This is a genomic window from Limnohabitans sp. TEGF002 (assembly GCF_055395845.1).
The window spans coordinates 1,734,711-1,848,010 of the sequence record NZ_AP029224.1 but is presented as its reverse complement, the minus strand read 5'-3'; the positions used below and the strand labels follow the sequence as shown (position 1 = coordinate 1,848,010).

Below are 113,300 nucleotides of genomic sequence, written 5' to 3'. Positions count from 1 at the left end.
GTCTTCGTGGTCAACTGCAATTTGCAACGCTTGGACGGTCCAGTGCGAGGCAACGGCAAGATCGTGCAAGAGCTTGAAGGCGAGTTTCGTGGCTCGGGCTGGAACGTCATCAAGCTACTGTGGGGCTCCGGTTGGGACCCCCTGTTGGCCCGAGACAAAGAGGGTGCGCTCAAGAAAATCATGATGGACACGCTGGACGGCGACTACCAGGCCATGAAAGCCAACGACGGTGCCTACGTGCGTAAACATTTCTTTGGTCGCGATCCACGTACCTTGGAAATGGTCTCCAAGATGTCTGATGAAGAAATCTTTGACCTGCGCCGTGGCGGACATGACTCGAAAAAGGTCTATGCCGCTTTCCACAAAGCTGTGAATCACACAGGCCAGCCGACCGTTCTGTTGATCAAGACCGTCAAAGGTTTTGGCATGGGCAAAGCCGGCGAGGGCAAGAACAACGTGCACCAGACCAAGAAGCTGTCGGACGAGGACATCAAAGCCTTCCGCGACCGTTTCAACATCCCGGTGCCTGACAGCGAGCTGGCCAAGATTCCGTTCTACAAGCCCGCAGACGACACCCCGGAAATGAAGTACCTGCACGAGCGCCGCAAGGCCCTGGGCGGCTACTTGCCCCATCGACGCACCCACAGCGATGAGAGTTTCACAGTACCGTCGCTCGATACATTCAAATCGGTCATGGAGCCCACCGCCGAAGGCCGCGAAATCTCGACCACCCAGGCGTATGTGCGCTTTTTGACCCAGTTGCTGCGCGACCAGGCCTTGGGCCCTCGCGTGGTGCCGATTTTGGTGGACGAAGCCCGTACCTTTGGTATGGAGGGCTTGTTCCGCCAGATCGGTATTTACAACCCGGCAGGTCAGCAGTACACCCCGGTCGACAAAGACCAGGTCATGTATTACAAGGAAGACAAAGCCGGTCAAATCCTGCAAGAAGGCATCAACGAAGCCGGCGGCATGTCGAGCTGGATCGCTGCGGCCACCAGCTACAGCACGTCCAACCGGATCATGATCCCGTTCTATGTGTACTACTCGATGTTCGGTTTCCAGCGCATTGGCGATTTGGCCTGGGCGGCGGGTGACATGCAGGCGCGTGGCTTCTTGCTGGGCGGCACATCTGGCCGCACCACGCTCAACGGTGAAGGCTTGCAGCACGAAGACGGTCACAGCCACATCATGGCCAACACCATCCCCAACTGCGTGTCGTATGACCCCACCTTCGCCCACGAAGTCGGTGTCATCCTGCACCACGGTTTGAAGCGCATGGTCGAGAAGCAAGACAACGTGTTTTATTACCTGACTCTGCTGAATGAAAACTACGCAATGCCAGGCCTCACACCCGGCACCGAAGAGCAGATCATCAAGGGCATGTATTTGTGCAAGCCCGGAGCAGCTGGAGACAAGCGCGTGCAATTGCTGGGTTCGGGCACCATCTTGCGCGAATCCATTGCCGCCCAAACCCTGCTGGCCACCGACTGGGGCATCCAGGCCGATGTGTGGAGCTGCCCAAGCTTCAACGAACTGACCCGCGACGGCCAAGACGCTGAGCGTCACAACATGTTGCACCCGATGGAGACGCCTCGTGTTTCTTTTGTGGGCCAGCAGCTGGCCAAGCACAGCGGTCCCGTGGTCGCATCGACCGACTACATGAAGGCCTATGCCGAGCAGATCCGTCCGTTCATTCCGAAAGACCGCACCTACAAAGTGTTGGGCACCGACGGTTTTGGCCGCTCCGACTTCCGCAGCAAGCTGCGCGAGCACTTCGAGGTCAACCGCCACTACATCGTGGTCGCGGCCCTCAAGGCTTTGAGCGAAGAGGGCAAAGTGCCGGTTGCTCAGGTGGCCGAAGCCATCCAGAAGTACGGTATCAAAACCGACAAGATCAACCCCTTGTACGCATAAAAACTGGAGACGAACATGGCATTGGTAGAAGTTCAAGTCCCGGACATCGGTGATTTCGATGAAGTGACCGTCATTGAGTTGATGGTCAAGGTGGGCGACACGGTGAAAGCCGAACAGTCCCTGATCACCGTGGAGTCCGACAAAGCCTCGATGGAAATCCCGTCGAGCACTGCAGGCGTCGTCAAGGAATTGCGCGTGGCGCTGGGCGACAAAATCAAGCAAGGCTCTATCGTGCTGGTGGTGGAGGCCACTGGTGCGGCTGCTGCCCCGGCTGTTGCACCTGCCGCTCCAGCAATTGCACCGGCTGCCGCTGTGGCTCCAGTGGCGCCTGTTGCTGCTGCCCCTGCTGCATCCGGCCCCGTGCAAGTGCATGTACCCGACATCGGCGACTTCAAAGACGTGGCCGTGATCGAAGTTATGGTCAAGCCCGGCGACACCATCAAGGTCGAGCAATCGCTGATCACCGTCGAATCCGACAAGGCCTCGATGGAAATCCCGTCCTCACACGCGGGCGTGCTCAAAGAGCTCAAAGTCAAAGTGGGCGACACGGTCAACATCGGTGACCTGCTGGCCATTTTGGAAGGCTCCGTGGCTGCTGCCACGCCTGTGGCGGTGGCGGTTGCTGCAGCCCCTGCGGTTGTGTCTTCGGCACCCGCTGCTGCGCCAACACCTTTGGCTGCAGCCTTTGCTGCCGTGGCAGAGCCTGCCCACGCCCCCGGCGGCAACACGGTGGGCTTGCCCCACGCGTCGCCCTCGGTGCGCAAGTTCGCACGCGAGCTGGGTGTGCCGCTCGCAGAAGTCAAAGGCTCGGGCCTCAAAGGCCGGATCACCGAGGCCGACGTGCAAGCCTTCACCCAGGCGGTCATGTCGGGTGCTGCACAAACCAAGGCGCAAGCGGCCAAAGCCCCTGCAGCTTCAGGCGGTGACGGCGCAGCTTTGGGCCTGATCCCCTGGCCCAAGGTCGACTTCGCCAAGTTCGGCCCCATCGAGCGCAAGGAAATGGGTCGCATCAAGAAGATCAGCGGTGCCAACTTGCTGCGCAACGCCATCATGATCCCGGCCGTCACCAACCACGACGACGCCGACATCACCGACCTCGAAGCCTTCCGCGTCTCCACCAACAAAGAGAACGAAAAGTCGGGCGTCAAAGTCACGATGCTGGCGTTCCTGATCAAGGCCTGCGTAGCCGCACTCAAGAAATACCCCGAGTTCAACAGCTCGCTCGACGGCGATGCGCTGGTCTACAAAAACTACTGGCACATCGGCTTTGCCGCTGACACACCCAACGGTTTGATGGTCCCAGTGATCCGCGATTGCGACAAAAAAGGTGTGCTGCAGATCAGCCAAGAAATGGGCGAATTGGCCAAGAAGGCGCGAGAGGGCAAACTCGGCCCTGCAGAAATGACGGGTGCGACCTTCACCATCTCCAGCCTCGGCGGCATTGGTGGCAAGTACTTCACGCCCATCATCAACGCGCCCGAAGTGGCCATTTTGGGTGTGTGCAAGAGCACCATGGAGCCCGTCTGGGACGGCAAGCAGTTTGTGCCCCGCCTGATACTGCCCCTGTCTTTGACATGGGACCACCGCGTCATCGACGGCGCCGCAGCGGCACGCTTCAACGCGTTCCTGGGTCAAATCCTCAGCGACTTCCGTCGCGTGTTGCTCTAAGGACTTGATATGGCACTGATTGATATTCAAGTCCCTGACATTGGTGACTTCGACGAAGTCACCGTGATCGAGTTGATGGTCAAGGTGGGCGACACCGTCAAATCTGACCAAAGTCTGATCACCGTGGAGAGCGACAAAGCCTCCATGGAAATTCCTTGCAGCCACGGCGGCGTGGTCAAGGAACTCAAGGTCAAGATTGGCGACAAGGTCAAGCAAGGATCGGTGGTGTTGGTGCTGGAAGGCGAGGGCGCTGCGGCTGCCCCAGCTGCTGCGCCTGCTTCAGCGGTCGCTCCTGTGGCATCCGCTGCTGCACCCGTTGCAGCTACCCCCGCACCTGTGGCCTCCAGTTTCGGTGGTTCTGCAGACATTGAGTGCGATGTGCTCGTGTTAGGCGGTGGCCCCGGCGGTTACTCGGCTGCATTCCGTGCGGCTGACCTCGGCTTGAACGTGGTCATCGTTGAGCGCTACGCCACCTTGGGCGGCGTGTGCCTCAACGTGGGTTGCATCCCATCCAAAGCCTTGTTGCACGTCGCAGCGGTGATGGACGAAGTGGCGCACATGGCTGACCTCGGTGTGGACTTTGGCAAGCCGGTGGTCAACATCGACAAGCTGCGCGGCCACAAAGAAAAGGTCATTGGCAAACTCACAGGCGGTTTGGCGGCCATGGCCAAGATGCGCAAGGTCACCACCGTGCGCGGTTTGGGCCAGTTCGTGGGTGCAAACCACCTTGAAGTGTCGGAGACCACTGGCACTGCACAAGAACAAAACGGCAGCAAAAAAGTGATCGCCTTCAAGAAGGCCATCATCGCTGCAGGCTCTCAAGCGGTGCGTTTGCCTTTCATGCCCAACGACCCGCGCGTGGTCGACAGCACAGGCGCTTTGGAACTCAAAGAAGTGCCCAAGCGCATGCTCATTTTGGGCGGCGGCATCATCGGCCTAGAGATGGGCACGGTTTACAGCACGTTGGGCGCACGCCTGGACGTGGTGGAAATGATGGACGGCCTCATGCAAGGCGCTGACCGCGACTTGGTCAAAGTCTGGCAAAAGATGAACGCCAAGCGCTTTGACAACATCATGCTCAAGACCAAGACCGTGTCCGCACGCGCTTTGCCCGAAGGCATTGAAGTCACGTTTGCACCAGCAGAAGAGGGCGGCACAGCCCCCGCGCCGCAGGTGTACGACCTCGTGTTGCAAGCCGTGGGCCGCACGCCCAACGGCAAAAAACTCGCCGCTGAAAAAGCAGGCGTGGCTGTGACCGACCGTGGCTTTATTAACGTCGACATTCAAATGCGCACCAACGTGCCGCACATCTTCGCCATTGGCGACATCGTGGGCCAGCCCATGTTGGCGCACAAGGCGGTGCACGAAGCACACGTGGCGGCCGAAGTCATTGCGGGCGAACTGCAAGGCAACAAAGAGCTGGCAGCCGCTGCGTTCAACGCACGCGTCATCCCCAGCGTGGCCTACACCGACCCCGAAGTGGCATGGGTGGGCTTGACCGAAGACCAAGCCAAGGCGCAAGGCATCAAGGTGAAAAAGGGCTTGTTCCCTTGGACCGCCTCGGGTCGCGCCATTGCCAACGGCCGCGACGAAGGCGTGACCAAACTGCTGTTTGACGATTCACCCGAGGCCCACGGCCACGGCAAGATCTTGGGCGGCGGTATGGTGGGCACGCACGCTGGCGACATGATTGGCGAGATCGCTCTAGCGATTGAGATGGGCGCAGACGCAGTGGACATCGGCAAAACCATCCACCCACACCCCACACTGGGCGAAAGCATCGGCATGGCAGCGGAGGTGGCGCATGGTAGTTGCACGGACTTGCCGCCTGTTAAGAAGTAAACGCTTCGCGCTTTAAATAAAGAAGCCGCCAACCTGAAAGGGTTGGCGGCTTTTTCACATCAGGAATTGAAAGTAGGGCGGCCGAGTTGAGTGACTGATTTTTGAATCAATCGGCATAACCCGGGTTCACCCGGTCAATCACCCGCATCATGGCTTCAAAGAACAGGCGTTCGCGTTCGCTGCGGGGGTGGCGGTAATGGGGGCTGGGGTTTTTGATGCGCTGGATGACGGATTCGGTCAGCACGTTCAGGGGCTGACCTGTGCCCATGGCCAGCACTTGGGTGCGGCAGGCTTTTTCGAGTTTGTAGAGTCGGCGGTAGGCTTGCGCCACGGTGTCGCCAATCGTCATCACGCCATGGTTTTTCATGAAGAGCACGGTTTTGCCACCGCTCATGAGCTGCGACAGGCGTTCACCCTCAGACAAATCAGCGGCCAGCCCGGTGTAGTGATCGTCATAGGCAATGGCGCCATCAAAGAATGCCGCCGTTTGGGTGGCGGGCAGCAAGCGGTTGGCTTTGAGCATGTTCAAAGCCGTGGCCCAAGGCTGGTGGGTGTGCAGCACGACTTTGGCGCCCGTGAGGCGGTGCACCGGGGCATGGATGGATTGCGCTGACAGCTCCACCACGCCGTTGCCTTCCAGCGTTTCGCCCGCTTCGTTGAACACCATCATGGTGCTCGCTTTGGCTTCGGACCAGTGCACACCAAAGGGCGAGATCAGGTATTGGTCTTCACGCCCCGGCACGACCACGGTGAAGTGGTTGTCAATGCCTTCGTCAAAGTCGTGCAGCACCGCCAAACGCAAAGCCGCAGCCAAGTGCACCTTGGCTTGCCATATGGGGTCGCCTTGCGAGTGCGCTGGGCTTGGTGCTGTGGTGGATGCGTGCGGCATGGGTGGTCTTTCGATGGGTGATCTGTTCTGAACTCTATGCACGTATCGCCTGCAGAACTGTCACGTTTGCGGCAAAAGGTCACGCGGTACACACGTCAACCATCCTGGATGGGTCCACCACCGGGATCAAATTAGACCTTGGATGGCGCCTCACATCCAGATGCTGCGCCAAAGCAGGCTGGCACCGCCGCCGATCAGCAGCAGCCACACCGCCTGAGAGGCACGCTTGGCTGGCAGGCGGGCGTGCAGGCGGCTGCCAATCCAGTAACCCAGAAAACAGAGCGGAGCCAACGCAAAAGCCAGTGGCAACAACGATGGCTGGTTATAGAAGCCGCTGGTTGTGAACAAACCCAGACGCACCAAAGCTGTACTGAAAATCAAAACACCCAATGAGGCACGCAGGACGCTGAACTCCGTGATCCGGCCAGCCAGGTACAAAACATAGATGGGCCCGCCAGTACCGAACATGGACGTCAAGGAACCCCCAATCACTCCGGCGGGCAGAGCCCAGCGTCTTGAGATGGGTTGAGTGGCGTTTTTCTTCAGCAGATTGCGCACGGCGTAGACAAGCACAAAAGTGCCCAGCACCATCAACAACCAACGCTCATTGACATTGATGAGCAACACGATACCCAGAGCCATGCCCAACAACACAAATGGGGCCAACCACAGCAGTTCCGGGCGGCTCACTTGCTTGCGATCGCGCAGCCCAAACATCAGACCCGCACAGAGGTCAAACACGAGCATCATGGGAACGGCAAAACGCAGGGGATAAAAGTGCGCCAACAGCGGAATGCCCACAATCGCTGCGCCAAATCCGGTGAGCCCGTAAACCGAGTAAGCGAGCAGCACGATGAACGCCGTTGACAGCAATGTGGGCCAAGGAAAATCAAACATGGGTGTTTATAAACTGACAGGCACTGATCGGCGCGAACCGGGGTCAGTGCGCTTCATGTTGTTGTGTTTTCTTACAGTACGGTCTGCCCCGGAATCACTCTGGAAAAGACCACAGGCTCACGCCGCATGTCCAGCTTCGTGCCAGTTTGTGTCACCACAATGAAGGTGGAGCCCGGCAAATCGCCGGTCTCGGGGTGATCTTCACGGAAGTGCGCCCCGCGCGAGTCCTCGCGCGCGAGCGCCGAAGTGGCAATCACACGGCTCACAGAAATCAGGTTTTTGAGGTTGATCCAGTCGTGCCAGCTCAAATTGAAGGCGCGGTCACCATCGTCGACACCCGTTTGCGCCAAACGTTCGTCCAGAGCTGTCAGAGTCACCAGCGCACGCTGCAGACCATCGCCCGTGCGCAAGATGCCAACATCGTTCCACATGCACTCAAACAGCGCTTCACGGATGCTTTCAAGGCCACTCAGCTCGCCACTTTGTCCAGTCCGTGCAGTCGAATCTGGAGCGCCCAGACCAAGCGGCAGCTCATGCCATGCCACGCTGCGCGCAATGGCGTCTTCATCGGGTGCGCGCCAAGTGCCTTGGGTTTTGACCCATGCAGCCATGCTGTCGCCGGCAATCCCGCCAAAGACGGTCGAGTTGGCCACGCCGTTGCCACCCAGCCGGTTGGCGCCGTGCACACCCCCAGTGTCCTCGCCTGCGGCAAACAGCCCCACGAGACCGGTCTTGCAGTCGGCGTTGAACACCACGCCGCCCATCATGTAGTGGGCGGTCGGAACCACCTCGACCAAACCGCCAGCCAAATCAAAGCCGCAATCGCCGCAGCGTTCGACCATGCCTTTGAACTGCTGACGCACTTTGTCGGGCCCCAGGTGCGACATTTGTATGTACACGCCGCCGTTGGGCGAGATGCGACCATCGCGCATTTCAGAGAAGATGGAGCGGGAAACAATGTCACGCGTGGCCCGTTCCTCGCGGGCATCGTAGCGGTCCATGAAGCGCTGTTTGTCGCCATTGAGAAGGTAGCCACCAGCGCCACGCAGACCTTCTTCGAGCACTGTGCCCGTCATGCGTGTGCCACTGCCAGCCAGCAATCCGGTGGGGTGGAACTGCACCATTTCCATGTCGCGCACCGGAAGGCCAGCGCGCAGCGCCATGGCCAGACCATCGCAGCTTTTGTCGCCCGATGGGGTGTGGTACTTGTACATGGTGGGCCCACCACCGGTGGCCAGCAAAACGGCCTGAGTCTGCACGAACACAAACGAGCCGTCGCGCATATTGATCATCAGCACGCCCGCCAAAGCACTTCCGTCAGCCGTCCGTATGAGTTCGATGGCACGGTGCTCTTCGAGTCGGTCAATGCCACGGGCCCAGACTTGCTCGGCCAGACGGTTGATGATTTCAATGCCGGTCAGGTCGCCCTTGTGAACCGTGCGGTCAAAGGTTTGCCCCGCAAAGGCCTTCTGGTGCACAGTGCCGTCCGGGTTGCGATCGAAAAAACAGCCCAGCTCGTTTTCCAGCTCGTGGATGCGCTCAACCGCTTTGGTCACCAGCGTCCAGGCCAGGTCTTGGTCGGCCAGCCATTTGCTGCCTTCGATGGTGTCCATGAAGTGGCGCTCGACCGAGTCTCCCGGTGCCAAAGCCACGTTGTAGCCCCCCTGAACCATGCGTGTGCATCCCGACTTGCCCAGCAAGCCCTTGACGGCGACGGTCACCTTGAGATCTGGCGCTGTCTGCTGCGCATGCAAGGCCGCAAAAAGCCCTGCACCACCCGAACCCAGGATCAGGATGTCAGTTTGAATCCGTTGAATGTTCATGGGGGTAGATGCGTTCATGCTTTAACGCCCAGGCTGGCCAGCACCTCGGCGCGCCGCGCTTGCGCATCGTTTTTGACGACGCTGTAGAGGCTGCCGCTGTGGCTGTCCATGGCCACCAGCAGGGGGCCAAAGTTATGGATGCGGAACTTCCAGAGCGATTCGGGATTGAGGTCATCCATGTCGACGTCTTCGATTTGGGTGATCCAAGTGGTCTCAAGGGCCGCTGTGCCACCCACGATGGCCAAATAAGCGCCACCGATGTCACGAAAGGCCTGTGAGGAGTCCTCTCGCAATCCACCTTTGCCCACGATCAGGCGCACGCCGTTTTGGGTCATCAGCGGACGGGTGAAGCGCTCCATTCGATCGGATGTGGTCGTGCCAATGCAAATCGGTTGGTAGCCAGCCGGGTAAGTGGCGTCGGGGGTGACTTTGCGAACATTGGGCGCGGTGTGGATGACGGCGTGACCGCTCAAATCAAAGCGTGTGGTGCGACCCCGGTCGAACATGTGAATCTGCGTGGCGTCGCGGATGCCATACAGCGTTTGCTGCAGTGTGACGGTATCGTTGACCCGCAGCGCCCGAACTTGGGCTTCGGTCACGGGTGTCGTCAGTTCATGGTGTGCCATGGGTCAGCGCTCTTTCAATGTATTCAGATTCAGAAGCCATAGCGCACACCATCTGGCGTGAAGCTCGCCCGGGCCCGCCGCGCCGAATGGCACTGCATGTTCACGGCAATGGGATTCATGGTGATATGGGTCGCCGCCAACTCAATGTGCACAGCAAAAGCGGTCGAGTCGCCGCCTAGACCTTGAGGTCCCACGCCCAGTTGGTTCACCGCCATGGACAGCTGTTGCTCCAGTTCAGCGCCTGCGGGGTCCGTACAGCGGCTGCCCAATTCCCGGGTAGAAGCACGCTTGGCCAAAGCCACTGCCAAGTCGGAAGTTCCGCCCAAGCCGACACCGACGATGGTGGGCGGGCAGGTTTTACCGCCAGAAGCCAAAACGCAGTCAATGACAAAGGTCTTGATCGCGTCCACCCCCTCGGCAGGGATGGCCATTTTGAGGAAGGAGTTGTTCTCAGAGCCGCTGCCCTTGGGAATCATTTCGATTTCGAGCAATTCGGGTTGGTCACTGAACGTCACATGGATGACCGGCACCTCAATGCCGCAAGATGTGTGTTCATTTTTTCGGGTCAGCGGATGCACGACCGAACTGCGCAGAGGGTATTCGCGGGTAGCACGTTCGCAACCGCGCCGCACCGCCTGCATCAGCGCATGACCGTCCACCACCACGTCTCGCCCGATCACCACGTTGTAAATCGGAATGCCCGTGTCTTGGCACAACAGGTTATCGGTCGACTCCGCGACCGAGATGTTGGTCATCATGGTGGCGAGCACTTGGCGAGCGGTGTCTCCGGTTTCACTGGCCTGTAAGCGACCAAATCCGGTCTTGATGTCGGGCGGCAAAACCTTGAGTGCCTGGATGTACAGGGCTTTGGAGGCGTCTTCAACGGCTTGCAAGTCAATTTTCATGGGGTTTCGATTCAATGAAGACGGAGCGGTTGGCCCTGAACAAGGCCTGGTCAAGAAGACCACCAGCGGCCATGTAGCCGCTGGTGTGTGATGCGCGCGGTCAGTTCGTGCCAGCCAGTTTTCGGTTGTTCACCACCGTGGCCCAGCGCTGCGATTCGGCCACCATGGCCTTGGCAAAGTCGGCCGAACTGTTGCCCACCGGTGACATGCCCTGCACAAAGAGTCTGGCCTTGGTGTCGGTTTGCGCGAGCGTTTTGACCGTATCGGCTTGCACCTTGTTGATCACACTTGCGGGCGTACCGGCTGGAGCGAGCAGGCCAAACCAGCCCGTGTTTTCAAAGCCGGGCAGGCCGGATTCAGCCACAGTCGGGATCTCTGGCAACTGAGAAGACCGCTCTTTGCCAGTGACGGCCAGAGCGCGCAAACGGCCATTGCCCAGCAGGGCAGAGGCGGCGGCAAAATTACCCACCATCATCTGAATTTGCTTGCCCATCAGATCGTTGTAGGCAGGCGCTTCGCCGCGGTAGGCCACGTGTGCAATGTCAATGCCGGCAGCATCGGCAAAGTTTTCAGCGGCCAAGTGCACCTGACTGCCCACGCCTGCAGATCCGAAGTTGACCTTGCCCGGATTGGCCTTGGCAAAGTCGATCAACTCTTTGAGGGTTTTCTGGGGCGCGGACTCGCTCACCACGACCAGCATGGGGCCACTGGCCACGTTGGTGATCGGCGCCAGGTCTTTCACCGTGTCGAAGGGCATTTTTTTGTAAATGTGCGGGTTGATGGTGATGCTGCCCGAGGCCATCAGCAGTGTGTAGCCGTCGGCGGGCGACTTGGCCACCAAATCAGCCCCCACGTTGCCACCGCCACCGGCGCGGTTTTCAATGATCACGGGCACACCCCAAATGGCGGAGAGTTTTTGGCCGACCATGCGTGCCACCACATCGGTGGAACCACCTGGGGCGAAAGGCACAACGATGCGCACCGGCTTGCTGGGCCAAGCCTGTTGTGCGGCTGCGGGCATCGCCGCCAAAGCAGCCATGGCCAATGCGGTCATGGCCCAAATGCCTTTCAGTCCAGCACGTCGATTTTTGTTCATGTCTTTGTCTCCTGTCGTTTATAAATAAAAAAACATCTTCATTTTTCCACACCTTCAAGCCCAAAGGGACAGCGCAAAGACCAGACCCGCTGCAGCCGCAAAACCTACGGCCACGGAAATCCAGTTCTTGCGCAGACCCGAGGCTTGCCCAAATTCAATCAACAGCAACCGTACGCCACCCATCAAGTGCAGTGAGAGCAACACCACCAAGCCCCATTCGGCCAACTTGAAGAGCGGCTGGTCAGCCAGCTGCAAAAAGCCATCGAGTGCCGCAGCACCATGAATAGCTTGGCCTAAAGCCCAAAAGTGCAGAGGCAAAAAAAGCGCCAGCCCCAACCCGGACAAGCGATGCATCTGAAAAGCCCAGTAAGCAGGGTGGCCACGGGCCCGCTGGTCGTTTTGTCGCTTCGTACTCATGACACCACTCCCCACACCGCGCGCAGACCTGTGACCAAGAGCAGCAGACCAAAAAGGCGTGACAACCACAGCGCCACCGTCTCACCCCAACCCCACCACTCGCGGGCAATATTGGACAACCCCAGTGGCACATGAACCGCACAGGCGATCACAAACACGGCGTAAAAAACTCCCAATCCCCAGTTGCCCTGGGTGCGGCCCAAAATTTCGGCTGCGCTGAGCCCACCACTCACCGCGTACATGATGATTCCCAGGTGGACCAGAACACACAAAGCCAGCACCATGGCGCTGACGCGTTGCCAGTACCAGCGTTTGGCTTGTGCAATTTGCATCGATGGGTATTGGCTCACGGGGGGCCTCACAGCTTGTTGCGGACAGCGGCACGGGCCACGGTACGTTTGAGTCCGGCAATCGACACCGTGGGCGACAAATGTTTGGGGCAACGCTCGGTACAAGAACCAAGCGTGTGACAGGCATGACAACCCGCATCCCCCGCCACGGCGCGCAGCCGTTCTGTTTGCTGTACGTCGCGCACGTCGTTGACCAGTGTCCAAGAGCGGTTCATCGCCGCTGGGCCCAGGTAATCTGGACGCCAACCCACCACATCACACGAGGCGTAACACACACCACAGCCGATGCACTCAATGCCGGCATCGGCGGCCTTTCGCTCATTGGAAGCAGGTGCCACCTTGGCAAATGGATCGTGCCGGGTGGCTGCGCCTTTGAAGGCCCCTCCGGCGCGCGTCCATTTGTCGAAAAATTCACTCATGTCGGTGGCCAGATCTTTGATCACCGGCAAGTTGGACAACGGCGCTATTTCCAAGCTGCCCTCTGCGTCCACCACTTTGCTGACATGGGTGCGGCAAGTCCAGCAGGCCTTGCCATTGACCGTCATGGCACACGAGCCACACATGCCCACACGACACGCAAAACGGTAACTCAGCGTGGGTTCCAGCTCGCGCTGGATGTGGGTCACGACATCCAGCACAGTTTGGCTGGCCAGACGCGGCACCTCGTACTGGCTGAAACCGCCTTCGGCTTTGCCTCGCCACACTTTGACCGACATGGTTTCTGACATGTGGTTTCTCTTTCAATTCGTCATGATTAGATTCACTGTAGTTGCTCAGCCAATAAAGAAAAAGCGAATATTTTTTTAGTCCAGCAAAAGAATTGCTTTCTAATAGAGCTCAAGTGATGGGGTTTACCCTTTCTCTCAACATGAACCGTTTGGCCTCTTTACCCTTGCTTTGTCATGTCCTCCATCCGTATTCTCAAAACTTTTCTGGCCGTGGTGAGACACGGCACCTTGGCCGCCGCTGGCAAAGAGGTGGGCTTGACAGCTGCCGCCGTTGGTTTGCAAATCCGGTCATTAGAGGCCGATTTACGGCTGACGGTGTTTGACCGCAATGGCCGCTCCATCGTGCTCAACACGGCTGGGCGTGGCTTGGTGGCCCCCGTGCAAGACTTGGTTGACCGTTTTGAAGCGCTCGCGGCGGTAGAAAACGGCCAGGAGTTGGTGGGCACGGTGGTGGTTGGCGCACTGGTCTCCGCTTTGATGGGGGCTTTTTCCGATGGGTTGTGGGCGCTCAAACGTCGCCACCCAAAGCTCGATGTCACGCTGTTGGCCGGTTTATCGTCAGACTTTGCACTCAGGGTCGAGCGCGGTGAGTTGGATGCAGCCGTGGTCACGCAGCCCCCTCAGGCCCTCCCGTCCAGCTTGCTTTGGACGCCCTTGTATTCAGAGCCGCTGGTGCTCATCGTTCCACGCAAGCCGCACTTTGAGCTGCCTTCCACCCCCTTGGACATCTTGTCTCAAGCGCCTTTTATGCGGTTTGACCGCCAGACCTGGACAGGTCATTTGGTCAATGAGGCTTTGGGCCAATGCAACGCGCAGGTCAAAGAGAGCATCGAGTTGAATTCGGTGGAGGCCATCGTGGCGCTGGTGCGTCAAGGTTTTGGGGTGTCCATCGTGCCCCGCCTGGCCAATGTGACTTGGTCGCGAGACCGACTGCTTCAGGTGATGCCATTGCCCAGTGTGAATGTGCAGCGGCATGTCGGCCTGCTGGAACGTCGCCAGCACAGCCGTGAACGGTTCACTTCAGAGATCAAGGCCTACTTCTCATTGGCAGCAAAGAGTCAGCGTTTCAGCAACGGGGAAACCTGAATCAAGTTCGCTGCGTTCAAAGCACGGGGTTGAACTCAATGCGGCCCGAGGTAACACCCGTTAGCCCGTTCATCGTCTTCCCCTCCCTCACCGTCCTCTTTGCACAGAGCGGCTATCAGGGCCTGGTCAACCACCTGACCGGGCAACAGCAATTCTTCGTTTGTCCAGCGCTTGACCAAATGGCCATTGGCCACGCCACCCGTGTGCGGGGCTTGGTAGGCGCGTCGGTGCTGCATGGTGACGCCATGGTTGGCGTTGGCAATGAAGCGGCTTTCGCCCAAGGCCCAGGGCTCGAAGTAGGCGTTGGCGGCGGCATCCACTTGGCGGAAGTAGGCTCGTGCGCCTTCGGCATTGAGTTTTTTGCGCACCGTGCGCGTGATCAAGCCTTGTAAATGATCGAGTGCTGCATCGTCCATTTGACTTATCGCCGATGGATGCATCTCTTGCCCAGCCAGGGCTGCTGTGGCAGACAATTCTTCAGGCAGAACCAGCACCATGGCTTGGACCACGTCGCGGTGGGGTGCCACGGCAGTGGCCACGCCGCGGGTTTGCGGCTGGATGGGGCAACGGATTTCCACAAAGCGAGGCTTCACCGGGCCGGTGCAGCCATCGTGGTGGTAGTACTCGCCTTGGCTCAGCCGGCCTTTGCTGGAGCGCCCGCGCACATCGCGGTATGTAGAGTGTTCTGTGCGGACATTCAGGCACACCACCAAGCCCGTGGTGTCGACCAGTTGGTAAAAGGCTTCTCGCCATTCGGGCAAAAGAAGCTTGTCGTGCAAATAGTCGCTCACGGCAGCATCTTCATTCCCGACTTCGCCACCAATCACCAGCACAAAGGGCTTTGGCCTGCGGACGCGCCATTGGCAGTTGGCAAATTCCAGAACCGAACTGGCGTGTTCAGCAACTGAGGTAGGTATTTGGCCTGTAGGTTCAGACATGAGAGAAATCAGGAAGAGTTCGGGTTCGCGAAGCGAGCAGGGGGGATGGCAATTTTAGGTTCTCATACTTCAATGAATCAGCCTAAACCCAACACCTCCCAGACCCGAATCGCAGCATAGGCATCGTTTGCCGCATAAACCACCTGCGATTCGCTCAGCTGTGCATTGGCCCAGTTGCTGGTGGCGGCCTTTTTAGATTTCATGAAGCGTTGGTTAAACAAGACTGCCACTGCGCCTTTGACACCCATGTCTTTTCGGTAACCGCGCTGGTGGAAAACGGTGTTGAGTTCCAGGATACCTTGTGGCTCGATACCCAACTTTTGGATGATGCGCTTGCGGTCGTCACCCAAACCAAAGCCAGCCTTGACGATGCCTGGATGAGCCAGCAGATCGGCCGCCACCTTGCGACATGCCGTGTCGTGCAGCTGAAAGACCCAGGCCCTTTCGGACGTAGACAGTTGCAGTATGTGGGGTCCGTCAGAGGATTCACCCACCCTGAAAGTGGGTTTGGACTCGGTGTCGAAACCCCAAGCGGGAGCCTGTAACAAGTACCCAAGTGCCTGCTGTGCTTGCGCGCCGCTGCTGACCAGCGTGATTCGGTCCAGCCCCAGCCGCTCAAAAGGCGGGAGGAGGGCGATGGCATCTTTGTCGGGGGTGGCGTGTTGAGGGCTCATGCGATCAACCCACCTTTTTCCGTGAATTTTTCTTGGTTTTGTCGCTCGCCTCTTTGCGAACCGCACGTTCGGCGTCGGCTTTTTTGCCCTCTGCCAACCATTGGGCAAATTGTTCGGGCGTTTCCAATGTGATGCGGCCAAGAGCGGCTGCCCGGAAATCATGGATCACGATGTGTGCAGCCTTGGTGGTGTTGATCCTTCCACCGCTTTGCATGGCGCCTCGAACACGCCCAATTGCTTCGAGCAAGCTTTCATCGGTGTGGCTGGCCACATCGGTCACTTTATAGCGGTCGCTGAGCGCCTGCGGATAGTGGGGGATCAGGTAGTTGAGCAACTCCAGCGCGACCACTTCCTCATCAAAAGCATTCACACCGATTGCTCCGCTGGCCGCCAGGTTGTAGCCGCTTTGCTCGACGATGATGCGCGGCCAGAGCACGCCCGGTGTGTCATAAAGGTAGAAGTCGTCGGCCAAGGCAATGCGCATCTCCTGTTTGGTCACACCGGCTTCATCGCCTGTTTTGGCGGCGCGTTTGCCTTTGAGGGTGTTGATCAAGGTCGATTTGCCAACGTTGGGAATGCCACAGATCAGCACGCGCATGGGTTTGACCATGCCACCTCGGTTCGGTGCCAGTTGCATACAGGCCTCGATCAGCGCTTTGGCGGGTGAGCTCATGCTCGTGTCCAGTCCAATGGCACGTACACCAGGCATGGCGTTGTAATGGGACAGCCATTGGCTGGTGCGGTCTGGATCTGCCAAATCTTGCTTGCTCAGGATCTTGAGAGCGGGCTTGCCCTTGATCAGCTCGGCCAGCATGGGATTGGCGCTCGAGCCTGGTAAACGCGCGTCCAACATTTCAATCACAACGTCAATGTCTTTGATGCGTTCCCCGATCGCCTTGCGCGTGAGGTGCATGTGTCCAGGAAACCATTGAATCGCCATAAATACCGCTGCTAACCGAATGTCAAAGAATGAGATTGTCGGTTACCTCGTTATGGATTTCTCAGTTTTTTTCAAGTTCACATGAAAAGCCTGGTGGATTCAAGGACGAAGTGCAACACGGTTCAACGAGGCGTGAAACACCTCGTATGGCGTCTTGAATCCGAGCCGCTTTCTGGGCCGGTGATTCAATCTGTTTTCGATCATAGTCAACTCCTCATCGGTGACAGTTTCCATGCGCCGCTTTTTGGGAATGTATTGGCGCAGCAAACCATTGAAGTTCTCGTTGCTGCCGCGCTGCCAGCTGCAATACGGATCGGCAAAGTAAGTCTGGATGCCAAGGGCCTGATCGATGGCCTGGTGATCGGCAAACTCCTTGCCGTTGTCCACCGTCAAGGTCTTCACCCGTGAGTTCACGGGCTTGAGCTTGGCTTCAATGGCCCGGCCCACCAAATCGGCAGACTTGTTGGGCACTTTGGCCAGCACAGCAAAGCCACTCTTGCGTTCTACCAGTGTCACGATGGCTTGTTTGTGAGCCGCGCCAATGACGGTATCTCCCTCCCAGTGGCCCACTTGCTTGCGATCTTCAATGTGACTTGGTCTCTCGCTGATCGGGCGGCGGTTCGGGATCTGGCCACGCCTGTCACGCCCGCACAGGTGGCGTTTGCGCCGGGGCTTTTGGCTGCGCAGGTGCGTGTGTAAATCACCACCGGCAGCCTTGTTCGCATAGACATGCAAATAGACGCTCTCATGGCTGACCGCCACCTTGCCTGCAATCTGCTCGGGGCTCCATTGAATGCCCAGGTAGAAATCCACATCGGACCAGACCTTGGAATCTACACGGCGGGCATTACGGCTGCGCTGTGCTCGCTCAGACGCCTTGGCGCAGGCTTGTTCGGCGCGGTAGCCACGCTGGCCACGACCACGGCTGAGTTCGCGGCTGATGGTGCTGCGGTTCCTGCCCAGGGATCGGGCAATCTCGCTAATGGTCTGTTTGGCTTTCAAAAGGCTGTGAATTTGGTATCGTTCTTCTCGGCTGAGGTGCTTGTACATCTGGCAACTTGGACTTGGCGGTTTGAGTGGCCATGATGCCTTGACATCCTCAGCCACCCATCACCGGGTTCATCTTTGTTGCACCTCGTACTTGAATCCGCCCCTGAATCACGGCTCGATTTCATTGCACCAAATCTTCAATCGCATCCATCACCATGTTCGTGCCGATGGCAATCAGCAAAATATCGGAAGCCACTCGAACGTATTTGTAGCCTTGAGGGGGCATGCCTAAAGCCAGCACCACAGATCTTGGTAACTCGTAGTACGTCAAATTGGCAGGCAACGATTCCCCCTTTTTCCATTTTTTAGCTTGTCCCGGTGGCAAGCAGCCTGATCCTTTTTTGGCCAATCCCGGAGGACAGAAACCCTTATTTTCGGCTCTGTTGTAAAAATTTCGTGCCGCCTCAATTTGATGAATTTGAAAATATCCACCCACAGCAACATGTTCAGCAGAGGAGGGGGCCGACATCTGCGACATTGACTTGTCTGGCTTCTGCTCGTTTCGTTTTAGCTCTTTACTCGATTGCTGCTTGTTCTTTTGGTGCACGTTTGCAGGATGATTTTTCCCTTGCTCTGTAAGCGCATGACTGGTGTCAGGCTGTTTTGCGTACAAGTTTTGCAAGGGCAACAAGGCCTGATTCGCAATTAAGAATGCAAGAAAAATGGATCGGCTGTGACTCATAAGGTGCTTTAGGATGAACATGATGAACTTGTGTCGTTGATCAAGTTATCAGCCCTGAACGTTTTGCTCTGTGTGATAGCGCACTTTTTGAAACATCCAATCCAGTTTTACCCATGAAAAAAGGCAGCCAGGTTATTCACCAGGCTGCCTTTCGGCTTGAGCAATCAGAGATTACTTCTTCTTGTTCACGGCGGCTTTGAAAGCGGCGCCAGCTGTGAAGCGAGGCACGGTGGCCGCTGCAATTTTCAGCTTCTCGCCAGTGCGTGGGTTCTTGCCAACGCGAGCAGCGCGCTTGGCTGCCTTGAAGGTACCAAAGCCAATGAGTTGCACGTCTTGTTTTTTGGCAACGGTCTTGGTGATGATTTCAACCAAAGCGCTGACGGCACGGCCGGCAGCTGCTTTGGACATGTCTGTTTCTTTTGCCAAGGCTTCGATCAGTTCTGCTTTGTTCAAGATTTTCTCCAAGTGAATAGAACGGCGAGATTTTGCCATGCATCCGATCATTCATGCACACAATTTCTCTCAATTTTGTCATCTTGTTGCACACTGATTACTTTACATAATACACATCGTATGCATCCATATACACGAGATGATGACGATCTTGACCAATCGACCCGGTCACACAAGTAAAGTTGACGCTACTTTCCAAGTAAAGTTATAGCTACTCACATATTCCAAGTAAAGTTGACGCTATCAAGGACTGGTGATTTGGCAAGACCAAAACGTTGATGTGCTAACTTCTATCCGATTACGCTTCGTACGGCTTTGTTCTTTGCTGCAGATTTGAGTTTTTTGGGTTGCATGTCGTTGATGCGTGCAAGATAACCTGATGCGCGCTCTGATAGCTGCGTGTTTTGCATCCTCAGCTCGTGCAGTTGCTTGGTCAAATTTCCTGCCACTTCCAGAGCCTCACTTTGATGTCGTATCTGCTTCTTTTTTTCAATCTCCACCTCTGCCTGTAATTTTTTTACTTGTTGGCGCTCGCGATCAATCTCCGCCATCAGTCTTCGTTCTGAAGACACAAACTGTGCCTGAAGCGCTTGGATTTCAGCGCTGTGAGCCAGCAGTTGCGCATCGTGACGGCGACGCTCCTCATTGCCTTGGGCAACTTGCTGTTGAAGCGCCAGACGCGATGATGTAAGTTCCTCATCCTTCTTGTTCACATGCATTTGAAGCTTATGCGCTTGACCTTGTGTTTCGGCATGCTTCAGTTCAAGCGCATCAAGGGCTTGCTTTAATTCTGATGCCTTCTGCGTGAACGCTCCACGCTCAGCTTCAATTTCAGCAAGCACCGTCGTCATTTGCTGTTCTTGCTGACTTGCTGTGTTCGCGAAATCTGCTTTTGATGCTTCAAAAGTACTGTGAGCCTCCTGCAAAGCGCTTTTCCAGAGGGTTTTCATGGCTACTTGCACAGTAGCTGGCAATTCGCTTGTTTTATCGGATTCACCCGTTGGTCCTCTCAAACGCTCTCCCAATGAAGAAAACCAGACCTCCAGCATCGGGCCCACGGTGTTGGGCGATCCACGGCCCAATTTCATGCGAACACGTTCGATGGTCGGTTTGAGTTGCTCACTGAGCAATTCGTCGGCTGCGCCGTTGACATCGGTTTGCTGAACACCCCTTGGACTTTTAACTTGCATCGCCCTGCTCCTTGCTGTAAATTTACCGACGATAAGAGATATTTATCGTGATTTAAAGGATAAAAAGATAAATAATCTTACATGCTATGTAAGATTTCTTCAAAGAAATAAGCCGCCCATGAACTTGCGCCTGCCCACGCTCAAAAATACACCCGCCCTGGAGCCAGAGGCTCTGAGCGAAGTCACCCAACGCGCCGTCGAAGATCTGCTGCGCGAAGGTGAATCAAAAAACACCCTCATTAGCTACCGCAGCGCCTTGCGCTACTGGGCCGCATGGTTTGGTGCACGCTACGGCCGACAAATACAGCTGCCCGTGCCCACCGCCTGTGTGCTCCAGTTTGTCGTCGACCACGCGGATCGAACCACCGACAAAGGCCTGGCGCACGAGCTGCCCATCGAGATCGATCAAGCCCTGGTGAAATCCGGCTTCAAAGGCAAACTCGGCGCACTCGCACACAACACCCTGATTCACCGAATTGCGGTCCTGTCCAAAGCCCACCAAATTGGCGAGTTCAAAAACCCTTGCCACGACCCCAAAGTGCGCGAGCTTCTCTCCCGCACCCGCAAGGCCTACGCCAAGCGGGGTGCCCTCCCCCGCAAAAAAGACGCCCTCACCAAAGAGCCTCTTCAAGCCATCTTGCAAACGTGCGATGACTCAGTCATCGGCATCCGCGATAGAGCACTGATCTTGTTCGCCTGGTCCAGTGGCGGGCGCAGGAGATCCGAGGTGGCCAGCGCAGACATGCAGTTTTTAAAACGCACCGGCCCCGATGCCTATCTCTACAACTTGGCGTTCTCCAAAACGAACCAAGCCGGCGCAGAACGCGCTGAAAACCACAAACCCATTTTTGGCCTCGCAGCGCAAGCCCTCTCGGCATGGCTCACCGTCAGCCACATCACCAGCGGGGCGATTTTCCGAAGAGTGCGCAAAGGCGGTCACATCGCTGAAGCGCTCTCCCCTGCCGCTGTCAAAGATATCGTTAAAAAGCGATGCTTGTTGGCAGGCATTGACGGCAACTATGCCGCCCACTCCCTGCGCTCAGGGTTCGTGACAGAGGCAGGCTTGCAAAACGTTCCCCTCGCTCAGACCATGGCCATGACGGGGCACCACAGCGTCTCCACCGTGTTGGGTTATTTCCGCATCACACAAGCGGCTGAGGTGACAGACCTTATGAGAGATGCGCGCCCCAACACTTGAAGCTCAACTGGGGTATGAACTTGTATGGAAAATCAGGCACAGGAGATCAAATGAAGACCATCACGCTCTATTTCGCAACCGCAATCGCTGAAATCGTGGGGTGCTACCTGCCCTGGCTCTGGCTCAAGCAAAACGGATCTCCATGGTTGCTGATACCCGCCGGAGTCAGTCTGGCGGCCTTCGCGTGGCTACTGACACTGCACGAAGCTGCCACCGGACGCGTCTACGCTGCTTACGGGGGTGTCTACATCTTTGCAGCTATTCTTTGGCTATGGGCCGTCGACGGCATCCGACCATCGAATTGGGATGTCGCGGGTGTTGCCGTGGCCCTGCTGGGTATGAGCATCATTGCCTTTCAACCGCGCTAGGAACAGATCCTCAATTTGGAGAATGCTTTGAAAAAAGCGCCTTGCTTGCGGATCTCGGAACAGTGTTTACGGGCGCTCAAAGGGACTCGTACTCCTTTGACGCAAATCAGTGCGCCCCATGCACATGGCGCGCGCCTCGCTTGCCCACCGGCCCCACTTCCTTAGAGGCCTGAGCAATTCCGGAAAGCACACCGCACTCACTGACAGAGCCGTTTCCGGCACAACCGGTTCGCAACTCAACAAGTTGCCTTTGCAAGACCTTCAGCTCTCTGATTCGAACCGCCACATGCTTGATGTGCTCATCAACCAAGGCGTTGATGTCAGAACAGTCCTGTGGGGGGGAATCTTTCATGCGCAACAGCGCTCGAATCTCATCCAGGGCCATGTCCAAGCTTCGGCAGTACCGAATGAACGAAAGTCGTTCAACGTGCTCCGGTCCATAGACGCGGTAGTTGCCTTCTGTTCGCCCCGGCTGTGGCAACAAGGCCTCACGCTCGTAGTAGCGAATCGTCTCCACCTGTGTATCGGTGGCCTTGGCGAGCTCTCCAATCCTCATGGTGTCCTCCATCAGCGGTTGACCATATTTTAGGCGCTTGACTCTAAAGTGGCTACAGGGTTTCTAATCGCTGTAACGAGGAAGAAATCATGAGTACAAGTACATCTTGCGAAGGCGCAAAGCCACAGGTCCGCCCGACTGAGAACGGATGTTCAGCCGCTTCCTGCGTACCCTTGGTGCAATCTGAGCAGGACGTGGCGCATATGAACACAGACCAGTCACAGAAAAGGTTCCGTATCTCCAACATGGACTGCGCCTCAGAGGAGTCCGAGATTCGGCGCGCTGTGGATGGCATCCCGGAAATTGAAGCCTTGCGATTCGATCTGGGGGCACGCGTACTGACCATTTCTGCGAGTCAAGCTGCATTGCCAAACGCACTACAGGCGATTCGAAAGGCAGGGTTTAAGCCTGAGCCCATCGATGAAGCCGACAAAAAACCTTCCGGTACAACTAATGCGTCTGCGACGTTTTGGGACATGTGGGGAAAGCTTCTGGCGGCGCTCGGCTTGGCATTGGCAGCAGAGGCGATCGCGTACGCCTTCCCTGCGACGACCTGGATCAAAGCCCTGGGCATGGCCATCGCTTTGGGTGCCATCTTCCTTTCAGGCTTCGGCGTCTACGGAAAAGGCCTGGCTGCGCTGCGGCAAGGACGATTGAACATCAACGCCCTCATGGCAGTAGCCGTCACAGGCGCCTTCTTGATCGGCCAGTGGCCTGAGGCCGCCATGGTGATGGCGCTCTATGCCATTGCAGAGGCCATCGAAGCGCGGGCGGTCGACCGCGCTCGAGGTGCCATCAAAAGCCTTCTTGCCTTATCACCAGAGCAAGCCGAGGTAAGCCAGGAGGACGGCGGCTGGCTTCGGATTGACGTCAAGTCTGTTGCATTGAACTCGGTGGTACGTATCTCTCCGGGTGAGCGTGTTCCGCTTGATGGCACCGTGCTGGCGGGTCAGAGCGCGGTGGATCAATCGCCTTTGACAGGCGAGAGCCTGCCCGTGGACAAAGGACCTGGTGATGAGGTGTTTGCCGGAACCATCAACCAGGCCTCTGCTTTGGAAGTCCGGGTCACATCGCCCGCCTCAGACAGCACGCTCAGCCGGATCATCAAAGCCGTCGAGGAAGCGCAGGCCTCTCGCGCACCGACGCAGCGTTTTGTTGACCAGTTCGCCGCCGTCTACACACCTGCGGTCTTTGCCCTTGCGGTGCTGGTTGCCGTCCTGATGCCCTGGGTGGCCGGGATCACGTGGCTCGAAGCGGTCTACAAGGCTCTGGTCCTGCTTGTGATTGCATGCCCTTGCGCCTTGGTCATCTCCACACCCGTCACGGTGGTGAGTGGTCTGGCCGCAGGGGCACGGCGGGGTATCTTGATCAAGGGAGGCGTTTACCTGGAGGAAGCCCGAAAGATCAAAGCCGTCGCTTTGGATAAAACCGGCACCATCACCGAAGGAAAGCCCAAATTGGTGGCGTTCGAACCCATCGCACCCGACGAGCCTGAGCAAGGGGCAGAACTGCTCGCAAAGAGCCTGGCTGCGCGTTCAGACCACCCCGTCTCAAAAGCGATTGCCCAAGGCCTAGCGGTACAAGCCCAAGAAGTCGAAGCATTTGAAGCTGTCGCAGGTCGTGGCGTCCAGGGGGTGATCGATGGTCACCCCTACATCCTGGCCAATCACCGCTGGATCGAAGAGCGCGGCCAGTGTTCTGCGACATTGGAAGCACGCCTCGCAGTTCATGAGGAGGCAGGACGAACTGTGACCATTTTGGCCAATCGGGACCAGGTGATCGCGCTCTTCGCTGTAGCGGACACGATCAAACCGTCATCGATCGAGGCCATTTCCGAAATGAAGGCGCTGGGGGTCGTTCCCATCATGTTGACCGGTGATAACGCCGCCACGGCGCGCACCGTAGGACACTTGGCAGGCATTTCAGAAATCCGAGGCAACCTGCTGCCCGAGGACAAGCTCAAGGCGATTGAAGAGTTCCAAGGAAGATACGGTGTGACGGCCATGACCGGTGACGGCATCAATGATGCCCCGGCACTTGCAAAGGCGAACATTGGCTTTGCGATGGGCGCTGCGGGCACTCACACGGCCATGGAAGCGGCCGACGTCGTCGTCATGAACGACGACCTGCGCCGCTTGCCCGAGACGATTCGCCTCTCCAAACGTACCCATGTCATTTTGTGGCAGAACATCACCCTGGCTCTGGGCATCAAGGCGGTATTCCTGCTCATGGCCATCTTTGATGACGCGTCTATGTGGATGGCGGTCTTTGCCGACATGGGCGCAAGCTTGTTGGTGGTTTTCAATGGGCTTCGGCTTCTCAAGGCAGTCAAGTGATGGCTCCCAGGCAGCTGTAAACCTCTCCCATTGCCTCAGGATTACTGAGGCCAACGCCTCGTCCCGTGATCAAGTAAGCCTGAATCGACTAAACTATTAACTTATGAAAAAGTTCTTGGCAATCTTCTTGCTGGTTCTGTTGCCCTTGCAATACAGCTGGGCAGCAATGGCAAGCTATTGCGAGCACGAAACCAGTGTGACTGCCAAGCACCCTGGTCACCACACCCATGACCATGCGTCAATTGACCAGCAAGAGTCCAGCAAAAATGCCCCTCAATCGGCGGGCATGGACCATGACTGTGCCACTTGTCATATGGGTTGTGCCGCTGCCCTGGTCAGCGATCTGAGCAAGACCACATTAGCAGCCTCTGACGATCACCCACTTCACCTTCAGGTCATTGCTTCTCATATGGCAAGTGAACGTCCTGAACGGCCTCAATGGCCCGTGCTTGCCTGATCGGCGAGCCTCGGGTTTCTTTACCTTTCCCTCTTTTCGAATCCCCTGTGTGCGGATGCACATGACGCTTTGCGCGTTGTGCGTCATCGCCTAGCGACGTGTTGTCGCTGCTCGCTGATCTCCTTGGATGTTTTCACCATTGGAGATGAGCTATGAGTTTGTACAAAAAAAGATCGGCACCGATTCGAATCGCGCTGTCGGTCATGACCCTGAGTGGCTTGGTGCTGACGGCCCAAGCACAAGGCACATCCGCCGCCGCGTTGAGTGGCTCGGTGTCCTTGAAAGATGTTTTCGAAACGGCGTGGCAAAGGCAACCCGAGGCGTACGCGCTTCAATCGCGTCGCGATGCTGCCCAGGCCCAGGCCAAAGCCGCGTCGATGCTGTCCCCCGAGCCGCCCTCGCTGGAGATAAGTCAGCGATCAGACCGGATGACAGGCAACAGCGGTGCGCGGGAAGCTGAGGTGGGTATCGCCGTTCCCATCTGGCTACCCGGACAACGCACAGCCAGTGCCGATCTGGCGCAAGCTGAAATCTCGTTGGTTGAGCGCAAGCTGCTCGCCTCACAACTGCGGCTCGCTTCTTCCGTCAGGGATGCTTGGTGGGGCTGGTTGCGAGCTCGCGTCGATGCTGAACTGGCGAGCGAACAACTGGCCAATGCACAACGCATCGCCGCTGATGTTGCCAAACGGACCAACGCGGGTGATCTGGCAAAGTCCGACCAGCATCAAGCCGAAGGCGCTGTCGCTGCGGCCCAAGCGCATGCCGCCCAAGCTCAAGCTGCATCTGCCGCAGCCTTGGCACAAGTGATGGCGCTGACAGGCAGGACGGCTCAGGCAGACTTGACAGTCAACGCGGCTGTCGAGCCAGCGCCAGATTCGACCCCACATACGGGTGCGGCAGTGGGGCATCCCTTGTTGGCTGAACTGGAGGACCGCATCACGATGGCCGAGCGGACGGCTCAGCTGATCAGCGCCCAGAGGCGATCCAACCCGGAACTCACGGTGGCCACCACGCGCGGCCGTGGGGCATTTGGAGAACGCTATGGCCAGACTGTGCTGATTGGCATTCGCGTGCCCTTGGGTGCAGGCCCTAGGCATGACGCCCGTCTTGCGACTGCACAAGCCGAAGCGATAGAGGTGCAGTCACAACTGGTCCTCGAGCAGGCGCGCATTCAAGCCGACAAACAAGGCGCTGCTGCTCGTCTGGAGGCCGCACGCACTCAACTTGATGCTGCGCAGCGACGAGCCCAGCTGGCCAACGAGTCCCGCAGCTTTTTTGACAAGTCGTTCAGGCTGGGCGAGACGGATCTGCCCACCCGCTTGCGCATTGAAGCAGAGGCTGCAGAGGCCGCGCGACAAGCCGCTCGAAGCCGAATTGACCTAGCCTCCGCCATTTCGGCATTGCGGCAGTCCTTGGGCTTGCTGCCCGAGTGATGCTGACACCCCTCAAAATTTCAAGGAACACCATGAATTTAATTCATTCAACAGCCGCCACTCTCTTGGCGCTGATCTTCACACTGCTTAGTCCCATGGCCATTGCCGGTGCGGGTCACGACCATGGAGAAGCTGCTCCACAAGCGCAGGGGACAGCACTGCCGCGTTTCGTCGCGGTTTCAGAGGATCTGGAAATGGTTGGCATCGTCAATGGCAAGCAGCTGACGATTTTCCTGGACCGTTTTACAGACAACAGTCCGGTTAATGACGCTCAAATTGACATTGACATCGAAGGCAGCAAATACAAAGCTGAAAAACATGGCGTAGGTGAATACGAAGTCATCCTCAAGGACACGCTCAAACCTGGCGTCATTGCCATCACCGCAACCATTCAGGCCGGTGAACTGAACGACCTGCTGACTGGCGAACTCGATTTGCACGAGGACGAAGATGAACCTGTCAGTGGTTCTTCTTGGAAAGGCATCGCCCTGTGGATCGGCGGGGGGTTATTGGCCCTGATGGCATTAGGCGCGATCGTTCGCTTTCGTCAACAAGCTCGTACGGCCTAAGGAGCCTCAGCATGAAAAAAATCAATACTTTTAAACCACGCCACTTGATGGCACTGGCTGCGGCTTTGACGCTTGCAGGTGCTGCGCTGCCTACGTATGCGGGCGAAGGCCATGAGCACGGGGCTGCGCCTGCGATGGCCAATGCCAATGGTCCACAGCGTATGGCCGATGGCAGCGTGTTTTTGCCCAAGCCAGCCCAACGCCAACTGAATGTACGCACGCTGGTAGTGGAAACCGCTGAGCTGCCACGCGCCTTTGAACTCAATGGTCAGGTACTGATGGACCCCAACGCAGGAGGCAAAGTCCAACCCATTAACGCTGGCCGCATTGAGCCCGGCCCTAATGGCCTGCCCAACGCAGGGCAAAGCGTTAAGAAGGGTCAGGTATTGGCCTACGTGGTCCCTGCGGTCGCCCCCCTGGAGCGTGCAGGTCAGTTGACTCAATTGGCCGAATTTCGCGCTGCCAAAGCGCTTGCTGAAAAGCGTTTGGCACGTTTGCGCGAGTTGTCGGACACGGTTCCGCGCAAGGAAGTAGAAGCCGCAGAGAGTGATGTGCTCAGCCTGACCGATCGCCTGTCGGCCGTCGGTGGCGGCCTCAGCAGCAAAGAAGCACTGGTCGCGCCCGTTTCTGGCGTGATTGCCTCGGCGCATGTCGTGGCAGGCCAAGTGGTGGACACGCGGGAATTGATTTTTGAAATTGTCGACCCGAAGCGGCTGCGCATTGAAGCCTTGGCTTTTGATATCTCAGTGGCCAACAACATCGGCGGTGCCACATTGGCTGTCGGCGACCAGCGCACGCCACTGGTTTTCATGGGTGCAGCGCGCAGTTTGCGAGAGCAAGCTCTGCCGCTGAACTTCCAAGTGCAAAGCCCGGAACTATTAGGCCTGGCCGTTGGACAGCCCGTCAAAGTCTATGTGCAGTCCAAGCAAAAGACACAGGGTATTGCGGTCCCCCAGTCGGCACTGATGAAAAACGCTGCCAATCAGAACGTGATGTGGGTCAAGTCTGCAGCTGAGCAGTTTGAACCCCGCACGGTGACGTTCGAGCCCCTGGATGGCGCGCGCGTCACGGTGATCTCGGGCTTGAAGTCTGGCGATCGTGTGGCGACCCAAGGTGCCACGCTCATCAACCAAGTCCGTTAAAGGGGTCACGATATGTTCAAGTGGCTTCTCGAAAATAGCCTGACCAACCGGCTTCTGGTGTTGATAGCGGGTGCCGTGTTGATGGCTTACGGGGCATTCACATTGTCTCGAACGCCAGTCGATGTCTTTCCCGACCTCAACAAACCGACCGTGACGATCATGACCGAGGCGGGTGGCATGGCGCCCGAAGAGGTCGAGCAACTGATTACCTTTCCTCTGGAGACGGCCATGAATGGCTTGCCTGGGGTCGAATCGGTTCGTTCAACCTCTTCTGCTGGCCTGTCCTTTTTGTATGTCACCTTCAACTGGGACACGGAGATTTTTCGGGCACGCCAACTGGTGTCTGAACGCCTCTCGTCCATGGAAGAAGGTTTGGCTGCCGGGGTAATTCCACGGATGGGGCCTATCAGTTCCATCATGGGTGAGATCATGCAAATCGCTATTCCTGTCGATCCGCAGAAAATCTCCCCTATGGCCGTGCGTGAGTACGCCGACTGGGTGCTCCGGCCACGACTCTTGTCCATACCGGGTGTCGCACAGATCATCCCCATTGGCGGCGAAGTGCGTCAGTTTCAGGTGCAGCCCAATACAGCGCGCATGTCTGACTTGGGCATCTCCTTGGACCAGTTGGAGTCGGCGTTGCGCGGGTTTTCGGCCAACACCTCGGGGGGGTTTCTGGAACTCAACGGGCGCGAGTACCTGATTCGAAATCTTGGTCGCACTTCCCGTCTGGAGGACTTGCGCAATCTGGCCATCACCGCCAAGAACGGTCAGCCCATCTTGTTGCGCCAGATCGCTGAGGTCACTTTTGCCGCAGCCATCAAACGTGGGGATGCAGGCTTTGAGGGCAAGCCCGCCGTGATTCTGGGCGTTCAAAAGCAACCCACCGCTGACACGACCCGTTTGACACAGTCGATTGAAGAAGCGATTACGGATCTCAAGGCATCCCTTCCTGAGGGGATGGAGGCACCCCGTGTGACCTTCCGCCAGGCCAGCTTCATTGAGGCGTCGATCTCGACGCTGCAAGGCAAGTTGATCGGTGCGTCGCTGTTTGTGGCCGCGATCCTTTTCTTCTTCTTGGGCACAGTTCGACCCACCATCATCGCGCTCACCGCCATCCCAGTGTCCATCTTCATCACGGCACTGGTGTTCAAGTATTTTGGCTTGTCGATCAACACCATGACGCTTGGAGGACTGGCGATTGCCATTGGCGGACTGGTGGACGATGCCGTGGTGGATGTGGAAAACATCTTGCGGCGCATGAAAGAAGACCGTGCCAAGGACCCCAGTCAGCGCCTGTCGCTGCTCGCGCTCGTGGCCAAGGCGTCCATGGAAGTCCGCTCGGCGATCCTCTATGCGACGGTGATCATCGTGCTGGTCTTCCTGCCGCTTTTTGCTTTGCCGGGCCTGGAAGGCAAGTTGTTTGTGCCGCTGGGCATTGCCTTCATCATCTCGACACTGGCCTCTTTGTTGGTGTCGGTAACGATGACGCCGGTGCTGAGCTACTACCTCTTGCCGGGCATGAAAAACCTGGACCATGGCGACACCAAAGTGCTGGCATGGCTCAAGCAAGGCTACAAAGGCAGTTTGCAAAAAGTGCTGGACAAGCCACGCGTGGCGATAACCAGTGCATGTGTGGCGGTGGTGTTGGCTGCGGCGGCTGTTCCGTTTTTTCCGACCACCTTCTTGCCTCCTTTTAATGAAGGCACCTTGCTGGTGGGCATACGGCTGAACCCAGGCGTCACATTGACAGAGTCCTCTGACCTGGCACGCCAGGCTGAAGTGCTGGTCAAACAGGTGCCCGAAGTTCTGCATGTGGGCAGACGCAGCGGACGTGCTGAACTCGATGAGCATGCCGAAGGTGTTCATGTCAGCGAATTGGACGTGGGCATCAAACCCTCAGGCGAGTTGACGCGATCAATGGATGAGGTCCGTGCCGACATCCGTGCACGCTTGGTCAACCTGCCTGCTTCGATTGAGGTGGGGCAACCCATCTCACACCGCATCGACCACATGCTGTCTGGGGTGCGCTCCCAAATCGCCATCAAGATTTTTGGCGAAGACCTGGACGTGCTGCGCGGGCAAGCCGATGCGCTGCGCTCACGGCTGTCAGGTATCGAGGGCATAGCTGACCTGCAAATCGAAAAACAAGTTCTTGCACCCCAGATCAAGGTACGGTTGGACTATGCGGCAGCGGCGCAATACGGCCTGTCTGGCGCGCAAGTGCTTGCCACACTGCAGACCCTGGTGGAAGGTGAACGTGTCACGCAAATCATGGAGGGAGGTCGCCGCTTTGCGTTGGTTGTGCGTTTACCAGAATCCGCACGATCGCTGGAAGGCTTGGGCCAGGTGTTGATCGAAACACCCTCGGGCAGAATTCCGCTGTCCAAAATCGCAACGATTGAAGACGCCGATGGTCCCAACCAAATCAGTCGGGACAACGGCAAGCGGCGTATCGTGATTTCTGCCAACGCTTCGGGCCGCCCATTGTCAGAAGTTGTGGCCGACATACGCAAAGTGACGGCGGATTCTCGATTGCCAGAGGGCTACTTCATCACCCTTGGAGGACAGTTTCAGGCGCAAGAAGAAGCCTCGCGCCTGATCTCTTTGCTCTCGGTGGTCTCTGTGGTGTTGATGTTTGTGGTGCTTTACAGCCGCTACAAGTCCGCCGTTTTGTCGGCCTTGATCATGGTGAACATTCCCTTGGCGCTCGTGGGTGCCGTGTTGGGTCTTTGGCTGTCAGGTCAGCCCTTGTCGGTGGCCGCCTTGGTCGGGTTCATCACGTTGGCTGGCATTTCGGTGCGCAACGGCATTTTGAAAGTCAGCCATTACATCAACCTCATGCGCTTTGAGGGAGAGTCCTTCACCAAGCCCATGATCTTGCGCGGTTCGATGGAACGATTGAGCCCTGTGTTGATGACGGCCTTGGTGACTGCCTTCGCATTGGCACCCTTGCTCTTCGAGGCCGAACGCCCCGGCACCGAAATTTTGCACCCGGTCGCCGTGGTGATTTTCTCGGGCTTGATCAGCTCGACGCTGCTCGACACCTTTCTGACGCCTGCCATGTTTTGGCTCTTTGGCCGCAAACCTGCCGAGGCGCTTTTGCAAGACAAAGATGCTGAAGCATTCTGACCATTCATTCGTTTCTTTAACCTCAACCAAAACCTCAAAAGGACATCTCATGAAATTCCATACGCTCTTGATCACATCGTCGCTTTTTCTCAGCGGACTCGCATGGGCAGGGCCACACGATGCGGATCACAAACCCATGCAAGGTGGTGTTTTGACCACCGTCAAGGATGTTGACTACGAACTGGTCGCCAAACCTGATGTGCTGCAGTTGTTCGTGCGTGACCATGGCAAACCCGTTGACGTGAGTAAAACGACGGCAAAAGTCACACTGCTTTCTGGCGCTGACAAGCAAGAAGTTGAGTTGAAACCAACAGGCGACAAGCTTGAAGCCAAAGGTAGCTTCAAGGTAGCTCCTGGGACAAAGGTTGTTGCTCAATTCAGTTCAGCTGGGAAAACCACTTCTGCACGTTTTGTTCTGAAATGAGGCGTTTACAACTTACTTGTTTTTGCCACAAATGGTGGATCAATTTTGGGAAAATATTATGAAAACTTGGATTACTAAAACAATCGTCGTCTCAGCTTGCGTACTTGGCATCGCGGGCTGCGCTTCACCGGTTGATCGAATCGCTGAGAAGCCGCATTGCCATACGGATCGAGGAAGAAATGCTTACTGCACCAAAGATCCTGCACCCAGCATTGCCAAAGATGATGAAGCAAAGTTGTTTGCCTCAGTGCCTGAAGCTCTGACGGTTTACGTCGTGCGTTATTGGGGCGACGGACATCATCCGTTGGACATTTCTGTGGATGGTGGCGCAGCGATGGAGACTGTTCCAAACTCCATGATTCGCCTGCGATTAAAAGAGGGGACTCATCAAATCACCTTCAATGTTGGAGGCAAGACCTTTGATCGAACAATTTCAGGTACGAAGGGGGAAGTTCAGTTACTAGGGATTACGGGTACCGATTGGATCTGGGGCAACTCTTCACATTGGTGGACAGATGACTCAGTTGATCAACTCAAACGGCGCGCACTGCGTTCCCGTTTGATCAAAGACATCACTTTGCTTTGATGTTCTGGGGCCCCCGCCATGACTGTTTGTCATTGGCGGTGGGAGTGGCAGTGACGTTCATGGCGCAAACACTCAACACGCTTAGTTTCACAAACGCCTGCAATCAGCCTGAAGCTCAGGTTGATGCAATATCCTTATCGTCCGCTTATGGCCTGTACCTCACCCTCAAGGCAGTGATAGATGACCGGGTCTGAATTGGCCATATTTCAACGAAATCATTTCGCTATGAGACCAACCCGTTCAACCGAAAGGCTTCGATACGACGATCTGATGCGCAAAATCCATGCCGATCAATTTCACGTTCACATAAATATTTATATTGATCAAAACTCCTACATACCGGACTCGAAATAGCCTTCAAAGGGTGAGCAAAATTATGCTCATCGTTGGAGAGCGAGAGGTTGTTCATCTTGCAAAATTGAGCAAATTGCAGGCGCATAAAACCGAACAGGTCGGATGTTCGGACTGAAAAGACTTGAATTTTGTAGTCAACCAACCGTAGGTAAAAGTACCCTCCTGAGTAGAACAGGATTGATTTAATTCGTCGTCTGGGAGCGATGGACACATGGTGGATTTTCCAACCATCACAGAGTTCAACACTTGGCGCTGTGTGCCAACCATCACGCTCGGACCAAGTCAAACAAAGACCTGACCCACACTTTTGTTTCATCGCTTGGGTAAGGTTGTCATGATCCAAAACTCTTTGTGATTTGCTTCGTCCGATTTTTCGTGTCAATGCCAATGGCTCATCCACATAGCTTGTGAACTCCAGACTTCGTGCAGTAGGCCGGGTCACTGTGATCTGGAAAAGGTTCAATTGACGAATGTCATCGGTTGACCAAGTGCATCGTCCCTGTCCGATCTTGTATTCAACAAATCGCTCTGCTTCTTTCCAAACTGCCAGGCAGTAAAGGCCAAAGACGTGACTTTGGACCCATGATGAATATTCGGTTTTTGATGCTCTCTGAAGGTACTGCTCAAATCCAACGGACGCCTCACCCAAGAACTCTGAAAATTTGCATCTGTACCACCCTCCTTCTGGGGGGAATTTCTTACGCTCATCCCAACGCCTTATGTCCACCGTCGGCTCAACGGTTCTGGCCCAAATCAGCTCTATGAATGCCAGACGAGCTTGCCGGTTGGATCGCAGCAGTGCTGCAATCGCCTCTGGCGTTATGCACTTTCTGAATTGCCACACCCAATAATCAGATCGCGGAACCACGTGCCGACGCAAATACCGCGCTACAGATTTGTAGACATCTGTTGGTACAAAACTCATTCTCCAAAAATCAGTGTGACCACCCTGCTCGAATCCCAGCCGAGGTTTATTTGGTAGCTCTCGAAATTCAATACTCTTAGTTCTGTAGGCGTAACGGTAATTAGGTGTTTCATATTTGATCAATGCATTCGGATATGCGATAGCTTGGATTTCACACAATTCTTTGAGTCGAATGAGCCATTCTTCCTCGTGCAAAGCATCAAATTTTCTGTTCATGTACGAGGCCACATAAATGGCGCTCAACGACGTCAACCAATCGGCAAGAGGCTTGAGTTTTTCGGTGTTGATCAAACGATGATCGTTTCCGTTCAAGCGCGCTGGATCGAAATACTTCAGGCTTGAACATTGGCAAGTATTTGGATAGGCAAGAGACATGGCATCAACACGCTCTCCATCGTTCTTCATGCACGAACATTCGACGTGCAGAGGCTCCTCGTGGATCGGGCACTGAGTAAGCAATTTCAGTGAAAAGAGCCTGGTGTGATATCCCAACTCCAAGCACTTTGGGCAGTAGCCGTTTTGGGGTGTGAACAAGAATTGCCAGCAGTATGGAATGAATCGATGATCACAAAATGAAAACAATTGAACTGGCTCACCCATCAGTCGAGCCAAAACCCGAAGATCAACATTTTGAACCGAACGGCTTTGACTCTGCGCACGTTTCGCCCTGGGTGAAAAATCTTCACTCAGTGGAAAGTCAGAAATTCTGAGTTTGTTCAAGTGGGCCAGTTTTCTTAAGGTCAGCCAAAGTGACGTGTAAGGCAACAGCGTGCCTGGCTTCCATGTCAGAGTTGTCATGCGCTTACCCCTTTGGTGTTCGTCCCCTTGGTGCCCCCGCTGAAATAATCGCCATCAGGGCACCATGGCCAGAATGCTCGACGATTTCACTGATGGATTTTTTTGACAACACATCAGACACCGCTCGTCCAGACGCCAGCAAAAGGAGAATCCGTCTGCACACCACAGAGATGGTTTTCATTGGAATTTCATGCGGCCCGTCATAGCGATGCGGCAATTGGTTAATGAACTCTTCCCAAAGTGGTGCCGCATAACTGGCAATGCGAAATCCATTGCTCCAAAGCTCAGGGACGATGCTGGCAGTAAAAGATACACCCGACCCCTCAGGCCATTCAGAGCCTTCGTCATACCCGGACATCACGTACCCCAATTGCGCCTCATCGCAAATACCATGAAACCTTGCAGCGGTGAGCAAAAACCTCGCAGCGACATGTGCACCGCCCGCCATGGCGAGATTGATCGGGTCATCCCGAAACTGAACAGAAGCGATGGAAATCACACACAACCGAATCCTCTTTTTCTCCAGCATGCTGTGCAGCTCGACAAGCCACAACCACTCGCGCATCGTCATGCCTTGTGCTTCGTCAATCACAAGTACAACAAAACGTCCGCCCGCCTGTGCTGACAATTGTTCAAAACGGTCCACGAGCATTCCCAAGCGTTCCGTTGGGCTACGTGTTGATCTGGCCAACCGATGCTTGGCTGCTTCCAGCAAATTTGCATAGAACCGCCCGGATGCGCTGGCACCGCCCGATTCGGTATGACTCCAGATCACCATCGGTATGAATCCTCCATACCTGGCAGCGAGCAAGCCTTCTAGCCAGTTATCAACAGCGCTGGATTTACCCAGTCGAGAGGCCCCATAAATGGTGGCACCATCAAATTGATCGTCTAGCCACCGTCCGATGGTGCTCACCATTTTTTCAATGGCGGGGGTGAACAACGAGTAATCTCTCGTGACCAGGGGATGGTCTTTGGGGATGTGCTCTGGAACGAGCTGAAAGTCTGAGTTTTCCATCACCAGGTCTTTGCCATGCGCATCTTGGGAAGTGGAGCGCTCTGGCTTGCAGATTTGGGTTTCGGCTCAGGTGGCGGTGAGGTGCCCTTCGTTTTCTTGGATACTCCGGAGACCTTGGTCAGCTCTTCGGGCATGGCCTGACGGTTGATTTCACCCATGACGTCTGGCACCGAAAAGTTCGGCTCTTTCATTTCATCCAGCGCTTGAGTGCTTGTCATCATGATTCGTCGCGCCTGCAGATAGGCCGGATGAACAGGTAGCTTTTTATTGGCATGTATCTCAGCGTATTCAATTAACGCCTGGACGGGATCCCTATTGCCGGTCAGAAATAACAATCGCTTTGTCGCAAGTGCCCGAATGGCTTGCCGCATGTAAAGGGTGTGGGGTGATCGGTGCCACGGCGGTTGAACATGGACGGTTCCGTAGATCAGACCATTTGAATCGGAGACTGTGGCCCAGCGTGCGTCTGTTTCGTCATCCAGTTGAAGCCATAGTTTTTTACCGAGAAGATCCGGACGTTGAACCAGCCACTCGGAGGTGTATTTGGCGTTCTCAAAGTTGAAATACGGTCTTTTGCCCGTGTATTCACCGCCAAGCAATGTGCAGACCTTTCTGGTTCCCGCCATTCTTTTAACGAGCTCTGGGTCAGCGTGACGAATGCAATTTTTTGTTTTGGAAGACAAGAAGTCCATTTGAGCTAGAGGACTGCGATAGCCCAGACCTGTATGTGGCGTGGCGTTGTAGTTCGCGATGGTGACATCCAGCAACTCCTCAGCATAGTCAAGTTGGAACTGGACCTCCGCAGCAATTTTTTCTGGATCTCGTCCTTTCTTATCTTCGTGACTGCTGCCTGTGCTCGGAGAGAGTCGGTGCATGGTGCCAGAGGCCAAAACCCTGAAAAACGACTCGATAAATGGCCGATCATCTTTGCTGCGCCTTGAACTGTAAGACGTAGGGTCTTGGGGCTTGATGACCTTGGCGCCAACAATATGCAGCAATGGCTCCTCGACTCTGGGGCAAACGTTGGCCAATGCGCCATCAACGCTGAATTCATTCCAGCAAGCTGACAAATAGACTTCAGAGTGTGCGGATGGCAAGGCCGCGCCTTCTGCGTACCCATCCTCACAAAACGTCAAGGTTCTTGGGGCCCACTTGGATAAAGCATTTTTGATGGTGATCAGAACGTCGAGCGCACTGCATTCGCGTCGCAAGCTGATGTGATACCCCAGAACTGCACGGGATCTGACGTCAATGATCACGATGATCCAGATGCGGCGGATTTTTCTGGGTTCATAACCGCCGTGAGGAGACGGCACCATGACCACCATTCGGCAGTCCAATTTGTGGGCATCACACTCGACCCGATCAAACAGCTTGAAATCAGGTCGTCGGGTTCCATCGGAGGCTTTGGCTTTTGCAATTGCGTCAGGCCCCCCCATTTTTGACATGGCTAAAAAAGGATGCTCTGCCAAAACCTTCTTGATGTACAGACGAAGTGACTCATACCCGAGCGACTCTGAATTGAATGGCCAGGCTTTCTGATCTTCCAAGCCAGCTTTTCTTAGCTCGTCAATGAACCATCGAAAGATCGTTTGAACATTGATCTTAGGGTGTGCAAGAGAATCGGCGTTATTGAGGATTCGTTTGTGAAAACGATCTTTCAAATCTTTGAACTGTGGACGTTCAAGTAGCCACTTCAACGCGCCGGTTGCTCCAGCCCCATTTTCGTGAACAACAGGTGCAGTTTGACGCTCGTAAGCGGTCACACGAAAATGTGGAAGTGCTCCTCGCCAACCAAAAATATCCCCATCTGAGTGCCTTTGAAGGCATCGGTTTGTGATGATTCGGTAGATATTGGATCGTTTTTCACCCGTTTTCTTCTGCAAAACTGCATCGGTAGCGCCCTTGAGATACAGCTCAATGGCTTTTTTTCGGGCTAAAAATTTAGTTTTGCGAGCAGCTGACAAGCTGTTCTCATCCACCATAGGCCAGCTGCTAAGGTCAATGCTCTGGCTCGATAGCTCAGAATTCGGCGTTGAGCGATATCCAATTCGTCCCGATAAAGCCATAGAACCTCCTAGTTAAAGGTCTATTCAAGACTCATTAAAAAGGAAGAATCACTTAACGTCAACTTTACTTGGAATTCGTAGCATCAACTTTACTTGGAAAGCGACACCCTCCAGAGGGAAGATCCAGCTGTTACTAGCATCAAATTTACTTGTGTGAACGTTTCCGGTCACAAAGGTAAATTTGATACGGATTTGAAGGTAAATCTGATGCTACTCATTTGTTAAAAGTAAATTTGATACAGGTAGCCTCTAGTCTTGCTGCAGAAAACAAGATTCATTTTTTTTGCCTTCCCCATAGGAAGAATGTAGGGTTCCACAATTACTGTCAAAAAACAAAACTCGTCTCGGTGCATGTCCGAAGTAATTGGCAGATTCCTACTTAGCGGTACATCGCGCCAAGTTTGATCGACTTGATTCGGCCAGGAACAGTCAATCATGCCTATTTCCAATTACAGTCATCCGAACATTGAATCTATGCCATCGGTTTGATTGTCCTAATAATCAGGCATCCAAGACTAACAATTCAGAACGACCGCCTGAGACGCATATCATCATCGACTTGTTAGCAGCCTGCTCTTCCTTGGTAAGAATGCTATCCCGATGATCGACCACACCATCCAAAACTTTTGTTTCGCAAGCACCACAGATTCCCTCTTTGCAACTGTAACTAGGAATGATGCCCGCATTCATCATGGCGTCGAGAATGGTCGATCCAGCTGGCACTTGTATGGTACGCCCACTGCGACGTAACTCTACTGTGCAACCTGTCGCATTAATTGGAGCTGCGTCATCCTGTTCCACCGCCGCAAACCGCTCGGTATGCACATAATCAAAACCAAGGGTGGCGCAGGCACGTTGAAACGCATCCAGCATAGGGCCGGGACCACACCCATAGAAATGAGTCTCGTCAGAATAACCTGTTAGCAGCGACTGCAGGTCCGGTGGTGCACTCGCTTCGTCATCGAAGTGATATCGCAGTCTGATATTTTCTGATTGCAATGACTCCAAATCTTGTATGAACGCTGCATCTCGGCGAGACCGCGTGCAATAAATTAAATCAGCCGTTTTCCCTAAAGATGCTAACTTTTCAAGCATACACAACATGGGGGTGATACCAATGCCACCAGCAATCAATACTGAATGTTTAGCATCCTCCTTAAGCGGAAAATTATTGCGGGGCGCCGAGACTTCGAGGACATCCCCTACACGAATTTTCTCGTGCACATAACTTGATCCCCCACGGCTTTTGCGGTCCTTAAGCACACCAATTACATAGCGTTGTGAATTTTTGGACGGATTCAAAAGTGAGTAGCTGCGCACCAATCCATTACCCAAATGAAGGTTGATGTGAGATCCAGCAGTATGATCCGGGAAGACAATGCTTGAAGTAGCTGGTCGCAGTTCAACACTGATAACTCCGGTGGCTTCATACCTTAGGCTGTACACAATTGCAGAAAGAGTAGCAGTTGGCATAGTGAAATTCTTAGGAAAAATTTGAAGGTATTACCAAGAGTTACATGATATGCAACCCACCGTCCACCATGAGTGTGGTTCCAGTGATGAACGAGGCCTCATTGGACGATAGCCAAACGATTGGCCAAGCTATTTCCTCCGGATCCGCCCATCGTCCTATCAATGAGGTGTCTTTTCGTTCGCTTCGGAGTTGGTCGATGCTTTTACCCGCACCTTTAGCTCGATCGACATGAAAGTCAGTTAGCGTAGAACCTGGGCACACCGCATTGACGCGAACTTTGTGAGCGGACTCCTCGAATGCTAGAGTGCGTGTGTAAGCCAGTTGAGCAGCTTTTGTTGCATCGTAAAGTGCCATTCCTCGACGTCCAGTCACCGCATAGCATGACGAGACGTTCACGATGCTGCCAGAGCCAGACTGGCGCAATGCAGGCAATGCAGCCGCACAGTAGTTAGACATGCCGACCAAGTTGACATTCACCATCGCTTGCCACTCAGCAGGCGTAGCGTTCGCTGCTGCTGTGTAGTTACGCATGGCCGCATTGTTCACCAATATGTCCAATCTTCCGAACTGCAAAACACATTTTTGAACAGCTGACTTCGCGTCATCTTCATTGCTAACGTTCGCGACAACACAGAGCACTTTAGCCTCTGGCCATAGCGCCAAGATTGTTGAACTTGTTTGAGCCAGTGCCTGCTCATCTGTATCTATCAAGACAATGGCTGCACCTTCGCGGCAAAATAGTGTGGCTGTTGCTGCGCCAATACCTGCACCTGCACCGGTGATCAGCGCGACCTTACCGACTAGTCGGGATTCGCTCATATTTATTAACTCCAATTCAGGGGGGGCAAACGGTGCACTGAGCTTTTTTAGCGTCAAACTTGGTCAAGAACGCAGAAGTTTCAACGGTCACTACGATGTTGATGAGTAATGTCATTAAGATTTTCTTTATTCATAACCTCAGCAAAGACTTCACAGACTGAAAACTGGTTTCGTTGTACTGTCTGCGAGATGTTCACGAGCCCATTCGACAGGGTTTTGGTCTTTTGGCAGCAAGACACCGGCTGGTCGCACCCGTTGCTGACTAGCGTCAAGAGCGGGCGGCTCTTTACCCTCTTCGAGACTTACAGCCGCCTCTTGCAGCATGCGGCGCGCCATCACGATGGCCTTGTCTGTTGGAAGTAGATTTTCTGCCTGATGGTCTTGGATGGGCCCCATGCTTTCTTGCAGTGAATAGTCCTGCGCTGAGAACCCAAAGATTCCGCTATAAGCACGCTTCTCTTTTTGGGCCACGCGGTCCATTCCGTAATCGTTATCGCGGTTCTGTTTAGGGATAAAGCTGTCGGGTGTTTCGTATTCGACATGAATACCCTTGCCCTCCTGCATGGCCGCAAGCTCCTCTTGCGTGAGCGGCCGACTGGGCTGCCAGTTAATGCTCCATGCCCAGCAATTGTGGTCATCGATTGGCACCCACACATGCCCGCCTAGCGCGTGATCACCAAAAGGGGCAATCAATGTGAACCAAGGAAACAACCATTGAGTAACACGCCAATAGTATGAATCGGGCTCACCATTGCGTCGGCCAAAAAGACTCAGACCGAATGGTGTCTTTTCGATCTCGAAAATAACGTTTCCATCAGCCTTTATGTAGTCAAGGGCCTTAACTCCCCGGTGCATCGGGTCAGTGTCCACCTCGAAGCTATGCACATAGGACACGTGTGCCGTGTCGATACCACCTTCCATTGCTTGCAGCCAATTGCTGTATTGCAGTCGCTTAGACACGAACACGTGCTCAGGCGGCAGAGTGCACCACTCGAGTTCGGGCAATGCTGGCTGCTGGTCAGATGGCCCCATATATGTCCAAACTATGCCGCCGCGCTCAATGCACGGATAACCTTTGATGTGCATACGCGCACAGGCCTGAGGTGATGAGGGCACGTCTACACACTTCCCTTTGCCATCGAATTTCACGCCGTGATATGCACAACGGATGCCATTTTCTTCGTTACGCCCGAAATAAAGCGACACGCCACGGTGTGAGCAGAACTCGCTGATCAAACAAGCCTTGCCATCGGTATTCCGAAATGCCAACAGCTTTTCGCCGAGCAATTGCACGCGAACCTGCGGCCCATCGGGATCAGCAATCTCACTCGACATGAGGGCCGGTACCCAATAGCGACGCATTAGGTTACCCATCCGAGTACCAGGGCCAACGCGAGTCAGTGTTTCAGATATTTCCTTGTTCATAGGTTCATCTCCTTTTGTCCGCTGTGTGAGTATCATGTCCATTTTACGGACAAATCAGAGGATGTCAAGATTTTTTGATTCAGAAATCCACACAGCGGACAAATGCACAGATAACATCGCGCTATTCCAACTAGAGATAGATCTATGAGTCAAACTGAAAAACTGGGAGACAGTGTTCGTGCTGTAGATAGGGCCCTCGAAATTCTTATGGCGTTCACAGCAGCAGACCATCAACTGACAGCAAGCGAACTGCTCAAGCGGGTGGATCTGAGTCGTCCAACTCTTTACAGACTTCTGCGTACACTGGAAAACAGCGGGTTCATAGTTTCATCTGGAGATCCCCAAAAATTTGAGTTAGGGCCGTCGGTAGCGCATCTATCGCATGTATGGAGTTCAAGTTTGGACCTCGCTAACGTGGCACAACCTATGATGCGCCGCTTGTGGGACCAGACTGGAGAGACCGTAGCCCTTCTCGTACACCAGGGCAACAACCGGATATGCGTGGCCGAGTTGCCTAGTGCTCAGCCGCTGAGTTTCAAACGAGGTCTGGGCTACCAGGAAAATGTCACCTTAGGTGCAAGTGGCCGAGCCATTCTTGCCCATGTTCCTACGCCAGAAATTTATTTAAATAGGGACGCGGGCAAAATCGTGGATGTACCGACCTACCTAGATGCCTTGCAGCAGATTCGAGAGCAAGGCTACGCAATCAGCCGGGATGAGCTGATACAAGGCGCAGTCGCCGTCGCTGTCCCGTTCTTTTATGGCAACGATAAAGTCATGGGCTCCCTTGCCGTTTTTGGCCCCAGCGTGCGCGTGAACGATGCTTGTGTGGAAGGGTTCACAAAACTCCTCAAGGAAGAAGCTCGAAAGCTATCGCAGGCATTGGGACAGCGCTGACATTACCAACTAACCCACATTACACGCCCAGATACTGTTCCAGTAAATGAGGCTGGGAAAGCAAGGTAGGAGAGTCCCCCTCAAACACCACCTGACCCTTTATCAAGATCACGTTCTTATCGGTGATCTGGGTCACATGCTTCCAGTTCTTGTCGACGATGATGCTACTGATGCCACTGTCTCGGATTAGTGCGCAAATGCGCCAAATCTCACGCGCAATCAGCGGCGCAAGGCCTTCAGTAGCCTCGTCCAGAATGAGCAGGTCTGGATTGGTCATCAGAGCGCGACCAATGGTTAGCATCTGCTGCTCCCCACCTGAGAGTTGTTGCCCACCATGACCAAGGCGCTCTTTAAGTCGTGGAAAGGTATCCATCACACGGTCGTAAGTCCACTCAATTTGGCCTTGGCTTCCTGCACGCGCTGCCATGATTAAGTTTTCTTTTACGCTCAGATTTCCAAAGATACCCCGCCCTTCTGGCACGTAGGCGATACCCTTAAGCGCGACCTCAAAAGGTGGTGCGCCAGTCATTTCCTGGCCTTTGACATGGATCAGACCTGAGCTTGGTTTGACTAGACCCATCAGACTTTTAAGCAGGGTGCTTTTACCCATTCCATTACGGCCCATTAGTCCAATGGTCTGTCCCGGCAGCACTTCAAAATCAATGCCACGAAGGATGTGACTTTGACCGTAGTGAGTGTTCAACCCAGTCGCGTGGACTAACGCCGTGGTGATTTTGCTCATCAGTGCTCCTCACCCAAGTAAGCCGCTTGTACTGCTGTGTCGGCTCGAATCTGAGATGGACTTCCGCTAGCAATCACCTGACCGTTCACCATAACAGTCAAGCAATCAGCCAACGTAAATACAGCATCCATATCGTGCTCCACTAGGCATATTGCGTGACCTTTCTTCAATTTAAGCAGAAGCTCGACCATGGATTCAGCCTCAGCCTGGCCCATGCCGGCCAGAGGTTCATCAAGCAGGAGTACCTGTGGTTCAGTAGCCAGTGTCATCGCAATTTCTAACTGCCGTTGCTCACCATGGCTGATCGTAGCGGCGACGGCATTGGAGCGTGCCGTAAGACCGGTGAGTTCAATCGCACGTTCGCAACTGGCATTTATAGCTAGCTGATCGTCGGCGCAAATGAACCACTGCACAGGATTCCAAGGGGCATATCGGCGACGGGATTGAGCAGCTAAACGTACGTTATCCCAAACTGTGAAACTACTAAAAATATTGGTCTTCTGGTAACTGCGTCCTAGACCGCGCTGAGACTTAGCTTCGGGACTGTAGCGGGTGATGTCTAAGCCGCCCATCATTACCGTTCCAGAGCTTGGCAATATATCGCCTGAGAGCAAGTTGATCAGCGTGGACTTGCCAGCACCATTGGGGCCGATGACGGCAAGGATGCGATCACGGCGAAGGTCAAGGTTCACGCCATTGACCGCAGCTAAGCCACCAAATCTTTTGGTCAAGTCGCGTGCACTCAACAACACTTCGTCTTTAGCAGAGGTGACTGCGGTGCTCATTTTGAGGCTTCCTTCTGACGTACAAGCAGACCCATGATGCCCTTTGGCGCAAACACCACCATCAAAACAATGAAGCAACCCATCAATAGCTGCCAGTGCTTGGTCGTGTCTTTAAATAGATGCAACGTATATTCAAAGGCAAAGGCACCGACAATAGCACCGGCAATGTTGCCCATCCCGCCAAGAGTGACCATCATGATGGCATGTGCGCTCATGTGGAAACCCATCAAGTCAGGGTTTACGTAACCAGTTTGTGCTGCCCATAAATACCCAGCTACGCCTGCCAAGCCACCCGCAAGTGTGAAAGCGGTCAGCTTATATCCGTAGGTGCCATAACCTATAGCGCGCATTCGATGTTCGTTCGTGCGAATACCAGCCAGAGCTCGGCCAAAGGGTGAAAATAATAGGCGACGCAGAAACAAGTATGTGGCCGCTAACAATATCAGCGTGAAATAGAAAAAGGTAACTTTGTTGTTTAAGTCGATGCCATCCCAGCCTGCGATGGATGCTTGCGGTTTGAAGTTGACATAGACACCATCTGAGCCCCCCAATGATTTGTTATCGAAGAACAGGAAATAGATCATCTGAGCAAAGGCCATGGTGACCATGATGAAGTAAATCCCGTGGGTACGCACCACAAAAACGCCAATGATGAGCGCAGCTAATGCCGCGCCTAAAGCGGTCACTGGCAACGACCACCACAAACTGATCGGCATATCGGTGGGCATGAGAAATGCAAGTGAGTAACCGGCGAGGCCAAAGAAAGCTGCGTGGCCAAGCGATACAAGGCCAGTCACGCCTTGCAATAAGTCCAAGCTCATCGCAAAGATAGCCAAGATCATCATCTGCGTGAGCATTTGCAAGTAGAAGTCGCGCCCATCCATGGGTACCAATGGGAAAGTTGCCAAAGCGAGACCGCCCAACAACAGAGCAATACGAACTGCGCGAGGCAAGCGTTCGAGCGGAACTTGGGAATGAGAACTCATCTTGAATCAAATCTCACTGTTTAAACAAACCTTCGGGCTTGTAAAGCAACACTATTGCCATCACCATATAAACCAACATGCCTGCAACTTGAGGCAGCAGTACCTTGCCAAAGGTGTCAACCAACCCTACGAGTAGTGACGCTACTAGTGCTCCACGTACCGAGCCGATACCACCGATCACGACCACCACAAAACACATGATCAGCACACTGCTACCCATACTGGGGTAAACACTTGATATGGGCGCAGCAATCATTCCGGCAACAGAGGCGAGACCAACACCGAGAGCAAAGACAATACCGTGTATCAGACGAATGTTGATACCAAGCGCTTCTGTCATATCGTGATTGAAAGCACCGGCGCGTATCTTCATGCCAAGTCGTGTTTTAGAAATCAACAGATAAAGGCCGACAGCCAATAACAGACAAATACACGACATGAACAGACGGTAAACCGGATAGGCCAAGTTATCGGTTAATTGAATCGACCAGTCCAGCACTTTGGGCATCTGCACCGCATGTACGTTGTCGCCCCACAGTAACGAACGCAATTCTTCAAAAATATATATAAGGCCAAAAGTAAGCAGTACCTGATCTAGGTGATCGCGATGGTAGAAGTGACGGAAAAGAATCCATTCCAATGCCCACCCCAAGACCACCGACAAGAGAGCGCCGACCACTATGGCCACAAATAGGTTTCCAAAGAGCGCTGACAATGACCAGGCTAAGTAAGCACCAATCATGTAGAAACTGCCGTGCGCTAGATTGATCACGCCCATGATGCCAAAGATCAACGTCAGTCCGGCAGTCAGCATGAACAGCAGCAAACCGTATTGCAGGCCGTTGAGCAATTGGATAAAAAAATTGGTAGCGTCCACTTATGAAAAACCAAAAGGCAATAAAAAAGCGGCGAAATATCTTAAAGACGAATTTCGCCGCTGAAGGAAAAAACCGACCACTCAACCCATACGGCAACCCGTACCTGGATCAGCGACAGCTTTCTGTGCTACTCGAATTACCTTGTTGTCTTTGTTAACCACTTGACGCAGGTACATATCCTGTATTGGGTTATGAGATTTACTCATGGTCCATTTTCCGCGCGGACTGTCAATCGTGGCACTTTCCATCGCGGCGTAAAGTGACTTCTTATTCGAAAAATCACCTTTGACAGCATTGGCACCATGGACAAGCAAAAGACCGGCGTCGTATCCCTGCACAGCATAAACATCCGGCTGAGCCTTGAAAGTCTTGGCATACTCCAAGCGAAACTGCTTGTTGCGAGGCGTATCGAGAGAGTCACTGTAATGAAGTGTTGTGAGTACACCTTCTGCAGCATCTCCAGCCGCATCAAGCACACCTTCAGTCAGAAAACCAGAACCATATAAAGGAATTGTTTTATTTAAACCTGCGGCCGCATAGTCTCTCAAAAATTTTGCAGCGCCGCCACCAGCAAAAAAGCAAGCCACGGCGTCTGGTTTCAACGATGCAATCTCGGTAAGAAGCGCTTGAAATTCGACGTTGGGAAATGGCAAACCAAACTTTTTGACAATCGTGCCACCAGCTTCTGTAAAGCCTTTTTCAAAGCCTTCGAAAGCCTCTTCGCCAGCAGCATAGTTCCATGTAATCCAGACAGCTTTTTTGTGGCCACGATCAACCATGACCTTGCCGAGTGCTAGCGTAGGCTGTGCATTGGTGAAGCTGGTTCGGAAGACATTGGGCGCACACTGCGCACGCGTAGCCACGTGCACGCCAGCGTTAGGGATGATGTTGAGCACACCCGTTTCACGGGCAACTTTATGTATACCCATCTGAACACCAGAGTGAACTGAACCGATCAAGACGTCAACCTTGTCTCGCTGTACAAGACGAGTCGCATTTTCGATCGCTTTAGCTGGATTGGATTCATCATCTACCTTGACGAATTCGATTTCACGTCCACCTAACTTATCACCGTTTTGCGCTAGCGCTAAGCGAAAACCATTCTCAACGGCGATACCTGGTTGTGCAAACGTCCCTGTAAACGGCAGCATAAGGCCAACCCGTAATTTAGAACCTTGAGCATTTGCCCACCGAGGCAGCAAAAGACTACTTGAAACCGATGCGGCCAAGGCTGCACCACCTGTCAAAACGAAACGTCGTGAGTTCATGTGTTTGTCTCCTGATTACGTGTGGTTTGGAAATCCATTAGGAATTAGTTTTTTCTTCGGCAACCAATTGGTCAATGATCCGGCGAGCTTGAACTCCACCACCATCAATGTTCAGACTAAGTAGCTTTCGTCCTACGTTATTTTTAAGATTCACTTGCTGCATCTCTAGCATCTGCAGGTCTTCTGAAAACACCTTGCTCAAGCTGCCGCGGATCTGATCGCTCAGAGCCTGGTCCTGTGCATTAAAGTTCCTGGCCATACCCCAGAAGTACCATGTAGAAGTTTCGGTCTCGGGCGTAATGAAATCGATGACCGTACTGGAAGCCTTAACTTTGGGGTCTGCGTGAAATCCCCCATTACCAGCATGCGCAACGCCAACATCAATCAATACATGACTTGGAGGATAGAAGCGGCAGATCTGCCAGCGGTCCACTGGGACGTCATCGGCTAAATTGTTACCCCGCAGACCCGCTTTCCAGAATGGAGGCGCCATGATGCCCTCCATATACCTCTCGGTAATTGCGCAGTCCCCTTCAATTCGTGTTTTGGGGGGTGTTTCGTCAATTTCTTTCTGTCCGATACTCGTCGGATGCAAATAAGTTTCATGGGTTAAATCCATGAGGTTATCGATCATGAGCCGATAATCACATTTAACGTGATACAAGCCACCGCTATAAGCCCAAGCTGGGTCATCTGCCCAAGCCAGATGGTGGATCTTTGATGGATCCGCCAGCTCGGCATCTCCTGGCCAGACCCAAATGAATCCATAGCGCTCCACCACGGCAAAGGTTCGGATTGCCGGAAAACCGCTTACGCGTTGGCAAGGCATCGCTACTGTTTTACCGTCACAGCCCATCTCAAGGCCGTGGTATCCGCAAACCAGCTTGCCGTTCTCAACAGTACCCAATGACAGCGGCGCACCGCGATGTGGACAGAAATCCTCGACCGCTGCGACCTTGTTATCGGGTCCTCTAAAGAACACCATTGGCTCGCCGCAAATTTTGCGACCCAGTGGCTTTCCCTCGATTTCATCGGGCGTTGCACCCACGTACCATGCATTTTTGGGGAACATGTTTTGGTCTCTCCTAAAGGTTATGAACGAACAGAACTGGCTTCTCTAGTCAGTTCATAGGGGGTTCAAGCACTCCTACGCTTTGGTAGATGTGTTTAATCTCTGTGAAATCGATCAGCGCATCCACTCCGTGAAGTCGCCCAAGGCCGCTGCGGCGGTATCCACCGGTTTCTGCTTCAGCACACAACTTGTTGTGGTCGTTGATCCAAACAGTGCCGTTTCGGAGAGCGCGAGCGATTCGCCAAGCACGCGCACTTTGCTGGGTCCACACACTGGCAGACAGACCGAATTCGGTGTGGTTAGCCCTAGTAACCGCTTCGGACTCTGTCTCAAATTTCTCGAGAACAACTAAAGGACCAAAAATTTCTTCTTGAACAAAAGAAGCACTTGTATCTCGATGCGCCACGAGAGTTGGAGATACAAAGCCACCTTGCTGCATTGCACCGCCTAGGCGCTGTCCACGAAGTATGACCTCGTCGGCATCATCCATGGCCTGCTCGATACGCCCCTGTACTTTTTCTGCGGTGACTCGGTCGATCAAAGGTCCCATCTGTGCTCCGGGAGTACCTCCAGGTGCAACCTTGATTGCGGCTAGTGCCGTCGCCAGTGCCGTCTTCATTTCTTCGTAGCGCGATTCGTGCACCAACACCCGTCGTGCAGCTGTACATTGCTGTCCTGAGATCACTGTTGCTGCCGCCGCCAGTTGTGGCGCGATGTTTGGGATATTGGCATCCTCGAAAACAAGGCAACATGATTTACCACCCAGTTCCAATGACAGCTTCTTCATGGTGGGTGCGGCAGCGGCCATGATGCGCTGACCTGTTATGTTGGAACCTGTAAAGCTAACCACGTCCACCTCGGGCGAGGTGGTGATCAACTGTGCTACTTCGTTGCCTGTCTCACTTACCAAATTCACGACGCCAATAGGCAACGACGCCATGTCAGTCAACTCTCTGACTACAGCCGCAGTGATCAATGCAGACTGAGGTGCTGGCTTAATTACGCAGGTGCACCCAGCAGCTAGAGCAGGCGTAATTGACCGAATCAAAAGAATCACTGGGGCGTTCCATGGAACGATAATTCCCGCAACACCAGCAGGCTCCTTGAGCATTGTGGAGAAGACGCCTGGTTCCACCTCGAGTACGTGTCCCTGGATGTGACGAGCCAGTCCAGCGTAGTAGCGAATCTCTGAAATTGCACCAGCCAACTCGCCTCGCGATTGAGCGATAACCTTCCCGTTTTCTAGGGTTAGTAGTTGCGCAAGTGTTTCCGCCTTTTCTTCGAGTCTGTTTGCCCATTCGTTCATCACGTTTTGCCTGAGCCGTGGCGACTGTGACCATACAGGTTTCTCAAATGCGCGTCTGGCTGCGGTAATTGCAGCCTCCGCATCTTCTAAGGAACCAGCGCTAAACCAACCAATCTGGCTACCGGTTGCTGGATCCAAGCTTGGGGCTTTGATGCCTTGACTTGATGGCATCCATCGACCGTCTATATAGAGTTGTGCTGTGTTGTGCATGGCTGTTCTTAGTGCGTAACCGATCCACCATCCACCACAATCACTTGGCCAGTAACAAAGTCACTTTCGCCACTTGCAAGATATATGAGGGTGCCAGTCAAGTCATCGGGTACTTGATCGCGCTTTATCGAACGCGATGCCACGATGCCTGCTGCGACTGAACCCTGCCAATCGGGATTGGCACTGACGTTAGCGCTAAGAGTCAGACCGGGTGCGAGTGTATTGACACAAATATTGTCGTTGCCAAGTTCACGAGCCAAGCATCGCGCCATTGCAACCACCGCTCCTTTTGAAGTTACGTAGTGCAAAAAGAGTGGTGTTCCTTTGAACACCGTACCCGAGGCAATGTTGATAATTTTTCCATAGCGCTGCTGACGCATCACTTCGCTGACCGCCCTTGCACACTCAAAGGACCCTCGAACATTTACTGCCATCACCTTATCCCACTCTGCAGACTCAATTTGCTCGAATGGTTTGAGGATTAAGTTGCCGAAGATTGCTGCGTTATTTACCAATATATCGATACGTCCAAATGTCTTGACTGCAGCCTGGGTCATTTTTTCAACTGAATCGCGGGACGTTACATCAGTGTGAACAAAGATGGCCTGCCCACCCATCTCTGTGATTTGGTTGACAACTCCAGAAGCATCCAGGACATCCGCGCACACCACACATGCACCTTCCTTGGCCAACGCTCGTGCGTAGGTTTCACCAATTCCTTGTGCTGCCCCAGTGACGATTGCGACTCTGTTGGCTAATCTCATGGGCTTTCCATTTGGCATCTGATTCATCGTGCGTCTTTCTTCTCTTTGTTGTCGAGTTGCGTTTGAGGTTTGCACCGCGCTATCGATCCCCATTAGCAATTCACGGGGTAAATCTATCGAGCAAGCAATTTTTGATCTTTGGATCATGTCCATTTGGTGGACTCAGAGTCTATTCTACGGACAATGCCATTCACAAATACTAGGGGAAACCCTATATTTTGATATCTAGGACAGCGAGCTGCATCCAAAAAATCGTTAGGTTCAAGGTGGTGAAACTTGAATTCATATGTCTAGAGCAAAGTCAGTAGCTCGAAACAAATACGGACAGACCACATGTTTGTCGCATAACGCGTCATCAAATCGAACGTATTTTTTGCAGACAGGTGACCAGTCAAACAATAGCGTTATTGACTACCTCGGTCATGACATCAAATCAGATCTGCGTGCTTGAACAGTGGATTAGTTCTCAATGTGGAAAACGCAGCAGGCATCAATGCCTGACAAATATCAGATGCCCTGTGTGTATTGAGGATGAGTGTGCTGACTTTGTCTGAACTCAAGTTCGGACGTCTACGTTGCCCAGAAAACACTGCTTGTAAAGTGTCTTCATCTGCAAAAAACTAAATTACTGGCTCGTTGTCTTTGGTGGCAATTCTTGATACTTCTTTCATGGGTTCAATGGCTGAAATGGGTCGATTGCGCCTATCGGCCATTAGCTGACGGTCACAGCACTTGCCGATAGCAGTAGCTCGTGGAGCAGATCGGCCAGAAGCAGAAAGTCATTAGCGCAAGAGCATGGACCAGTTCGTCGCTGATTACCGGAATCAGGGCTGGCGGCTACTCTGAACGCAAGGCCGTTGATTCCCGCTCAACGATGCGAAAACCGATGTCGTTAATCTTCTGAGGGACTTCTTTCCCGGCGCAGCGGCTCAGGATTAGTTCGGCTGCCATGCGGCCAATTCCCGCACCGTCCACATGCACTGTCGTGAGTGACGGCACCAAGTGGGCCGCAAAGTCGGCATCGCCGAAACCGCACAGTGCCAAGTCCTGCGGAACCCGCAAGCCACGCGCAAGCGCCTCGACCAGCACACCCTGGGCAAGTCCGTCTGAACTGCAGAAGATGGCCTCGATGCCCGGCTCTTTTTCCAGGATTTCGCTCAGCGCCCGTCGCCCGCTTGCCAGGTTGCTAGGGGCGGGAATCGTCACCGTGGGAACGTCGTGACCAAAAGTGGCCATGAATCCTTGGCGTCGCTGTTGGGCTCGCTCGTCATCACCCGTGGCTAAGGCCACATTCTTCCACCCGCGCGACAGGAAAAAACCAGCCACCGCATTGCCCACCTTGATGTGCGAAAAGCCAACAATCATGTCAATTGGATGCTCGCTAAGGTCCCAGGTCTCCACAACTGGAACACCAAGATTTTTCAGGAGTTCGCGAGCCTTGGGCGAGTGCACCTGACCGGCAACAACTACGCCGTCTGGTCTACGCCCCATCAAACTTGAAATTAGCTTTTCCTCGCGCGCATGGTCATAACCGGTCTGCCCAAGGATAAGTTGATATCCGCTCGTATCCAACGTTTCCGTCATGACCCGTACTGTGGGCAGGAACTGCGGCACGGAAATGATCGGAACTAAACCGACTACAGTCATGCTGCGACGCGACTTCAAGCCACCCGCTAGCATGTTGGGTATGTAGCCAGTAGCGATGACCGCTTGCTTGACCTTTTCGATTGCCGGTTTGGATACCTTCTCGGGTGTGCGCAAAGCACGCGAGGCACTACTGCCTCAACGAGCATTCCGCACGAGCCGTACCGGCAGTCGGTCATCGCGGTGAGATGGAGTTCGTGAATGAGATCGGTGAGGTTGAGGTCAGCAACTCACATAGGTTTCTTATCCCGCCGAATGGCATGCCGTGCAAGTCGCTCGTAGAGCGGGAGTTCAATCTTCGTTTCGACTTCACCTTGTCCACAGACCAGGCGGCTGAACTTAGGCTCCGATTGTCGGCTTGGCCGTTTCGCTCAAGCTGGCCGGCAGCGTGGCCCACGACGGCACCTATGTAGAGCAGTGCTCCGCGTACGCAGAGTGCTGATCGTCAAGCGATGGGGCAGCCAGACGTCACCCTGGGGCTGTAAGGTGCGCGGGCAGAGCGTGGGGTGCAGGCTAGCTGCGCGAAGGAATATTGCTGGGAAAGGGCTGCGAACGCAGACTGGAGTTCGGCCCAGCGTAGGCCGACTTCAAAAGGAGATCAGCATGAAGCTGACGGATCAAGAGTTGCGCAAGCTGCGCGACGCATACAACGTACAGAAGAAAACGCAACGGCGCCGGAAACCAGATCGGAACGGCCACCGAATCCAGGTCACGATGACCTTCGAGGAGTGGCTGCAGGTCTGGACGGAGAGCGGCAAGCTGCACTTGCGAGGGAATGGGCGCGGAAAGTTCTGCATGTCGCGCAAGAACGACCTGGGCGACTACGCGGTGGGGAACGTGGAGATCAAGGCCTGTGAGGAGAACAGCCGGGAGGCCAAGCTGGGGCGACAACCTTCAACTTGCACTCGAGACAGGATGAGCGCGAGCCGAGCTGGAGTGTCAAAAACCCAAGCTCACAAAGAAAGCATCTCGGAAGGGCACCTTGCGTTGCCGATAGTCAGGTGCCCGCACTGCTCTAAGCCCGGCAGGCAAGGAGGCGCAATGCGGAGACACCACTTTGATAGTTGCAAGTCACTGGCAGAGCCGATACGAGAGCCAGGAGCCATCTACACTTGACCTTCGCATCGATATCTAGGTCCAACTCGGAGGAGTCCCCCGTATTGATCGGCTGCCGTTCTTGCTATCGCATCGGGACTGTGCTGCGCTGGCTCTTGTCTACGATAACAAACTCTAGAAAAACGAGTTTTTCCGTTGCGCTCAAATTGCGGTGCGCATGAATCATCCCGGGCCGAACGTGGAGGCTGTCCCCCGGCTTCAGCGTGACGGGTTCCTTTCCCTCCTCCTGCCAAACGCCCGATCCTTCGAGCACATAGAACACCACATGGGAAGGGTGGTAGTGCTTCGGGTTTTGACCGCCCGGAGCATACGTCGTGTGAAGCACACGAAACTCCTTGCCCGGCATAGTTATGTCGTCGAAAACATGCCGTGCTACAGCAGTGATGCCGGCGCGCTCGCCTGTTGCCCCAGCTAAGGCCTGCGCATTGGAAATGGCCGGACCGACCAGCAGAGCGCAAAAGGTGCATACGAGTTTCTTCATGCTTCTTCCTTCAGTGTCATGAGGGGTGCAGTCTAGCATGCGGGGTATAGTTCAGGTATCGATAATGGGCGTTTAGATATCCACCGTGGGTTATACCGAATGAGCGTGAGTTTGATCGACAGAAGGGTGACGCTGCGCGAGCTGCGTCTTTTTCTCGCGGTAGCGCAGTCTGGAAGCATCTTGAAGGCCGCGAACGAGATCGGCCTCACACAGCCGGCACTTTCAAAGTCAATCGCCGAACTGGAGCGGACATTCGGCGTTCGATTGTTCGATCGGACGAATCGGGGCGTGACTACCACTCCTCAAGGCGAGGTTCTATTACGGCGGGCGACGGGAATGTTTGAGGAGCTGCGTCAAGCTGTAGACGAGTTGGGCGCGTTGGCAGATGCAAGCATTGGAGAGTTGCGGCTCGGGGGCACACCAAGCATGTGTGCTGGAATGCTGCCTCTGGCTCTCACCACCATCCTCAAAGAGCGGCCTAAATTCCGTTTCCATGTGGCAGAACTTGAGTCGGGAAAGCTCGGAAGCGAAGTACTTGCGAGATCGCTGGACATCGGCATAGGCCGCGAGCAATTGGGTGTTGAGAACAATGGCTTGACTTTCGACCGGTTGTTCGATGATCGATTGTTCATAGTCGCTGGAGCACTTCATCCACTCGCAAGTCGAAGAACGACGACATTGGAGGAAGCCGCCCGCCAACAATGGGTGCTTCCAGTGACAGACGGCGGGGTAACAGCACAGTTGGCAACTGAGCTGCGCAAGCACGGGTTGGAGCTGCCACACTCCGTCGTCACGTCTATGTCAATGCTCGTCCGATATGAGCTGATTGCGACAAACGGGTTTCTCACAGCCATGTACGGCTCGGTGCTTCGCTTCGGGAAAGTGCCGAGATTCCTGCGGGTTCTACCGATAGATCTGCCCATCGGCATGCCAATTGGATTGCTTCGGCTAAGAAACCGCACGCTAGCGCCAAGTGCGGAGTTGTTCGCCATGGTCACTCGGGGCATCGTCCGACCCATGCACTCGTTAAGCGCAAAGCAGCTACGCCGCGAGATGCAAGCAAATTCGTGACCCTGCACTCCGCAGCGTCTACAACCGCAATCCCGGGCTTAGCTGCAGTCTTGTCAAACCTCCGTCGCCACCAGCCGCTGCAATGATCATGCAGTTTCTGCTTCTGAGCGCGGACACGCGCACCGTCTGCACGCTGCGCAATACTCTGGCGAAGTCGCTTGCCCCGACGCTTCCACCGACTGCGGACTTAGCTGATGTACTGAATGGGTCCAAGACCCATTCAGTACCCCTTTCGACGCACGCTGCTGCACACCACCTGCACGCTGCGCAACACGCTGGCCTAAGCCGCTTGGGCCGACGCTTTCGCTGACTTCTGACTTAGCTGATGTACTGAATGGGTCCAAGTCCCATTCGGTACATCTTTTGACCTATACTGACGCACATCGGCCGGTGCAAGAGGCTATCAAACTGGCGTAAGGGGGCGCGCTACATACCGGCACGATGGACCCAGTAAGAACGTCTCTTCGCGAAGCCTTGCCGCATCACCCATCTGCCGCCCTCCACCATCCACAAGCCCTCTCGATGCAACTCGCAGTAAGTCGGCCTGCACGAGCGCCATCGGACTAATGCGATTACGAGAGCATCGTCTGACCTCTCGTGTTGGGCACTCGGCTCGTCCTCCATGCAGCCTTCGTACGTCCAGCGAAAGATCTCCAATTCGGCTGGACTGCAGGGATTGAAAGTTCGATCGGGCAACAACGCCGCAGCACCGATTACCTCCGCCTGGTGCGGACCCCAAGACTCCTCAGGAGGTCTCCTCCAAAGGGAGCGGCCGAACTTGTTGGTTGCAATCGGAACCTCGTATTCCAAGCGATCGTTCCAAAGCTCCACGCATGACGGCGCCTTCGACGCAACCGTTTCGACCAGCGCCGCGCCTACGTCCATCTCAATCCCGAGTTCCAGCAATGCCGTCAGTACAACATCTGCCAGATCAAAGACGCTGCCGCCCTGAAGCTCAAGCCCTCGCTGAAGGCCGGCGAACACGGCCGCAGCAGAAGCTGCAGAGTTCTTAGCGGACAGGTTTGTTTCTCCGGGTCTGGGGCTGCGGTTAGGGTCATCAGACATAGCGCTGAGCATTCCGACCGGTGTTTGGGGTGCCCAAGTAGGGTAGGCACGAGTTCGAGTGCTTACCGGCACAAGCACTTGCATTGTGTCGCGCTGGTCCATCTGCGCTGCGCAACCCCCTGGCGGAAGCCGTCTTCGCTGCTGCACACCATCAGCACGCCGCGTAACACGCTGGCCAAAGCCGCTTGGGCTGACGCTTCCGCCACGCTCAGACTTAGCTGATGTACTGCAGCGCGGCAGCGATGGATTCGATCAGGTCGGCTTGCGTGATGTTCGTGCTCATGGGGCTTCCAGGGGGCTTGAGAAGGTGTGCGCCGCTTCAAAGACGCGCAGGTCTTTGCTAGGGTGAACCGACCCGTATTTTGACAGCGAACTCTTCGGGAGCCTGACATGGCCGATCACCCGCCCGACGGCGGTACCACCCGGCTGGAGCGCGACAGCTTCGGCGACATCCGCGTGCCGGCGGCGCGCCTGTGGGGGGCGCAGACCCAGCGTTCCCTGCAGCATTTCGATATTTCGACCGAATGCCTGCCCGATGAGCTCATCCATGCCCTGGTGCTGGTCAAGCGGGCGGCGCGGCTCGGGCCGTGCTGTTTGGCTTGATGGCCGAGGGGGCGAGAGAGATTCGCCTGATCAACCGTACCCGCGCCAAGGCCGAGGCACTGGCCGAGGACATGGGGGGTGTCGTCCAGGTGCTGGATTGGGAACAGCGAGAAGCCGCGCTTGAAGGCTGCGCCCTGCTGGTCAACACCACCAACCAGGGCATGTACGGCCAGCCGCCGCTGGACATCCGGCTGGACGCGCTGCCCCTGTCGGCCATGGTGTCCGACCTGATCTATATCCCGCTGGAAACGCCCCTGCTGGAGGCGGCGCGTCTGCGCGGTCACCAGACGGTCAACGGTCTTGGCATGTTGCTCAACCAGGCGGTGCCAGCGTTTGAGGCCTGGTTTGGCGTCAAACCGGAAATTACCGGCGAACTTCGTCAGGCTATTTTGGCCACATTTCAATGATGGGTGTTCTGACCGAACCCAAGATCGACGCGCACTGCCATGTGCTCGATCCGGCCAAGTTCCCGTATAACCCGGACGTGGCTTACCACCCCGCTGGACAGGAAATGGGCAAGGCGGAGTACTTCCTGCAGCTCATGGCGTGTTACGAGGTCAAGCACGCCCTGCTGGTGGGGCCCAACTCGGGCTATGCCACCGACAACCGCTGCCTGCTGCATGCCCTGCAGATCGGGCAAGGCGCATTTAAGGGCATTGCGGTGGTGCCCAACGACTGCCCGCTTGAAACCCTGCAGGTGCTCAAAGCCCAGGGTGTGATTGGCCTGGCGTTCAATGCGGCACTGATGGGGTTTGATTTTTATGCCGGCATAGAGCCCTTGCTGCGGCGCTTGCGCCAGCTGGACATGTGGGCGCAGTTCCAGGTCGACAAAGACCTGTTGCCTCGATTTCTGCCCATGCTCTCGCGGGTGGATGTGAAAGTCATGGTGGACCATTGCGGCCGCCCGCACCTGCCCGATGGGGTGTCACAGGCCGGATTTCAGGCCTTGCTGGCGCTGGGTCGCGAGCAGCGGGCGGTGGTCAAGCTCTCGGGCTTCGCCAAGTTTTCTGAAGCGGGTTACCCGTTTGCGGACGTGCGACCGTATGTGCAGGCGCTGGTGCGCGATTTCGGACTGAAGCAGTGCGTCTGGGCATCGGACTGGCCTTACCTGAAGGCGCCGTACCGCCTCGATTACGGCCCCATGCTGCGCACGTATGAATCGATGTTCACCCCCCAGGAGCGCCGGCAGCTGATGTGGTTGTCGCCGAATCAACATTTTGGATTCTGAACGTACCTTTTGAATTCGAGTGGCGGCTTTGGGTCGGAAGCTGACTGACAAGAGTTGTGTCGGAAAATAGGAATTTGACACTAAATTTAGGGGTGACCTTCTAACCCATGACAAGAGTTAGTGTCAAAGCCATTGATCACATTGACTCTCCATTGACAGTAATTTTGGAACCCTACATTTGCCAGCGATTTGGCTTTTTTCGGCAGCACATCGTTGAGGCGCGCAAGATAGCCAGATGCTCGTTCAGATAGCAGAGTGTTTTGTATGTTGAGTTCGTGAAGTTGCTTGCTCAGATTGTCCGCCAGCTCCTGAGCCTCATTTTTTTTGTTGTGCCTGCTTGCTTCTTTCAAGCTCTAGCTCGGCCTGTAATTTTTTAACCTGTTGGCGCTCGCGATCCATTTCAGTCATCAATCTTCGTTCTGAAGTCGAAAACTGTGTCTGTAGCGCTCACAAAACTAAAAGACGCTTCTGCAGAATCGATCTCTAATCGGTTTTGCTTTGACGCAAAAAGGGTCTTTACAATAAATTATCTTGCATGGATAATTAGCCGTAACAAATAAATTAAGGTAATCCAATGCAATCAGAGCACCTTTTTCATCGGTATGAGTATGGCCAAGACATGGCTCAGCAGCTTCTGCGTCCCTCTGGGCTCCAGCTACAAGTCAGGTCAGGCGTTTTCTTATCGGGCATTCGACGCATTGGGAAAACGACCTTCCTCAAGCAGGACCTGATCCCTGCACTTGAGGAGATGGGAGCATTGGTTATCTATGTTGACTTATGGGCAGATCGCAGCAAAAGTCCGGCTGCTCTGGTTCACGAGGTGGTGAGAACGACGCTCTCCAAGTTGACGTCTCCTGGCACCAGTTTGCTGAATCGATTCAAGGGATTGAACATCGGAGCGGCAGGACTGACTTTTGGGTTCCAGTTGGACACCGTCGGAAGGGCCGATGGAACAACGCTGGCCCAGGTCTTCACCGAGTTGGTCGATAAGGTGCAAACTGATGTGGTTCTGATCATTGATGAAGTGCAACAGGCACTTGGCACAGAGGATGGGACAAATCTCTTGTTTGCTTTGAAAGCTGCGCGTGATGCCGTCAATACTCGACTTGGAACGCCAGGGCATTTGCTGTTTGTCGGCACTGGCTCACATAAATCGTTGCTGTCAGACATGGCCACCCGACGCTCACAGCCATTCGCTGGCGCGGTATCGACAAGCTATCAGCCACTAGGCAATGAATTCATACAGTGGAAGAAAGAGCAATTGGCAAAGGCGGAGGGAGTGAAACTGCCTTCGCAAGGCGTCATGTTGCAAGGTTTTATGGAAATGGGGCAACGTCCAGAAGAATTGCAGAACGCATTGATCCAACTGCAATCGCGTTCAGAAGATCCGGACGTCGCGTTCCCAATCATTTGTGCGACGCTAGCTTCGGCGGCAGCGGAACTCGAGATCGCCACGGTGGAGTCACTTGGCACGCTGGCATCCGTCATTTTTGATCGGATTGTTCACGGTAATGAGGAAGGGGAATCCAAGCTGTTTTCGACTGAAGCCGTTGCGAATTACTCGGACCAAATAGGTATCGGAGTCGATACAACACAGGTACAAAACATGGTGGACAGGATGATTGCAGCCAACCTCATCCACAGACGCTCACATGGTGTTTATGCAGTTGCAGATCCCTTTGTAGGTCTGGCGTGGCGTCGACGTAAGGCAATGAAAATTATGAGCATAAAACCTAGCCCTGCTGAATAGCCCGCTGTACCCGATTGTTTATCTGGAATGCATCTACGTCAAAATCCGCGACAAGGTCGTGGTGCGTGCCAGGGCCGTGTACCTACCGTTGGGCATCAACATGGCGGGAGAGAAGGAAATCCTGGCTCTGTGGATCGCCGAGGCTGAAGGAGCCAAGTTCAGGCTGCAATTGGTCACGTAGCTCAATTGGTGCCGACTAAAGCGAGGTATTCGCTTCTTCAATACGATTCGTCAGCCGATACAAAATCCCCTGAAGTCCGCAGTCACAAGTTCGACCGATATTTTTGCTTTGCTCAATCTCGCAGTCGAGTGCGTGTTGCCCCAGCCAGCGCAAATACGTTATCGCCTCTCCCATCAATTCGACGTCCGCCTGGCTCAGTATTGCTGAAGACTCCATGTGGGTGCTCATACAGTTTCCTTTGCGAGAGAGAAGCGTTGCGCGATTCGCAGCAGGAGTTCCTTATGTGCCTCAATTCGCCTCGTAGCCTTCGCTGTTGCCAAAACCTTTTTGTCTGAGATGCCGGCCGTCATGAGGGTGCGCTCAACCCCATCGGTTAGATTTTTAACGTCGCCCGAGAAGTCAGCTTTGACAGGGATCTCTTTGCCGTCAGCACTTTTGATGCTAGCCGCATGATTGATATACGAACGGTCACCACGCGTCACGACAGTCGGCCAAGCTGAGATGCGAATGTATTCACCTGGCTGGCAGTTATCGAGTTTTACGATCAACCGTTGCGCCACGTCACCTTTCAGATCCAGAGACAACAGCATCGACTCATCCATGAACTGCAGGCCAATTCGCAGCTTGGGATAGGTATTGCCCGAGTTGTCTCGGTTTTCCACAAAAGCTACATGGACGAGTTCCCCTTCTACTTGAATGGGCTCAATGCCAGCTTTACGCAACTCGCTCATAGCTGCTTCTGTCGCGCCACCCGGCTCACCCCCAGAAAATCCACGCTTCCAGGTGTCTTCGCCGACACGTGTGCGAGCAGCACTCACCGCAGCGGCCAATCGGTCGTTTTGAGCATAAAAGCCACCGACCAGAGTGGAGTAAAGAATCAGTGATTTCATGAGGCCTATCCTAAATTATGTGGGAAACAAGATTTTGCTGTTGCAAATATCATAACGCAACCGGGCCAAAAGGAGAAGTTTTAATGTTCTGATTGGCTTAGAAAAGACTCGAACCTAATCCTCAAAACCCAAGGCCTGAGACGGAAAAAACGGGCCACAGCCCGATTCAGTTATTCATCCTGCCCGGTCAATCCTGAACACATCACCTTCAGTTGAGCAAGCAATAGCCCGATCGATGCAGGCAATCTTTGGCGCTTTGCCATTCATCCTGATTGGCGAACTGCTCAGGCGGAAGGATCACGGAGCCAATGCTCCGTTTGCTCTGGTGGGACGCGCTATCCCACGCCAGATCATCGGCGTAAATGGGATCGTGGTTGCTGTCTATGAGAACTACTCGACCAGCGCCAAGGTAATAGGCACTCACACCCGCGTAGAAATGGGGATAGGGGCTTGCTAAAAGCATCCGTTCAGCCAACTCATACGGAGCGTTGCCAGGAAATGCCACAAAGAAGGATTGCCCTTGGGTGATCATGTGTTCATCCCACGGGCGTGAATGGATGAAAACCGGGGTGTCACTGGGTTCGGCTACGTGTGCGAAACCATCCAAGGCCAAAGCGGGAAGGAACTCGTGCCACTGTGCAAAAGGCTTGCTTTGAACCACCGCGCGCATGCAGCGATCGAGGCTAAACAGCGTTTCATTGGCCAACTCATCGACTTGCAGGAAAACCATGTCTGGTCCATGTGGCTGGATGCTGCTCAAACCGATGATGTGGCTCATGTCTTTATCCCTTTGTGTCACCTAGTTTGGCCGCCTCATCCACTGCAGCCTGAACGAGGTCCAGCGTCTTGATGGAGCGAGGCGCTTTGTTTTGCGAATACCAGCGAAAGAAAGTGGTGTGGTTGATGCTGGGCTCATGCGTCAGCACATCTTTTCCGGCTTGCTTGGTCGTTTGCATCAATACGGCGTACTGAAGCACTTGGCCTACTTTGAGCTTTTCGCCGTCCGTGACCTCAAGCGGTTGAACAGGGTCTAGCCCAAATTGATGGGTTTCACCTTCATCGGTCACGATCTTGCAGATCAGCTGGTGCCCTTTGACCGAATCGATTTTGAATTTCCCGCTGACAGTGGCGAGAACGGGACGGCGGTAAAAAGGTGCGATGCGCTTGGCAAGAGACCTGGTCGGTGACGTTGTGCTGTCACTCGGGTCGATGCCCAAGGTCTTGTACCAACGGTTCATGATGGTTTGGATGTCCGATTTGGGCGCAAGCTGGCCCTGGTCTTTTTTGAATTTGTAGAGGTTCTTCAGACGCAATGTCATCAGTGCGATGAACTCTTCTTGCATGACCCAACCTTGCAGGTAGGAGGACATCAGCACGCTGCCCACTTTGTGCCAGGCAGGGCTGCCGTCCATACTTCGGCGGAAGTTTTTGGACTGGTGAACCTTTTCGTAGGCATTGAGCTCGGCAACAAGTTGCACGGTGGTCAATCGCAGCTTCTCTTTGATCTCCCGCATTTGCACTGTTTTGGGATGCTCAGCGTTTGGCCCCATCTTCAAAAAACGGGTTTTTGGTGCGATGAGCAGCTTGCCAGAGCGAGGTAGCGCAGGCATGGTGAAGCCGGGGATCAGAGAGATTTCTTCTTTAAACATGGTGTGTCGAACTGTTGCGCTTTAAGCCTGCATCCCTGGCATATTTTTCATATTTTTGCCATTATAGTTATTGCAACACATCTATCAAGGACTCTTTTCTGATTGCGTTTTGTAGATTTTCCGATCGAGCTGTACGACGTGTGAGTCAGGGTGTCGGAGGCTTCTTTTGATCTTCAAAATCCCAACCTCTGCATGTTCCTGCTGAGGTGTTTCAAGTTCTTCTATCTGAAGGCCCAGAGACTGGAAAAACGCATCATGACCAACGACCGCAATGGCTACGCTGTCTTCGGCCGCGACAGAGATGGTTTTATTGAGCAATGCGATCTGAATCCGGTAAGTGATCTTTTCGTGGGAGAGCTGCTTGTGATTCTTGGCTGAATTTCCGACCAAAGTGGTGATGTCTACACCGACGTCTTGTCCTTTTTCGCCAAGGGACTCGCTGGCGATGGCGTCATCAACCGATCTGCGCGATTTGTTTGGCTGGCGACCCAACCTGAATCCAGCGAATCTTGGAATTGAGCGGCTGTTCGGATAGGCTTGAAGTTTGGCCATGCTCTGCCAATCGGTCACATCCACAATGAAGGCGGAGGACAAGACAAGGCCTGGCGCAGTATCAATGGGATCTGTTGCGCCATGGAACTCAATTTTGTAAAGGCAACTGGTGGCGGGCCTTTTGTTGAGGCGTGGACCTTCATCAAAGCGAAACAGGAATGAATTCTCATCAAGTGCTTCAAGCACCATTTTTGTAAGCGGACTACTTTTCCCATCCCTCACATTGAGCTCAGGCTTGCCCAGGAATGCGGAAAACACTTTGACGAACTCAATCTCGTCAATGATGATGAGTTGGCGACCTCCACCGAAGCTGTCATCTTTGTATTTGAAACCGACGCTCCGTACAGGTGAGCGTGCATTGACCGGCATTTCCATGACAAAGAACTTGGTCAGTGCGTGGAACAGGTTCACGGGTTCAACGATCTCTTCCAAGCTGCTTGTTTCTGCAACTGCAGATGGAGCTTGCGCAAACGAATAATGCACGCCGTTTTCAATTGCGCTGGCCAGCCGATCGCATTCACCTAACAAATTGAACAAAGCTTGCAGTCGGTCAGAGGTCACAACTGCTGGGCTTTTGGTCGACATCCTTTGCACTGGCAGTTTGGAAGCTTTGTCGCTGAAATAAAGAATGGTCATCAGTGTTGACCGATCCTCACGGTCAATGTCGCATCTCCAGAGCTCGGGAAGCCTGCTCACTTCTTTGGCGCTTTGGGGAACATGCCCTGGATTCAGCATTTCGGGTTGCTCTTCTTCATTGAAGACGATTTTGCGAATTTTTCCGAGGTCGTGTGACAAGGCCAGCAGCGGAATCAAGGGGTCCACAGGGTTGAGCTTGAAGTGGATGTCTATGGCGCGTCGACCATGTCCTGGAACATACATGTAGTGGGGTGCTCTGTGGCCCATCAGTCCAAACACCAACAAGGAGTGCATCAGCAAGGACCGGTCTTTATGCCTGTCAATCCCCGCCGGAGTATTTAGGTTGCTTGGCTCCAGCATGGTCATGGCCAAAGCATCAAAGCAAGCGATAAGCGCTGGGTTTCTTGCACGTGCCTCTTGACTCAAAAAGGGTCCGAGGAGGTTTTCGAACACCTGCCCACTTGCCAACTCAGGCGGGCAATGTGCTTTTAGATCGTCGAAGCAGTATTGTTCAAGTCTGGGCAGAGCAGAGCACTGAATGGGAATAGGGCCCAGAGAGGACACCAGTGACCCCCATTGGCAGCCAAAGGCGTCCCGCTCGGATATTGGAAGTGCTTTGTCTTTTCGATATTTCAGAGCCGCAAGGCTATTGACTTTTAATTCAGTCGATTTGGCCTCTGCAACCCAGGCTCCAACCAAGATGGCTGCAAGCCATGGGGCCAAAAAGTAGAAATTGAAGCCATTCGTCCAGAAGAAAGCGGACAGGACACCTCCCCAAAAGAGGCATAGCCCGATGACCACCGCGGGTACGCGGCTGGGCTTGAGTGTTGCCATATCGTCGGGTCAAAGGCTTGCGATATCAGTCATCGCCTTTTGTTCATCTGCCGTTGGCGTTGGATCCGGTGCTGTTTCTGCTTTGGATACAGCCGTGCGTGCGCGTGAAGCCGCAATTTCTTCCGCTATTTCAGCAACCCAGCGCGGGATGGTGCTTCCAAAGTCAGTGTCAAATTGCGCTGGATCCTTGGGCGATGTGATGCGAATGTAGGTCTGAATTCGCTTGGTGGGTTGGCCTTTTTCGTCCAAGATTGGAATAGGTTTGCGTTCAGCATCGAGTTTCAAGCGTCCGTCCTCATCCACTTCAAGGGCCGGCACACTTCGAAACGCGTACTCGCCATCGACATAAATCAGTGATCCATACTTAACGCGCGAGACCATGGCAGATGCGTTTCGCGCTTCGTAAATCAAGGGGATGATGTTGCTGGGGTTAGCGTCTTGGCGCAGATCGATGTGAAAACGGGGGCTGTCGCCATCTTCAAAACGCGCCCCAACGACGACGCCCGCCAACATGACTTGATTGTGGATCCTGGCGCTGGAGCTTTTACCTAGTCGTGTTTCTTCCGCTTCGGCGGAGGTCTCGCCGGTTCTCACCAGATCTTCAACTGTTCGCAATTTTGCGTTGAATGAACTCAGGCGTTCGGTGCTTCGTGCCACAAGAACAGCATCATGGCCGCCAAACTTGTTTTTTTGACCGACGACAGAGGCGACGGTGTTGGTCATGCCTTTGAGCACGCCCAATGAGTTGGGGACCATGATGGGGAACTGCACCGTGGCGCTTTTTCGCACGATGGCTTTTACATATGCCGGTGTTGTGGCGTTTGCATTGCGTGCGGCTGCATCAGGAAGGGTGACCTCGCCAATCTGAAAGGAGACGTTTTTAAAGCCCCCGAAGAATGTCAACTGGGCCGGTTTTTTTCGCTCGGCCAAGGTCAAGGGACGAATTACACTAACCATCGTTAATCTCCTTTGATGTTGCAAACATCATAACCATATCATAAGAATGTGATGAGTAAAACAGGAAAGCGATCCGGTTAAGGTTGGCGTTACGTTGCAAATATGCTTATGCTTGGAGCTTCGGCATAATCCCGTCTTGTGAGCAATGCCCCTTAGGACCATGCCAAAAGTAACTAAACCATTAAAGCCCGTAAAAGCGGTCGCCAAATCACGTAAGTCTCTGGCCCATTTGGACCTTGGAGATGAATCGTCACAGGGTGGCGGTGCGTTTTTTGCGATTCAAAACCCCTTGATCCATCTGATTGATGAGTACCTGCTGACTCATCCTGTTGATGGAAAGAGAATGACGCTGAAGGTGTTCAGTGAAAAGTCCGGCATCTCGGTGGGTAACCTGACGGCCATCGTCAACGGTAACCGCTGGGCCGCCAAAATCAGCCGTGATGCCATTGAGCGCTTGGCCACTACTTTGGAAATTCCTGTTTTGCAGGTTTTCGTGTTGTCTGGGTTTCTCTCGAGCGACGATCTGGTGTGCCGAACGGACATTGAGGAGACGGTGAATGCTATCTTGCGTCGAATGTCTCGCGACAAGACGACAGCTCAGCGCTTGCCTGGTGAAGAAGAGTGGATGAATTGGCCCTTGAGTGCCAAAATTTCCATGTCGATGATGTACGAAGCCCTGACGACGAAGACACTGTTGCGTTACACCATCAAGTAAGGCCAGGGGAAAACCCAGACCAGAGAGCCGGCCCATGGGTCGGCTTTTTTATGGGTGGCGCGAGTGACGCGAGTGGATTGAATAGTCTCGAACGGGTGACGTTGTCAAGGAACGTCATTCACGTCTATGAGAAGAGCTCAGAGTGAGTCCCGCTACGCACAAAAACCACCAATCCAGTCTTGCCCGAATCATCGACTCTGTAAATCAGTAGGAAGTCGCCCCCTATGTGACATTCACGGTGACCTGCCCAGTCCCCCGTTAAGGGATGGTCTAACCACTCGGGTGGTAGCGCCCCATCGTTCGCAATCAGAAGAAGCATGGCTTCTTTGAGCCCATTCATGTCGTACCGACCCGAATGGGACAAGCGTTGCCAGTCCTTCAGAAATTCTCTGGTGTAGTCCGAAGCCCGGGGCAGGCTTGACCGTTTACTTGCTGCTGGCTTTTTCGAGGCCATTTAACAACGCGTCAGCGGTTTCAAAGCGAGCGCGGCGGCTCTGAATAATCTGATCAGCCTCAGCGATGGCGGCACGACTGATCTCATTCGGTGCTTTGATCGCAAATGGCATCTCTTTGTCTGCAACGATGCGGGTCAAGAACACCCGAACCGCGTCAGAAACAGTCAAGCCCATGGAGCTCAGCGTTTCAGTCGCCTGAGCCTTGATTTTTTCATCTACCCGGACATGAATCATTGTTGTGGTTGCAGCCATGAAAGTCTCCAGAAGTCTCATTTGAGATACATTGTATCGCAATTTTATTTCGGCGAATGTTTGGCTATCTCTCAGGAAGCCGTCATGGGCTCGCTCGCCTTGGGTGGCCGACCCAGTCGAACCCTGTCCCTCTTGATGTCATCCGGCCAGCCGATAAGGCTGAGCTTTTCCGCAAAGCGGCGTTTGGCATTTTCAAGGTCAATTCGGCGCTCGTTTTGCTCACCCTGGTTTTCTTCCATCGACGCGCTTGTCAACCTGTCGAGCAACCCGTCATCGTCACCATCTACCCCTTGAGACGATGACAAGCTGATTTCTTCGAATGCAATCGAATGAGTTGCTCGCTTGCCCCAGTTGGACACAACCAATTGACTGACCCGATACAGCACGAAGTAAACATCGGCGACAGATTCGAGGCGTTGAAGCATCTTCATCTGCATGACCACAGCAACTTCAGAGATGACATCGTCAAAAACGGACAAGCTGACACCGCGTTTGAGCATGTGCTGCCGCACGATGCCTTTGGTCCGCACGCAACCGAGCAGTGCCCGCGAGACCTTCGCTGATGTAGTCCATTGGTCACGTGAAACTTCCTCGAGGGCCAATTCCACGGTCCGATAGATTTTCTTCTCTGTCATGTAGTCTTTACTTTCCTTCGGGTGGGGCTTGAGCGAGTTGTCGCCGTTGCTTTGCCACGATGGCGCTTTTTCCTGCCAGCAAGGGGGGCGGGCAAGTCCTCGGGGCTGGGCATTCTGGCAAGGGCTGATCCGTCTTTGGCGGAACGGAGCACATGCTCGACCAGGCGTGCGAGCATCTGTTGGTACGCCCCGTAATTGAGTTCACCTTTGTGCAGCGCTTCAAGCTGGCCTTCGAACCAAGCGGTGAGGTCTGGCCGGATGAGCGTTTCAGACACGCTCTGTATGTACCCAAATGCCTTGGGGGTCGGGAGGTAGGTGATGATCTTTTGGCCGCGATCTTCAGCAACGAGGCCTGCTGTAACAGCGCGGGCAATGATGCTGGCCCTCGTTGCGGCAGTGCCCAAGCCCTCGACTTGCTTTAGGCGTGCTTTGACCTTGAGGTCAGTCGCAAACAGGTACGCCTTCTCCATCGCCTCAAGCAAAGTGATGGACGTGAACCGACTGGGTGCCTTGGTTTGTTTTGTATCCAAATCAATAGGGCCAGCAAATCCCACATCGCCCTTGTTGACAGGCGGTAGGTTGACCTGTTCGTCAGAGTCTGGGTCAGCCCCTTTTTCTTTGATGGCATCAAGACCTCCATAAAGAGTTCGCCATCCAACGGCCGTAGGCTGCCGCCCTGTAGCTCTGAAACGTTCGTCGAGGACATGAACCTCTAGGGCAGTATCCAAATACTCGAAATAGGGAAAAAATTGTGCCAGGTATTGCCTACAAATCAGTCGGTACACGTCACGTTCGCACTTGCTCAAAGCACTCACCGGGCAGGATGTAGGCAGGGGCATGATGGCAAAATGCTCGGCCAGCTTCTTGTCGTCCCATGCAGCAGACTTGCGGCTTGCATCCCAACCCGAGGCGGGGTGCCACGAGCCTGCAAAATTAGCAGTGATGTGTTTAATGACGAATTTGGCTTTGGCGTGTTCAGACTCTGGAGCGAACTGGCATTCGGTTCGTGGATAACTGATGAGTTTGTACTTTTCGTAGAGCGCTTGGGCTGCCGAGAGCACTTCATCTGGCGAGTAACCCATCCGTGCCGCCATTTTCTGCAATTCAACCAAAGATAAAAGCAGCGGCGGGCGCTCTCTTTTGGATACCGTATCAGCCAAACCGATGGTTGCCTTCTGCTCATCGCACTTGGATTTGATGTTGATCACGAACCTGCGGTCTATGACAAGCTTACCCGTGGGATCGAACTGCGCCCCACCCTCCCCGTTTACCGGTTTGATCCAAGTAGCCACGAAGCTGGGGTGCTGGCCAATCCGGATCTGGGCCTTCAGTCCGTAGTGCTCTTTAGGCACGAAGTCTTGGATGTCTTTTTCTCGTTGCACGACCATGCCGACGACTGGCGTAACGACCCTGCCAATGTTCAGGATCCCCTTGTGGCCTTTCTTCCACCAAAGTGCCGAATAGGCCCTGGTGGCGTTCATGCCAATCACCCAGTCCGACTCTCTTCGGGCCAGCGCTGCCATCCCAAGGTTGGCGTATTGCACGTTATCAGCCATTTTTCGCCAGGCTTCTTGGATTCCGTCGATGGTTTGGGCGTGAAGCCAAAGGCGCAGAACGGGGCCTTTGAAATTAAATTGGCGCAGGAGGTCATCAACGATCAACTGGCCCTCACGGTCCGGATCTCCCGCGTGTACGACAGTGCTTGCTTGGGCCATGAGTTCTTTGATCTTGGCCAACCGCGAGCGTATGGATTGAGTCAAGCTGCTGTTGACCACTCTGCCCTTCTCTCTCTGGAAATTGGGCTCGAGGATGAACCTGTCCGGCAGGACTGGTAGAGGTTCAATTCGCCATGGGAAGTCAAAGGCCTGACCGTACTGCTCAGGTGATGCCAGTGAAAAAAGATGCCCTTGCGCACCGATGACCGTGTACTGCCCTACGTGCTGACAAAGCCCATCAGACCGGATCTCTTGGCCAGACATATGGGACAGCGCCTCAGAAATGTCACGACCCATGGACGGTTTTTCGGCGATGACGAGGGTTTTCACTGTCGTAAATTAAATTAGATGTTGCGGTTATTATATTGCTGTGACCGAAAAAGGGACGCGCCATGAAGACGGCGCAGTAGGTCGTCAGAGACTTTTTTTCAGGGCGACATATCCATTGCAGTCACCCGGCAATAACGCTGGCGGCCACGGCGAAAGCCGTTTATCGCGGAGGCTCGAACTGCTTGTTCTTGCACCGCACTTTGAAATCCCAATTGAGGAGAAATCATGAGCAAGCAATCCCTGTTGACCCTGGCCAATTTCAACCTGTTTCGCAACACGAATCAGGACATTGAGTTCAGTCTGGCCAAAGAAAGCCGCGTTCAAGCGCAGTACTCGGCCTATGACAAGTCCAAGGGCTACGATGTGCGCGGTATCCGTGCGAAGTCCGGAAAAGGTGTCACCTACATTCGTTTGTCCATTTCGATGGTCAACGACAAAGGTGTGCGTGAGTACCATAACGGCGCACTGTTTAAGAACGAAAAAAAGCAAGCGGAAAAGCAACCTGACTTCCAAGGCTCAGTCAATCTTGACAACAAGACTGACGGCCCGAAGTTGCGACTGTCTGCCTGGAAGAAAAAAGGCGAAAAAGCTGGCGACTACTTGTCGATCAGCATTCAGGAGTTTCAGAGCAAGGATAAAGCGGTTGACAAAGGCGCTCCCGCTTCTGATGACCCCTTTGACTTCAATGACGTTCCTGCGACAGTTGTTCCCGCCCCTACTGGTGGTGAAAACAGCGTCGATGATGACGATATCCCGTTCTAAAGAGAAATCTTTTTGAACAGTTGCCTGTGATCTTCGGATTACTTTGGTCAAACCCAAAACCGCTCCTCGGAGCGGTTTTTCTTTGTCTGGGCTGAATCCAAGACACCTTAATTTGATGGTCTACGCACGCATTTCAAAAACACAGTGATGGCGGAAAAAGGTGGGCAAGAGGTCCCCTGATTGCCTGCGTCTAACCTTGGTGCCTCTCAAGAGCGGATCATTTTCTCAACCGATACATCTCCCCTTCAGTCACAGCAATCCCGCTGGACGGTTTCACGAGAGGAGATCGAGATGAAAGAGATTGTTCTGGAGCAGGGCACCCCTGCATGGTTGGCCTGGCGTCAAGGTCTTGCATTCGATGACCTGAAGGGTAACCACCATGCCGCGCTCAATGGACCACGCATCACAGCGACAGCCGCCAGTGTCTGTGGTGGCCACTCACCCTTTTCGACATCCCATGAGCTGTGGGGAGAGATGTTGGGTTATCGAAAGCGGCAGTTGGCCACGTTTGCGATGCAACGGGGCAGCAACTTGGAGCCCAAGGCACGCCAAGCCTACGCGACGCTGGTAGGCGAGGATTACGAGGCCATCTGTGTGGAGTCTTCGCAGACTTCTTGGATTGCAGCGTCACTCGACGGTGTCGATATGCTTCGCACGCGAGGGGTAGAGATCAAATGCCCTATTTCTGCACGTGTTCACGATATGGCCATGTTGGGGGAGGTACCTCCCTATTACTTCGACCAAATCCAGTGGCAGCTTTTGGCTACCGATAACCAGCTCAAGGAGATTGATTATTTCTCCTTTGCCCCACAAATCGGGGTAGCAGCCCCGATAACGGTGGGGATTGACCCTCAGCGACAAGCCGAGTTGCTGGACGCTGCGATGAAGTTCCGGCTCGCTGTGATGACGCGCACCCCACTGTCCGGCAGCGAGTTTGAAATGGCTGCTAAAGCTTTTTTGGTGCTGAACCGACGCTGCAAGGCGTTGGAGGAAGAGCTCAATTTAGCTAAGGAGCGCGTCAAGGAACTCGCAGCTGGAAAACCTACACAAGGCGGCGGGGTCATGGTGACTGTTTCCTCAGGTGATGGTCGCGTGGCATGGGAGAAAGTGGCGAACGATCTGATTGCCCGGCTTGGCCTGTCTGAAGGTGAAGTGGACTCCTTAAAAGACGGCTACAAAGGCAAACCGACATCGACTATTTCCGTCAAGGAAGCGGCTGATGCTGATGCCATTTACGGCGAGATTGTTTCTCTTCAGTGGTCTGAAACAAGTGCACCTGTTTCAAGCCCACAGATGGAGGGTCAACCCCAGCCTATTTGGTAATGTGCAACCCCAAAACAGCTTCTTCGGAGGCTGTTTTCTTTTTAAGGCGACATCTCCATGGCAGTCAGAGCAATTTCGCTTTGGCACAGCAGGAGAGGAAGATGATTTATCCACAAATATTCGTACGCAAAGAGCCGACCACAGACGAGCTTTCCCTGAAAGCGGGTCTTTTTCACCGGTCTGATTTGGTCGCTTACTCCGACAGTATGTGCAGCAAACGGTTGGCCCGATGGGCATGGTTTCAGGCTTCGAGGCCGCGTACAAAAAATGAAACCGTCTTGGTCAACATGGTTCGCTATGAGGTGACGTGGATGGAGCCGATAAAAAGTCGGGACATTCGGTTGAAAGAGCAAGGGATGCAGCAACTCTTTGAGTCAGCAGTACCTGATGATCAGGTTGAGAGCTACCCGATGACACTCTTGGATGCGCTGGAAAAGCTACTTGCTTTGCAGATGCAGACCTGGAAGTTGGCAGGCTTCACAGACGGGCAAATAAGGGCCTCACCGACCTTGAAGCCGATCTTTGACACAGTTATGGCACACAAGTCATGAATTTCAAAAACCCCTGCCCGGCTTCGTGCCGGGCTTTTTCTTTGCCATGGACATCTCCAAAGCAGTTTCAGCAATTTCGCTGACTCGCAACTTGGAGAACAACATGACTCTTATCACTGAAGCTTTTGGCTATGCAGACGAACTATTTGGCTTTCAGCGCTTTCCCGACGAGGTGCGTGAGGCTTCACGATTTCCAATCAAGAATGGACCGGCGCTGTTCGTTCCTGACCGCGATGACGCATATGTGTTTCGCAAGGAGCACCTGCGGATCATGCAGTTTTGGGCGGCCGGCGCAGAGAAGAATATCCTTCTTCAAGGCGAAACCGGTACTGGCAAGACCACCCTCATTGAGCAGGTGGCCGCCAGGTTGAATTGGCCGACTTTTACTGTTGGTTGCCACGGTGGCTTGGAATTTCAGGAACTCATTGGCCGGGTGACTTTGCAGCCTGACGGATCTACCGGTTGGGCAGATGGTCCGCTGATCGCCGCCATGCGAAATGGGGGTATTTTCTTGCTCGATGAGATGAATTTCCTGAAGCCTGAGGTTGCTGGGGGCCTCAACACTGTGTTGCAAGCGACGTCTTACACGATCCCTGAAACCGGTGAGACTATTTGGTCTCACCAGGACTTCAGGATCGCTGCGACTGGTAATGCGATGGATGGCGTTGGAAAAGGCGCATATCGGGGCACTCAAACCACGAACATTGCACTCTTGTCTCGCTTTTCGTTGGGGATCCGTGTGGCCTATATGTCTATCGCCGATGAGCAAAAGATGATTGAGGCGAAAGCCCCAGGCATCTCTGAAAACGTCGCAGCCTACCTTGCAGAAGTAGCTGACATGGCAAGAAAGTCTCACGCTGACGGGGTTCTCAAGGCCCCTTTGTCTCCGCGAGAAACAATTGCTTGTGCAAGGCGTGCACGGGCTTTTTCCGGCAACACCACAGGTGATGCTGCGATGCAGGCTCAATGCGCGGCCATGGCGGCTTCGCTTGAAATGACCTTCTTGTTCCGTTGGGCACCGGAGGAACGGCAGGAATTTATGAGAGCAGCTACTTCGGTGGCCAAGCGTATGGGTTTGCCCATCATGCTTGAGTGAAAGCAGCCCATGAAACCCCGCTTCGGCGGGGTTTCGTCTTTGTGGGTTTGAGGTGTGAAGAAAGTTGCAGTAACTGGAATCCCTGAGGTCTTGTGGGGCAGCTCTGCGGCGGAAGCGGTCGGTCATCGCAAATGGCGGAGTACCCAGTCCGGGCCAACAGGGGACCTTCCCCAATGACTGCTAAAGGGACCTGTAAATTCAGCGTTATCGATCTTTGGCGGTAACCGAGCGCGAGCGGGCGTTCAAGCCATTTTCTAATCGGTCTGCTTACGTGAAAGTGGTGCAGGCACACTTTTCAGATTCAAGTATCCAAAATCCTACTTCATTGGCCGTGTAGTTATTATTCCTGGTGCGCTGGCCACTGCCCCCCAAGGCCTTGCCGTGTGCCAGCCAGAGAGGGCCGCCGATTCGAGTCATTTCACCAGGTGCACGTCCAATGCCGAGACGGGCGGCGCCGCATTTCCCCACGACTGACGCACAAAGGTGCTGACTGCAGCGATGTCGTCATTGTTCAAGATCTGTGTAAAGGGTGGCATGCCAAACGGCTGCGGATTGCCGGCGGTGCTGGGGGAGAAGCCGCCCTTGCGGATGATCTGCACCAGATTGTTGGGCGAAATCAGAAGCACGGCGCGGTTGCCGGCCAAGGCCGGGTAGATGGACGCAACACCTTGCCCCTTGTTGCCGTGGCAAGCAACGCATTGCTGCTCGTAAATTTTGGCGCCACGGCCCAAAACATTGGAAGAGGCGCGTGGCGCTTCTGACTTGCCGCCGTCTCGCACCGGTAGGCTCGCCAGGTACTCCACCATGGCTTTCAGGTCTGACTCGGTCAGGTGCTGTGTGCTGTTGTAGACGACCTCAGCCATCGGGCCTGAGACCGTCGCGTGGCGTGCCACACCATTCTTGAGCAGATTCACCGCCTCCGCCCGTGACCATTTTTGAAAGCCTGCTTCGTCCGGGCTCGCCAGCGACGGGGCGTACCAGGTTTCATCCGGCATCAGCCCGCCAGCGAACTCGCCGTTCAGCCCGGTGGCACCCAGGGCGTTGCGGCTGGAATGGCAGGCAGCACAGTGCGCCAAGCCGTCGACGAGGTAGCGTCCGCGGTTCCATTCGGCAGTCTTTTGTGGCTCCGGCGTCAGAGTGCCAGGGCGGAAGAACAGGGCCCGCCAAACGGCCAGTGCGGCTTGGGTGTTGTACGGAAACGCAAGTGCATGGGCCTTGTTCGCCTGCACCACCGGCTTCACCGTGCGCAAGTACGCGTACAGCGCGTCAGAGTCTTCGCGGGTGACCAAGGTATAGCTAGGGTACGGGAAGGCGGGGTAGAGCAATCGGCCATCTTGGCTGCGTCCGTGGTGCATGGCACGCCAGAACTCCGCCGTCGACCAACTACCAATGCCCGTCGTCGGGTCTGGTGTGATGTTGGGCGTGACCACCGTGCCAAACGGTGTCTCCATACGAAGCCCACCGGCGTACTCCTGCGCCCCCTCCGTGCTGTGACAACCCATGCAGTTGCCTGCGCGCGCGAGGTAGGCGCCCCGCTCAACCGTCAAGCCGTCGGGCGCTGCGGTGTCTGGCGCATTGGAGTCCAGTGGCATCTCGCCACGTACGTTCAACCAGCCCGCCAGCAGCGCCAATACGACAAACAGGCCCGCCGTGCCCACTAGCCACCGCAGCCATTGGCGCTGCTCCCAGTTATGTTTCATCCGTATATCCATCACTGCTCCGCACTCCCACATCGCATAGGTAGCGCTTGGGCAGACTGCGGGGCTGTTTTCGTGCCACTGGGCAGGGTCTGCGCCGAGAGCCACTTGGCCAAAACCGACACTTCATCGAGGGTCAATTGCATTGCGATGTCCACCATGCAATCGGGTTCCTTGGCCTGGGTTTGTCCGGTTCGCCATGCGCCCAGCCGCGCCGACAGGTAATCCGCTGGCAGCGTGAGCAGGCCGGGCATGGCGGGTTGCTTGCCTGCCATCTGTTGGCCGTGGCAAGCAATGCACGCGGGGAGCTTGCGCTCGGGCGCGCCGTGTAGAACCAGGTTCTCTGCGGTTTGCTGTTCGCTTAGCGTCAATTTGGTGACTTTGGCCGGCGGGTACGGAAGATCCAGCTCGGCGAAGTACTTCGCGATATCGCGCAGGTAGTCGTCAGACATGTGTTGCACTAGGTGATTCATCGCCTCGTACTTGCGGCGCCCGGTCTTGAAACTCTGCAACTGGTTGTACAGGTAGCCTGCAGGCTTGCCCGCGATGCGCGGAAAGTAGCCTTGGTTCGTGGCGCGGCCTTCTTTGCCGTGGCACACCACACAGGCCTGCATGCGCTGAGCCATCGTGTTCTGAACGTTGGTCTCCGACGGGGCTGGCGCGCTGTCTTGCGCCCACACGGAATGCAGACCTGCCCAAAGGAGCAAGACTGCGGCAATAGGGTGGATGGCGCGCATCACTGAAGTGTGCTCACGGCTAGGTTCGCCAGGCCGAAGAGTGAGAAGCCGAAGATGGCCAGAATGACCGCAGCCACTACCAATAAGCCCAGTGGCTTGACCTTGGACAGGTCTTCGCGGTTGCTGGTGCGACTACCGATTCCAAAAAAGCTCCACAGCACCGTGCGGATGTAAGCAAGCAGTTCCATGTAATCACCTCGGTTGGTACTTTGCCTGAATTCGGGTTTTGTGTGCAGCCTCAGATTAGTGAAAAAAGTGCGTATCAGTTGCCATTGAATTCGGAAAACGCCTGCTCGTCCTCCAGGCGGAACAGGCGTACGTCATTCATCTGCTTTGTAAAATCAGCATAGATAGAAAAAACCATATCAGTTGATGCATGAAACTCTTTGAAACCTATGCCGGGGAAATTGCGGACCTGATCCGCAGTGGTGTTTTGCGGCCCGGCGAACGGTTGCCCTCGGTGCGGCAAGCCAAGCTGCAGCGAAAAATCAGCGCATCAACAGTCTTTGAGGCCTACAGCCTCCTGGAGGCGCGCGGCCAAATTCACTGCCGCCCTCGCTCAGGCTACTACGTCACCGAGCGCAAAGGCCCGCGGGCCCTGGAGCCGCACACCGCAGCGCCGGCCACCGAATCCCGGCCTGTCGCGATCAGCGATCTGGTGTTCGAGGTACTGGGCAACACCCGCAACCTCAACTTGGTGCCACTGGGATCTGCCTTTCCGTCACCGTATCTGTTTCCGCTGGACAAGCTTGCCAAGGGCTTGACCCCCCAGATGAAAAGCCTGGCACCCGCGCAGCTGACCGAGCATTTGACGGTGGGGGACGAAAAGCTGCGCCGGCAGATTGCCTTGCGCTATGGCACCTCGGGTCACCACGTCGAGCCCGCCGAGCTGGTGATCACCAACGGCGCCATGGAAGCCCTCAACCTGTCGCTACAAGCCGTCACCCAGCCGGGGGATGTGGTGGTGGTGGAGTCCCCCGCGTTTTATGCAGCCTTGCAAGTGCTGGAGCGCCTTAAGCTGCGGGCAGTGGAGGTCGCCACCCACCCGCGCACGGGGGTGGATCTGGATTCGTTGGCCGAGGTGTTGCGCCTGCATGACGTCAAGGCCTGCTGGTTCATGCCCAACTTCCAAAACCCGATGGGCTGCCTGATGCCGCTGGAACAAAAGCAGGCGCTGGTGCACCTGTTGGCGCAGCACCAAGTTCCCTTGATTGAAGACGATGTGTATGGTGAGTTGTACTACGGCCACCACCGTCCCCCGCCCGCTAAGGCGTTCGATACGCAAGGGCTGGTGCTGCACTGCAGTTCGTTCTCAAAAAGCCTGGCGCCGGGCTACCGTGTCGGCTGGGTGGCAGCCGGGCGCTTCGCGGAACAACTCCATCGCATCAAGCTCATGTCCAGCCTGTCCACGGCGATTCCGCCGCAGCTGGCCATTGCCGCCTATCTGGAGACCGGTGGGTTTGACCGGCATTTGCGGCAGATGCGCTTGCGACTGGAAGACAACGGGGCCACGGCACTGCGCAGTATCGCGCGGCACTTCCCCCGCGAGACCAAGGTCACACGCCCACAAGGCGGTTACTTTTTGTGGGTCGAGTTGCCCCGTCGTATGGACGCGCTCCAGGTGCATCGCCGGGCGCTGGCTGCGGGCATCAGCATCGCGCCGGGGCATTTGTTCTCTGCAGACCAACGCTTTCACCACCACTTGCGACTGAATTACGGCTTTCACGACAGCACCGAACTATCGCGCGCTCTGCAGACTTTGGGCGCATTGCTTACGTCTGCGGACAAGTAGTGGGGGCGGGCTCTGCTGCAGTAGCAGATGTCGCAATATGCATGCAAAGCGACTACTCGGGGTAGAGTAGAGATGTGGCGCGGTAGAGCCGTCATGAAGCTGTTTCTGTTTGCCGCCTCGTAGCTACGATTCGGTGCCTTCTGTTGCCCCAAGTCAGTACTCCCCGTTTCCACATCCCCCTCATCAAACCGGACGTGCAGATTTCCCGCATCCGGCTTTCGGACAAGACATCACGCCTTCGCCCACGCCTGCTCACGCCCCTAACGCTCAGACGTACGAGCCCAAAAAGTGCTCGTACAGGTGCGGAAGTGGATAGCTCCCCCCTTGCGATTTCTGAACGGTTGCCGGGTGCGCAACCACCAGAGCATCCGCGGTACTGCGGGCTTTGCCCACCAGCGTCGTGGTTGCACCAGTTCGCCAGACTGCCTCACCTGCCACAGTCCTGACTTTCGACTTCGCTTTCGCGTGTAACGCCGTCCGCGCACTCCGAGCGTTTATCGGAGTTGATAGGTTGCCCAATCTCCCGCCCCTTTGCACTTGTTGCGTTCGCCCTGAACTAAGGCCCCTTCCCTCCACCGGCGTTACCCGGTCTCACAGGTACTACGGGCCTATCCGCCACCCCAAGATGCCCGGCCTGTCCGTCACCGGCGTCCGGTTGGTCGTCCCCGACCACACCATGGGGTTTCCCGTGTTGCGCGCGCTTTCCTTGTGTACATGCTGCTGCCACTACCCCGGCACGGCAACCATGTTCATATTGGCTCAATCCCATGGTTGTGTCAGTCTTCCCCACATTGGCTAATGGGTCGACCCGCGCATTGACCTTTTCGAGGATTGCTCAGCATTCACTCACGTTGCGGCCTGCACACTCGCGCTGTCACCGTAAATCGTGACAACTATTACCCGAAGGCTTCAGCCATTTCGTTACCTCCATAGCCGCTCCGGTTGCTACTGGCTGGAGCCGTGGCCAGGTGGGACTTGCACCCACAGGAAAGCGCCGCCTTTGCACGGCGCACGCCAGTTGCGGTCACCCCAGCCTATGCCGATATCCCGGGTACTACCCAGCACCTCGAACACCAGGTCACTGATGGCAACGGGTTGCGACTCCGCAGCCGGCACAGCGGTGTGTGGCTCTGGGGTTTGTGGCCCTTTGCGCAGGTTTACGTAGTACCCTGACCGCGGGCGGCAGTGAATTTGGCCGCGCGCCTCCAGGAGGCTGTAGGCCTCAAACACGGTGGACGCACTCACCTTGCGCTGTTACTTGGCCTGCCGCACGGAGGGAAGGCGCGCGCCTGACGGTAGTACACCTTGACGAATCATGTTCGCCATCTCATCTGCGTAGGCTTCGTAGAGCTTCACGGATAAACTGATATGGTATTTTTTACGATATCTGCATCTTACATAGCAGATCAGGGCGCGGCATAGTCCAAAGTACCTTTTTGGGCTACTTACATGTCGTCATCCCACGCTGCCTCTAACGGCTATGCCGAAATCAAAATTTACACGCGCGCAACCCATGGACGCTTCGAACGACTCCGTTGGCTGATGCTGTGGCTCACACAAACCGTGTATTACGCTCTACCGTGGCTGCGCTGGAACCAGCGTCCGGCGGTGTTGTTTGATTTGACTGCACGCCGCTTTTATCTGTTTGATCTGGTGCTGTACCCGCAAGACCTGATCTACCTCACGCTGTTGCTCATCATTTCAGCCGTTGGCTTGTTTTTTGTAACAACGCTGGCTGGGCGTATCTGGTGTGGTTTTGCATGCCCGCAAACGGTATATACCAAGCTCTTCATGTGGGTAGAGCAAAAAACGGAAGGTGATCGCTCCGCCCGCATGCGCCTTGATGCGGCCCCCTGGTCCATTCAAAAAATGGGACGCAAGGCGGCCAAACAAGGGGCATGGATTGCCATCAGCCTTTGGACGGGATTCACATTTGTAGCCTATTTCACGCCTCTGACCAGTTTGGCACAAAGTGCGATGCAGAGCGGTTGGAGCGCCTGGGAAATCTTTTGGGTTCTGTTTTACGCACTGGCTTTATATGGCAACGCAGGCTACCTGCGTGAACAGGTCTGCAAGCACATGTGTCCCTATGCGCGCTTTCAGAGCGCCATGTTTGACAAAGACACACTAATCATTGGCTACGACAAACAGCGCGGTGACCCCCGCGGCTCGCGCCCCCGGACTGCCAGTGCTGCATCACTGGGTTTGGGCGACTGTATCGACTGCACGATGTGCGTGCAGGTGTGCCCCACAGGTATTGACATACGCGACGGTCTGCAAAGCAACTGCATTGGCTGTGCTGCATGTATCGACGCATGTGACGACGTGATGGACAAGATGGGCGCACCACGCGGCCTGGTGCGCTACTCCACCCAGACAGCCTTAGAGCAGAGACTGACACAGAAACAGCAACTGGAGCGGCTGTTGAGACCAAGGGTGCTGATTTACGGAGCGTTGCTGGCAGCAGTGGCTGTGTGGTTTGTAGTTGGGCTCAGTCTGCGAAATCCACTGAAGATCGATGTGATAAGGGACCGGGGCGCTCTGGCACGTACCGTCGGCAGGGGTGATGTGGAAAACGTTTACCGCCTACAAGTGATGCATGCGCTGGAACATCCACAGCGCTACACCATCCGGGTCAGCGGCCCTGAAGGCTTGCGATTGAGTGACGGTAGTCCCAGCGCTGTGATGTTGGAGTCTGCATCCGAGCGCCTGGTGCCGCTGGCGGTTCATTTGCCCGCCAAACAAGCGGAGGTGTTGGCGGGGCAGAACATTTCCATCGCATTTCACATCATGCCGGAAGGGGCACCAGAAGGTGCTAGTGAAACCACTGAATCCAGCCGCTTTATCGTTCCCAAGTGAGTCCTTCCATGTCTGAACACACAATGTTTTCTACACCTACCAGTAGCACCTCGCTTGGAATTGATCCGATCATGCCTAACCGATTGGCAGAAGCGACCATGAATGCAGGTCAACTCATCAATCCGGATGCACTGCGTTGTGCCGTGCCCGTGCACATGGGTGGACTGGGAGGTGACCCAGAGGAGCTGTCACGTCTGATCAGTCGCCTGTGCGAGGCATCACCTTCCGCTGCCTTGTTGTTCTGGGCGCAGAGAATGGCGATAGAGTTTTTGGTGCATGCTGAGAACGTGGGACTGCGGGAATTTTTGATGCCGGACTTGCTGACGTTTCATAAGTCGGCAACGGTCCCCTACAACTTTGAGCACAACAGCCTCCATGTGAGCAACGATAGTAGACATCTGTTTCTAAGCGGTGGAAACTATGTTGTGACCAACGCCCAAGCGGATGGCTTTATCCTCATTTGCCCTATTAAAACAGATGGAAACTCGATTGCATGGTGCGTTGTCGATAGTGAGACTCAAGGATTTGAGCGTTTGCCTCATGACATGGGGCCGTTTTCCTCTGGCGCGAAGGTTGCTCGCATCGAGATGCGAAACGTTTTTTTCCGAGGCGATGAGCTGTTGGGCGAGGCGAATCTCGCCACTAAGGCACTTGAAGTTCAGAGGGCACTTGGTGTCATTTACGAGGACCTTCTATCTCGCACGCAGTTCATTTGAATTTGAGTTTTCTTAATCGAAGCTTCATATGCCGCAATTAATTTAGGCCGCTTTTCAACAGCTGTTAAAGCGGGCCTTCGCCTATTGATGCGTAGAAAATTGCTTATATGAATACACAACAGTCCCTCCAACGCGCGAATCTAACAGGTATCTTCTGGATGGTTGCATCTATGGCAGCGTTTGCCGTCGAAGATGCGTTTATCAAAGCCGCTACGAAGCAGTTGCCTGTCGGACAGGTCCTGATTTTTTTTGGCGCTGGAGGGGCCATGCTGTTTGCCTACTTGACTCGGCGCAGCGGTTCCAACTTGCTTGGTGCGCAAGCGTATTCCAAGGTAATGCTAATCCGCGCGTTCTGCGAACTTATCGGCCGATTGTTCTATGTACTTGCGATTGCGCTCACGCCGATGTCCTCCGCCACCGCCATCCTCCAGGCGACACCCATCATCGTGGTTCTTGGCGCTACAGCGTTTTTTGGTGAAACCGTCGGCTGGCGTCGGTGGTGCTCCATTGTTGTAGGCCTGATCGGGGTAGTGATCATCCTGAGGCCTGCCACCGGCGACTTCTCCGCGTTGTCGATGCTGGCCGTGGTTGGCACCCTGGGGTTCGCTGGCCGAGACTTGGCGAGCCGTGCTGCACCGGCATCGCTGACCACTTGGCTCTTGGGTTTTTACGGATTTTTGACCGTCGTTGTCGCGGGAACCCTGTTTTCCTTGTGGGATGGCAAGATGTTTGTGTGGCCAACTGTCGCCAATCTCATGGGCTTGTTGGCCGCTGTGGGTGCCGGCGTCTTTGCATACACGGCGCTGATGAAGGCCATGCGAACGGGTTCGATTTCATCCGTCACGCCATTCAGGTACACGCGTCTGGTGTTTGGCATCACGTTGGGCATCGTGATGTTTGGCGAGCGACTTGACGGTCCCATGATCCTCGGATGTCTGGTGGTCATCGGATCGGGACTGTTCATTTGGTGGCAAGGTAGGGTCTCTGCCAAGACTTACTAGAGCGTATCGATAGAACAAGACTCAATTGTCTGAAGTTGAAAGATATTATTTCGTCATTTTTCAAACAGCCTGTGATTCATCCAAGTCGTTGTCGGCACTCCCCATTGCTGAACAGAAAATGAGGCTGCTGAAACAGCGATCTATAGATACGGCCCACAAATAGGTTGATTTCTCGCCTGTTTCATGCGATCATTGCGCATGGATAAAGACGATGCGAGAAAACTAAGTTCTGCCGAGCAACATGAGAGGCGTCGGCAGGTGATTCGTGCTTACAAGCGTGGACGAACCAAGGCGCAGATCGCCGCTGACGTTGGCTTGAGCCACACGGCGGTGGGTCGAGTGATTTCGCGCTATGAGGCCGGAGGTCTTGCCGCGCTGGCGCCGCGCACACGCGGGCGACGCAGCGGCGAGAATCGTGCTCTGACAGACCAGCAGGCACAGGCCATCCGTCGGATCATCTGTGACCAACGCCCCGAACAGCTGAAGATGGATTTTGCGCTGTGGAGCCGCTCGGCGGTGATGCAGCTGATCGAGCGCGAGTGCGGCATCACGTTGCATGTGCGCTCGGTGGGCAAGTACCTAGCCCGCTGGGGCTTCACGCCGCAAAAGCCGATTAAGCGCGCCTATGAGCAATCACCGGCGGCGGTAAAGACTTGGCTTGACGAGACCTATCCGGCCATCGCCGAGCGCGCCAAGGCCCAGGGCGGCGAGATTCATTGGGGCGACGAAACCGCACTGGTAAACACCGACGTGCGCGGCAGAAGTTACGCGCCCCGAGGCAAGACGCCGGTGACAATGGCCATTGGCGGCACCCGGCACAAGCTCTCCATGATTGCCAGCGTCACCAACCAGGGCAAGGCGCGCTGGATGATCATTGATGAGGCGTTCAATTCGGACAAGCTGATCGAGTTTTTAGAGGCGCTTATTAAGGATGCGGGCAAGAAAGTATTCCTGATTCTGGACAACCTGCGCGTGCATCACAGCAAACCCGTGAAGGCCTGGCTGGCTGAGCGCAGCGACAAGATTGAGGTGTTTTATTTGCCCAGCTACAGCCCGGAACTGAACCCCGAGGAACGATTGAACGCCGATCTGAAGCACGTCATCGGTCGCAAGGTGCCCATACGTACCAAGCCAAAACTACGCGCCGCCGTCGAGGATCACATGCGCATCGTTGTAGCCGAACCGCAGCGCGTAAAAGCCTATTTCCAAGACCCCCATGTCAAGTATGCTGCATGAATCTATTTGAGGGCCGAATCAATAAGTTGGTGCTCCTCGCAATGGATGGGGTCAATGAGCAGTCTGGAAATACTCAAAATACTGGATTTGATCCCTATAGTCTTTGCTACCTTCAAGGCTCTCGTGTTCGGCGCGGGCATGTTCTTCGCCATCTTTACCTTTGCCAAGTGTTTCGGCATGGACTTGGCGTTACCATGATTACAAAAAATGGCTGCTCCCGGTCTACCGTACTGTATGCAGTCCAATGTCCGCTATCCGGCCGTGAACCCGGGTTGTTGGAATGCCGCTTAGTCTCGATTGTGTGAATTCATCAATCAGCCGTGGCCGACCGGTATTGGCCTACAGCGGGTGTAAGTTTTTGGCCTTGAATACCCTTCTTCAGAGGGGAAATCCGCTCGTTTTACCTTTTCGAGGGGATGGGCTCATTTAGCCAACAACGAGTAATCTCTCGTGACCAGGGGATGGTCTTTGGGGATGTGCTCTGGAACGAGCTGAAAGTCTGAGTTTTCCATCACCAGGTCTTTGCCATGCGCATCTTGGGAAGTGGAGCGCTCTGGCTTGCAGATTTGGGTTTCGGCTCAGGTGGCGGTGAGGTGCCCTTCGTTTTCTTGGATACTCCGGAGACCTTGGTCAGCTCTTCGGGCATGGCCTGACGGTTGATTTCACCCATGACGTCTGGCACCGAAAAGTTCGGCTCTTTCATTTCATCCAGCGCTTGAGTGCTTGTCATCATGATTCGTCGCGCCTGCAGATAGGCCGGATGAACAGGTAGCTTTTTATTGGCATGTATCTCAGCGTATTCAATTAACGCCTGGACGGGATCCCTATTGCCGGTCAGAAATAACAATCGCTTTGTCGCAAGTGCCCGAATGGCTTGCCGCATGTAAAGGGTGTGGGGTGATCGGTGCCACGGCGGTTGAACATGGACGGTTCCGTAGATCAGACCATTTGAATCGGAGACTGTGGCCCAGCGTGCGTCTGTTTCGTCATCCAGTTGAAGCCATAGTTTTTTACCGAGAAGATCCGGACGTTGAACCAGCCACTCGGAGGTGTATTTGGCGTTCTCAAAGTTGAAATACGGTCTTTTGCCCGTGTATTCACCGCCAAGCAATGTGCAGACCTTTCTGGTTCCCGCCATTCTTTTAACGAGCTCTGGGTCAGCGTGACGAATGCAATTTTTTGTTTTGGAAGACAAGAAGTCCATTTGAGCTAGAGGACTGCGATAGCCCAGACCTGTATGTGGCGTGGCGTTGTAGTTCGCGATGGTGACATCCAGCAACTCCTCAGCATAGTCAAGTTGGAACTGGACCTCCGCAGCAATTTTTTCTGGATCTCGTCCTTTCTTATCTTCGTGACTGCTGCCTGTGCTCGGAGAGAGTCGGTGCATGGTGCCAGAGGCCAAAACCCTGAAAAACGACTCGATAAATGGCCGATCATCTTTGCTGCGCCTTGAACTGTAAGACGTAGGGTCTTGGGGCTTGATGACCTTGGCGCCAACAATATGCAGCAATGGCTCCTCGACTCTGGGGCAAACGTTGGCCAATGCGCCATCAACGCTGAATTCATTCCAGCAAGCTGACAAATAGACTTCAGAGTGTGCGGATGGCAAGGCCGCGCCTTCTGCGTACCCATCCTCACAAAACGTCAAGGTTCTTGGGGCCCACTTGGATAAAGCATTTTTGATGGTGATCAGAACGTCGAGCGCACTGCATTCGCGTCGCAAGCTGATGTGATACCCCAGAACTGCACGGGATCTGACGTCAATGATCACGATGATCCAGATGCGGCGGATTTTTCTGGGTTCATAACCGCCGTGAGGAGACGGCACCATGACCACCATTCGGCAGTCCAATTTGTGGGCATCACACTCGACCCGATCAAACAGCTTGAAATCAGGTCGTCGGGTTCCATCGGAGGCTTTGGCTTTTGCAATTGCGTCAGGCCCCCCCATTTTTGACATGGCTAAAAAAGGATGCTCTGCCAAAACCTTCTTGATGTACAGACGAAGTGACTCATACCCGAGCGACTCTGAATTGAATGGCCAGGCTTTCTGATCTTCCAAGCCAGCTTTTCTTAGCTCGTCAATGAACCATCGAAAGATCGTTTGAACATTGATCTTAGGGTGTGCAAGAGAATCGGCGTTATTGAGGATTCGTTTGTGAAAACGATCTTTCAAATCTTTGAACTGTGGACGTTCAAGTAGCCACTTCAACGCGCCGGTTGCTCCAGCCCCATTTTCGTGAACAACAGGTGCAGTTTGACGCTCGTAAGCGGTCACACGAAAATGTGGAAGTGCTCCTCGCCAACCAAAAATATCCCCATCTGAGTGCCTTTGAAGGCATCGGTTTGTGATGATTCGGTAGATATTGGATCGTTTTTCACCCGTTTTCTTCTGCAAAACTGCATCGGTAGCGCCCTTGAGATACAGCTCAATGGCTTTTTTTCGGGCTAAAAATTTAGTTTTGCGAGCAGCTGACAAGCTGTTCTCATCCACCATAGGCCAGCTGCTAAGGTCAATGCTCTGGCTCGATAGCTCAGAATTCGGCGTTGAGCGATATCCAATTCGTCCCGATAAAGCCATAGAACCTCCTAGTTAAAGGTCTATTCAAGACTCATTAAAAAGGAAGAATCACTTAACGTCAACTTTACTTGGAATTCGTAGCATCAACTTTACTTGGAAAGCGACACCCTCCAGAGGGAAGATCCAGCTGTTACTAGCATCAAATTTACTTGTGTGAACGCGACCGTTCACCAACCTGTTTTAAATGGCTTGGAGGCAGGCTGAGGTACGGTGATTGAAGGCGCCACGGGAGGCATCGTCGACATTGGCGCAGGCGCAGGCGCTGGCGCGGATGATTTCTCTGAACCAGGAGGCGTCGCGTCCTTCACGGCTGCATTTGAGGCGGGAGAATTGGTTGAACGCGCTGCTAGGCGCTGGAGGCCAGTTTCAATCAGCTCCTTGGCGTTTTGTCTGTTGCCACGAACTGCAAAATCGAGCGCCGACAAACCCAACTGGTTTTTGATGTTGAGATCAGCACCCGCTTGGATCAACACCTTGACCGCTTCGGGGCTGCCATACATGGCTGCCATCATCAAGGGTGTGGTGCCATTGGGCGATTCAGCGTCAATGTAAGCGCTGTTTTCAAGCAAAAACTCAATCACAGCCACCTGACCTGTGGATGCTGCGTAATGCAGAGGCGTCCAGCCGGGTTTGTTCACATCGGCATCTTTATCGACCAACTGCTTGACCAAGGGCAAATAGCCCTTGAGAGCGGCCAGCATCAAAACGCTTTCATCCTTGTCGTTGCGCACCTCAGTTTTGACCTTAGGCCAACTGACCAACAACTGAGCGACCTTGAGCGATGGCTCGCGCACCGCGAGCATCAGACCCGGCATGCCTGCAGGGTTGACGGTGTTGGGATCAAAACCACGCTGCAACAGAGCCTGCACGGTCTTCACATCGTCAAACTGAACCGCTTTGAAAAAGTCCTCGTAGGAACCCGCTGACGAAATGAGGTTTGTCGATAAAAGTCCAATAAAAACAATGGAATTTTTGATATATCGAATGTATTGCATGAAATATCAAACAGCCGTTTTGGCGAACAGTTTCAGAAAGTTGTGAGTCGTTAAATCGCCGATCACCTCGGAACTGCAGCCCCGCAACTCGCCCAACAACTTGGCCACCAAGGGCACATAGGATGGGTTATTGAGCTTGCCACGGTAAGGCACAGGGGCCAAATACGGGCTGTCGGTCTCGATCAGCAATCGGTCATCGGGCACGAATTTGGCCACTTCCCGCAAATCGGCAGCCGTCTTGAAGGTCAAAATGCCCGAAAGGGAGATGTAAAAACCCAAATCCAGAGCCGCTCTGGCCACCGCCTGGCTTTCGGTGAAGCAGTGAAATACCCCGCCCGCGCACCCTGCTCCGCCCGTTTCGCCCTCTTCTTTCAAGATGGCGATCGTGTCGTCAGAAGCTTGGCGTGTGTGGATCACCAGCGGCAAGCCGGTCTGCCGTGCTGCACGGATGTGGGTGCGAAAACGCTCACGCTGCCATTCCATGTCCGCGATGGTGCGCCCACCTTTGCGCTCGTTCATTTGGTAATAGTCCAGGCCCGTCTCGCCAATGGCCACCACTTTGGGGCGCGCTGCGCCATCCAGCAAATCTTGCAAGCTGGGCTCGCGCACGCCTTCGTTGTCCGGGTGCACACCCACGGTAGCCCACATGTTGTCGTTGGCCATGGCCAGGTTATGGACTTCGTCAAACTTTTCCAGTGTGGTGCAAATGACCATGGCGCGGGTCACTTGTGCGGCCACCATGGCCTGCTGGATGCTGTCCAGCTGGCCCATCAGCTCGGGGAAATTCAAATGGCAATGGGAATCGGTGTACATGGCTCAGCCCTTGGACAACAGAGTTTGTTGGGCATCGGCGGTCAGGGCTTCGAGCATCAAACCGGCATTAAAAGGGTGCTCCGCCGTGCGGGCGGACTGCATCAGGCGCTTGAACCAATCGGTCAGCACCGACACCGAGGCGTTGCTCGCGGGCAATTGCGACGCATCAAAAAAGCGAGGCGCAGCGCCCGACTGGCGCAAGACCAAATCATGACAAAGCTTTTGCAAAGCATCGATGGCTTGAGCCGGGCTCAAATCGGCCAGGTGCCGAGCATCGCCCCCACGCATGGCCTTGGGCAATGCGGCCCACCAATCGGGCGACAAGCCAGATTCGGCTTGGCGCAGCACATCGGTGGGACGGCCCCCCGCACTGCGCAGCAAAGCCTGCGCCACAGGCGCGGGCACGCCCTGCCCGCTCAGCCATGTCAAAGCTTCGTCGGCCTCGGGCCACTTCATGGTGTGGGCCAGACAGCGGCTGCGGATGGTGGGCAGCAGCATGTGCGCCGCCTCGGTGGCCAACACAAAGCGCACATCACCCGGCGGCTCTTCCAGGGTTTTGAGCAAGGCGTTGGCCGTGATGGTGTTCATGCGCTCGGCAGGAAACACCAGCACCGCCTTACCACGACCGCGTGCATCGGTGCGCTGAGAAAACTCCACCGCGTCCCGCATCGCATCCACACGGATCTCTTTGCTGGGCTTGCGGGTTTTCTTGTCGATCTCGTCTTGGGCTTTTTCAGACAAAGGCCAACCCAGCGCGATCATCACTGTCTCGGGCATGAGAACGGCCAAATCGGCATGGGTGTGCACCGCCACCGCGTGGCAGCTCGGGCAGTCGCCGCAAGCGCCTTGCGGCGTGGGCTTTTCACACAGCCAGGCCGAGACCATGGCCAGTGCCAAGTCGTATTGACCCAGACCCGACGGACCTTGCAACAACCAAGCGTGACCCCGCTGGGCCAGCAAATCGGTAGCTTGGCGGGCAATCCAAGGGGCGTTCAAAACGGCGCTCATGCGGTGACCTTCTTCAGCCAATCGGTCAGCACACGGCCCACGTCAGCGCCCACAGCTTCCATGCTTTGGGCAGCGTCGATGCGTGCAAAACGCTCGGGCATTTCGCCCTGACGCTTGGCATAACCAGCACGCACAGCGGCAAAAAAGTCGGCAGGCTGCGATTCAAACTTGTCCGGAACGCGGGCGGAAGCCAGGCGTTGCGCGGCAATTTGCGGGTCCAAATCAAACCACACCGTCAGCTCAGGCTGGCGCAAGCCACCATTGGGCAAGGCCTGTACCATGCGCTCCAACTGGGCCAGCACCTGCCAGTCGAAACCACGTCCACCACCTTGGTACGCAAAAGTGGCGTCGGTGAATCGGTCACACAGCACCACATCGCCACGAGTCAGCGCGGGCTCGATCACCTGGATCAAATGCTCACGGCGGGCCGCGAACATCAACAGCGCTTCGGTCAGCGCGTCCATGGGCTCGTGCAGCACCAGTTCGCGCAGCTTTTCAGACAAAGGGGTGCCGCCTGGTTCGCGTGTGAGCACAACCGCCCTGCCCGCTTGACGGAACATTTGGGCCACGCGATCAATGTGCGTGGACTTGCCCGCACCGTCGATGCCTTCAAAACTGATGAACAAACCGCGTGTCATGGTGTGTGAAATGGGGAAAACCCGATTGTCGCAGGCTCTCGCCTGCCCTCAATCTGTACCCGTTTTGATGCCGCGCTGGTAACGGTTAACTGCCCGGTTGTGCTCGTCCAGCGAGGCACTGAAGTGGCTGCTGCCGTCGCCTTTGGCCACAAAGTAAAGTGCCTGAGTTTTAGCGGGCTGCACCGCCGCCAACAAGGCCGCCTTGCCGGGCATGGCAATCGGTGTGGGCGGCAAGCCAGCACGGGTGTATGTGTTCCAAGGGTTGTCGGTCTGAAGATGGATGCGGCGCAAGTTGCCGTCAAAAGACTCGCCCAAGCCGTAAATCACCGTGGGGTCGGTCTGCAAACGCATGCCGATGCGCAGCCGGTTGTTGAACACGCCCGAAATCATGGGGCGGTCAGCGCCTTTGCCGGTTTCCTTTTCGACAATGCTCGCCAAAATCAACACCTCTTCAGGGGATTTGACCGAGACCCCCGGTTGACGGGCATCCCAAGCCTGCTGCACATGCTTGTCCATGGACTTCATGGCCCGCGTCAAAACCGCCAAATCGCTGGAGCCTTTGGCATAAGAATACGTGTCCGGGTAAAAGCGCCCTTCCGGTGCCACGCCGGGGCGTCCCAGCTGCGCCATCAAAACCTCGTCGGGCAAGGCCCGGCTGTCGGGCTTGAGGTTCTCGGCCTTGGCCAAGGCTTGTCGCACTTGCCGCCAGTTCCAGCCTTCCACAATCGTCACGGTGCGCAGGCTTTCTTCACCACGCACCAGCATGCTCAGCAAGCGCTCGGGCGATGTGCCGGGGGTAATTTCATAGCTGCCGGCGCGCATTTGACGCGATTGGCCCGACAGGCGAAACCACGCGTAAAGCAAGGTGGGGGATGTGTCCACACCGGCATCGGCAACGGCCTGAGCGATGGCTTTGGCCGATGTGCCCGGCTCGATCGACAAATCGACCGGGGTGAGCTCTGGCGCACGCAAAGGCATGGGGTCTTGCACCCAAAAATAGGCGGCAGCGACCAGAACAAAGGCCAGCACGACCAAACTGACCAAGCCCTTGAACAAACCTTTGATCACCCACTGCCCCCTGATTAATGTCCGCACAGAGCCGATTGACTCTGGCGGCTGATCATAATTGAGGGCTTCAAGCCTTTGCTTTGTAGCCCCATTCGGCCCCCATTGGAATCTGTGGGCCTTGCCTGCGGGGCTCACCTCACACTTTTTGTCATGACCACCTCAGCCACTGCCCCCTTTGACCACTTCGCTGTCCAGCTCCAAGGGAGTGCCACCCTGCCCCACTTGGGCGTGATTCAGGCCCAAGGTGAGGATGCGGCCAACTTTTTGCACAACCAGCTGAGCAACGACGTGCTGCTCTTGCCCGTGGGCCAGGCACGCTTGGCTGCTTTTTGTTCGGCCAAGGGCCGGATGCAGGCCAGTTTTGTGGTCATCAAAACTGCACCCGACACCGTTTTGCTGGTCATGAGCCTCGACTTGCTGGCCCAAACGCTCAAGCGTTTGTCCATGTTTGTGCTGCGCGCCAAAGTTAAGATGAGCGACGCCACGGGTCAATGGCAGCTGCGCGGCTTGTTGGGCGACAGCGCCCGCGCCGTTTTGGCTGAGGCCTCGCCTTGGCAAACCGCCAGTGCCGACGGTGCCCACGCCGTGGCGCTGTACCCCGCCGTGCTGGGCGACACCTCAGTGCCCCGCGCCCTGTGGCTCGGCGCGCCAACTCAAGCACTGCCTGCCGGGGCAGAACTGTCCACCGACGTTTGGGCCTGGGCCGAAGTGATGAGCGGCGTGACGCTGGTGACCCAGCCGCTGTTTGAGGCTTTTGTACCCCAAATGCTCAATTACGAATCGGTAGGCGGCGTGAACTTCAAAAAAGGCTGCTACCCCGGCCAGGAAGTCGTGGCCCGCAGCCAGTTTCGCGGAACGCTCAAGCGCCGCACGGCGCGGGTGTTCAGCCCGGTGGCCTTGTCAGCTGGACAAGATGTGTTCACCCCTACAGACTCCGAGCAACCCTGCGCCACCGTGGTGCTGAGCGCGGCAAGGCCCGATGGGCAGGGTTCTGATGCGCTGGTCAGCGGAACGCTGGAAAGCCAGCAGACGGGCTGGCGTGCGGGCAGCGCGCAAGGTGAAGCGCTGGAACTGCTGCCGCTGCCTTACGAATTGCTGGCCGATATTTAAATCAAAGAGCGCGCACCATCTCGATGTGCGCAATCCCCGCTTCTTCAAAAACAGCCCCATGCGGCGCAAAGCCTGAGCGCTTGTAAAAGCCTTCGGCGCTGCACTGGGCGTGCAGAATGACCTGGGTGTCGCCCCGGTTTTCAGCGGCGTCCATCAGTGCGTGCAGCACGCGGCGGCCCAGATCGCTGCCGCGCATTTGCTTTTTCACGGCCATTCGGCCTATGCGGGCCACACCGGGTGCGTGCTGCAGCAAGCGACCTGTGGCCAGGGGCATGCCCATGCGGTTGAGCGCCACCGCGTGCAGGGCGGTGTCGTCCTCGTGGTCCCACTCCATCTCGGCGGGCACTTTTTGCTCGTGTACAAACACCTCGGTGCGCAGCGGACTGGCCAGTTTTTGGAAGTCATGCCACGAGCCCACATGCACCTGCACCATGTCTTCGCCGCGTTCAAAGCCTTCGAGCATGTCGCGCAAGGGGGCGGGAATGGGCTGGCTCTTTTTGGCCACCGGGTCGGCGTACACATAAACCAGCTCGCTGGTGATCAGCAGCTCATCGCCCCGAAAAATAGCGCCTGCAAACGTCATGGACGAGTTCCCGATCCGCTCGCAACGCATGCAAACCTCCAGAAAATCGTCCATCTCAGCGCTCGCGTGGTACTCGACGCTGGCCTTTTTGACGAACAAGTCACCGCCCAGCTGGTGCATGGTGTCGGCGTAGGGCATGGCCAGATTGCGCCAGTAGTCGGTCACGGCGGTGTCGAAGTACATCAGGTAATGGCCGTTGAAGACGATTTTCTGCATGTCCACCTCGACCCAGCGCACGCGCATGCGGTTAGAAAAACGGAAGTCCTGGCGTTTCATGGGTTCAACTTTCAAAAGCGTGTTTCAATGCCCGGCCCGCATCGGCGTGCGCTTGCAGGGCGTCGGGAATGGCGCGGCCCATGGTGATGAAGCCATGCACCACGCCTTTGTAAATTTCCAGCTCGACCGGCACGCCCGCCATGCGCAGGGTGTCGGCGTAGCGCACGCCCTCGTCCACCAGCGGGTCACATTCGGCCAAACCCATCCAGGCGGGGGCCAGACCTGCATGGTCTGGCGCGTTCATCGGCGCAAAGCGCCAATCGTCTCGGTCGGCTTCGTCAATGTAGTTGGCAAAAAACCAGTCCACCGTGTCCTTGTCAAGCATGAAGCCTTCTGCAAACGTGTGGTGCGAAGCGGTGTCTTGCCGAGCGATGCAGCCGGGGTAAAACAGCAACTGCAGGCGCAAGGGCAATCCGGCATCACGGGCCATCAAGGCGCACACCGTGGCCAAAGTGCCGCCCGCGCTGTCGCCGCCCACGGCCAAGCGCAGGGTGTCCAAGCCCAGGGTGTGGCCGTTTTGGTGCAGCCAGTTCAAGGCGTCCCAACTGTCGTGCACCGCTGTTGGAAAGCGGTGCTCAGGAGCCAGCCGGTAGTCCAGCGACACCACAGCGCAATGGCCTTGGCGCGAGAGTTGGCGGCACAGCACGTCGTGGGTCGTCAGGCTTCCGACTGAAAAACCACCACCGTGGATGTACAACAAAACAGGCAAAGCGGTAACGCTGCGCGGGGCATACAGGCGGGCGGGCAAGGTGTGGCCATCGCGAGCTGGCAAGGTGATGTCTTCCACCCGGTCCACCTGGGGCGCGGGCTGTAGGTCCAGCATCGGTCCGCCGATGTCGTAAAACTCGCGCGCCTGAGCAGGCGTCATGGCGGCCATGGGCGGGCGGCCTGCGCGTTGCACCCGTTCAATCAGGCTGCGTGTGGCAGCGTTCAGCAAGGCGCGGGGGTTGACGTGATGGCTGCTCATGGGACGAAAACCGTGGTGTTGTCAATACAGAGATGACAGCAAAGGTCGGGGACCGCGATAGTCGCAGCGCCCTTGAACAAGGGTGACAGCCACCGCCTGCACAAAGACCCCAACCTGCATCAAAATGGATCTTGATCGTACAACGCCCTGCCCGCCCTTCCTGTCACTTGCGAACGGGCTCACCTGATTGGAGTTATTGCATGTCTTTCATCAACTACCTGACCCAGATCCAGATCGACTTTGGCGCCGTCAAGCTCCTGCAGTCAGAGTGTGAGCGCGTGGGCATCCGCAAACCCCTGATCGTGACCGATGCCGGGGTCAGGGCCGCCGGGGTGCTGCAAAAAGCCCTCGATGCCATGCCCGATCTGCCCGTTACGGTGTTTGACCAGACGCCCTCCAACCCGACCGAAGGGGCCGTTCGCGCAGCAGCGGCCCTGTACAAGCAGCATGGATGCGATGGCCTGATCGCGGTCGGCGGCGGCTCGGCCATCGACTGCGCCAAAGGCGTCGCCATTGCCGTCAGCCACGAGGGACCGCTCAAAACCTACGCCACCATCGAAGGCGGCTCGCTCAAGATCACCGACCGCGTGGCCCCGCTCATTGCGGTGCCCACCACCAGCGGCACCGGCAGCGAAGTGGCGCGAGGCGCCATTTTGATTCTGGACGATGGTCGCAAAGTGGGCTTTCATTCCTGGTTCCTGGTACCCAAAGCGGCCATTTGCGATCCTGAACTGACCCTCGGCTTGCCCCCCATCCTGACGGCTGCCACCGGGATGGACGCTGTCGCTCATTGCATGGAAACTTTCATGGCCGCGCCCTTCAACCCACCCGCTGACGGCATCGCGCTCGACGGTCTGACCCGTGGCTGGGCCAACATTGAACGCGCCACGGTCAATGGCCAAGACCGTGAAGCCCGTTTGAACATGATGAGCGCCAGCATGCAGGGGGCGATGGCCTTCCAAAAGGGCTTGGGCTGCGTGCATTCACTCAGCCACAGCTTGGGCGGCGTCAACCCGCGCTTGCACCACGGCACCTTGAACGCCATGTTTTTGCCCGCCGTGGTGAAGTTCAACGCCGTGGTCGAATCCGTGCAAAAAGAAAACCGCTTAAACCGCATGGCCCAAGCCATGGGCCTGCAAAGCGGCTCGGACATACCCGACGCCATCAAGGACATGAATGCCCGTCTGGGCTTGCCCACGGGGCTGGGTGCCATGGGTGTGAATGAAGACCTGTTTGACGCCGTCATCACCGGCGCGCTGGCCGATCACTGCCACAAGACCAACCCGCGCATCGCCTCGGCCGACGAATACCGAGATCTGTTGCTGACGAGCTTATAAGACTCAACACGACTCTTTTTGAAACGCTCACCCCGGTGAGCGGTTTTCAATCGTCTGAGCGTTTGAGCGCAGCACGCATTTTCAAACGGATTTTGGCCCGCTCTCCTGCCTGAGCCTTTGCCACATGGCCACGTAACGCAGCGTCCCAAGCAGACCTTGCCCAGCGCACCGCCTCGCAGGGCTCGTCAAAGATCGCATCGGGCGCAGACCAGTAAGACAAAGCCACCTCCTTGCCCTTCATGGGGTAGGTGAAGGGCGCGAGGCCAAGAGCCTCAAACTCTGGGCGGTTGACTTCATCGGCCTTGAGGTATAGCCGCTGGTCCATCACGATGGCAAACATCAGCCCCTCGTGGTAAAGACCATGGCCCCCAAACATGCGGCGGGCCGTCACAGGACCCCACCCGTCCAGAAGTTCCTGAACAAAAGGGATGAAGTCGCTCATTCAGGGTTTCAGGGCGCGTCGTGGCTGGGCATTTTGGCGCCTACATGCACCTCGCCCCGCGACTCGGCCAGCTCCACCTGGCGCTGGCGCTCCGCGAGTTTTTCTTTTTGCTCGGGGGTGCGTTGGTCGTGGCAATGGGCGCAGCTCACGCCCAAGACGTAATGCGGGGACTGCTGGTCTTGCTCGCTCAGCGGCCAGCGGCAGGATCGGCACAGCTCGTGGTGGCCCAAACCCAGCCCATGGCCAACACTCACACGCTCGTCGAACACAAAGCAGTCACCCTCCCAGATGCTTTGTTCGGGCGGGATTTCTTCAAGGTACTTCAGGATGCCGCCTTCAAGGTGGTAAACCTCTTCAAAGCCGCGCATTTTCATGAGTGCGGTGGATTTTTCACAGCGGATGCCACCGGTGCAGAACATCGCCACTTTGGTCTTTTTGGCGGCCTCGCCTTGCAGGTTTTCCTGCGCGTCCAGCCAGGCGGGCAGCTGAACAAAGTTCTTGAGGTTCGGATTGATCGCACCCTTGAAGGTGCCAATGGCCACTTCATAGTCGTTGCGCGTGTCGATGATGACCACGTCAGGGTCGGCCAACAGGGTGTTCCAGTCGGCCGGTTTGACGTATTGGCCAACGGTTTTGTTCGGGTCCAGCTCGGGCACGCGCAAGGTCACGATTTCTTTTTTGAGCTTGACCTTCATGCGGGTGAACGGCGGCTTGGGGCTCCAGGACTCTTTGTGCACCAGACTGGCCAGACGCGGATCGGCTCGAAGATGCGCCAGCACAGCGCGAATGCCAGCTTCGGGACCGGCAATCGTGCCGTTGATGCCTTCGTGCGCCAGCAGCAGCGTGCCTTTCACATCGTTGGCCTCACAACACGCTTGCAAAGGCGCTTGCAGGTCAACGAAGTCGGGCAGATCAACGAATTTATAGAGGGCCGCGGTGAGAAAAATGGATTCAGTCAACATGCCTCGATTATCCACTTTGTAAAAAGGGTCATGTCAGATAAGTGGTCAAAACCACATCAGCCGCCTCTTGGCGCAGCGGAATCAGGGCTTGGTAGGCGGCAGACGCGTGCCAGCCTTGCGCATCGCCCAAAGAAGGGAAACGGATCACCACGATATCAGGGTGCGGGTTAATGCCCGAAAACGATTGAACCTGTTCACCCCGAAACACGAGTGCTCCGCCATATGGCACCAAGGTGGCCAAGACCTGAGAACGGTATTGGGCCCATTTTTCGGGATGTTTCACGGTCATTTGACCCACAACAAAGGCTTGAGACATGAGCGATCCTTACAAAGACTGAACCATGGAAGCGTTGGGGTTTTGTAACCAGTGGTTGAACTCATCCGCCATTTGCTGGCTGGCACGAGCCGCCCCATTCCACACCTTCACCCGCCCCGCCAGATCACGGTCGTAGGTCATGAAATCCTTGCGGTCCGGCAATTTGCCGTTCGGCAGGGTTTTGACCCACTCGGGGTTGGGGGCCAGGACGATGGTGCTGTCCAGAAAAGACGATGCGCCGTGTCGCCACTTGAGCGCTTTGTCGAGCCAACCCGGCACCACACTTTTCTGAAAATGCGGGTAGAGCACGATGGCACGCTCTGGACCTTTCACTGGTGCATTCCAATTCAGGTGCAGGTGGTAATCGGTGATACCACCATCCCAATACGCTCCGCTTGGAGCGCCGGTGATGTCGTGCACGGCTTTCAGGGCAAACGGAATGGAGCAACTCGCTTGCAGCGCAGACATGAAATTGCCTTCTGTCAGGCCCACAGTGCATGTTCGAAAGTCTTGTGCGTCAAAGGGCAAGGCGGCGCTCTGCGCAGAGAACACCACCCGCTCCAACCAAGCGCCCAAAGCGCGGCGGCTCAAGGCGTTGCTCAGATAAGCTCCTGCGTAACCCAAAGGGGTGGCTACCGGGTGTTCGCGGTGAAGGATGTGTCGCCCGCGCGAGGTGACGATGTGCAGTTTGTACCGCGGGTTGGTCAGCACCTCGGCGATACGACCACCATAAAAAGCTTGCAGGCTGTGGCCAAAGGCATCACTGACTTGCTGGGCGTTCACTCGCTTGTGTCCCGGCAGCGGTTCGTAATGCTGGTGAATGTATTCATTCTCCAGCCGCTCAAACGCCGCCACCGAACCATTCAAGCAAGCCGTGGCCATGCGCCAAGCACCAATCGACGCCCCGACCAAGTCCACTTGTTGCTGGCTTTGTGTCAGCCACTCGCCAAAGATGAAACGGTCCAGCGGTCCAAGGATTAGCCCTTTGGGGCCACCCGCCGCACCTGGAATGACACCGATGTGCTCAGGCCGCAAACCGTGTTCGCGGATGTGGGCCAGGGCTTTGGGACCTGCGTGGATGTGGAGGGCTTGCATGGCTTTTACTTTTTGAGGCCTTGCAGTTTGGCAAAAGCGCTGGCCATGGCTGAGCCCGTGGCAGGTGGGGAGGTGTAGCCCCCACCCGATCCAGCTCCACGTTGGCGGTTGTCTCGCCCTGCCCCTTCAAACTTGTTGTCTCTGGGACCATCGCGGCGGGCGGGCGCAGCGTCCAACTTCATGGTCAGGCTGATGCGCTTGCGGGCCACATCGACTTCGAGCACTTTGACCTTGACGATGTCGCCGGTTTTGACCACTTCACGCGCGTCGGTGACGAATTTGTTGGCCAGTTGGCTCACATGCACCAAACCGTCCTGGTGCACCCCCAAATCGACAAACGCGCCGAACTGGGCCACGTTGCTGACAGTGCCTTCCAAGGTCATGCCTTCTTTCAGGTCTTTGATGTCTTCCACGCCGTCGGCCAGGCGGGCCACTTTGAAGTCGGGGCGCGGGTCGCGGCCGGGTTTTTCCAGCTCACCCAAGATGTCTTGGATGGTGATCGCGCCGAACTTGTCATTGGCAAACAACTCGGGGCGCAGGGTTTTGAGCACATCGCTGCGGCCCATGATTTCCTGAATGGGCTTGGCGGTTTTGACGATGATCTGTTCGACCACCGGGTAGGTTTCGGGGTGCACGCCGGTCATGTCGAGCGGGTTGTCTCCGCCACGGATGCGCAAAAATCCCGCGCTTTGCTCGAAGGTTTTGGCCCCGAGGCCCGTGACTTTGAGCAAATCTTGACGCGTCTTGAACACGCCGTTCGCATCGCGCCAACGCACCACTGCCTTGGCCACGCTGCCCGACAAACCCGACACGCGGGTGAGCAGCGGCACGCTGGCGGTGTTCAGGTCCACGCCCACCGAGTTCACGCAATCCTCCACCACCGCGTCCAGGGTTTTGGCCAGCTCGCTTTGGTTCACGTCGTGCTGGTATTGCCCCACACCAATGGCTTTGGGGTCGATCTTGACCAACTCCGACAACGGGTCTTGCAGGCGGCGCGCAATCGAGGCCGCACCGCGCAAACTCACGTCCACATCGGGCATTTCTTGGCTGGCAAACTCGCTGGCCGAGTAAACCGAAGCACCCGCCTCGCTGACCACGACCTTCGTGATTTCCACCCCATCGCGAATACCTTCTCGCAATCGGGCCAGTTGTTTGATCAGGTCGCCCGCCAGTTTGTCGGTCTCGCGGCTGGCTGTGCCGTTGCCAATCGCGATCAGATTCACGTTGTGCTTTTCGCACAGCTTGGCGAGGGTGAAGAGCGAGCCCTCCCAGTCTTTGCGCGGCTCGTGCGGGTAAACCGTGGCCGTGTCCACCAGCTTGCCGGTGGCGTCCACCACGGCCACTTTCACGCCGGTGCGGATGCCCGGGTCCAAGCCCATGACCACACGGGGGCCTGCGGGTGCGGCCAGCAGCAGGTCGCGCAGGTTGTCGCTGAAGACCTTGATGGCGACTTTTTCAGCGTCTTCGCGCAGGCGGGTGAACAGGTCGCGCTCGGTCGACAGGCTGAGCTTGACGCGCCAGGTCCAGGCCACGCATTTGCGGATCAGGTCATCCGAGGGGCGGGCCGCATGGCTCCAGCCCAGGTGCATGGCGATCTTGCCTTCGGCGATGCTGGGTTTGCCGGGTTCGGGCTCCACAGGCAGCACCAGTTTGGCGTCCAGCATTTCCAAAGCACGGCCACGGAACACGGCCAAAGCGCGGTGAGAAGGCACGCGGCCAATCGGCTCATCGTAGTCAAAGTAATCGCGGAACTTGGAAACGTCAGCATTGTTCTCGTCCTTGCCGTCGGCCAGTTTGCTTTTAAAGAGGCCTTCGTTCCACAGCCATTCGCGCAGCGCCTGCACAAGTGACGCGTCTTCGGCCCAGCGCTCGCTCAGTAAATCACGCACGCCGTCCAACACGGCCGCGGTGGTCGTGAAGTCGGCGCCTTCAATGGCACCCGCAACCAGCACAAAGGCTTGTGCTTCGGCGTGCGGGTCGAGTGTGGGGTCTGCAAACAGTTTGTCGGCCAGGGGCTCCAGCCCGGCTTCGCGGGCAATCATGCCCTTGGTGCGGCGCTTGGGCTTGAAGGGCAAATACAAGTCTTCCAGCTCTTGCTTGGTGGGCGCGGCGTCGATGGCGGCCAGCAACTCGGGCGTCATCTTGCCCTGCTCGGTGATGCTTTTGATCACGGCAGCACGGCGGTCTTCCAACTCGCGCAAGTAGCCCAAACGCGACTCCAACTCGCGCAGCTGAATGTCGTCCAGCCCATCGGTCACTTCTTTGCGGTAGCGGGCGATGAAGGGAACGGTGGCACCACCGTCCAGCAATTCCACGGCGGTTTTGACCTGCTCAGGGCGGATACGGATTTCAGCGGCCAGTTGGGCCAGGATTTTTTGCATGTCTCAGGTCACATCCAGAGGGGAAAGCGGGCAAGTTTGCCACAAGCCATCTGTGATCCTGGCGCGTGGTCAAGCCAAACCGGCAATTCTCAGTTTAAGTGTTAAATAATCTTAAAAAATGTTATTTATCAAATAATTTCTCAAATCTATTGACCACAAACCATCAAAACTGTAAACTTAATTCAAATTGATAAAACAATCAATACAGGGGGCGGTGATGAATTTCTTGTTTGAAAACCAAAGGGGCACGCTCAAGCGCTGGTTCGGTCTGGCTTGTGTCGGTTCAGCCCTGTTGATCTTGACGGGTTGTCAGACGATGGGGGGTGGAGTGATCCCCGCGTCAGAGTTTGACAAATTCACGCCCAAGACCGCGGACAAACGGATCATGAAAGAAGTCAATTTGCGCTGGGAAGTCCGTGAAGATGTGGCTCAGTACTGTGCCAAATCGATCGGCATGGGCCGCGAACAGGCTTACATTACCCCTCCAGTGGCCTGCGCGGTCTGGCATGTGGCCACCAAAGAGTGCGTGATCATCACGGGCAAACAAACCTCCCATGTCGCTTTAGGCCACGAGGTTCGCCACTGTTTTGAAGGCCACTTCCACAAATAAGTCCCGGTCGCCCATGGCGCCGGGCAGGAACGCACTCAAATTGAGCGCAAGGCTTTTCGCAAACTTTCACCCACATCGGGTCGCGCCGCAAATGGGTCTGGTGGGTTGATGCCCTGAACAATGGCTTCCATCCGACTTTGCACATTGCCCAGTGCCTGTGGATGGCTATAGATGTAAAACTGTCCGCTCGCCACGGCATCAAAAACCTTGTTGGCCACATCAGCGGCGGAGACCTTGCCACTGCTGACAGCTTTATCACTTTGCGCCTGACCGATCAATTGGCTGGCGGTCGGCTGCGTAGGGGCCAAGTCTGCCGGACGGTTGCGGTGACTCTGGCTGATGCCCGTGGGCACAAAGTAAGGGCAAAGCACACTGGCGCTGACCTGGTCTGACACCAGTTGCAAGTCTTGGTAAAGCGTTTCGGTCAGCGAGACCACGGCGTGCTTGCTCACGTTGTAAATGCCCATATTGGGCGGTGTGAGCAAACCGGCCATGCTGGCCGTGTTGACGATGTGACCTTGATAAGCCGGATCGGCCTTGGCGGCTTCGAGCATCATGGGGGTGAACAGGCGCACGCCGTGCACCACGCCCCACAGGTTGACGCCCAGCACCCATTCCCAGTCGGCCACCGAGTTTTCCCAAACCAAGCCCCCTGCCCCCACGCCCGCGTTGTTGAACACAAAGTGCGGTGCGCCAAAACGTGCTTTGACGTCGGCAGCCAGTTGCTCCATGGCCTGCGCATTCGACACATCCACCTTTCGGGCCAAGACCTGAGCGCCTTTGGCGGTCATTTCGGCTTCGGCTTTGTCCAGGGCATCTTGCTGCACGTCCACCAACACCAGGTTCATGCCCAGTTTGGCGCCAATGCGGGCGCATTCCAAGCCGAAGCCTGAACCAGCTCCAGTCAAGACAGCGGTTTTGCCTTTGAAGTTGTCAATCATGGGGAAACCTTTTTGAGAGTGAACCCGACACGCGGGAAATGAACATGCACAGTGCCCGCACGGTCATCGGTGCGGCGCAGCGTATAGCGGGTTGGAGTGGCCGCGATCAGCTCGCCATCGGTCGGCTCCAGGCCAAAGTTGTCGGCCGCAATGACCACCTGGGTGCCCAGGGCGATGCCGTGCTCGTCTTGAAAGAACTCGCCCTTCACAACCGCAGGCGTTGAACTGCGGGCGGTTTGCAAGGCTTCTTCGCCATTGCACTGACCTGGTGAGCCATGGCCGATGGCTTTCATGCGGGCCATCCAGGTTTTGACTTCGGGTGTGGCGTCCAGAATGCCCGCGAGGGCTGGTGTGCGCTCTTGCGTGAACCACAGCGGGTGATAGACCGCGAAATCGGCCACACAAGGCTGATCCCCGAACAGGAAGTTTGGCCCGTGCAGCATGTTGTTGACGCGCTGCAGGTACGTCTTGAAGGTGCCGGTCGCGTCGGAAGACGCCATGCGAGCGGCGCCGCCGCGCATGGCGGTGCGATCGGCCACAAAGGCTTGTACGCCCTCGGCGGGCGCGCCTGCAAAGACTTGTGCCACGCCAGCAGGCTGGAAGTTGTAGGCCATAGCGGCCGTGAACAAGGCGCTGTCGGCCCACTGCGCCACGATGCGGGCTGCGCCTTGCACGGCCTCGGGGTAGATCGTGGGCGTGGGTACCAGTTGCTCCAGCACATCACTGATCAAGGCGGTGTCGCAGTAAATGTCCGCGCCGATCTGCAGCACCGGCGTTTTGCGGTATCCGCCCGTGAGCGCGGTCAAGTCGGGCTTGGGCATGATCATCGGAATGTACACGCTCTTCCAAGACAGTTGCTTGTGGCCCAGGATCAGCCGGACCTTTTCTGCAAAAGGGGACGTCGGGTAATGGTGCAGGATCAGATCGGACATGGGGCCTGGCCTCAGACCAGCTTGACCAGCTGCTTGCCGAAGTTCTTGCCTTTGAGCAAACCAAGGAAGGCCTCAGGCGCAGCAGCCAGGCCTTGGGCCACGGATTCGCGGGGACGCAGTTTGCCCGTGCCCACCAAGGTGCCAAGTTCTTGCAGGGCTTCGGGCCAAACTTCCATGTGCTCGCTGACGATGAAGCCTTCGATCTTCATGCGGTTAACCAGAAGCAAAGCTGGGTTGGCCATGGGCAGCGGCGCGCCGTCGTAGCCGGCGATCATGCCGCACACCGCGATGCGGGCAAAAGCGTTGGTGCGCAGCATCACCGCATCCAAAACCATGCCCCCCACGTTTTCAAAGTGGCCATCGATGCCGTTGGGGCAAGCTTCGCGCAGTGCTTTGGACAGGCTGATGTAGTCCTTGTGTTCTTTGTAGTCGATGCAGGCGTCAAAGCCCAGCTCCTTGACCACGTAGTCGCACTTGTCTTTGCCGCCGGCAATGCCGACCACGCGGCAGCCGCGTGCTTTGGCCAATGCGCCGTAGGCGCTGCCCACGGCACCACTGGCGGCGCTCACGGTCACCGTTTCGCCTGCTTTGGGGTTGATGATCTTGACCAGGCCATACCAAGCGGTCACGCCGGGCATGCCCACTGCGCCCAGGTAGTGCGACAGCGGCACATGGGTGGTGTCGACTTTGCGCAGTGCGCCCAAGACATTGGCATCGACCACGCTGTACTCTTGCCAGCCGCCCATGCCGACCACTTGGTCACCGGCCTTGAATTTGGGGTGGCGGCTGTCCACCACCTCGCCCACGGTGCCGCCGATCATGACTTCACCCAAAGGCTGGGGCACGGCGTAGCTCTTGCTCTCGTTCATGCGGCCACGCATATAGGGATCCAGGCTGAGGTAATGGTGGCAAACCAGCACTTCACCGTCTTTCAGATCGGGCAATGGCAACTCAACCATTTTGAAGTTGTTGACTGTGGCCTCTCCTTGAGGGCGGTTGTCCAGAACGATGCGGTGGTTGATGGGCATGTGTGTCTCCAGTGAATTTGAAAAAGTTAATCGGTGGAAGGTGAAGGTGTGTCTCGGCGGCTGACGTATTTGAAGGTGCCCGTCGCGTGGGCGCACAGCTGGCCTTGGGCATCGAACACGCTGCCCTCTGTGAAGGCCATGCTGCGGGTGCGGTGTTTCAGGTGTCCTTTGCCCACCAACGCTTGTCCCGCGGGGACTTTGGCGGGCCGCATGAAGGTGGTCTTCATTTCGATGGTGACCACGCCCATTTCCTGATCGACGCTGCGCGCGGCCGTGGCCATGATCACATCCAAAAATGTCATGACCGCACCGCCGTGCGTGACATCGAATGAATTGAAGTGTTCGGGGCGGGGCACAAAATGGAGTTCGGATTCGCCGCCTTCAAATTTCTCCAGGGAGAAACCCAAATGGTCAACGAAGGGGATCTTGGCGCCGAAAGGGATGCTCATGCTGTGAGGCTTTCTGATCAGCCGCCAATGATGGCGCTGACGCCACCGTCGACCGCCATCCACTGGCCTGTGATGTGCTTGCCCGCATCAGACGCATACAACAGCGCCAAGCCCTTGAGGTCTTCGTCATCGCCCAGGCGGCGCAAGGGCGCACCTTGGGCCATCTTGTCAGCGCCGAGTTTTTCCAACAGGCCATAGGTCATCTTGCTGGGGAAAAAGCCGGGGCAAATCGCGTTAACCGTGATGCCGTGTTCACCCCACTCACCGGCCAGTGCACGGGTGAAGTTGATCACGGCACCTTTGGAGGTGTTGTAGGCGATGGTTTTCATCTCGGAGGGGTTTCCTGCCAGACCGGCGATGGAGGCCACATTCAGGATGCGGCCCTTGCCACGCGGGATCATGCTCAGCTTGGCCACTTCTTGCGACAAGATGAAATAGCCTCGGACGTTGAGGTTCATCACCTTGTCCCAAGCCTCGACCGGATGGTCCTCGGCAGGAGCACCCCAGGTGGCCCCGGCGTTGTTGACCAGAATATCAATCGACCCCATGCGCTCCATGGTTTCAAACGCCAAACGGCGGATGTCTTCTTCCTTGCCGCAGTCGGCCGCGATCCAGCGGGCGTCAATGCCTGCGGCTTGCAGCTCGGCAGCGGCAGCTTCGAGGTCGGCCGCTTTGCGCGAGCTGAGCATGATCTTGGCCCCTGCTTCGCCCAGCGCGTGGGCCATTTGCAAGCCCAGGCCGCGGGAGCCACCGGTGACCAGGGCCACTTGGCCGGTCAAGTCAAAAAGTTGTTGAACAGTGCGTGCCATAGGGTGCTCCTCTTGTGTGGGTCTTATTCGACGTTGAAATCCATGCAGCGGCGCTCTTGCACAACCGCTTTCATGAAGGGTTTGATGGCCACATGTTGCGGGTGATTTTGGTAAGCCGCTAGCACCTGCGCGTCATCGAGCAACATGTGGAGCACCAAATCGTTGGTGCAGTCCATGCCGGGCGTCGCGGTGGCGACTTCAAAGGCACGAATGCCGGGGACGACTTGAGCGCATGACAGCAACAAAGTCTTGGCTTTTTCCAGATTGGTGGCTTTGTCCGCACCCTCGGCCTGCTCGTGCAGGTTCCACATCACGATGTGGCGGATCATCAGAAAGCCTCCTCGGGCAAGTCGGCACAAGTCGGGTCGCGGCTGCTCACCACATTCAGCCAAGCGCCGATCTTGGGCAGTTCATAACGGAAGAAGTAACGGCAGGCGGCGCGGCGGCCCTGGGCGGCAGGCGCATCGTTGCCCTCCAAGCTGGCTGCGACATCCAGCCAGATCCAGGCGATCACCGTGTGGCCAAAGGCCTGCAAATACGGCACCGCATTGGCCAGCGCCTGAGCAGGTTCCGCGCCGGCCCAAGCTTGTTGGGTGGCTTGGCCCACTTGTTTCAAGGCGTCACGCAAAGCAGCGGCTTCAGGGCTCCAACTGGCTTCAGCCTGAGCGGCTGTAGCCAGCATGCGCTCGGCCAGCAGTTGCAGGCCCCGACCGTTTTCCATCAGCACCTTGCGGCCCAGCAGGTCCATGGCTTGGATGCCGTGTGTACCCTCGTGGATCATGTTCAGGCGGTTGTCGCGCCAATACTGCTCCACCGGAAAGTCGCGGGTGTAGCCGTAGCCGCCATGGATTTGAATGGCCAGGCTGTTGGCCTCCAGGCACCATTCGCTCGGGAAACTTTTGGCAATCGGCGTGAGCACTTCCAGCAGCAAGCGCGAAACGTCGGCGTCGTCCGTCGTGCCCGTGTGTTGCTCGTCCACCAAGCGGGCGCAATACAGGGCGAGTGCCAGGGCACCTTCAGAATAGGATTTTTGAGCCAAGAGCATGCGCTTGACGTCGGCGTGTTCCATGATGCGCACCTGAGGTCGGCTGGCGTCTTTGCCCCCTGCCCCGCTGGGTCGGCCTTGTGGGCGGTTTTTAGCGTAGTCCAGGCTGGCGTAATAACCGGCCATGCCCAACATGGTGGCGGCCATGCCCACGCCGATGCGGGCTTCGTTCATCATGTGGAACATGCAGCGCAGGCCTTCGCCGGGCTTGCCAACGAGGTAGCCCACGGCGCCGCTTCCGGCGCCGTCCAAGCCCCCGCCTGAATCACCTCGCACTGGGTACTTGCCCTCGCCAAAGTTCAGCAGCGTGTTGGTGGTGCCGCGCCAGCCGCATTTGTGGTTCAGGCCCGCCAACGCCACGTCGTTGCGCTCACCGGTGAGTTGACCATTGGTGTCCACCAGCTTCTTGGGCACGATGAACAGTGAAATGCCCTTGACGCCTGGCACCAACTGGCCATTCGCATCAGGGATTTTGGCCAACACCAGATGGATGATGTTCTCGGAGAGTTCGTGCTCGCCCGAGGAAATCCACATCTTGTTGCCCTTGAGCCGGTAACGCGCGCCCAAAGCCTCGGATTCAAAGTCAGCGCCATCGGGTGTGGCACGGGTGGTCACATCGCTGAGCGACGAGCCCGCTTGCGGCTCGCTCAGGCACATGGTGCCTGAAAAGCGTCCACTGAATTCGTTGGCGGCAAACACCTGCTTTTGCAAATTGGTGCCGTGCACCATCAGCAAATTGGCGTTGCCGCTGGTCAGCATGCCCGAACCGATGCTCACCGAGGCCATGGCAAAAAACGCATTCGCCGCCGCTTCCACGGTGTAGGGCAATTGCATACCGCCAAACTCGTAATCTTGCGCGGCGCTGAGCATGCCCGACTCGGCATAGGCCTTGTAGGCGTCATGCGTGGCCTGCGGCAAGATGACTTTTTCGCCGTCGAAATGTGGCTCTTGCGTGTCCACCAAGCGGTTGAACGGCGCGTATTTTTCACGAGCAATGCGCTCGCAGGTGTCGAGCACCGCGTCAAAAGTCTCGCGCGAGTGGTCGGCAAAGCGCTCGCGGCTTTGAAGACCTTCGACCTTCAACCAGTCGTGCAGTAAAAAATCAACGGTGGGGCGCAGACTCATGGCAGCGGGCTTTCATCAGGTCAATCCTTGTGGGAGCGAGCCACTGCTCGCGAATTTTTCGGCCGCAGGGGCGACATCCCACATGAAAAAAAAGGCAGAGGTCATCATGCCCTCTGCCCCGATTCGCATCAGCCATCTGAGCGACAGCCAACGGAAAGTTGTTTACAACACTTCAAAAATGCCGCAAGCGCCCATGCCGCCGCCAATACACATGGTCACCGCCACGCGCTTGGCACCACGGCGTTTGCCTTCAATCAAGGCGTGGCCCGTCAGACGCTGGCCCGACACGCCGTAGGGGTGACCCACTGCGATGGCGCCGCCGTTGACGTTCAAGCGGTCGGCCGGGATGCCCAGCTTGTCGCGGCAGTACAGCACCTGCACGGCAAACGCTTCGTTCAGTTCCCACAAGTCGATGTCGTTGACCGTGAGGCCCAAACGCGCCAGCGCCTTGGGCACGGCGTACACGGGGCCAATGCCCATTTCGTCAGGCTCGCAACCGGCCACGGCAAAACCAAGGAAACGGCCCAGAGGCTTCAAACCGCGTTGCTCGGCCAGTTTTTCATCCATCAGCACACAAGCGCCTGCGCCATCCGAGAACTGGCTGGCGTTGCCGGCGGTGACCAAGCCACCGGGCAAAGCCGAGCGCAAACCGCTGATGGCTTCAACGGTGGTGCCTTCGCGCAGGCCTTCGTCCACGCTCACGGTCACTTGCTTGGTGGTCATGCCCATGACCTTGTCGGCCACACCTTGGGTCACGGTGATGGGGGCGATTTCGTCGTTGAACAAACCAGCAGCTTGCGCAGCGCAGGCCTTTTGCTGGCTGGCCGCACCGTAAGCGTCCATCACATCGCGGCCGATCTTGTAGCGTTTGGCCACTTGTTCGGCGGTTTGCAGCATGTTCCAGTAGATCTCGGGCTTCATCTTGGCCAACGCCAAGTCTTGCAGCATGTGGGTGTTCATTTCTTGCTGGACGCAAGAGATGCTTTCCACACCGCCAGCCACATACACCTGGCCTTCGCCCGCGATGATGCGCTGCGCAGCCAAAGCGATGGTCTGCAGGCCCGACGAGCAAAAACGGTTCACGGTCATGCCGGACACCGAGATGGGCAAACCAGCTTTGAGCGCGATTTGGCGAGCGATGTTCGCGCCGGTGGCGCCTTCGGGTGTGGCACAGCCCATGATCACGTCTTCAACTTCGGCAGCGTCAATGCCTGCGCGGGCCACGGCGTGTTGCACCGCGTGGCCACCCAGGGTGGCCCCGTGGGTCATGTTGAAGGCGCCCTTCCAGCTCTTGGCCAGAGGGGTGCGGGCGGTAGATACGATGACAGCATTCGTCATGTTGGTCCTTTCAAGTGGGGGACAGCGCTTGCGGTCTGTCCCGCCAAAAATTTAAAAAATCAGTTGAATGTCTTGCCTTCGGCCACCAGACGCTGCAACAGCGGTGCGGGTTGCCAGAATTGCGCGTCGTCGAGCGGGTTCTTGGCAAAGCGCTTCATGGCTTCGGCCACATTGAACAAGCCCACGGTGTCGGCATACAGCATGGGGCCACCGCGCCAGAACGGGAAACCGTAACCGGTGATGTAGACCATGTCGATGTCGCTGGCCTTGCTGGCAATGCCCTCTTCCAGGATGTGGCAAGCCTCGTTGACCAAGGAATACACCAAGCGCTGTACGATTTCATCGTCAGAAATCTTGCGGGCTGTGATGCCTTGGGCTGCGCGGTGCTTTTCGATCATCTCGACCACCACGGGGCTGGGGATCGCGTCGCGTTTGCCAGCCTGGTAGTCGTACCAGCCTGCGCCGGTTTTTTGACCATAGCGGCCCATTTCACACAACAAGTCAGCGGTCTTGCTGTACTTCATGTTGGGCTTTTCCTGGTAGCGGCGTTTGCGGATCGCCCAGCCGATGTCGTTGCCCGCCAGGTCACCCATGCGGAACGGGCCCATGGCAAAGCCGAATTTCTCAACAGCCTTGTCCACTTGCGCGGGGGTGCAGCCTTCTTCGATCAAAAAGCCGGCTTGGCGGCTGTATTGCTCGATCATGCGGTTGCCGATGAAACCATCGCACACACCCGAAACCACCGAGGTTTTCTTGATCTTTTTGCCAATGGCCATGACGGTGGCCATGACGTCTTTGGCAGTTTGCGCACCGCGCACCACTTCCAAGAGCTTCATCACGTTGGCAGGGCTGAAGAAGTGCATGCCCACCACGTCTTGAGGGCGCTTGGTGAACGAGGCAATCTTGTTGACGTCCAGAGTCGATGTGTTGGAGGCCAAGATCGCACCGGGCTTCATCACTTCGTCGAGCTTCTTGAAGACAGCTTCTTTCACGCCCATTTCTTCAAACACGGCTTCGATGACCAAGTCGGCTTGGCCGATGTCGTCGTAGCTGAGTGTGGTACTCAGCAAAGCCATGCGCTGCTCGTATTTGTCTTGCTTGAGCTTGCCTTTTTTGACTTGGGCTTCGTAGTTTTTGCGGATGGTGGCCACGCCACGGTCCAGCGCGTCTTGCTTCATCTCCAGCATCTTGACCGGGATGCCCGCGTTCAGGAAGTTCATCGAGATACCGCCGCCCATGGTGCCTGCACCAATCACGGCCACGCTCTGGATGTTGCGCTGGGGAGTGTCGCTGGGCACGTCGGCGATCTTGCTGGCAGCACGGTCGGCCATGAAGATGTGGCGCAGTGAACGGCTTTCCGGGGTGAACATGAGGTTGGTGAAAATCTCACGCTCGAACACCATGCCATCGTCGAACTTTTTCTTGGTGGCCGCTTCAACGGCGTCCACGCACTTGAGTGGCGCAGGCAGATTTTTGGCCATGCCTTTGACCATGTTGCGCGCAAACTGGAAATAAGCATCACCTTGGGGGTGCTTGCAAGGCAGGTTTTTGACCAGGGGCAAAGGTGCACCGTCGGCGTGCGCAGCGGCCACTTTGCGGGCCAGCGCCAGGGCTTCTTCGGGCAGGCTGTCGGTGGACTGGGCCATGGCATCAAACAGCTTTTGACCGGGCAACATGGCGAGCATCTCGCTCTTGATGGCTTCGCCGCTGACGATCATGTTGAGCGCAGGCTCCACACCGATCACGCGGGGCAGGCGCTGCGTGCCGCCTGCGCCAGGGATCAAGCCCAGCTTGACTTCGGGCAAGGCAATCGATGTGCCAGGCGCTGCAATGCGGTAATGGCAACCCAGAGCCAACTCCAAACCACCGCCCATCGCGACCGAGTGAATGGCGGCGACCACGGGTTTGGAGGAGTTTTCGCAAGCACGGATCACGCTCAGCAAATTGGGCTCTTGCACGGCCTTGGGCGAGCCAAATTCGCGGATGTCGGCACCTCCCGAGAAAGCTTTGCCACCGCCCGTGATGACCACGGACTTGACAGCCGCATCGTTGTTGGCTTTTTCCAAACCATCGGTGATGCCGATGCGGGTGGACAGACCCAAACCGTTGACCGGCGGGTTCATCAGCGTGATGACCGCGACATCACCGTGGACTTTGTATTCAGCTGTCATGCTGGACTTCCTTTGCGTGAAAAATTAAAAAAGAACGACCGTTCGTTTTTTGGCATTGTAGACATAAAAAAACCCGATACAGCAAAAAAATTGTCGCAACAGGGACGGGTCAGCGAAGGGGTGATCAGAAAGGCTCGGGGCGGGCACAACCCCTAACGCCGGTCAGACTTCCAACCATTCCTTGCGGATGTAGCTGTTGGCCCGCAGCTCGTCGGGCGTGCCCTGGAAAACAATGGAGCCATGCCCCATGACCAAGGCCCGGTCGGAGATGCTCATGGCAATGGTGAGTTTTTGCTCGATCAGCAAAACCGAGACACCGCGCGCCTTGAGACTTTGAAGGTACTGCCCCACAAGCTCGACGATTTTGGGGGCCAAGCCCTCCGTAGGCTCGTCGATGATGATGAGGTCGGGATCGCCCATCAAGGTGCGGCACAGCGTGAGCATTTGTTGCTCACCGCCCGAGAGCACGCCGGCTTCGGTGTGCTCGCGCTCTTTGAGGCGCGGGAACATGGCGAACATGTCGTCAAAGGACCAGCGACCGTTTTGCCCGCTGCGTTTTTGGCCCAGTTGCAGGTTTTGGCTCACCGTCAGCTTGGGGAAGATCTCGCGGTTTTCAGGCACATAGCCCACGCCCAGGTGGGCAATTTCATAAGCTTTTTTGCCCTGGATGGGCTGGCCTTTCCAGTCAATGCGCCCCTCGCACTCGACCAGACCCATGATGGCCTTGGCGGTGGTGGAACGGCCCGAGCCGTTGCGCCCGAGCAGGGCCACGATCTCGCCCTGCCCCACTTCGAAATTGACACCATGCAGCACATGGCTCTTGCCGTAATAAGCGTGAAGGTTGTCGATTTGCAGCATCAGTGGCCTCCTGCTTGGCTGTCTGCGACTGGAGAGCCCAGATAAGCCTCCTGCACTTTGGCATTGGCCCGCACCGCCTCCGGGGTGTCGAAGGCGATGACTTCGCCATAAACGACCACCGCGATCTTGTCGGCCAAGCCAAACACCACGCCCATGTCGTGCTCCACCGTGAGCAGGGTTTTTCCTACGGTGACATCTTTGATGAGTTGGATGAATCGCGAGGTCTCGCTCTTGCTCATGCCGGCTGTAGGTTCATCCAGCAAGATCACATCAGAGCCACCCGCGATGGTCACGCCGATTTCCAGCGCCCGCTGCTCGGCATACGTCAGGTTAACTGCCAGCACATCGCGCTTTTTGTCCAGATGGATCATGTCCAGCAACTCATCGGTGCGTTCGTTGGCATCTTTCAGGCCCGACAGGAACTTCCAGAAACTGTACTTGTAACCCAGGCTCCAGAGCACCGCGCAGCGCAGGTTCTCGAACACGCTCAACTTGGGAAAGATGTTGGTGATCTGGAAGCTGCGCGACAGCCCCATGCGGTTGATTTCATAAGGCGTCTTGTTCTGGATGGCTTGACCACCCAGCAAAATCTCGCCACTGGTAGGGCCAAAGCGGCCGCTGATCAGGTTAAAAAGCGTGGACTTCCCCGCACCATTGGGGCCGATCACGGCCACGCGCTCACCGGCCTTCACGGCCAAGTTCACACCCCGAATGATTTCAGTCTTGCCGAAATTCTTGCGCACGTCCTGGAGTTCAAGGGCGTAACTCATAAAGCAGTTTCCCTTCGCTTGATTTCTTTTTCAATGTCGGTCTGGATTTCACCCCAGTCCCGGGCAAATTGCCTGCGGGCCAGCTCGAACAGGCCCAAGCCCGTGAGCATGACAAAAGCCGAGCCGAACCAACTGTCTAAGCTCTTGGCGTTGAGCGTGGCCCCCATGAATTTGACGGTGTCACCCAAGGCCGAATTGAGCTGCAAGTGGTAGACCATCTCGATCATGGCACCCGCCCCCGCCAGCATCACCATGGCTGTGAGGCCCAGGCCCAGGTAGCTGGTCCAGATCTGGCGCAATTTGCCAAACTTGGCCACCCGCAGGTTCATCATGATCAGGCTGGCAATACCACCCGGGGCATACATGACCATGAACAAGAAGACCAGACCCAAGTACAACAACCAAGCCTTGGTCAGCTCAGACAGCAGCACAAAGGCGATGATCATCAAAATCGCACCGATGATGGGACCAAAGAAGAAGGTGGCACCGCCCAAAAAGGTGAAGAGCAAATAGGCACCCGAGCGCCCAGCTCCAACCACCTCGGCCGTCACGATCTCAAAATTGAGTGCGCCCAAGCCGCCTGCGATGCCCGCAAAAAAGCCCGAGATGATGAATGCCATGTAGCGCACACGCTGCGTGTTGTAACCGATGAATTCGACACGCTCAGGGTTGTCTCGCACAGCATTCAAAATCCGGCCCAACGGTGTTTGGGTGAAGGCGTACATGAGCGCCACGCACACAAAGGTGTAGGCTGCGATCAGGTAATACACTTGGATTTGCGGGCCGTAGTTGATGCCAAAAAAGGGCTGCCCTGCCACCCTGTTGCCCGACACACCCGCCTCGCCCCCGAAGAATTCCGAGAACATGAGCGACATGGCGAACACCAACTCGGCCACGCCCAAGGTGATCATGGCGAAGGTGGTGCCCGATTTGCGGGTGGTGACCCAGCCCAGCAAGATGGCAAAGCCCATGCCGGTCAAGCCGCCCACAATGGGCAGCAAACTGACCGGGATGTTGAGCTTGCCCGCGCTCACCGAGTTGAGCGCGTGAATCGCCATGTACGAGCCCAGGCCCGTATAGACCGCGTGGCCAAAGCTGAGCATGCCGCCTTGCCCCAGCAGCATGTTGTAGGACAGGCAAGCGATGATGGCAATGCCCATTTGGGCCAGCATGGTGGTCGACAAGTTGCTGGTGAACACCAAGGGTGAAGCCACCAAAACCAGTGCGAACAGGCTCCAGATGACCCAGCGGCCAACGTTGTAGGGTTTGAATTTGTATACAGCAGCCATGGCTTTAAGTCTCGCGGGTACCCAACAGACCCTTGGGCCGGAAGATCAGGATCAGCACCAAAAACAGATAGGGCAAGATGGGCGCGACCTGTGACAGCGTGAGCTTGGCAAAAGAGTTTTCCTGCGTTGCGGCCGACAAGGCCCAACCCATGTCCTTGGCCAGCGTCAAGAAGGAGTAGTCAATGGCCACAGCAAAGGTCTGGATCACACCAATCAGGATGGACGCCAAAAAGGCGCCTGAAAGCGAACCCATACCGCCCACCACGACCACCACGAAGATGACCGAGCCCACGGTGGCCGCCATGGCAGGTTCCGTCACGAAGGTGCTGCCGCCAATCACGCCCGCCAAACCGGCCAAGCCTGTGCCCGCGCCAAACACCAGCATGAACACACGCGGCACGTTGTGGCCGAGCGACTCCACCATTTCGGGGTGGGTCAACGCAGCCTGAATGACCAGGCCAATGCGGGTGCGCGTGAGCAAGAGCCACAAGGACACCAGCATGAGCAGTGCCACCAGCATCATGAAGCCGCGTGTGGCCGGAAACGGCGAACACACCACGCGCACAGCGGCATCGGCCGCACTGCACATCTCGGCAGGCGCGGCGCCCCAGACCATGCTCAGGCCGTTGGCGGAGTGGTTGATCAGCGTGAAGGCTGAGCTGCGCAAAATCTCGG

Annotated in this window: 107 protein-coding genes and 2 pseudogenes (2 of these 109 cut by a window edge); 36 read left to right on the top strand and 73 right to left on the bottom strand. The window is 55.9% G+C overall.

The features are described from left to right. The 3 genes in view from aceE to lpdA are tightly spaced (at most 15 nt apart) and all read left to right on the top strand, a layout consistent with a single transcriptional unit that may run on beyond the window. Nucleotides 1–1,914 carry the 3' portion of a pyruvate dehydrogenase (acetyl-transferring), homodimeric type gene (aceE, locus tag ACZ5SR_RS09130; RefSeq protein ID WP_464448431.1) on the top strand. It extends 795 nt beyond the left edge of the window, so 1,914 of the gene's 2,709 nt are visible here — the last part of the coding sequence; the start codon falls outside the window, past its left edge; it ends in the stop codon at nt 1,912–1,914. A gap of 15 nt (nt 1,915–1,929) precedes the next feature. Next, nucleotides 1,930–3,582, top strand: a complete 1,653-nt coding sequence (gene aceF, locus ACZ5SR_RS09125) for a dihydrolipoyllysine-residue acetyltransferase (RefSeq protein WP_464448430.1) — start codon at nt 1,930–1,932, stop codon at nt 3,580–3,582. Between the two features lie 9 nt (nt 3,583–3,591). Next, nucleotides 3,592–5,424, top strand: coding sequence for a dihydrolipoyl dehydrogenase (gene lpdA / locus ACZ5SR_RS09120; RefSeq protein WP_464448429.1), 1,833 nt, complete (start codon nt 3,592–3,594; stop codon nt 5,422–5,424). Nucleotides 5,425–5,530: 106 nt separating this feature from the next. Here lpdA and ACZ5SR_RS09115 read toward each other — a convergent pair whose 3' ends face one another. The 9 genes from ACZ5SR_RS09115 to ACZ5SR_RS09075 form a co-directional block, all read right to left on the bottom strand. Next, nucleotides 5,531–6,313, bottom strand: a complete 783-nt coding sequence (locus ACZ5SR_RS09115) for a class II aldolase/adducin family protein (RefSeq protein WP_464448428.1) — start codon at nt 6,311–6,313, stop codon at nt 5,531–5,533. Nucleotides 6,314–6,463: 150 nt separating this feature from the next. Then, the gene (locus ACZ5SR_RS09110; RefSeq protein ID WP_464448427.1) at nt 6,464–7,210 is read right to left on the bottom strand and encodes a sulfite exporter TauE/SafE family protein; all 747 of its coding nucleotides are present in this window, start codon (nt 7,208–7,210) and stop codon (nt 6,464–6,466) included. Nucleotides 7,211–7,281: 71 nt separating this feature from the next. Beyond that, a complete protein-coding gene (locus ACZ5SR_RS09105; protein WP_464448426.1) occupies nt 7,282–9,051 on the bottom strand; it encodes an L-aspartate oxidase in 1,770 nt (589 codons plus the stop codon). After that, entirely contained in the window at nt 9,048–9,659 is a 612-nt protein-coding gene (locus ACZ5SR_RS09100; protein ID WP_464448425.1) for a fumarate hydratase C-terminal domain-containing protein, read from the bottom strand. The genes ACZ5SR_RS09105 and ACZ5SR_RS09100 overlap by 4 nt, the downstream gene beginning before the upstream one ends. Nucleotides 9,660–9,688: 29 nt before the next feature. After that, a complete protein-coding gene (locus tag ACZ5SR_RS09095; protein ID WP_464448424.1) occupies nt 9,689–10,564 on the bottom strand; it encodes a fumarate hydratase in 876 nt (291 codons plus the stop codon). A 100-nt stretch (nt 10,565–10,664) separates the two neighbouring features. Then, nucleotides 10,665–11,660, bottom strand: a complete 996-nt coding sequence (locus tag ACZ5SR_RS09090) for a tripartite tricarboxylate transporter substrate binding protein (RefSeq protein WP_464448423.1) — start codon at nt 11,658–11,660, stop codon at nt 10,665–10,667. 54 nt (nt 11,661–11,714) lie between these two features. Next, nucleotides 11,715–12,077 (bottom strand): succinate dehydrogenase, cytochrome b556 subunit, encoded by a 363-nt coding sequence (gene sdhC / locus ACZ5SR_RS09085; RefSeq protein ID WP_464448422.1) that lies wholly within the window; start codon nt 12,075–12,077, stop codon nt 11,715–11,717. Next, the gene (locus tag ACZ5SR_RS09080) at nt 12,074–12,427 is read right to left on the bottom strand and encodes a succinate dehydrogenase (protein ID WP_464448421.1); all 354 of its coding nucleotides are present in this window, start codon (nt 12,425–12,427) and stop codon (nt 12,074–12,076) included. The genes sdhC and ACZ5SR_RS09080 overlap by 4 nt, the downstream gene beginning before the upstream one ends. Nucleotides 12,428–12,435: 8 nt before the next feature. After that, nucleotides 12,436–13,155 carry a succinate dehydrogenase/fumarate reductase iron-sulfur subunit gene (locus ACZ5SR_RS09075; RefSeq protein WP_464448420.1) on the bottom strand — a complete coding sequence of 240 codons (720 nt, stop codon included), beginning with the start codon at nt 13,153–13,155 and terminating at the stop codon, nt 12,436–12,438. A 174-nt stretch (nt 13,156–13,329) separates the two neighbouring features. Between ACZ5SR_RS09075 and ACZ5SR_RS09070 the strand changes: the two genes are divergently transcribed. Beyond that, nucleotides 13,330–14,241, top strand: a complete 912-nt coding sequence (locus tag ACZ5SR_RS09070) for a LysR family transcriptional regulator (protein ID WP_464448419.1) — start codon at nt 13,330–13,332, stop codon at nt 14,239–14,241. Nucleotides 14,242–14,276: 35 nt separating this feature from the next. Here ACZ5SR_RS09070 and ACZ5SR_RS09065 read toward each other — a convergent pair whose 3' ends face one another. The 7 genes from ACZ5SR_RS09065 to ACZ5SR_RS09035 all read right to left on the bottom strand — a co-directional run bounded on the left by ACZ5SR_RS09065 (nt 14,277) and on the right by ACZ5SR_RS09035 (nt 20,168). Further along, nucleotides 14,277–15,179, bottom strand: a complete 903-nt coding sequence (locus tag ACZ5SR_RS09065) for a hypothetical protein (RefSeq protein WP_464448418.1) — start codon at nt 15,177–15,179, stop codon at nt 14,277–14,279. Nucleotides 15,180–15,256: 77 nt separating this feature from the next. Further along, nucleotides 15,257–15,853 carry a 3'-5' exonuclease gene (locus tag ACZ5SR_RS09060; protein WP_464448417.1) on the bottom strand — a complete coding sequence of 199 codons (597 nt, stop codon included), beginning with the start codon at nt 15,851–15,853 and terminating at the stop codon, nt 15,257–15,259. Between the two features lie 4 nt (nt 15,854–15,857). After that, nucleotides 15,858–16,793, bottom strand: a complete 936-nt coding sequence (gene ylqF / locus ACZ5SR_RS09055; RefSeq protein ID WP_464448416.1) for a ribosome biogenesis GTPase YlqF — start codon at nt 16,791–16,793, stop codon at nt 15,858–15,860. A 99-nt stretch (nt 16,794–16,892) separates the two neighbouring features. Then, nucleotides 16,893–17,843, bottom strand: a complete 951-nt coding sequence (locus ACZ5SR_RS09050) for an IS30 family transposase (RefSeq protein WP_464448415.1) — start codon at nt 17,841–17,843, stop codon at nt 16,893–16,895. Between the two features lie 121 nt (nt 17,844–17,964). After that, nucleotides 17,965–18,546 (bottom strand): hypothetical protein, encoded by a 582-nt coding sequence (locus tag ACZ5SR_RS09045; RefSeq protein ID WP_464448414.1) that lies wholly within the window; start codon nt 18,544–18,546, stop codon nt 17,965–17,967. Nucleotides 18,547–18,696: 150 nt separating this feature from the next. Beyond that, complete coding sequence (locus tag ACZ5SR_RS09040) at nt 18,697–18,978, bottom strand: HU family DNA-binding protein (RefSeq protein WP_090047922.1); 282 nt, start codon at nt 18,976–18,978, stop codon at nt 18,697–18,699. A 290-nt stretch (nt 18,979–19,268) separates the two neighbouring features. Beyond that, nucleotides 19,269–20,168 (bottom strand): DNA-binding protein, encoded by a 900-nt coding sequence (locus ACZ5SR_RS09035; RefSeq protein ID WP_464448413.1) that lies wholly within the window; start codon nt 20,166–20,168, stop codon nt 19,269–19,271. A 124-nt stretch (nt 20,169–20,292) separates the two neighbouring features. Here ACZ5SR_RS09035 and ACZ5SR_RS09030 point away from each other — a divergent pair, with 124 nt between their 5' ends. Both ACZ5SR_RS09030 and ACZ5SR_RS09025 read left to right on the top strand, forming a co-directional pair. Then, nucleotides 20,293–21,366, top strand: coding sequence for a tyrosine-type recombinase/integrase (locus ACZ5SR_RS09030; RefSeq protein ID WP_464451035.1), 1,074 nt, complete (start codon nt 20,293–20,295; stop codon nt 21,364–21,366). Between the two features lie 50 nt (nt 21,367–21,416). Continuing rightward, nucleotides 21,417–21,734, top strand: a complete 318-nt coding sequence (locus tag ACZ5SR_RS09025) for a YnfA family protein (RefSeq protein WP_053176984.1) — start codon at nt 21,417–21,419, stop codon at nt 21,732–21,734. A 106-nt stretch (nt 21,735–21,840) separates the two neighbouring features. On the opposite strand, the gene cadR is transcribed toward ACZ5SR_RS09025, so the two are convergent. Next, on the bottom strand, nt 21,841–22,290 hold the full coding sequence (gene cadR / locus ACZ5SR_RS09020; RefSeq protein ID WP_053176982.1) for a Cd(II)/Pb(II)-responsive transcriptional regulator: 450 nt from the start codon (nt 22,288–22,290) through the stop codon (nt 21,841–21,843). Nucleotides 22,291–22,493: 203 nt separating this feature from the next. Here cadR and ACZ5SR_RS09015 point away from each other — a divergent pair, with 203 nt between their 5' ends. The 8 genes from ACZ5SR_RS09015 to ACZ5SR_RS08980 all read left to right on the top strand — a co-directional run bounded on the left by ACZ5SR_RS09015 (nt 22,494) and on the right by ACZ5SR_RS08980 (nt 32,369). Further along, complete coding sequence (locus tag ACZ5SR_RS09015; protein WP_315234992.1) at nt 22,494–24,626, top strand: heavy metal translocating P-type ATPase; 2,133 nt, start codon at nt 22,494–22,496, stop codon at nt 24,624–24,626. A 103-nt stretch (nt 24,627–24,729) separates the two neighbouring features. Further along, the gene (gene czcI / locus ACZ5SR_RS09010) at nt 24,730–25,083 is read left to right on the top strand and encodes a cation efflux protein, CzcI family (RefSeq protein WP_108311101.1); all 354 of its coding nucleotides are present in this window, start codon (nt 24,730–24,732) and stop codon (nt 25,081–25,083) included. Between the two features lie 152 nt (nt 25,084–25,235). Continuing rightward, the gene (locus tag ACZ5SR_RS09005; RefSeq protein ID WP_315234996.1) at nt 25,236–26,516 is read left to right on the top strand and encodes a TolC family protein; all 1,281 of its coding nucleotides are present in this window, start codon (nt 25,236–25,238) and stop codon (nt 26,514–26,516) included. A gap of 32 nt (nt 26,517–26,548) precedes the next feature. Continuing rightward, nucleotides 26,549–27,085, top strand: coding sequence for a hypothetical protein (locus tag ACZ5SR_RS09000; RefSeq protein ID WP_464448412.1), 537 nt, complete (start codon nt 26,549–26,551; stop codon nt 27,083–27,085). 11 nt (nt 27,086–27,096) lie between these two features. Further along, nucleotides 27,097–28,227 carry an efflux RND transporter periplasmic adaptor subunit gene (locus ACZ5SR_RS08995; RefSeq protein ID WP_464448411.1) on the top strand — a complete coding sequence of 377 codons (1,131 nt, stop codon included), beginning with the start codon at nt 27,097–27,099 and terminating at the stop codon, nt 28,225–28,227. A 12-nt stretch (nt 28,228–28,239) separates the two neighbouring features. Then, the gene (locus ACZ5SR_RS08990) at nt 28,240–31,359 is read left to right on the top strand and encodes an efflux RND transporter permease subunit (RefSeq protein WP_291913185.1); all 3,120 of its coding nucleotides are present in this window, start codon (nt 28,240–28,242) and stop codon (nt 31,357–31,359) included. 49 nt (nt 31,360–31,408) lie between these two features. Next, nucleotides 31,409–31,783 carry a hypothetical protein gene (locus ACZ5SR_RS08985; RefSeq protein WP_053176209.1) on the top strand — a complete coding sequence of 125 codons (375 nt, stop codon included), beginning with the start codon at nt 31,409–31,411 and terminating at the stop codon, nt 31,781–31,783. Between the two features lie 58 nt (nt 31,784–31,841). Continuing rightward, on the top strand, nt 31,842–32,369 hold the full coding sequence (locus tag ACZ5SR_RS08980; RefSeq protein ID WP_133239944.1) for a hypothetical protein: 528 nt from the start codon (nt 31,842–31,844) through the stop codon (nt 32,367–32,369). A 223-nt stretch (nt 32,370–32,592) separates the two neighbouring features. Here ACZ5SR_RS08980 and ACZ5SR_RS08975 read toward each other — a convergent pair whose 3' ends face one another. The 6 genes from ACZ5SR_RS08975 to ACZ5SR_RS08950 form a co-directional block, all read right to left on the bottom strand. Continuing rightward, nucleotides 32,593–34,446: a hypothetical protein gene (locus tag ACZ5SR_RS08975; protein WP_464448410.1), complete on the bottom strand. Its 1,854-nt coding sequence runs from the start codon at nt 34,444–34,446 to the stop codon at nt 32,593–32,595. 4 nt (nt 34,447–34,450) lie between these two features. After that, on the bottom strand, nt 34,451–35,464 hold the full coding sequence (locus tag ACZ5SR_RS08970; RefSeq protein ID WP_053176200.1) for an ATP-binding protein: 1,014 nt from the start codon (nt 35,462–35,464) through the stop codon (nt 34,451–34,453). Beyond that, nucleotides 35,464–37,449, bottom strand: a complete 1,986-nt coding sequence (locus tag ACZ5SR_RS08965) for an integrase core domain-containing protein (protein WP_053176198.1) — start codon at nt 37,447–37,449, stop codon at nt 35,464–35,466. The genes ACZ5SR_RS08970 and ACZ5SR_RS08965 overlap by 1 nt, the downstream gene beginning before the upstream one ends. 585 nt (nt 37,450–38,034) lie before the next feature. Further along, on the bottom strand, nt 38,035–39,006 hold the full coding sequence (locus ACZ5SR_RS08960) for a PDR/VanB family oxidoreductase (protein ID WP_464448409.1): 972 nt from the start codon (nt 39,004–39,006) through the stop codon (nt 38,035–38,037). 40 nt (nt 39,007–39,046) lie between these two features. Next, entirely contained in the window at nt 39,047–39,826 is a 780-nt protein-coding gene (locus ACZ5SR_RS08955) for an SDR family NAD(P)-dependent oxidoreductase (RefSeq protein WP_464448408.1), read from the bottom strand. Nucleotides 39,827–39,976: 150 nt separating this feature from the next. Then, a complete protein-coding gene (locus ACZ5SR_RS08950) occupies nt 39,977–41,251 on the bottom strand; it encodes a Rieske 2Fe-2S domain-containing protein (RefSeq protein WP_464448407.1) in 1,275 nt (424 codons plus the stop codon). A 144-nt stretch (nt 41,252–41,395) separates the two neighbouring features. Here ACZ5SR_RS08950 and ACZ5SR_RS08945 point away from each other — a divergent pair, with 144 nt between their 5' ends. Next, a complete protein-coding gene (locus tag ACZ5SR_RS08945; protein ID WP_464448406.1) occupies nt 41,396–42,148 on the top strand; it encodes an IclR family transcriptional regulator in 753 nt (250 codons plus the stop codon). 19 nt (nt 42,149–42,167) lie between these two features. On the opposite strand, the gene ACZ5SR_RS08940 is transcribed toward ACZ5SR_RS08945, so the two are convergent. The 9 genes from ACZ5SR_RS08940 to ACZ5SR_RS08900 all read right to left on the bottom strand — a co-directional run bounded on the left by ACZ5SR_RS08940 (nt 42,168) and on the right by ACZ5SR_RS08900 (nt 51,920). After that, nucleotides 42,168–42,890, bottom strand: coding sequence for an ABC transporter ATP-binding protein (locus ACZ5SR_RS08940; protein WP_464448405.1), 723 nt, complete (start codon nt 42,888–42,890; stop codon nt 42,168–42,170). After that, nucleotides 42,890–43,675: an ABC transporter ATP-binding protein gene (locus ACZ5SR_RS08935; RefSeq protein ID WP_464448404.1), complete on the bottom strand. Its 786-nt coding sequence runs from the start codon at nt 43,673–43,675 to the stop codon at nt 42,890–42,892. Before ACZ5SR_RS08935 ends, ACZ5SR_RS08940 begins: the two co-directional genes overlap by 1 nt. Beyond that, nucleotides 43,672–44,661, bottom strand: a complete 990-nt coding sequence (locus tag ACZ5SR_RS08930) for a branched-chain amino acid ABC transporter permease (protein WP_464448403.1) — start codon at nt 44,659–44,661, stop codon at nt 43,672–43,674. The genes ACZ5SR_RS08935 and ACZ5SR_RS08930 overlap by 4 nt, the downstream gene beginning before the upstream one ends. Nucleotides 44,662–44,674: 13 nt before the next feature. Continuing rightward, nucleotides 44,675–45,538: a branched-chain amino acid ABC transporter permease gene (locus ACZ5SR_RS08925; RefSeq protein ID WP_464448402.1), complete on the bottom strand. Its 864-nt coding sequence runs from the start codon at nt 45,536–45,538 to the stop codon at nt 44,675–44,677. A gap of 81 nt (nt 45,539–45,619) precedes the next feature. Then, nucleotides 45,620–46,807, bottom strand: coding sequence for an ABC transporter substrate-binding protein (locus ACZ5SR_RS08920; protein WP_464448401.1), 1,188 nt, complete (start codon nt 46,805–46,807; stop codon nt 45,620–45,622). Between the two features lie 37 nt (nt 46,808–46,844). Then, on the bottom strand, nt 46,845–47,879 hold the full coding sequence (locus ACZ5SR_RS08915; protein ID WP_464448400.1) for an aromatic ring-hydroxylating dioxygenase subunit alpha: 1,035 nt from the start codon (nt 47,877–47,879) through the stop codon (nt 46,845–46,847). A gap of 49 nt (nt 47,880–47,928) precedes the next feature. Then, on the bottom strand, nt 47,929–49,395 hold the full coding sequence (locus ACZ5SR_RS08910; RefSeq protein WP_464448399.1) for an aldehyde dehydrogenase family protein: 1,467 nt from the start codon (nt 49,393–49,395) through the stop codon (nt 47,929–47,931). A gap of 8 nt (nt 49,396–49,403) precedes the next feature. Further along, a complete protein-coding gene (locus ACZ5SR_RS08905) occupies nt 49,404–50,312 on the bottom strand; it encodes an SDR family NAD(P)-dependent oxidoreductase (protein WP_464448398.1) in 909 nt (302 codons plus the stop codon). Nucleotides 50,313–50,996: 684 nt separating this feature from the next. After that, nucleotides 50,997–51,920, bottom strand: coding sequence for a LacI family DNA-binding transcriptional regulator (locus ACZ5SR_RS08900; protein WP_151600916.1), 924 nt, complete (start codon nt 51,918–51,920; stop codon nt 50,997–50,999). A 486-nt stretch (nt 51,921–52,406) separates the two neighbouring features. Here ACZ5SR_RS08900 and ACZ5SR_RS08895 point away from each other — a divergent pair, with 486 nt between their 5' ends. Next, entirely contained in the window at nt 52,407–52,919 is a 513-nt protein-coding gene (locus tag ACZ5SR_RS08895) for a hypothetical protein (RefSeq protein WP_151600917.1), read from the top strand. A 64-nt stretch (nt 52,920–52,983) separates the two neighbouring features. Here ACZ5SR_RS08895 and ACZ5SR_RS08890 read toward each other — a convergent pair whose 3' ends face one another. Beyond that, complete coding sequence (locus ACZ5SR_RS08890; protein WP_291925199.1) at nt 52,984–53,400, bottom strand: cupin domain-containing protein; 417 nt, start codon at nt 53,398–53,400, stop codon at nt 52,984–52,986. Nucleotides 53,401–53,499: 99 nt separating this feature from the next. On the opposite strand from ACZ5SR_RS08890, the gene ACZ5SR_RS08885 reads away from it, so the two are divergent. From ACZ5SR_RS08885 to ACZ5SR_RS08870, 4 genes and pseudogenes are all read left to right on the top strand, one after another. Beyond that, entirely contained in the window at nt 53,500–54,471 is a 972-nt protein-coding gene (locus ACZ5SR_RS08885) for a LysR family transcriptional regulator (protein ID WP_151600919.1), read from the top strand. Nucleotides 54,472–55,926: 1,455 nt separating this feature from the next. Further along, a pseudogene (locus ACZ5SR_RS08880) lies at nt 55,927–56,112 on the top strand (hypothetical protein); the annotation flags it as partial. 11 nt (nt 56,113–56,123) lie between these two features. After that, nucleotides 56,124–56,546, top strand: a complete 423-nt coding sequence (locus ACZ5SR_RS08875) for a shikimate dehydrogenase family protein (RefSeq protein ID WP_464448396.1) — start codon at nt 56,124–56,126, stop codon at nt 56,544–56,546. Then, nucleotides 56,543–57,367 (top strand): amidohydrolase family protein, encoded by an 825-nt coding sequence (locus ACZ5SR_RS08870; protein WP_464451115.1) that lies wholly within the window; start codon nt 56,543–56,545, stop codon nt 57,365–57,367. The genes ACZ5SR_RS08875 and ACZ5SR_RS08870 overlap by 4 nt, the downstream gene beginning before the upstream one ends. Nucleotides 57,368–57,453: 86 nt before the next feature. On the opposite strand, the gene ACZ5SR_RS08865 is transcribed toward ACZ5SR_RS08870, so the two are convergent. Beyond that, a complete protein-coding gene (locus ACZ5SR_RS08865) occupies nt 57,454–57,717 on the bottom strand; it encodes a hypothetical protein (RefSeq protein ID WP_464448395.1) in 264 nt (87 codons plus the stop codon). A gap of 224 nt (nt 57,718–57,941) precedes the next feature. Between ACZ5SR_RS08865 and ACZ5SR_RS08860 the strand changes: the two genes are divergently transcribed. Both ACZ5SR_RS08860 and ACZ5SR_RS08855 read left to right on the top strand, forming a co-directional pair. After that, on the top strand, nt 57,942–59,117 hold the full coding sequence (locus ACZ5SR_RS08860; protein WP_464448394.1) for an ATP-binding protein: 1,176 nt from the start codon (nt 57,942–57,944) through the stop codon (nt 59,115–59,117). Nucleotides 59,118–59,121: 4 nt separating this feature from the next. Next, nucleotides 59,122–59,295: pseudogene (locus ACZ5SR_RS08855) on the top strand (transposase); the annotation flags it as partial. A gap of 18 nt (nt 59,296–59,313) precedes the next feature. Here the strand turns inward: ACZ5SR_RS08855 and ACZ5SR_RS08850 are convergent. From ACZ5SR_RS08850 to ACZ5SR_RS08825, 6 genes are all read right to left on the bottom strand, one after another. Beyond that, entirely contained in the window at nt 59,314–59,526 is a 213-nt protein-coding gene (locus ACZ5SR_RS08850; RefSeq protein ID WP_464448393.1) for a hypothetical protein, read from the bottom strand. Then, nucleotides 59,523–60,188 (bottom strand): hypothetical protein, encoded by a 666-nt coding sequence (locus tag ACZ5SR_RS08845; protein WP_464448392.1) that lies wholly within the window; start codon nt 60,186–60,188, stop codon nt 59,523–59,525. The genes ACZ5SR_RS08850 and ACZ5SR_RS08845 overlap by 4 nt, the downstream gene beginning before the upstream one ends. Before the next feature lie 208 nt (nt 60,189–60,396). Then, nucleotides 60,397–60,966 (bottom strand): hypothetical protein, encoded by a 570-nt coding sequence (locus ACZ5SR_RS08840; RefSeq protein ID WP_464448391.1) that lies wholly within the window; start codon nt 60,964–60,966, stop codon nt 60,397–60,399. A 4-nt stretch (nt 60,967–60,970) separates the two neighbouring features. Then, entirely contained in the window at nt 60,971–61,837 is an 867-nt protein-coding gene (locus ACZ5SR_RS08835; RefSeq protein WP_464448390.1) for a hypothetical protein, read from the bottom strand. 84 nt (nt 61,838–61,921) lie between these two features. Then, nucleotides 61,922–63,859, bottom strand: a complete 1,938-nt coding sequence (locus ACZ5SR_RS08830) for a hypothetical protein (RefSeq protein WP_464448389.1) — start codon at nt 63,857–63,859, stop codon at nt 61,922–61,924. A gap of 9 nt (nt 63,860–63,868) precedes the next feature. Next, nucleotides 63,869–64,795, bottom strand: coding sequence for a hypothetical protein (locus tag ACZ5SR_RS08825; protein WP_464451114.1), 927 nt, complete (start codon nt 64,793–64,795; stop codon nt 63,869–63,871). A 181-nt stretch (nt 64,796–64,976) separates the two neighbouring features. On the opposite strand from ACZ5SR_RS08825, the gene ACZ5SR_RS08820 reads away from it, so the two are divergent. After that, nucleotides 64,977–65,531: a hypothetical protein gene (locus tag ACZ5SR_RS08820; protein ID WP_464448387.1), complete on the top strand. Its 555-nt coding sequence runs from the start codon at nt 64,977–64,979 to the stop codon at nt 65,529–65,531. A 124-nt stretch (nt 65,532–65,655) separates the two neighbouring features. On the opposite strand, the gene ACZ5SR_RS08815 is transcribed toward ACZ5SR_RS08820, so the two are convergent. From ACZ5SR_RS08815 to ACZ5SR_RS08800, 4 genes are all read right to left on the bottom strand, one after another. Beyond that, nucleotides 65,656–65,985 carry a type II toxin-antitoxin system YafQ family toxin gene (locus tag ACZ5SR_RS08815; protein WP_464448386.1) on the bottom strand — a complete coding sequence of 110 codons (330 nt, stop codon included), beginning with the start codon at nt 65,983–65,985 and terminating at the stop codon, nt 65,656–65,658. Continuing rightward, nucleotides 65,957–66,238 carry a type II toxin-antitoxin system RelB/DinJ family antitoxin gene (locus tag ACZ5SR_RS08810; RefSeq protein ID WP_464448385.1) on the bottom strand — a complete coding sequence of 94 codons (282 nt, stop codon included), beginning with the start codon at nt 66,236–66,238 and terminating at the stop codon, nt 65,957–65,959. Before ACZ5SR_RS08810 ends, ACZ5SR_RS08815 begins: the two co-directional genes overlap by 29 nt. A gap of 71 nt (nt 66,239–66,309) precedes the next feature. Then, on the bottom strand, nt 66,310–66,873 hold the full coding sequence (locus tag ACZ5SR_RS08805) for a hypothetical protein (RefSeq protein ID WP_464448384.1): 564 nt from the start codon (nt 66,871–66,873) through the stop codon (nt 66,310–66,312). After that, nucleotides 66,870–68,918 (bottom strand): DNA topoisomerase, encoded by a 2,049-nt coding sequence (locus ACZ5SR_RS08800; RefSeq protein ID WP_464448383.1) that lies wholly within the window; start codon nt 68,916–68,918, stop codon nt 66,870–66,872. The genes ACZ5SR_RS08805 and ACZ5SR_RS08800 overlap by 4 nt, the downstream gene beginning before the upstream one ends. A gap of 225 nt (nt 68,919–69,143) precedes the next feature. On the opposite strand from ACZ5SR_RS08800, the gene ACZ5SR_RS08795 reads away from it, so the two are divergent. The 4 genes from ACZ5SR_RS08795 to ACZ5SR_RS08780 all read left to right on the top strand — a co-directional run bounded on the left by ACZ5SR_RS08795 (nt 69,144) and on the right by ACZ5SR_RS08780 (nt 72,650). Next, nucleotides 69,144–69,680: a hypothetical protein gene (locus ACZ5SR_RS08795; protein WP_464448382.1), complete on the top strand. Its 537-nt coding sequence runs from the start codon at nt 69,144–69,146 to the stop codon at nt 69,678–69,680. Nucleotides 69,681–69,971: 291 nt separating this feature from the next. After that, nucleotides 69,972–71,003, top strand: a complete 1,032-nt coding sequence (locus tag ACZ5SR_RS08790; protein WP_464448381.1) for a lambda-exonuclease family protein — start codon at nt 69,972–69,974, stop codon at nt 71,001–71,003. 101 nt (nt 71,004–71,104) lie between these two features. Beyond that, nucleotides 71,105–71,554, top strand: a complete 450-nt coding sequence (locus ACZ5SR_RS08785; protein ID WP_464448380.1) for a hypothetical protein — start codon at nt 71,105–71,107, stop codon at nt 71,552–71,554. Continuing rightward, nucleotides 71,526–72,650, top strand: coding sequence for an AAA family ATPase (locus tag ACZ5SR_RS08780; protein ID WP_464448379.1), 1,125 nt, complete (start codon nt 71,526–71,528; stop codon nt 72,648–72,650). The genes ACZ5SR_RS08785 and ACZ5SR_RS08780 overlap by 29 nt, the downstream gene beginning before the upstream one ends. 413 nt (nt 72,651–73,063) lie before the next feature. Here the strand turns inward: ACZ5SR_RS08780 and ACZ5SR_RS08775 are convergent, their stop codons facing one another. The 3 genes from ACZ5SR_RS08775 to ACZ5SR_RS08765 are packed head-to-tail and all read right to left on the bottom strand — an operon-like array spanning nt 73,064 to nt 75,272. Beyond that, nucleotides 73,064–74,350 carry a c-type cytochrome gene (locus ACZ5SR_RS08775; protein WP_464448378.1) on the bottom strand — a complete coding sequence of 429 codons (1,287 nt, stop codon included), beginning with the start codon at nt 74,348–74,350 and terminating at the stop codon, nt 73,064–73,066. Nucleotides 74,351–74,361: 11 nt separating this feature from the next. Further along, nucleotides 74,362–75,084 (bottom strand): c-type cytochrome, encoded by a 723-nt coding sequence (locus ACZ5SR_RS08770; protein WP_464448377.1) that lies wholly within the window; start codon nt 75,082–75,084, stop codon nt 74,362–74,364. Then, nucleotides 75,084–75,272, bottom strand: a complete 189-nt coding sequence (locus tag ACZ5SR_RS08765) for a DUF2970 domain-containing protein (RefSeq protein WP_464448376.1) — start codon at nt 75,270–75,272, stop codon at nt 75,084–75,086. The genes ACZ5SR_RS08770 and ACZ5SR_RS08765 overlap by 1 nt, the downstream gene beginning before the upstream one ends. 188 nt (nt 75,273–75,460) lie before the next feature. Between ACZ5SR_RS08765 and ACZ5SR_RS08760 the strand changes: the two genes are divergently transcribed. From ACZ5SR_RS08760 to ACZ5SR_RS08735, 6 genes are all read left to right on the top strand, one after another. Then, nucleotides 75,461–76,876, top strand: a complete 1,416-nt coding sequence (locus ACZ5SR_RS08760; RefSeq protein WP_464448375.1) for an aminotransferase-like domain-containing protein — start codon at nt 75,461–75,463, stop codon at nt 76,874–76,876. Nucleotides 76,877–78,325: 1,449 nt separating this feature from the next. Next, entirely contained in the window at nt 78,326–79,735 is a 1,410-nt protein-coding gene (gene ccoG, locus ACZ5SR_RS08755) for a cytochrome c oxidase accessory protein CcoG (RefSeq protein WP_464448374.1), read from the top strand. Nucleotides 79,736–79,743: 8 nt separating this feature from the next. Next, entirely contained in the window at nt 79,744–80,451 is a 708-nt protein-coding gene (locus ACZ5SR_RS08750; RefSeq protein WP_464448373.1) for a hypothetical protein, read from the top strand. A gap of 107 nt (nt 80,452–80,558) precedes the next feature. Then, on the top strand, nt 80,559–81,452 hold the full coding sequence (locus tag ACZ5SR_RS08745; protein WP_464448372.1) for a DMT family transporter: 894 nt from the start codon (nt 80,559–80,561) through the stop codon (nt 81,450–81,452). Between the two features lie 198 nt (nt 81,453–81,650). Further along, nucleotides 81,651–82,688: an IS630 family transposase gene (locus ACZ5SR_RS08740; RefSeq protein WP_464451001.1), complete on the top strand. Its 1,038-nt coding sequence runs from the start codon at nt 81,651–81,653 to the stop codon at nt 82,686–82,688. A 54-nt stretch (nt 82,689–82,742) separates the two neighbouring features. After that, nucleotides 82,743–82,886 (top strand): hypothetical protein, encoded by a 144-nt coding sequence (locus tag ACZ5SR_RS08735; protein WP_464448371.1) that lies wholly within the window; start codon nt 82,743–82,745, stop codon nt 82,884–82,886. A 313-nt stretch (nt 82,887–83,199) separates the two neighbouring features. Here ACZ5SR_RS08735 and ACZ5SR_RS08730 read toward each other — a convergent pair whose 3' ends face one another. The 6 genes from ACZ5SR_RS08730 to mltG form a co-directional block, all read right to left on the bottom strand. Continuing rightward, nucleotides 83,200–85,185, bottom strand: a complete 1,986-nt coding sequence (locus ACZ5SR_RS08730; RefSeq protein WP_053176198.1) for an integrase core domain-containing protein — start codon at nt 85,183–85,185, stop codon at nt 83,200–83,202. A gap of 251 nt (nt 85,186–85,436) precedes the next feature. Continuing rightward, on the bottom strand, nt 85,437–86,138 hold the full coding sequence (locus ACZ5SR_RS08725; protein ID WP_464448370.1) for an ankyrin repeat domain-containing protein: 702 nt from the start codon (nt 86,136–86,138) through the stop codon (nt 85,437–85,439). 132 nt (nt 86,139–86,270) lie between these two features. Next, nucleotides 86,271–87,077 (bottom strand): TatD family hydrolase, encoded by an 807-nt coding sequence (locus ACZ5SR_RS08720; RefSeq protein WP_464448369.1) that lies wholly within the window; start codon nt 87,075–87,077, stop codon nt 86,271–86,273. A gap of 3 nt (nt 87,078–87,080) precedes the next feature. Further along, nucleotides 87,081–88,085, bottom strand: coding sequence for a DNA polymerase III subunit delta' (locus ACZ5SR_RS08715; protein ID WP_464448368.1), 1,005 nt, complete (start codon nt 88,083–88,085; stop codon nt 87,081–87,083). Beyond that, entirely contained in the window at nt 88,082–88,723 is a 642-nt protein-coding gene (tmk, locus tag ACZ5SR_RS08710) for a dTMP kinase (RefSeq protein ID WP_464448367.1), read from the bottom strand. The genes ACZ5SR_RS08715 and tmk overlap by 4 nt, the downstream gene beginning before the upstream one ends. 48 nt (nt 88,724–88,771) lie before the next feature. Further along, a complete protein-coding gene (gene mltG / locus ACZ5SR_RS08705; RefSeq protein WP_464451154.1) occupies nt 88,772–89,788 on the bottom strand; it encodes an endolytic transglycosylase MltG in 1,017 nt (338 codons plus the stop codon). A 153-nt stretch (nt 89,789–89,941) separates the two neighbouring features. Between mltG and ygfZ the strand changes: the two genes are divergently transcribed. After that, on the top strand, nt 89,942–90,901 hold the full coding sequence (gene ygfZ, locus ACZ5SR_RS08700) for a CAF17-like 4Fe-4S cluster assembly/insertion protein YgfZ (RefSeq protein ID WP_464448365.1): 960 nt from the start codon (nt 89,942–89,944) through the stop codon (nt 90,899–90,901). Nucleotide 90,902: 1 nt separating this feature from the next. Here ygfZ and ACZ5SR_RS08695 read toward each other — a convergent pair whose 3' ends face one another. Both ACZ5SR_RS08695 and ACZ5SR_RS08690 read right to left on the bottom strand, forming a co-directional pair. Then, the gene (locus ACZ5SR_RS08695; protein ID WP_464448364.1) at nt 90,903–91,760 is read right to left on the bottom strand and encodes a YbgC/FadM family acyl-CoA thioesterase; all 858 of its coding nucleotides are present in this window, start codon (nt 91,758–91,760) and stop codon (nt 90,903–90,905) included. Between the two features lie 4 nt (nt 91,761–91,764). After that, the gene (locus ACZ5SR_RS08690) at nt 91,765–92,727 is read right to left on the bottom strand and encodes an alpha/beta hydrolase (protein ID WP_464448363.1); all 963 of its coding nucleotides are present in this window, start codon (nt 92,725–92,727) and stop codon (nt 91,765–91,767) included. Between the two features lie 200 nt (nt 92,728–92,927). Here ACZ5SR_RS08690 and ACZ5SR_RS08685 point away from each other — a divergent pair, with 200 nt between their 5' ends. Further along, the gene (locus ACZ5SR_RS08685; protein ID WP_464448362.1) at nt 92,928–94,064 is read left to right on the top strand and encodes an iron-containing alcohol dehydrogenase; all 1,137 of its coding nucleotides are present in this window, start codon (nt 92,928–92,930) and stop codon (nt 94,062–94,064) included. A gap of 46 nt (nt 94,065–94,110) precedes the next feature. Here the strand turns inward: ACZ5SR_RS08685 and ACZ5SR_RS08680 are convergent, their stop codons facing one another. From ACZ5SR_RS08680 to ACZ5SR_RS08660, 5 genes are read right to left on the bottom strand one after another with little or no spacing between them, the layout of a single operon-like run. Next, nucleotides 94,111–94,506 carry a TfoX/Sxy family protein gene (locus ACZ5SR_RS08680; RefSeq protein WP_464448361.1) on the bottom strand — a complete coding sequence of 132 codons (396 nt, stop codon included), beginning with the start codon at nt 94,504–94,506 and terminating at the stop codon, nt 94,111–94,113. An 8-nt stretch (nt 94,507–94,514) separates the two neighbouring features. Beyond that, nucleotides 94,515–95,468, bottom strand: coding sequence for an oxygen-dependent tRNA uridine(34) hydroxylase TrhO (gene trhO, locus ACZ5SR_RS08675; protein ID WP_464448360.1), 954 nt, complete (start codon nt 95,466–95,468; stop codon nt 94,515–94,517). 28 nt (nt 95,469–95,496) lie between these two features. Then, entirely contained in the window at nt 95,497–95,784 is a 288-nt protein-coding gene (locus ACZ5SR_RS08670; RefSeq protein ID WP_464448359.1) for a DUF1330 domain-containing protein, read from the bottom strand. A gap of 9 nt (nt 95,785–95,793) precedes the next feature. After that, on the bottom strand, nt 95,794–96,879 hold the full coding sequence (locus ACZ5SR_RS08665; RefSeq protein ID WP_464448358.1) for a patatin-like phospholipase family protein: 1,086 nt from the start codon (nt 96,877–96,879) through the stop codon (nt 95,794–95,796). A 5-nt stretch (nt 96,880–96,884) separates the two neighbouring features. Next, nucleotides 96,885–99,260, bottom strand: a complete 2,376-nt coding sequence (locus ACZ5SR_RS08660; RefSeq protein WP_464448357.1) for a Tex family protein — start codon at nt 99,258–99,260, stop codon at nt 96,885–96,887. A gap of 217 nt (nt 99,261–99,477) precedes the next feature. Here ACZ5SR_RS08660 and ACZ5SR_RS08655 point away from each other — a divergent pair, with 217 nt between their 5' ends. Further along, entirely contained in the window at nt 99,478–99,870 is a 393-nt protein-coding gene (locus ACZ5SR_RS08655) for a hypothetical protein (RefSeq protein ID WP_464448356.1), read from the top strand. Between the two features lie 35 nt (nt 99,871–99,905). Here ACZ5SR_RS08655 and ACZ5SR_RS08650 read toward each other — a convergent pair whose 3' ends face one another. The 13 genes from ACZ5SR_RS08650 to ACZ5SR_RS08590 form a co-directional block, all read right to left on the bottom strand. Next, entirely contained in the window at nt 99,906–100,811 is a 906-nt protein-coding gene (locus tag ACZ5SR_RS08650; RefSeq protein ID WP_464448355.1) for an SDR family oxidoreductase, read from the bottom strand. Then, a complete protein-coding gene (locus ACZ5SR_RS08645) occupies nt 100,808–101,743 on the bottom strand; it encodes a glutathione S-transferase family protein (protein ID WP_464448354.1) in 936 nt (311 codons plus the stop codon). Before ACZ5SR_RS08645 ends, ACZ5SR_RS08650 begins: the two co-directional genes overlap by 4 nt. An 11-nt stretch (nt 101,744–101,754) precedes the next feature. Continuing rightward, nucleotides 101,755–102,771 (bottom strand): NADP-dependent oxidoreductase, encoded by a 1,017-nt coding sequence (locus ACZ5SR_RS08640; RefSeq protein WP_464448353.1) that lies wholly within the window; start codon nt 102,769–102,771, stop codon nt 101,755–101,757. Between the two features lie 26 nt (nt 102,772–102,797). Then, nucleotides 102,798–103,220, bottom strand: a complete 423-nt coding sequence (locus tag ACZ5SR_RS08635; protein ID WP_464448352.1) for a PaaI family thioesterase — start codon at nt 103,218–103,220, stop codon at nt 102,798–102,800. Between the two features lie 17 nt (nt 103,221–103,237). Further along, nucleotides 103,238–104,029: an SDR family oxidoreductase gene (locus ACZ5SR_RS08630; protein WP_464448351.1), complete on the bottom strand. Its 792-nt coding sequence runs from the start codon at nt 104,027–104,029 to the stop codon at nt 103,238–103,240. 23 nt (nt 104,030–104,052) lie between these two features. Next, the gene (locus ACZ5SR_RS08625; protein ID WP_464448350.1) at nt 104,053–104,358 is read right to left on the bottom strand and encodes a Dabb family protein; all 306 of its coding nucleotides are present in this window, start codon (nt 104,356–104,358) and stop codon (nt 104,053–104,055) included. Further along, nucleotides 104,358–106,199, bottom strand: a complete 1,842-nt coding sequence (locus tag ACZ5SR_RS08620; RefSeq protein WP_464448349.1) for an acyl-CoA dehydrogenase — start codon at nt 106,197–106,199, stop codon at nt 104,358–104,360. Before ACZ5SR_RS08620 ends, ACZ5SR_RS08625 begins: the two co-directional genes overlap by 1 nt. Nucleotides 106,200–106,361: 162 nt before the next feature. Further along, nucleotides 106,362–107,537 (bottom strand): acetyl-CoA C-acyltransferase, encoded by a 1,176-nt coding sequence (locus ACZ5SR_RS08615; protein ID WP_464448348.1) that lies wholly within the window; start codon nt 107,535–107,537, stop codon nt 106,362–106,364. A gap of 59 nt (nt 107,538–107,596) precedes the next feature. Then, nucleotides 107,597–109,708, bottom strand: a complete 2,112-nt coding sequence (locus ACZ5SR_RS08610; protein ID WP_464448347.1) for a 3-hydroxyacyl-CoA dehydrogenase NAD-binding domain-containing protein — start codon at nt 109,706–109,708, stop codon at nt 107,597–107,599. 162 nt (nt 109,709–109,870) lie between these two features. Beyond that, nucleotides 109,871–110,566 (bottom strand): ABC transporter ATP-binding protein, encoded by a 696-nt coding sequence (locus ACZ5SR_RS08605; RefSeq protein WP_464448346.1) that lies wholly within the window; start codon nt 110,564–110,566, stop codon nt 109,871–109,873. Then, a complete protein-coding gene (locus tag ACZ5SR_RS08600) occupies nt 110,566–111,336 on the bottom strand; it encodes an ABC transporter ATP-binding protein (RefSeq protein WP_464448345.1) in 771 nt (256 codons plus the stop codon). Before ACZ5SR_RS08600 ends, ACZ5SR_RS08605 begins: the two co-directional genes overlap by 1 nt. Continuing rightward, nucleotides 111,333–112,625: a branched-chain amino acid ABC transporter permease gene (locus tag ACZ5SR_RS08595; protein ID WP_464448344.1), complete on the bottom strand. Its 1,293-nt coding sequence runs from the start codon at nt 112,623–112,625 to the stop codon at nt 111,333–111,335. The genes ACZ5SR_RS08600 and ACZ5SR_RS08595 overlap by 4 nt, the downstream gene beginning before the upstream one ends. Nucleotides 112,626–112,629: 4 nt before the next feature. Next, on the bottom strand, nt 112,630–113,300 hold the 3' portion of the coding sequence (locus tag ACZ5SR_RS08590; RefSeq protein WP_464448343.1) for a branched-chain amino acid ABC transporter permease. The gene runs 364 nt beyond the window's last position; 671 of the gene's 1,035 nt are visible here — the last part of the coding sequence; the start codon falls outside the window, past its right edge; the stop codon is at nt 112,630–112,632.

Excerpts from the sequence above, each read along its gene's own strand:
- ACZ5SR_RS08980 (WP_133239944.1), top strand. The coding sequence starts at position 31,842 with ATGAAAACTTGGATTACTAAAACAATCGTCGTCTCAGCTTGCGTACTT.
- ACZ5SR_RS08940 (WP_464448405.1), bottom strand. The coding sequence starts at position 42,890 with ATGAGCAAAATCACCACGGCGTTAGTCCACGCGACTGGGTTGAACACT.
- ACZ5SR_RS08995 (WP_464448411.1), top strand. The coding sequence starts at position 27,097 with ATGAAAAAAATCAATACTTTTAAACCACGCCACTTGATGGCACTGGCT.
- ACZ5SR_RS08655 (WP_464448356.1), top strand. The coding sequence starts at position 99,478 with ATGAATTTCTTGTTTGAAAACCAAAGGGGCACGCTCAAGCGCTGGTTC.
- ACZ5SR_RS08850 (WP_464448393.1), bottom strand. The coding sequence starts at position 59,526 with ATGAGCACCCACATGGAGTCTTCAGCAATACTGAGCCAGGCGGACGTC.
- ccoG (WP_464448374.1), top strand. The coding sequence starts at position 78,326 with ATGTCGTCATCCCACGCTGCCTCTAACGGCTATGCCGAAATCAAAATT.
- ACZ5SR_RS08600 (WP_464448345.1), bottom strand. The coding sequence starts at position 111,336 with ATGAGTTACGCCCTTGAACTCCAGGACGTGCGCAAGAATTTCGGCAAG.
- ACZ5SR_RS09105 (WP_464448426.1), bottom strand. The coding sequence starts at position 9,051 with ATGAACGCATCTACCCCCATGAACATTCAACGGATTCAAACTGACATC.
- ACZ5SR_RS08665 (WP_464448358.1), bottom strand. The coding sequence starts at position 96,879 with ATGCAAGCCCTCCACATCCACGCAGGTCCCAAAGCCCTGGCCCACATC.
- ACZ5SR_RS08985 (WP_053176209.1), top strand. The coding sequence starts at position 31,409 with ATGAAATTCCATACGCTCTTGATCACATCGTCGCTTTTTCTCAGCGGA.
- cadR (WP_053176982.1), bottom strand. The coding sequence starts at position 22,290 with ATGAGGATTGGAGAGCTCGCCAAGGCCACCGATACACAGGTGGAGACG.
- ACZ5SR_RS08680 (WP_464448361.1), bottom strand. The coding sequence starts at position 94,506 with ATGAGCGACTTCATCCCTTTTGTTCAGGAACTTCTGGACGGGTGGGGT.
- ACZ5SR_RS09090 (WP_464448423.1), bottom strand. The coding sequence starts at position 11,660 with ATGAACAAAAATCGACGTGCTGGACTGAAAGGCATTTGGGCCATGACC.
- ACZ5SR_RS08965 (WP_053176198.1), bottom strand. The coding sequence starts at position 37,449 with ATGGTGGATGAGAACAGCTTGTCAGCTGCTCGCAAAACTAAATTTTTA.
- ACZ5SR_RS08595 (WP_464448344.1), bottom strand. The coding sequence starts at position 112,625 with ATGGCTGCTGTATACAAATTCAAACCCTACAACGTTGGCCGCTGGGTC.
- ylqF (WP_464448416.1), bottom strand. The coding sequence starts at position 16,793 with ATGGCGATTCAATGGTTTCCTGGACACATGCACCTCACGCGCAAGGCG.
- ACZ5SR_RS08895 (WP_151600917.1), top strand. The coding sequence starts at position 52,407 with ATGAAGCTGACGGATCAAGAGTTGCGCAAGCTGCGCGACGCATACAAC.
- ACZ5SR_RS08690 (WP_464448363.1), bottom strand. The coding sequence starts at position 92,727 with ATGAGCAGCCATCACGTCAACCCCCGCGCCTTGCTGAACGCTGCCACA.
- ACZ5SR_RS08735 (WP_464448371.1), top strand. The coding sequence starts at position 82,743 with ATGAGCAGTCTGGAAATACTCAAAATACTGGATTTGATCCCTATAGTC.
- ACZ5SR_RS08615 (WP_464448348.1), bottom strand. The coding sequence starts at position 107,537 with ATGACGAATGCTGTCATCGTATCTACCGCCCGCACCCCTCTGGCCAAG.
- ACZ5SR_RS08915 (WP_464448400.1), bottom strand. The coding sequence starts at position 47,879 with ATGTTCCCCAAAAATGCATGGTACGTGGGTGCAACGCCCGATGAAATC.
- ACZ5SR_RS09025 (WP_053176984.1), top strand. The coding sequence starts at position 21,417 with ATGAAGACCATCACGCTCTATTTCGCAACCGCAATCGCTGAAATCGTG.
- ACZ5SR_RS08835 (WP_464448390.1), bottom strand. The coding sequence starts at position 61,837 with ATGTTTAAAGAAGAAATCTCTCTGATCCCCGGCTTCACCATGCCTGCG.
- ACZ5SR_RS08715 (WP_464448368.1), bottom strand. The coding sequence starts at position 88,085 with ATGAGCGCCGTTTTGAACGCCCCTTGGATTGCCCGCCAAGCTACCGAT.
- ACZ5SR_RS08920 (WP_464448401.1), bottom strand. The coding sequence starts at position 46,807 with ATGAACTCACGACGTTTCGTTTTGACAGGTGGTGCAGCCTTGGCCGCA.
- ACZ5SR_RS08930 (WP_464448403.1), bottom strand. The coding sequence starts at position 44,661 with ATGAGTTCTCATTCCCAAGTTCCGCTCGAACGCTTGCCTCGCGCAGTT.
- ACZ5SR_RS08625 (WP_464448350.1), bottom strand. The coding sequence starts at position 104,358 with ATGATCCGCCACATCGTGATGTGGAACCTGCACGAGCAGGCCGAGGGT.
- ACZ5SR_RS08960 (WP_464448409.1), bottom strand. The coding sequence starts at position 39,006 with ATGCCAACTGCTACTCTTTCTGCAATTGTGTACAGCCTAAGGTATGAA.
- ACZ5SR_RS08955 (WP_464448408.1), bottom strand. The coding sequence starts at position 39,826 with ATGAGCGAATCCCGACTAGTCGGTAAGGTCGCGCTGATCACCGGTGCA.
- ACZ5SR_RS08885 (WP_151600919.1), top strand. The coding sequence starts at position 53,500 with ATGAGCGTGAGTTTGATCGACAGAAGGGTGACGCTGCGCGAGCTGCGT.
- ACZ5SR_RS09075 (WP_464448420.1), bottom strand. The coding sequence starts at position 13,155 with ATGTCAGAAACCATGTCGGTCAAAGTGTGGCGAGGCAAAGCCGAAGGC.
- ACZ5SR_RS08910 (WP_464448399.1), bottom strand. The coding sequence starts at position 49,395 with ATGCACAACACAGCACAACTCTATATAGACGGTCGATGGATGCCATCA.
- ACZ5SR_RS08685 (WP_464448362.1), top strand. The coding sequence starts at position 92,928 with ATGTCTTTCATCAACTACCTGACCCAGATCCAGATCGACTTTGGCGCC.
- ACZ5SR_RS09005 (WP_315234996.1), top strand. The coding sequence starts at position 25,236 with ATGAGTTTGTACAAAAAAAGATCGGCACCGATTCGAATCGCGCTGTCG.
- ACZ5SR_RS09070 (WP_464448419.1), top strand. The coding sequence starts at position 13,330 with ATGTCCTCCATCCGTATTCTCAAAACTTTTCTGGCCGTGGTGAGACAC.
- sdhC (WP_464448422.1), bottom strand. The coding sequence starts at position 12,077 with ATGAGTACGAAGCGACAAAACGACCAGCGGGCCCGTGGCCACCCTGCT.
- ACZ5SR_RS08610 (WP_464448347.1), bottom strand. The coding sequence starts at position 109,708 with ATGACAGCTGAATACAAAGTCCACGGTGATGTCGCGGTCATCACGCTG.
- ACZ5SR_RS09000 (WP_464448412.1), top strand. The coding sequence starts at position 26,549 with ATGAATTTAATTCATTCAACAGCCGCCACTCTCTTGGCGCTGATCTTC.
- ACZ5SR_RS08790 (WP_464448381.1), top strand. The coding sequence starts at position 69,972 with ATGAAAGAGATTGTTCTGGAGCAGGGCACCCCTGCATGGTTGGCCTGG.
- ACZ5SR_RS08620 (WP_464448349.1), bottom strand. The coding sequence starts at position 106,199 with ATGAGTCTGCGCCCCACCGTTGATTTTTTACTGCACGACTGGTTGAAG.
- ACZ5SR_RS08605 (WP_464448346.1), bottom strand. The coding sequence starts at position 110,566 with ATGCTGCAAATCGACAACCTTCACGCTTATTACGGCAAGAGCCATGTG.
- ACZ5SR_RS08745 (WP_464448372.1), top strand. The coding sequence starts at position 80,559 with ATGAATACACAACAGTCCCTCCAACGCGCGAATCTAACAGGTATCTTC.
- ACZ5SR_RS08990 (WP_291913185.1), top strand. The coding sequence starts at position 28,240 with ATGTTCAAGTGGCTTCTCGAAAATAGCCTGACCAACCGGCTTCTGGTG.
- tmk (WP_464448367.1), bottom strand. The coding sequence starts at position 88,723 with ATGACACGCGGTTTGTTCATCAGTTTTGAAGGCATCGACGGTGCGGGC.
- ACZ5SR_RS08645 (WP_464448354.1), bottom strand. The coding sequence starts at position 101,743 with ATGTCCGATCTGATCCTGCACCATTACCCGACGTCCCCTTTTGCAGAA.
- ACZ5SR_RS08805 (WP_464448384.1), bottom strand. The coding sequence starts at position 66,873 with ATGACAGAGAAGAAAATCTATCGGACCGTGGAATTGGCCCTCGAGGAA.
- ACZ5SR_RS08650 (WP_464448355.1), bottom strand. The coding sequence starts at position 100,811 with ATGATTGACAACTTCAAAGGCAAAACCGCTGTCTTGACTGGAGCTGGT.
- ACZ5SR_RS09050 (WP_464448415.1), bottom strand. The coding sequence starts at position 17,843 with ATGTACAAGCACCTCAGCCGAGAAGAACGATACCAAATTCACAGCCTT.
- ACZ5SR_RS08840 (WP_464448391.1), bottom strand. The coding sequence starts at position 60,966 with ATGAGCCACATCATCGGTTTGAGCAGCATCCAGCCACATGGACCAGAC.
- ACZ5SR_RS08870 (WP_464451115.1), top strand. The coding sequence starts at position 56,543 with ATGATGGGTGTTCTGACCGAACCCAAGATCGACGCGCACTGCCATGTG.
- ACZ5SR_RS08970 (WP_053176200.1), bottom strand. The coding sequence starts at position 35,464 with ATGGAAAACTCAGACTTTCAGCTCGTTCCAGAGCACATCCCCAAAGAC.
- ACZ5SR_RS08765 (WP_464448376.1), bottom strand. The coding sequence starts at position 75,272 with ATGGAACTGCTTGCTTACATCCGCACGGTGCTGTGGAGCTTTTTTGGA.
- ACZ5SR_RS08905 (WP_464448398.1), bottom strand. The coding sequence starts at position 50,312 with ATGGACATGATCCAAAGATCAAAAATTGCTTGCTCGATAGATTTACCC.
- ACZ5SR_RS09100 (WP_464448425.1), bottom strand. The coding sequence starts at position 9,659 with ATGGCACACCATGAACTGACGACACCCGTGACCGAAGCCCAAGTTCGG.
- ACZ5SR_RS08720 (WP_464448369.1), bottom strand. The coding sequence starts at position 87,077 with ATGTACACCGATTCCCATTGCCATTTGAATTTCCCCGAGCTGATGGGC.
- ACZ5SR_RS08860 (WP_464448394.1), top strand. The coding sequence starts at position 57,942 with ATGCAATCAGAGCACCTTTTTCATCGGTATGAGTATGGCCAAGACATG.
- ACZ5SR_RS08820 (WP_464448387.1), top strand. The coding sequence starts at position 64,977 with ATGCCAAAAGTAACTAAACCATTAAAGCCCGTAAAAGCGGTCGCCAAA.
- ACZ5SR_RS08770 (WP_464448377.1), bottom strand. The coding sequence starts at position 75,084 with ATGCGCGCCATCCACCCTATTGCCGCAGTCTTGCTCCTTTGGGCAGGT.
- ACZ5SR_RS09115 (WP_464448428.1), bottom strand. The coding sequence starts at position 6,313 with ATGCCGCACGCATCCACCACAGCACCAAGCCCAGCGCACTCGCAAGGC.
- ACZ5SR_RS09060 (WP_464448417.1), bottom strand. The coding sequence starts at position 15,853 with ATGAGCCCTCAACACGCCACCCCCGACAAAGATGCCATCGCCCTCCTC.
- ACZ5SR_RS08740 (WP_464451001.1), top strand. The coding sequence starts at position 81,651 with ATGGATAAAGACGATGCGAGAAAACTAAGTTCTGCCGAGCAACATGAG.
- ACZ5SR_RS08935 (WP_464448404.1), bottom strand. The coding sequence starts at position 43,675 with ATGAGCACCGCAGTCACCTCTGCTAAAGACGAAGTGTTGTTGAGTGCA.
- ACZ5SR_RS08660 (WP_464448357.1), bottom strand. The coding sequence starts at position 99,260 with ATGCAAAAAATCCTGGCCCAACTGGCCGCTGAAATCCGTATCCGCCCT.
- ACZ5SR_RS09110 (WP_464448427.1), bottom strand. The coding sequence starts at position 7,210 with ATGTTTGATTTTCCTTGGCCCACATTGCTGTCAACGGCGTTCATCGTG.
- ACZ5SR_RS09015 (WP_315234992.1), top strand. The coding sequence starts at position 22,494 with ATGAACACAGACCAGTCACAGAAAAGGTTCCGTATCTCCAACATGGAC.
- ACZ5SR_RS08635 (WP_464448352.1), bottom strand. The coding sequence starts at position 103,220 with ATGAGCATCCCTTTCGGCGCCAAGATCCCCTTCGTTGACCATTTGGGT.
- ACZ5SR_RS08830 (WP_464448389.1), bottom strand. The coding sequence starts at position 63,859 with ATGGCAACACTCAAGCCCAGCCGCGTACCCGCGGTGGTCATCGGGCTA.
- ACZ5SR_RS08670 (WP_464448359.1), bottom strand. The coding sequence starts at position 95,784 with ATGTCTCAAGCCTTTGTTGTGGGTCAAATGACCGTGAAACATCCCGAA.
- ACZ5SR_RS09035 (WP_464448413.1), bottom strand. The coding sequence starts at position 20,168 with ATGCAAGTTAAAAGTCCAAGGGGTGTTCAGCAAACCGATGTCAACGGC.
- ACZ5SR_RS08730 (WP_053176198.1), bottom strand. The coding sequence starts at position 85,185 with ATGGTGGATGAGAACAGCTTGTCAGCTGCTCGCAAAACTAAATTTTTA.
- ACZ5SR_RS08695 (WP_464448364.1), bottom strand. The coding sequence starts at position 91,760 with ATGAAACGCCAGGACTTCCGTTTTTCTAACCGCATGCGCGTGCGCTGG.
- ACZ5SR_RS08975 (WP_464448410.1), bottom strand. The coding sequence starts at position 34,446 with ATGACAACTCTGACATGGAAGCCAGGCACGCTGTTGCCTTACACGTCA.
- trhO (WP_464448360.1), bottom strand. The coding sequence starts at position 95,468 with ATGTTGACTGAATCCATTTTTCTCACCGCGGCCCTCTATAAATTCGTT.
- lpdA (WP_464448429.1), top strand. The coding sequence starts at position 3,592 with ATGGCACTGATTGATATTCAAGTCCCTGACATTGGTGACTTCGACGAA.
- ACZ5SR_RS08775 (WP_464448378.1), bottom strand. The coding sequence starts at position 74,350 with ATGAAACATAACTGGGAGCAGCGCCAATGGCTGCGGTGGCTAGTGGGC.
- ACZ5SR_RS08810 (WP_464448385.1), bottom strand. The coding sequence starts at position 66,238 with ATGGCTGCAACCACAACAATGATTCATGTCCGGGTAGATGAAAAAATC.
- ACZ5SR_RS09065 (WP_464448418.1), bottom strand. The coding sequence starts at position 15,179 with ATGTCTGAACCTACAGGCCAAATACCTACCTCAGTTGCTGAACACGCC.
- ACZ5SR_RS09045 (WP_464448414.1), bottom strand. The coding sequence starts at position 18,546 with ATGTTCATCCTAAAGCACCTTATGAGTCACAGCCGATCCATTTTTCTT.
- ACZ5SR_RS08950 (WP_464448407.1), bottom strand. The coding sequence starts at position 41,251 with ATGAACAAGGAAATATCTGAAACACTGACTCGCGTTGGCCCTGGTACT.
- ACZ5SR_RS08890 (WP_291925199.1), bottom strand. The coding sequence starts at position 53,400 with ATGAAGAAACTCGTATGCACCTTTTGCGCTCTGCTGGTCGGTCCGGCC.
- ACZ5SR_RS08760 (WP_464448375.1), top strand. The coding sequence starts at position 75,461 with ATGAAACTCTTTGAAACCTATGCCGGGGAAATTGCGGACCTGATCCGC.
- ACZ5SR_RS08750 (WP_464448373.1), top strand. The coding sequence starts at position 79,744 with ATGTCTGAACACACAATGTTTTCTACACCTACCAGTAGCACCTCGCTT.
- ACZ5SR_RS08640 (WP_464448353.1), bottom strand. The coding sequence starts at position 102,771 with ATGCCCATCAACCACCGCATCGTTCTGGACAACCGCCCTCAAGGAGAG.
- ACZ5SR_RS08630 (WP_464448351.1), bottom strand. The coding sequence starts at position 104,029 with ATGGCACGCACTGTTCAACAACTTTTTGACTTGACCGGCCAAGTGGCC.
- ACZ5SR_RS09095 (WP_464448424.1), bottom strand. The coding sequence starts at position 10,564 with ATGAAAATTGACTTGCAAGCCGTTGAAGACGCCTCCAAAGCCCTGTAC.
- ACZ5SR_RS08945 (WP_464448406.1), top strand. The coding sequence starts at position 41,396 with ATGAGTCAAACTGAAAAACTGGGAGACAGTGTTCGTGCTGTAGATAGG.
- aceF (WP_464448430.1), top strand. The coding sequence starts at position 1,930 with ATGGCATTGGTAGAAGTTCAAGTCCCGGACATCGGTGATTTCGATGAA.
- ACZ5SR_RS08785 (WP_464448380.1), top strand. The coding sequence starts at position 71,105 with ATGATTTATCCACAAATATTCGTACGCAAAGAGCCGACCACAGACGAG.
- ACZ5SR_RS08795 (WP_464448382.1), top strand. The coding sequence starts at position 69,144 with ATGAGCAAGCAATCCCTGTTGACCCTGGCCAATTTCAACCTGTTTCGC.
- ygfZ (WP_464448365.1), top strand. The coding sequence starts at position 89,942 with ATGACCACCTCAGCCACTGCCCCCTTTGACCACTTCGCTGTCCAGCTC.
- czcI (WP_108311101.1), top strand. The coding sequence starts at position 24,730 with ATGAAAAAGTTCTTGGCAATCTTCTTGCTGGTTCTGTTGCCCTTGCAA.
- ACZ5SR_RS08815 (WP_464448386.1), bottom strand. The coding sequence starts at position 65,985 with ATGGCCTCGAAAAAGCCAGCAGCAAGTAAACGGTCAAGCCTGCCCCGG.
- ACZ5SR_RS08845 (WP_464448392.1), bottom strand. The coding sequence starts at position 60,188 with ATGAAATCACTGATTCTTTACTCCACTCTGGTCGGTGGCTTTTATGCT.